The organism is Geodermatophilus sp. SYSU D00710, from assembly GCF_054050195.1.
Window position 1 is genome coordinate 1 of sequence record NZ_JBJGYX010000012.1, and the last position, 112,256, is coordinate 112,256.

Consider the following 112,256-nt stretch of genomic DNA (forward strand, 5'->3'; position numbering starts at 1 on the left):
CCCCCCCCCCCCCCCCCCCCCCCCCCCCCCCCCCCCCCCCCCCCCCCCCCCCCCCCCCCCCCCCCCCCCCCCCCCCCCCCCCCCCCCCCCCCCCCCCCCCCCCCCCCCCCCCCCCCCCCCCCCCACGGCGGCGTCCGCGCCCGCGTCGTCCGCCGTGACCCGGAAGCCGTCGAGCAGGCGGATGCGCGCGGACGTGGCGTTCATGGGGGCACCTCTCGAGCCTGCTCCGGGGTGGCGGCGGGTCCCGGCGGACGGTGGTGACAGCACGGGATCGTTCCGCCACGCATCGACGGGCGTCAACGGTCGTTGGACCCTGCCCGCGGTCACGACGCCAGCCGTCCCGCCGGGCCCAGGCCCTGCACCAGGCGGGTCATCCGGCCCGTCGGCGGCACGCCGAGCTCCGCGCGCAGCAGGTCCCGGTACAGGTCGTGGGCGCGCAGCGCCTCGGCCACGTTGCCCTCGGCCAGGTGCACGCGCACCACCGCGCGGTGGGCGCTCTCCCGCAGCGGCTCGGCCCGGATCACCAGGTGGGCGGCCTCGAGCGCCTCGGCGTACCGGCCGGCGGCCGACAGCCGCACCGCCGCGGTCTCGAGCGCCTGCGACCGCAGCCGATCGAGCCGGTCCCGCTCGCGCAGCACCCAGTCGTCGTACCAGCCCGGCAGCAGGTCGCCCAGCAGGGCCGGCCGCGGCAGGGCCAGCCGGCGAGCGGCCACCCGCGGGTCGCCCACCTGCCCGGCCCACGCCTGCAGCTCCCGGACGTCGACGCGCACGCCGGCGGCCAGCCGGAGCGTGCCGGGGGCGGTGTCGAGCACCAGCCCGGGAGCGCAGCGGCGCAGCCGCCACAGCACCGACCGCAGCCTGGCCCGGGCCCGTTCCTCGCCGGCGCCGGGCCACAGCCGGCCGGACACGTCCGCGCGGGCCGGCCCGCCGGTCAGGCACAGCAGGGCCACCAGGCGCTGCGCGGCCGGGGGGAGGTCCCCGGCGGCCGGCAGCCCCCCGGCCCGGACGGTGAAGCCGTCGAGCAGCGTGACGCGCAGGTCCTGGTCCATCGGCGGTCCCCGATCGGGAGGGAGGACGTCGACCGGCAGAGGGCCGCAGGAGCCGCGGTGATACAGCCGGAGCCCGGGGCGTCAGCCCCGCCGGCCGGCCCCCTCCCGGGCGGCGTCCAGGGCGCCGGTCACCGCCGCCCGGAGCGAGACGGCGTCGACGGCGACGGTGACGATCGTGGCGCCCTCCGCGGCGTACGCGGCGGCCTCCTGCGCGGTGGAGGCGTGGACGCCGACCGGCACGCCGGCGGCCACGGCGCGGGCGACGATCGAGGAGAGCACGCCGCGCAGCTCCGCCCGCCGCTCCTCGCCGGTCAGGCCGAGCGAGAGCGAGAGGTCGCCCGGGCCGACGTAGACGCCGTCGAGGCCCTCGACGGCGAGGAGGGCGTCGAGATCGTCGAGCGCGCTCGCGGCCTCCACCATGAGGACCACCAGCGGCCGGTCGGACCCGCCGGAGAGCCGGCCGATCGAGCGCCCGCCGGCCGGGGCGTACCGGCAGGCGGCCACGATCTCGCGGGCGTGGCCGGCGTCGCGCACGTTGGGGACGACCACGCCGCGGGCGCCGAGGTCGAGCGGCCGGCCGACGTCGGCGAAGGACGGGCTGCGGGTCCGGACGAGCGGCACCGCGCCCGCCGCGGTGACCGCCGCCGCGGTGCCGGGCAGGTCGGCCTCGGCGGCGGCGCCGTGCTGGAGGTCGACGACGACGTAGTCGGCGCCGGTCCGCGCGAGCAGCTCCCCGGTCACCGCCCCGGGCAGCAGGCTCCACACCCCGTGGCACGGCCGACCGGCCGACCACCGCCGCCGCAGCTCCGCCTCGTCGACCGCCATCCCGCGCCTCCTCACCGCGGCGCCGTCGGCGCCGACCCGGGACGATCCTGCGCGAGGCCGCGGCACCGTGCCCGGCCGGCCGACCGGGCGCGCCTGCTGGTCAGCCGCGACGGGCGGACAGCACCTCGTCGATGAACGCGGTCACGTCCGCCAGCACCTCCTCGGCGTTGAGCTCGTTGAACACCTCGTGCCGGGCGCCGGGGTAGATCCGCTCGACGTGGCGCTCGCCCCGCAGGTGCTCGATGCCCACGCGGGTGCCCTCGACCGGGACCAGCGCGTCGGCCTCGCCGTGCACCCACAGCAGCGGCAGCGGCCCCAGCGACGGGCCCTCCAGGACGGTGCCCAGCGCCCGGTCGATGGCCTCGATCGTCGGGCGCTTGAACGGGCCGTGCCAGACCAGCGGATCGTCCTCGTAGGCCCTGCCCACCTCGGGGTCGCGGGACAGCGTGGTGGTGTCGAGGGGGGCGTCGGGCAGCTCGGGCAGCGCGAGCAGCGCGGCGGCGGCCTCCCAGCTGCCGACCAGGGGGCCGGAGAGCACCACCGCGGCGAGGGTGTCGCCGTGGCGCTGCGCGTAGCGGGCGGCGATCAGCCCGCCCATCGAGTGGCCGAGGAGGACGACGGGCAGGCCGGGGTACTCCGCCCGCGCCCGCTCGGCGACCCGGTGCAGGTCGTCGACGACCAGCTCGAAGTCGGCGACCAGCACCCGCTCGCCCTCGCTCTTCCCGTGCCCGACGTGGTCGACGGCGTACACCACGGCCCCGTTGGCGACCAGCGCGGCCGCAGCCTGCTCGTACCGGCCGACGTGCTCGCCGTACCCGTGGGCCAGGACGACGACGTGCGTCGGGGCGTCCTCCCCTTCCCAGGTCCGGGCGACGAGCCGGCCGCCGTGTCCCTCCAGGTCCCACTCGCGGGATCCGGGCATGTCCTGCCTCCAGCTGGTCGCGACCGCCCCTACGCCGTCGAACCGTAGATGGCGGTGGCCTGGGCGGTGGCCAGCCGGGCGTCCTCCTCGCGCACCACCGACAGCTGCGTCTCGTCGGGCGGGAGCAGGCTCTGGAACGCCCAGTCCGCGGCCACCCGGATCCGGTTGGACATCGCCGGAAGGGCGTAGAGGTGGTAGCCGCGGGTCACCAGCTTGGCCACCGGACCGGTCAGCCTGACCCCCAGCGGGCGGGCGACGGCGTCGAACCCGCCGAGGTCGGCCACCAGGCCGAGGTCGGGGTGCCGGTAGGGCCGCCGGGTGCCCGAGCCCAGGGTGGCGGCGATGTTGCGGCCGAGCGCGACCCCCTGCCGCTGCGCGTGCTGGGCGGTGGGCTGGGTGTCGGGCCGCCGCCCGTCGGTCTGGTCCACCGCGAGGTCGGGCACGGCGGCGGCGTCCCCGGCCGCCCACAGGCCCTCGACCCCGGGCACCGACAGGTCGGGCTCGGTGACCAGCCGGCCGCGGCGGGTCGGCAGCCCCAGCCCCATGACCAGCGGGCTGGCCACGACCCCGGCGCCCCACACGAGGGTGCGGGTGGCGATGGTCGTGCCGTCGGTGAGGGTCACCCGGGTGTCCTCGGCCGAGGCGACGCTGGTGCTCAGCCGGACGTCGACGCCCCGGTCGCGCAGCACCCGCAGCGCGTGCGCGCCGAGCTCCGGGCCGAGCTCGGGCAGGACGGCGGGCGCGACGTCGACCAGCACCCACCGCACGTCGCTGGCGCGGGTGCGGTCCCAGCGCCGCTCGATGCGGGTCAGCCACCGCTGCGCCTGTGCGACGAACTCGGTGCCGGTGTACCCGGCGCCGACCGCGACCACGGTGAGCAGCTCGGCGCGCGCCACCCGCCCGGCCTCGGTGTCGGGCTGGGCGTCGGCGAGGTCGAGCTGCTCGAGCAGGTGGTCGCGCAGGTAGACGGCCTCCACCAGGGTCTTCAGGCCGCGCGCGTGCTCGGGCACGCCGGGGATGTCGAACTGGCGGGTGATCGACCCCGGCGCCAGGACCAGCTGGTCCCACGCCAGCGTCTGCACCAGGTCCGCGCGCGCGACGGTGACCGTGCGCCCGGTCAGGTCGACGTCGGACACCCGTCCCAGGACCAGCCGCACCCGGGGCAGGGTGCGCCGCAGCGACACCGCGATGTGCCGGGCCTCGACGACGCCGGTGGCCACCTCCGGCAGCAGCGGGCTGTAGAGCAGGTAGTCGTTCGGGCTGACCAGCACCAGCTCCGCGGCGTCGGGCGGGAGGTGGCGCTGCAGGTACCGCAGGGCGTGGAAGCCCGCGAACCCGCCCCCGACCACCACCACCCGCGGCCGGCGGCCGGGCGGGCCGGCTCCGTCCCGCGGGGCGGCACCCGCCGCCGGCCGCAGGAGGCGCAGGGTCGGGCGCCGGCGGGGTGTCGTACCGGTCATGGCGTGGTCCCTCCACTCCGCCCGGCCACCGGGCGGGCCCCGACGGGCCGCCGGCGCCGGGACTCGGCAGGGCGGCAGCGGGGCGCGCCGCCCGGTCCTACGCTCCGCGCATGGCAGAGCCCCCGTGGTGGCAGCGCGGCGCCGTCTACCAGGTCTACCCGCGCTCGTTCGCCGACGCGGACGGCGACGGCGTGGGCGACCTGCGCGGTCTCCGGGAGCACCTCGACCACCTCAGCGCCCTGCACGTCGGGGCGGTGTGGCTCTCCCCGGTGTTCCCCTCGCCGATGGCCGACTTCGGCTACGACGTCGCCGACTTCTGCGACGTCGACCCGCTCTTCGGCGGCCTCGGCGAGCTCGACGCGCTCATCGCCGACTGCCACGCGCGGGGCATCCGCGTCGTCCTGGACTGGGTGCCCAACCACTCCTCCGACCGGCACCCGTGGTTCCTGGCGTCGCGCTCGTCCCGGGAGGACCCGAAGCGCGAGTGGTACGTCTGGCGGGACGGCGCACCCGGCGGCGGGCCCCCCAACGACTGGCGGTCGGACTTCGCCGCCGTCGGCCCGGCCTGGTCCTACGACGAGCACACGGGGCAGTGGTACCTGCACTCCTACACCCCGCAGCAGCCGGACCTGAACTGGGACAACCCCGAGGTCGAGGCCGCCATGCACGCCACCGTGCGGTTCTGGCTGGACCGCGGCGTCGACGGGCTGCGGATCGACGCCCTCCAGCGCCTCGGCAAGGACCCGCTGCTGCGGAGCAACGCCGGCGCCGACCGGCGGCACGACCAGGACTGGGAGCCGGTCGCGCACGAGCGGCTGCGCGGCATCCGCCGCGTGGTCGACGAGTACCCCGACCGCATGATCGTCGGTGAGGTGTACCTGCTCGACCTGCGGCGGGTGGTCGACTACGTGGCCGGCGGCGACCAGCTGCACATGGCGCACAACTTCGTCTTCCTGCACCTGCCCTGGGACGCCGCCGCCTTCCGCGACGCCGTCGAGCAGTTCGAGGAACTGGCCGAGCCCGACGCCTGGCCCGCCTGGTTCCTCGGCAACCACGACCACTCGCGGATCGCCACCCGCTACGACGACGGCAGTGGCTCCGGGCCCGCGCGCGCCCGGGCGGCCGCGCTGCTGCTGACCGCGCTGCGCGGCACGCCGTTCCTCTACCAGGGCGACGAGCTCGGCCTCCCCGACGCCGACGTGCCGCCGGACGGGGTGGTCGACGTCGACGGCCGCGACCCCGAGCGCGCGCCGCTCCCCTGGCGGCCGCCGTCGGTGGCCGGCCCGGGCGCCGGATTCACCACCGGGACACCGTGGCTGCCGCTGGTGGCCGACGCCGAGCGGCTGTGCGTCGAGCGCCAGGCCGCCGACCCCGCCTCGACGCTGTCCCTGGTGCGCCGGCTGGGCGAGCTGCGCGCGGGCTCCCCCGCCCTGCAGTCGGGCGCCCAGCGGGTGCTCGACGCCGGCCCCGACGTGCTGGCGTGGGTGCGCGGCGAGGGCGCCGGCCGGCTGGTGGCCGCCGTCAACTTCGCCTCCGGCCCACGGCGGCTCGAGGGCGGCGACCTGCCCGGCGGGGCGCACGCCGTCGTCGTGTCCACCGACCCCGCGCGGGACGGCCGCGGGACCGTCGCGCTGCCCGGGCTGGTACTGCAGCAGGACGAGGCCGTCCTGCTGCGGCCGGCGGCCGCCGGCGACGGCTGACCCCGGGCGGCCGCCCGGCGCCGGCTCACCCCCCATGGCGCCACCGTCGGCCCTCGCGGATCATCAGTGCGCCGGCCTCCGGCGGTCCCCACGTGCTGGCCTGGTAGAGCGGGATGGGCGCGGTGTCGCTCGCCCAGTACCGCAGCACCGGGTCGACGATGCGCCAGGAGCGGCCCACCTCGTCGGCGCGGATGAACAGGGTGGGGTCGCCGATCAGCGCGTCGAGGATGACCCGCTCGTAGGCGTCGATCGACTCCTGCTCGAAGCTCTCGTAGGAGAAGTCCATCGAGGCCTTCTGCACGCGGAAGGCGTGGCCGGGGACCTTGGCGCCGAAGCGCAGGCTCACCCCCTCGTCGGGCTGGACCCGCACGACCAGCGCGTCGGGTTCCAGGCCGTCGCCGGTGCCGGGGAACAGCGGCAGCTGCGGCGGCCGGCGGAACTGGATGGCGACCTCGGTGACCCGGGCGGGCAGCCGCTTGCCGGTGCGCACGAACACCGGCACGCCGGTCCAGCGCCAGTTGTCGATGTCCAGCCGCATGGCCACGAACGTCTCGGTGGAGCTCAGCGGGTCCACGCCCGGCTCCTCCCGGTACCCGGGCATCAGCTCCTCGCGGGTGCCGCCGCGGGTGTACTGGCCGCGGACGGTGTTGGCGGCGATCTGCGCCTCCTCGTCCAGCGGCCGCAGCGCGCGCAGCAGCTTGACCTTCTCGTCGCGGATCGCCTCGGCGTGGAAGGACGTCGGGGGCTCCATGAGGAACAGCGACAGCACCTGCAGCACGTGGTTCTGCACGATGTCGCGCATCGCCCCGGTCGTCTCGTAGAACCCGCCGCGGGAGCCGACCCCCAGGGTCTCGGCGACGGTGATCTGCACGTCGTCGACCCAGGTGCGGTTCCAGATCGGCTCGAACACCGAGTTGGCGAAGCGCAGCGCCAGCAGGTTCTGCACCGTCTCCTTGGCCAGGTAGTGGTCGATGCGGAAGATCTGCTCCTCGGTGAACGCCGTCGTCAGCTCGGTGTAGAGGTCGCGCGCGCTGGCCTCGTCCCAGCCGAACGGCTTCTCGATCACCGCCCGCACGAAACCCTCGCCGGCCGGCGTGCCGAGGCCGGCCTTGCCCAGGTTCACCGCGATCGGCCCGAACAGCCGCGGCGGGGTGGCGAAGTAGTACACCCGGCCGCCGGCGGTGCCGTGGCGCCGGTCGCAGTCGGCGAGCACCTCGGCGAGCCGGGAGTAGGTGCCCGGGTCGTCGTAGTCGCCGGCGACGTAGCGCGCCGAGGCGGTGAGCTCGGTCCAGCGCGGGTCGTCGGTGGCGGCCACGGTGGTCCGGCAGTAGCTGCCGAACTCCTCGTCGGTCATGGGCGTGCGGGCGACCCCGACGAGGGCGACCTCCGGGGGCAGCGCCCCGTAGGCGGCCAGCCGCTCCAGGGCGGGCAGCAGCTTGCGGGCGGTCAGGTCCCCCGACGCACCGAAGACCACCAGGACGGACGGGGGCGAGCGCCGGGCCAGGTCGGTCGCCGGCTGCGGTTCGGTCGGCATGTCGCGGTGCGCTCCTCGTGCGGTCACGGGCGGACGGCGGTCAGGACGGATGCTGCTCGCCCGGCCGCTCGCGCACCAGGTGCCCGGCGGACCGCCCCGGCCGGTCGGCGACCGCCCGGTCCCGGGGCGGGGCCGGGAGGCACCGCCGCAGCCCGGCGCGACCGCGGTGGATGCGGCCGCCGACGGCGCCGCGACCGATGCCGAGGGTGGCCGCGATCTCGTCGTAGGGCAGCCCCGCGACGTCGCGCAGGACGACGGGGACACGGACCTCCGGCGGCAGCGCGTCCAGCGCCGCCTGCACCGGGAGTCGGGGGCCCGTCCCCGCGCCGGGCCCCGCCGGGGTGCCGGCCTGCTGCCGGCGCTCGACCAGGTCGAGGAACAGCCCCGTCGTGATCCGGTGCAGCGGCGCCTCCGGGCCGCCCGGCGCGGGGCCCGACGGTGAACGGAACACCTGCACGAAGGTCTCCCGGGTCAGGTCCGCGGCGTCCTGGGCGTCGCCGGAGAGCCGGTAGGCCAGCCGGTAGACCCGGGCGGAGTGGTCGTGCACCACCCGCTCCCAGGCGCCGGGCGTCGCCGGCCCGCGCCCGTCCGTGCCCGCCGCGTCGCTCGCCACGCGGCCACGATGGGTGCCCGCCACGGCCGGTCGCGCCCGTGGGACACCCTGGTCGAGTCGGATGACCGATGCCCCCGGCCGCGGGACTGCCTAGCGTTCCGGGCCCCGGGAGAGCTCGGGCCGGCCCGTCCTCCCCGGCGGGCAGCTCCTCCTCCCGCTGTCCCGGGAGGAGGTGAGGTGTCATGGCGGTCCCCCGCCGCGGGTCCACCGGACTGCGCCCACCCGCACCGAGGCTCCCGGCCGGAGCGGACCCCCGGCGCCCGGTCCCCGAGGGCCGGGACCGCGCCGCGCGCGCCGTGCCACCCGCACGGCTGCGCACCGGTGCCGGGCGGTCTCCGCACGACCGCCTCGAAACGGGAGGCACGACCGTCGGCAGGTGGCCGGGCCTGGTCGGGCGCCGCGCCGAGTGCGACCGGCTCAGCGGCCTGGTGGCGGCCGCCAAGGCCGGGCGCAGCCAGGTGCTGGTCCTGCGCGGCGAGGCCGGCATCGGCAAGACCGCGCTGCTGGACTTCCTCCTCCAGCGATCGGCCGGGTGCCAGGTGGCCCGCGCGGCGGGTGTGGAGTCGGAGGTCGAGCTGGTCTTCGCCGGCCTCCACCAGCTGTGCGGTCCCCACCTCGACCGGCTCCCCTCGCTGCCCGCGCCGCAGCAGCAGGCCCTCGGCACCGCGTTCGGCCTGCGGGCGGGGACCGCACCGGACCGCTTCCTGGTGGGCCTGGCCGTGCTGACCCTGCTCTCCGAGGTGGCGGAGGAGCGGCCGCTGCTGTGCATCGTCGACGACGCCCAGTGGCTGGACCAGGCCTCGGCGCAGGTCCTGGAGTTCGTCGCCCGCCGGCTCGCCGCCGAGCCCGTCGCCCTGGTGTTCGCCGTCCGCCCGTCCGACCGCGAGCCGGTGCTGGCCGGGCTGCCGGAGCTCGTCGTCCGCGGGCTGGACAACACCGATGCGCGGGCGCTCGTGGACTCGGCGGTGACCGGCACCCTCGACCCCCGGGTGCGCGACCGCATCGTGGCCGAGGCCCGCGGCAACCCCCTCGCCCTGCTGGAGCTCCCGCAGGGGCGCACGCTCGCCGAGCTCGCGGGCGGCTTCGGGCTGCCCGACGCCACCCCGGTGGCCGGCCGGATCGAGGACGTCTTCCGGCGCCGGCTCGCGCCGCTGCCGGAGGTGACCCGCCGGCTGCTGCTCATCGCCGCCGCCGACCCGGTGGGCGACCCGGTCCCGGTCTGGCGCGCCGCCGGCCGGCTCGGCATCGGCGCGGAGGCGGTGACCCCCGCGACCGACGCCGGGCTGGTGGAGATCGACACCTCCGTCCGCTTCCGCCACCCCCTGGTGCGGTCCGCGGTCTACCGCGCGGCGTCCCCGGAGGAGCGCCGCACCGCCCACCGCGCGCTGGCGGCCTCGGTCGACCCCGGCACCGACCCCGACCGCCGCGCGTGGCACCGGGCGCAGGGGACGGCGGGCCTGGACGAGGACGTCGCCGAGGAGCTCGAGCGGGCGGCGAGCCGGGTGCGCGCCCGGGGCGGGCAGGCCGCCGCCGCGGTCTTCCTCGAACGGGCCGTGGCGCTGACCCCCGACCCCGCGCGGCGGGCCCGCCGGGCCCTGGCCGCAGCCTCCAGCGCCAACCTCGCCGGCGCTGCCGAGCGCGCGGTCGAGCTGCTGTCCACCGCCCGGGTCGGCCCCCTGGACGAGCTGGACCGGGCCCGGGCGGAGCTGCTGGACGCCCAGATCACCTTCGCCGCGACCCGCGGGCGGGACGCCCCCCGGCTGCTGCTGTCCGCGGCCCGCCGGCTGGAGCCGCTGGACGCCACCCTCGCGCGCGCCACCTACCTCGACGCGTTCGCCGCGGCGGTGGCGGCCGGGCGGGAGGCCCGCGGCGGTGACCTGCGCGAGGTGGCCGCCGCCGTCGTCACCGCCGGCTGGGGCCCCTCCCCCTCCGGCCTGCCGCGGTCGTGCGCCCTGCTCCTCGACGGGCTCGCGCTGCTGCTCACCCGCGGCCACGGGGCCGGGGTCCCGGTGCTGCGGCGGGCGCTGACCGCGATGCGGGAGGAGCCGCTCCCCGAGGACGACGCGCTGCGCTGGCTGTGGCTGGCCTGCCGGACGGCCCGCGCGCTGTTCGACGACACCAGCTGGGACGTGCTCTCCGAGCGCCAGGTCCGGGTCGCCCGCCGGACCGGCGCGCTGTCCCTGCTGCCCACGGCGCTGACCGAGCGGTTCAGCATGCAGCTGTTCGCCGGCAACCTCGCCGTCGCGACGTCCCTCGCCGGCGAGGCGGCCGCCGTCACCGAGGCGATCGGCAGCCGGGTCACCCCCTACGGTGCGGTCAGCCTGGCCACCTGGCGGGGCCGCGAGGCCGAGGCGCGGGCGCTGGTGGAGGCCAGCCGCGAGGACGTCGTGCGCCGGGGCGAGGGCCTGTGGCTGATCTCCGCGGACTGGACGCGGGCGGTGATGCTCCTCGGCCTGTGCCGGTACGACGAGGCGCTGACCGCCGCGGAGAGCGCGGCCGACCGGGCCGACGGGCTCGAGCTGTGGACCTGGGTGTGGCCGGAGGTCGTCGAGGCGGCGGTGCGCAGCGGCCGGGCCGGGCGGGCCACCGGACCCGCGTCCCGGTTCACCGCGTTCGCGCGGGCCAGCGGGACCGACTGGGCGCTCGGGGTGGACGCCCGCTGCCGGGCCCTGCTCAGCAGCGGGGACGACGCCGAGGCGCTCCACCGGGAGGCGGTCGACCGGCTCGCCCGCACCAGCATCCGGGTGGCGCAGGCCCGCGCGCACCTGCTGTTCGGGGAGTGGCTGCGCCGCGAGGGCCGGCGGCGGGAGGCCCGCGACCACCTCCGCACCGCCCACCGGATGCTCGTCGACATGGGCATGGAGGCCTTCGCCGAGCGGGCCCGGCAGGAGCTGACCGGGACCGGGGAGACCGCGCGGCGGCGCGTCGTCGCGACCCTCGACGAGCTCACCCCGCAGGAGGCGCAGATCGCCCGGCTCGCCGCCGAGCGCCTGACCAACCCGGAGATCGGCACGCAGCTGTTCCTCAGCCCCCGCACCGTCGAGTGGCACCTGCGGAAGGTGTTCACCAAGCTCGGCGTCAGCTCGCGGCGGGAGCTGGTCGACGCGCTGGCCCGCGACGACGCCTGAGCGACCGGGCGGGTCCGGCCCTCAGCCGACCCGGGCCGCCGGCCGGGGAGCCCGCCGGTCCTCCGCGGAGAAGTGCGACCACTCGCCGGCCTCCCACGCCTCGCGCAACCCGGGCCGGCTCAGGTCCCAGTCCGGGCGGATCTCGGCGGTCGCGGCGCGCAGGTCGTGCCACAGGTCGCAGATCGAGGGCCGGCCCCAGAACCAGTGGCCGTTGTAGACCGAGTGCACGACCAGACCCGGCTTGAGCACCAGGGTGTGCGGCACCATCGGGTCGTTGCCGGGGTCGGTGTAGTCCTGGATGTCCAGGTCACGCTGCACGATCCGCCCGGGGTCGGACAGGAACGGCCACTGGGCGCCCACCGACGCCCGGAACTCCTGCGCGGTGTGGCGGTCGTCGGTGGTGACGGTGACGATCCGGGTGCGGGCCACCCCGATCCTCGACTGGAAGGCCGCCAGCTCCAGGTGCTGCTGGTGGTCCTCCGGGCAGTGGTGGCCGCGAGCCAGGACCAGCACCATCGGGTCGCGGTCCTGCAGTTCGCCGAGCGTGCGCTCGACGCCCGTGTGGTCGGGGAGCGAGTAGTCGGGGAAGACCCCGCCCGGCGCGATGTCGGAACGCATCGGATGCCCCCTCTCGTCCGGCCCCGGGGTCCTCGACCGCCGACGGTCGCTCCTCCCCGGTCGGCTCCCGCCCGACGCTGCCGCTCCCCGCTCGCGGTCGCGCCAGGCACAGTCCCTGGTCCCGCCCGCCGGCTCCTCTCCCGCCGGACCCGGGGCCGGACCAGTGACTCTCCCTGGTCCGACGCGGGGGCCGGCGGGTCAGCCTGGTGCGACCGGCACCGGTCGGCGCCGGGTCCGGCGAGCGTGAGGGAGCACCCCGTGGACATGAAGCTCGAGGCCGTCGTCATCGGCGTCTCCGACGTCGACCGGGCCAAGCAGTTCTACAAGGACCTCGGCTGGCGGGAGGACGCCGACTTCCTCGTCGACGAGGGCTTCCGGATCATCCAGATGACGCCGCCCGGCTCCCCCTGCTCGATCCACTTCGGCATCGGCCTGCCCCCCACGGCACCCGGCGCGGGCGGCGGGATGTTCCTCGCGGTCACCGACATCGAGGCCGCCCGTGCGGAGCTCATCGAGAACGGCGCGGACGTCAGCGAGGTCTTCCACGACGCCGGCGGGGGCCTGGCCGTCCGCGGCGACCCCACCACGCACGCCCCCGGGCCCGACCCCGAGCGCCGCAGCTACGCGTCCTACGCCACCTTCGCCGACCCCGACGGCAACCGGTACGTGCTGCAGGAGCTCACCACCCGCCTACCCGGCCGCTGACCACGGACACCGAGACCGACACCGACACCGACACCGAGGAGGACGACGTGGACGAGATGGACGTCCCGACGCTGGCCGGCCTGCTGCGCGAGGCCGAGGAGCACCACGGGCAGTACGAGCCGGTGGGGCCGCCGCACCACTGGTCGGACTGGTACGCCGGCTACATCGTGGCCCGCCGGCAGGGGCGCACCGCCGAGGAGGCCGTCGCCGACGCCACCCTCGTCATCGAGGGCGCCCCGCACTGACCGGCGCCCGGAGGCGGCCCCGTGGACGGCGATCCCGTGAACGACGATCCCGTGGACGGCGATCCCCGGCGGCACGATCCCGCCGGCGACGGCGCGACCCGCACGGCGGCCGGCCCGCCGCACGGCGGGCTCGTCGCGCTGCGCAGCGGGCCGGGCGCCGCGCTGGTCGCCGCGACCGTGCTCGCGTCGATGGTCGCCTTCCTCGACGCGGCCGTCGTCAACGTCGCGGTGCCGGCCATCGAGGCCGACCTGCGGGCGAGCGTGTCCGGCGTGCAGTGGGTGGTGGCCGGCTACCTGCTGACCGCCGCGGCGCTGCTGCTGCCCGCCGGCGCCCTGATCGACGCCCTCGGCCGGCGACGGGCGCTGCTCGCCGGTCTCGTCGTGATGCTCGTCGCCTCGGTGCTGTGCGCGGTCGCCCCGACCACCGGCACCCTGGTCGCGGCCCGGCTGGTCCAGGGCGCCGGCGCCGCCCTGGTGGTGCCCAGCGCCCTCGCCCTGCTCAACGGGACCCTCCTGGTCGCCGACCGCGCGCGGGGCATCGGCGTCTGGGCGGGCCTGGCGACCCTCGGCATGACCCTGGGCCCCTACGCCGGGGGCTGGCTGGTCGACACCACGTCCTGGCGGTACCTGTTCCTGCTCAACGTCCCGCTCGTCCTCGCCGCGGTCTGGGTGCTGCGGCACGTCCCCGGGACCGGCGGGGCCCGGCGGCCGCTGTCGCTGGACGTCGCGGGCGCGGTGCTGTCGGTCGCCGGGTTCGGCGGCGTCGTCTTCGCCCTCATGGCCGGGCCGGTGGCCGGCTGGCTGAGCCCGCGGGTCCTGCTCACCGGGATCGGCGGCGTCCTGTGCCTCGCGGCGCTGGTGCCCGTCGAGCGCCGGCAGCGCAGCCCGATGCTGCGCCTGTCGCTGTTCACCTCCCGCCAGTTCGACGCCATCAACGTCGCCACGGTGCTGCTCTACGGCGCGCTCGCCGCGGCCGCGTACCTGCTGGTCCTGCAGGTGCAGCTCCAGCTCGGCTACAGCGCCGCCGAGGCCGGTGCCGTGCTGGTCCCGGAGGCCGCGGTCTTCCTCGTGCTCTCCCCGGTCGTCGGCGGGCTGGTCGGCCGGGTCGGGCCGCGCCGGCTGATGGTCGCCGGCATCCTCGTCATCGCCGGCTCCTTCCTCGTGCTCTCGACCGTCGACGCCGGCGACCGCTGGGTCGAGGGCCTCCTCCCCGGCGCCCTGCTGTGGGGCGTGGGCCTGGCACTCACGGTGGCCCCGCTGACCTCGGCCGTGCTCGCCGCCGTGAGCGACGACGACCTCGGCGAGGCCTCCGCGGTCAACGACGCAGCGGCGCGGGTGGGCGCGCTGCTGCTGGTCGCCCTCGTGCCCGTCCTGGTCGGCACCGGCGACGGCGAGCTCGGACCGGCGCTGGCCGACGGCTACCGGCCGGCCATGCTCGTGATGACCGGGCTGGCCCTCGCGGCCGCCGCCGTCACCGCGCTGTTCGTCTCCGACCGGCCCACCCCCGCGCCGATGCCCGCGCCCGCGCCGATGCCGGTCCCCTCGACGGTGCGGCCGGTGCCCGCCCAGACGGCCGGCCGACGGTGACCCGTCGGTCTCCCCCACCCGCAGCGACGACACCCGAGGAGCGGTCATGGACTACGACGTCATCGTGCTGGGCGGCGGGGCTCCCGGTGAGCACTGCGCCGCGCGCCTCGCCGACGGCGGCCTGCGGGTCGCGATCGTGGAACGCGAGCGGCTCGGCGGGGAGTGCTCCTACTGGGCGTGCATCCCGTCGAAGACCCTGCTGCGGCCCGGCGAGGCGGTGGCCGCGGCCCGGCGGGCACCCGGCGCGGCGCAGGCGGTGACCGGCCCGGTGGACACCGCGGCGGCCTTCGGCTGGCGGGACTTCATGGTCAGCGACTACGACGACGCCGGCGCCGTGAAGTGGGCCGAGGGCGAGGGCATCGACGTCATCCGCGGCCACGGCCGCCTCGCCGGCCACGGCCGGGTGCAGGTCGACGGGACCGTCCACACCGCCCGGCACGTCGTGGTGGCCACCGGCTCGGACCCCTTCGTGCCCCCCGTCCCCGGCCTGCGTGAGCTGCCCGACTTCTGGACCAGCCGCGAGGCGACGAGCATGACCGAGGTCCCCCGGCACCTGCTGGTCCTCGGCGGCGGCCCGGTCGGCGTGGAGATGGCGCAGGCGGTGACCCGGCTGGGCGGCTCGGCGTCGATCGTCGAGGGCATGGACCACCTGCTCGCCCGCGAGCCCCGGGCGCTGGGGACCGCGCTGGGCACGGCGCTGGCGGCCGAGGGCGTGGGCCTGCACCTGGGCCGGATGGCGTCGGCGGCCCGGTACGAGGACGGCGAGTTCGTGCTCGAGTTCCCCGACGGACAGCCGCTGCGCGGCGACCGGCTGCTCGTGGCCACCGGCCGCCGTCCCCGGGTGCACGACATCGGCCTGGAGACCGTCGGCCTCGAGGAGCTCCGCCTCGACGCCCGGCTGTGCGCGCGCGAGGGGCTGTGGGCCGTCGGCGACGTGATGACCCCCTGGCCGCTGACCCACGTCGGCAAGTACCAGGCGCGCGTGGTGGCGTCGAACATCCTCGGCCGGCCGCGCGCCGTGGACTACTCCGCCGTCCCCCGGGTGACCTACACCGACCCCGAGGCCGCCGCCGTCGGGGACGCCGACGGCCCGGTCACGGCCACCGTGCCGCTGTCGCAGGTGGCGCGGACGGCGACCTACACCCGCTCCTACGACACCGAGCCCGGCTTCCTCACCCTCGTCTCCGACGGCACACACCTGACCGGGGCGTACGCCCTGGGCCCCGGCTCCGGCGAGTGGCTGCAGCAGGCCACCCTCGCCATCCGGGCCCGCGTGCCGCTGGAGGTGCTCGAGGACGTGATCCAGCCGTTCCCGACCTTCTCCGAGGCGTTCCTGCACGCCCTGCTCGAGCTGCGCGGCGCGGCCCGCGCGTGACGGTCATCTGACCGATGCTGTCCCGCCCGGTGCCGTCCAGGGTGGGACCCCGGACGAGAGGGGGCTGCCATGTCACTGGTGTCCCGGGGGTTCGGCCGCAGGCGGTCGGCCACCACGGACGACCGCCTGCCACCCGGCCAGTACGACACCGGCAGCCGGTTCCCGGTGCTGTCGGCCGGCCCGACGCCGCGGACGCCGGTGGCGCGGTGGGACTTCTCCGTGCGGGGCGAGGTGGAGACCCCGCACACCTGGACCTGGGAGGAGTTCCGGGCGCTGCCACGCGAGGCGATCTCGGTCGACATCCACTGCGTCACCAAGTGGTCGAAGTTCGACACTCGCTGGGAGGGCGTCGCGGTCGACACCCTGCTGGCCGACGCCGGCGCCCGCGCGTCCTACCTCGTCGCGTTCTGCGACGGCGGGTACACCACCAACCTGCCCCTCGACGACGTGACCGGCGGCCGGGCCTGGGTGGTCGACACCTACAACGGCGAGCCCCTCGCCCCCGAACACGGCGGCCCGGCGCGGCTGCTGGTCCCCCACCTGTACTTCTGGAAGAGCGCCAAGTGGGTCCGCGGGCTGACGCTGACCCGGGTGAACGAGCCCGGCTTCTGGGAGACCTTCGGCTACCACGACCGCGGTGACCCGTGGCTCGAGCAGCGGTACAGCGGCGACTGACCTGGCTGCAGGCCAGGCTCGCCGACAGCCGGTCCGAGAGCACCCGGGTCCGGCGGCTGGTGTTCGACGTGGACGGCTGGACCGGGCACCTGCCCGGTCAGCACGTGGACGTGCGGCTGACGGCCGAGGACGGCTACCGCGCCCAGCGCAGCTACTCGATCGCCTCCCCGCCCGAGGACCCGCAGCTGCACCTGCTCGTCGAGAACCTCGAGGGCGGTGAGGTGTCGCCCTACCTCACCGCCGAGATGCAGTCCGGGGACGCCCTGGAGCTCCGCGGCCCGATCGGCGGCTACTTCGTCTGGTCCGCGGACGCCGACCGCGCCACGCCGGCGGAGCGCCGTCGCCCGGTGCAGCTCGTCGCCGGCGGTGCCGGGGTCTCGCCGTTCCTCGCGATGCTCGACCACGCCCGCCGGGCTGGCAGCCCCACCCCCGTCCGGCTGCTGTACTCCGCCCGCACCGCCGACGACGTCCTGGGCACCGGCCTGCTCGGGCCCGAGGCGACGGTCACCCTCACCCGCGGCGCGCCGGCCGACTGGCCGGGCCCCACCGGCCGCATCGACGCCCCCCTGCTGCGCGAGCGGACCTACCCGCCCGCCGAGCGGCCGCGGGTGTTCGTGTGCGGTCCCACCGTGTTCGTCGAGACCGTCGCCGCCACGCTGGTCGACCTCGGCCACGAGCCGTCGAGCATCCGGCTCGAGCGCTTCGGTGGCACCCCGGGCCCGGAGTGACCGTCCCCGACGCCACGAGGAGAGCCATGCCGCCCACAGCCGCCCCCACCGTGGGGGCCGCGATGCGCCCGCCGGTCACGACGGTCGAGCAGCGGGCGCACCTGGCCGCGGCCGCCTACCTGATGAAGCGGTCGGGCGACACCGCGCTCGTCGTCACCCGGGCCGACGACGCCGCCGTCCCGATCGGGATCGTCACCGACGCGGACGTGAGCCAGGCGGTGGCCGACGGCCGGGACCCGGAGCAGGTGCGGGTCAGCGACGTGGTGTCCGGCCCCCCGGTCACGGTCACGTCGGACACCCCCGTCGACGACGCCGTCCGCGCGATGGTCGACCACCGGATGCAGCACCTGCTGGTGCTCGACGGCGGGAAGCTGGTCGGCATCGTGGACACCCTCGACCTGTGTCGCGTCTCCCTGGCGGCGGGCACGCCGGCGGTGCCCGGCACGGCCTGACCGTCCGGGCACCGCCCCCGGGGCGCGGGGGTCAGCCGCCGGGCGGGGCCGACAGCAGCCGCACGCCGCTCATCTCCAGACGGCGGCCACCGTCGTCGGACGCGCAGCGCATGACCACCTGCATGCAGCCCGGGCAGCGGACCACCATGGCGGGGGTGTCGGCGTAGACCAGGTGGGCGCCCAGCGCCGCCCGGCTGCCGCAGTGCGCGCAGGTGACCATCGCGGTGGTGGGGTCCATGGTCATCATCTCGGTCAGCACGCCGGCCGCCGCGTTGCCGTCCAGCCGGCGGTCGGGCTCGTCCGTCGGTTCGCTCATCGCACGACCTCCCTCTCCCGGACCGGCCGGTCCGGGTGTCCTCACGTCCGGGTCCCGGGGACGGCGCCGGTCGCCTGCAGCGGCTCCTCCGCCCGGCCGTCGCCGTGGAAGCGGAGGATCGCCGCCAGCGTCTCCGCCGGCCGCTCCTCCGCCATGAAGTGACCGCTGTCGAGCGCCTCGCCGGTGACGTCGTCGGCCCACTCCCGCCAGACCGCCAGCGTGTCGTACCAGGACGCGAGGGCACCCCGGCCGGCCCACAGCACCTGCAGCGGGCAGGTGATCCGCCGCCCGGCGGCCCGGTCGGCCTCGTCGTCGGCGCGGTCGCAGGTGGCACCGGCCCGGTAGTCCTCGCAGATGGCGTGCACCACGGCGGGGTCCCGCACGCAGCGGGCGTAGTCGGCCACCGCCTCCGCGGCGAACCCGCGGATGGCGCCGCCGAACTCGGCGTCGAAGAAGAAGAACTCCGGATCCGGCGTGATCAGCCGCTCGGGGATCGGCTCGGGCAGGGCGAGGAAGGCCCAGTGCCAGTAGCCGAGCGCCATCCGCGCGTCGGCGCGCGCCCACACCTCGGCGGTGGGGACGACGTCCATGACGGTCACCCGGCGCACCGCGTCCGGGGAGTCGAGCGCCATGCGGTAGGCCGCCCGGCCGCCCCGGTCGTGCCCGACGACGTCGAAGCGGTCGAAGCCGAGCTGCCGCATCAGGCGCACGCCGTCGTCGGCCATCGCCCGCTTGCCGAGGGTCTCGTGTCCGGGGACGGTCCGGGGGCGGGAGCTGTCCCCGTAGCCGCGGAGGTCGGGCGCCACGACCGTGAACCGCTCGGCCAGCGCGCCGGCGATGCCGCCCCACATCAGGTGCGTCTCCGGATAGCCGTGCAGGAGCAGCAGGGGCGGTCCCGAGCCGCCCGACCGGACCCGGAGCGTCACCTCCCCCACCGGGAGGCGGGCCTGCGCGAAGCCGTCGAACCCGTCCCCGCGAGCTGCTCCCGCGGGTGGCGCTGGAGAGGACATCGGAACTCCGTGCGGTCGGTCGGGGCACGGTGGAGGTCGTGCGAGTCTGCGCGGTCCGGCGGAGCGCGGGCATCGGTCATGTGACTCGGGGCCGGGCCGCGCCCCGGTGCCTCAGCCGGGCTGCGGCTCGACCCGCTCGAGGGACTGCACGTGCGCGTCCTGCACCCGCAGGATCGCCGAGTTGCCGCGGAACAGCACGGTCCAGCCGTCCTCGCGCTCGACGGTCACGCCCTCGAAGGTCTCGCGCACGACCTGCTCGCCGTCGCCGTAGACCATCCGGTAGGTCGGCATCCCCGGTCCCTCCGTCGTCGACCCCCGGCTCGGCGTCCCTCGGCGCCCACCGTGGCCGCCCGCCGTGGCCGGGGCATCGGTCATGCGACTGCCGCGGGGCCCGGTGGGGTCCCCCGGGCGCCCTGACCAGGGCAGGATCCCCGTGTCGTCGCCCGCGCCCGACCACCCGCCCCGGGAGCCCGCCGTGCGTGCCACCGAATCGCTGCGTGACCGCAAGCGCCGGGAGACCCGCGGGCGGCTGGAGCGGACGGCGCTGCGGCTGTTCGCCGAGCGCGGCTTCGACCGGGTGACCGTCGAGGACGTCTGCCGCGAGGCGCAGGTCGCCCCGGCGACCTTCTACCGGCACTTCCGCACCAAGGAGGAGGTCGTCTTCGCCTACGAGACGGGCTTCGAGGTGGCCCTGGACGCCGCCGTCGCGTCCGTGCGCGGGCGGGCCGCGGGTCCCGGGCAGCTGCTGGCGGTCCTGCAGGGCTTCGCCGACCACCTGCAGTCGCAGCTGCCGTCACTGGCGCTGCGCGACCGCATCGTCCTCGGCCACGAGGGCCTGATGCGCCACACGCTGGCCGTCCAGCGCGACGTCGAGACCCGGCTCGCGCAGGGCCTGGCGGGGCTGCGGGGTCTGGCCGAGCCCGACGACACCGCGCTCGCCGAGGCGGCCGTCGGCCTGGTGGTGCTCCGCCTGGCGGTGCGGTCGTGGCGGAGCGGGTGCGGCGACCACCTGCCCACGGCCACCGGGACGGCGTTCGCGCTGGTGCGCCGGGTGCTGGCGGATGCGGGGTGCGGCGACGGCTGGTGACCCGCGGGTCAGCCGCCGCCCGGCCCGGCCGCCGGCTGCGGGACGCGGGCCAGCGCGTCGCGCAGCGCCGCCCGCGAGGAGATGCCGAGCTTGGGGAAGACCCGGTAGAGGTGCGCGCTCACCGTCCGCGGGGACAGGTAGAGCTGCGCGCCGATCTGCTTGTTGGTCAGGCCCGACGCCGCCAGCAGCGAGATCTCGTGCTCCTGGGGGGTGAGCTCCACCGGGGCGGTCCGGCCCGCCGGCGACCGGGACACCCCCGTCGCACGCAGCTCGTGCTCGGCCCGGGCGGCCCACGGACGGGCGCCGAGCCGGGTGAACGCCTCCTGCGCGGCAGCCAGGTGCAGCCGGGCGGCGCCGGTCGCCCGCTCCCGGCGCAGGTGCTCGCCGTAGGCCAGCCGCACGCGGGCGTGCTCGAAGGGGTGCGCGTCGGCACCGGGCACCGCGAGCGCCTCCTCGAAGGACGCGGCGGCGCGGTCGGCCGGGGCGGCGAGCGCGTCCGACCCGGCCGCCAGCAGGGCCAGCCGCGGGCGCAGCCGGACGACCTCGAGCTCCCGCAGCGCCGCCACGTGCGCGGCGGCCTCGTCGCGCCGGCCGGTGCGGACGGCGGCCTCGACCAGCTCCAGCGGCATCCACAGGGCCACCGGGACGTGCGGCGCCACCACGCCCGGCGGGCTGACGGTCGCGGCCTGCCGGTACGCCTCCTCGACGTCGCCCTCGCCGAGGGCCGCCAGGGCGCGGGCGCGGTGGGCCAGGTGCTCCACCGCGCGCACCCCGCGGGGCCCGGCCCAGGCCACGACCCGCCCGGCCAGCGTGCGGGCCGTCGCGCCGTCGCCCTCGGCCGCCGCCAGCAGGGCCAGGCAGCAGGTGGCGGGCAGGCTCAGCAGCCGGTAGCCCAGGGTCTCGCCGAGCGCGACGGCCTCCTCGGCCGTCCGCCGGGCCTCCTCCCACCGTCCCGCGCCGTAGGCGTCCTGGCACAGCAGGACCAGTGCGTTGACCGCGGAGGCGACCGCGCCGCCCTCGCGCCCGTCCCACACCACCCGCCACAGCGCCTGCCGGCAGTCCTCGAGCCGGTCGAGGTAGAAGCCCGCCACCGCGATCCGCACGATCTGCGCGGGGTCCTGCTCCGCGTCGATGCCGGCGAGGACCTCGTCGAGCCGCGCCAGGTCCGCGGCGGTGGCCCGGGCGGGGGCGCCGAAGGTGGACCGGGACACCGACAGGACCGGGCCGAGCCGGTGCCCCAACCGGGCGGCCACCGCGTCGAGGGCCTGCCACCGCTCGGGCCGGCCGCTGAAGTGGCAGACGACCAGCAGGCTGTACAGCGCCTCGTGCAGGTCGCCGCCGCCGGCCGGACCCCGCAGGGCGGCGTCGATCGCGCGGACCAGCCCGCGGTGGGCGCTGTCGACGTCGCCGTTGCCGATGGAGAGGTGGTAGGCCGCGGCCGTCGCCGTCTGCAGCGTCGCCCCGCCGTCGGGGTCGGCCTGCCGGGCCCGCAGCAGCAGGTGCGGGACGTCGCGCAGCTCGCCGGCCACGTCCGCGCCCAGGTAGGCGGCGCGGGCCAGCCGGCGGGCCCGGTCGGGGCCACGCGGGCTGAGGTCGGCGGCCCGCAGCAGCGCGGTCACCGCCCGCGCGCCGTGGCCGGAGCGCAGGGCGCGGTGCGCGGCCTCGTCGAGCAGGTCCGCCGCCTGGCCGTCCGAGCCGACGGCCGCCTCGGCCAGGTGCCAGGCCCGGCGGTCGGGCTGGTCGGTGAGGACCTCGGCGAGCGCGAGGTGGGCGCGGTGGCGCTCGGCGGTGGTCGCGAGCCCGACCGCCGCGGAGGCGACCAGCGGGTGCCGCAGGGAGACCCGCTGGGTGTCGACGTCGACGTGCAGCAGCCGCGCCTGCTCGGCCGGCGCCAGGACGTCGAGCCAGTCCTCGCCGGGGGACGCCGCGCCGAGGACCCCGAGGTCGCCGGTCCCGTCGAGGGCGGCGAGCAGCAGCAGGCGCCGGGTGGCCGGCGGCAGGTCGCCCACCCGGTCGGCGAACAGCGCCCGCAGCCGGGAGCCGAGCGGGAGGAAGGAGGGCAGCGCGTCGAGGCCCGCCCGTTGCCGGTGGCTGAGCGCGGCCGGCAGCTCGAGGAGGGCGAGGGGGTTGCCCTGCGCGGCGGCCACGACCCGCCGGCGGACCCGGGGGGCCGTGCCCGGGTGCCGGCCGGTCACCAGGTCCTCGGCCGGCCCGTCCGCGAGCGGCCGCACCCGGTGCCCGGGCAGGCCCGACAGCGGGGACGGGAGGTCACCGTCCGGCCGGGAGGCGGCGAGCAGGCCGATGCGGGCGCCGGGCAGCCGGCGGGCCACGAACCCCAGCACCCGGGCGCTGTCCCCGTCGAGCCACTGCAGGTCGTCGACCACCACCAGCACCGGCCCGCCGGCGGCGACCGCGCGCAGCAGGATGAGGACCGCGGTGGAGACCACCAGGCGGTCGGCGGCCGGGCCGGGCCGGTAGCCGAGACTGGTGGCGAGGGCGTCGCGGTGCAGCTCGGACAGGGCGGTGCCCTCGTCGAGCACCGGCACCAGGAGCTGGCTGAGGCCGGCGAAGCCCACCTCCGCCTCGGACTCCGCGCCCGCCGCGGACAGCACCCGCGTCCCGGAGGCGGCGGCGGCCCGCGCGGCGCCGTCGAGCAGGGCGGTCTTGCCGATGCCGGGGTCGCCGGTGAGCACCAGGGCGGCACCCGACCGGGCCGCCCGCTCCCGGAACGCGGTCAGCAGGGCGACCTCCCCGGACCGGCCGACCAGTCCGCCGGCCGGGGATCCCGAGTCGCCGTCGTCCACCGTGTCCCCTTCGGCTCGGAGCCGCCGACCCGACCCGGTGGAGGGGAGGCGCCCGGCTCGCTGACCCCGTGGCGGCGAGAGGGTCTCTCGTCAGTCGCACGCCGGACAACCGCCTCGCGCCCCCGGGAGGCCCCGCCCCCCGACACGCCCGTGGACCTCCGTCGCCGCGACGGGGCGTGCGCGCTCAGTCAGATGACCGATGCAGGACGGCTATGCCGGGCCGGATGCTCGCGCCGACCACGGCGCGATCGGGAGGAGGCCGGCATGACCGGCAGCTACGGCACCGACGGGGTGTACGACCCCGACGGCACCGACCCGGAGCAGGACTCCGGCGTCCTCGACGCCAGGGACACCCTGGAGGACCTCGACGGCGTCGAGGACGTCCTGGACACCGGGTGGTCCCCGGCTGAGCGGCCGTGGGGGGTCGACGAGTGGGGGACGACCGAGCGGGAGGAGTCGGCCGGGGAGGGCCTGAGCGGCCGGCTGGCCCGCGAGCTGCCCGACACCGACCGCCTGGAGTCCGGGCGCGTCGAGGGCGACGGCCTCGGCGACACCACCGACACCGACGGGGAGCTGCTCGACGACGAGGTGGGCGAGCGGCGGGCCGGCCGGCTGGTCGAGGACGACGGCGAGTGGGACGACGAGGAGCCCGAGCTGTACGCCGTCGACGCTGGCATCGACTCGGCCGCCGCCTCCGCGGAGGAGGCGGCCGTGCACGTGGTCCGCGACCGGGACGACCGGTCCTGACCGGGCATGGACGCCACCGCGCCCGCCCCCGTCGCCGGACCCGCGGTCGAGGGCTGGCCGGCCCTGCCCGTCGCCGCCTGGCAGGACACCCGCGACACCCTCCACCTGTGGACACAGGTCGTGGGCAAGGTCCGGCTGGCCCTCGCGCCGGCGGTCAACCACTGGTGGCAGGTGCCCCTGTACGTGACCGCCCGCGGGCTGACCACCTCGCTGGTGCCGCACCCCGGCGGGCTGGGGCTGGAGGTGGTCCTCGACCTGACCGACCACCGGCTGCTGGTGCACACGACGAACGGGGCCACCCGGGCGATGGCGCTCGAGCCGCGCAGCGTGGCCGACTTCCACGCCGAGTTCCGGGCCCACCTGCGCGAGCTCGGCGTGGACGCGCCGATCGGCCGGACGCCGGTCGAGCTGCCCGAGGCGATCCCGTTCGACGAGGACCACGAGCACGCCAGCTACGACGCCGCCGCCGTCCACCGGTTCTGGACCTCGCTGGTGAGCGCCCACCGGGTGATGAGCGTCTTCCGCGGCCGGTGGCGCGGCAAGGCCAGCCCCGTGCACTTCTTCTGGGGCGCGTTCGACCTCGCCACGACCCGCTTCTCCGGCCGGGCCGCGCCGCGGCACCCCGGCGGCGTGCCGAACTGCCCGGACCGGGTCATGGTCGAGGCCTACAGCGAGGAGGTCTCCAGCTGCGGCTACTGGCCCGGCGGCGCCGCCGAGGGAGCGTTCTACGCGTACGCCTACCCCGAGCACCTTGGGTACCGGGAGGCCGCCGTCGAGCCGGCTCCGGCGACCTACGACGCGGGCCTCGGCGAGTGGCTGCTCCCCTACGCCGACGTCCGGGCCGCGGCCGACCCCGACGCGCACCTGCTGCGGTTCCTCACCTCGACCCACGACGCCGCGGCGGCCACCGGGCACTGGCCCGCGCCGGTCGGCGCCCCGGCGCAGCCCGAGGGGTGAGGCGGGGCCGATCCCCTTGTCGGGGCCGGGCGGGACGGCGGACCCTCGGTCGCGTTCTCCCCCGCCCGACGGAGGCCGCCATGTGCCGCACCGTGCCCCGCGTCCGGCCGCACCGGCCGACCGGCCCGTCCGTCCCCGCCCCGGTGGTGCGGCGGCCCCGGGCCGCCGCCGGCCGCTGACCGGGAGCGCCGGGTCGTGGAGTCCCGCGAGACGCTCCCGGTGCCGGTCCCGGAACCGCGGGGGCAGGCCGACCGCCCCGCGGACCCCGGCGACCGGACCGGAGCCGGCGGCGCGCGGCACGGGCGGCGCCGGGTCCGCAGGCGGGCCCGCCGGCCGCCGTTCCGCTACACGCTGCCCGGCGCGGTGGGCGCCCTGGTCTTCCTCTGCCTGTCGCTCACCCCGTCGCTGCTGCCGCGGACCGGGCTGACCCAGGGCCTGATCAGCGGCATCACCGCCGCCTTCGGCTACGGCATCGGGGTCGCGGCCGCCGCCGCCTGGCGCGCCCTCGTCGACCGGGACGCGCGCCACCCCCGCCCACGCTCGTGGCTGGTCCTGGCCGGGGTCGGGCTCGTCTCGTTCGTCGCGGCCACCGTGTACGGCCGCTACTGGCAGGCCCGCATCCGGGAGCTGATGGACGCGCCCGCGGACAGTGCCCTGTCGGTGGTCGTCGTGCCGGCGGTCGCCGGCGTGGTCTTCGTCGTGCTCGTCGCCCTCGCGCGGGCGGTCCGGCACGCCGGCACGTGGACCGCCCGGCTGCTCGACCGGTGGATCGGCGCCCGGGCCGCCCGGCTGCTCGGCTGGGCCGTCGTCCTGACCGGAGTGGTGCTCGTGCTCAACGGCGTCGTGGTCGACCGGCTGGTCGCGGCCGCCGACCGGGCCTTCTCCCTCCGCAACGACCGGACCGACGAGGGGGTGACCCGGCCCGGGACACCGGAGCGCTCGGGCGGGCCCGGGTCGCTGGTCAGCTGGGAGTCCCTCGGCCGGGAGGGCCGGACGTTCGTGGGGTCCGGGCCGTCGGCCGACGACGTCGCCGCCTTCACCGGAACCCCGGCCGCCTCGCCGGTCCGCGCCTACGCCGGGCTCGACTCGGCCCCGACCGCGGAGCAGCGCGCCCGCCTCGCCGTCGACGACCTGGTCCGGGCCGGCGGGCTGGACCGCGCGGTCCTCCTCGTCGTCACCACGACCGGGTCGGGCTGGATCGACCCGGGCGCGGTGGACTCGCTCGAGTACCTGGCCGGCGGGGACACCGCCGCGGTGGCGATCCAGTACTCCTACCTGCCGTCGGTCCTGTCCTACCTGGTCGACAGCGACCGCGCCCGCGAGGCCGGCCGGGAGCTCTTCGACGCGGTGTACGAGCGGTGGTCGCGGCTGCCGCTGGAGGCCAGGCCGCGCCTGGTCGTGGCCGGCGAGAGCCTGGGGTCCTACGGCGCCGAGACGGCGTTCAGCGGTGAGTACGACCTGCGCAACCGGACCGGCGGGGCGGTCTTCGCCGGCCCGCCGGAGTTCAACCTCCTCTACCGGGAGTTCGTCGACGATCGGGACGAGGACTCCCCCGAGATCGAGCCGGAGTACCGGGACGGCCGCACGGTCCGCTTCACCGACGACCCCGCCGAGGAGGTCGCGCCCACCGGCGAGCCGTGGGACGGCTCCCGAGTGCTCTACCTGCTGCACCCGTCCGACCCCGTCGTGTGGTGGACCCCCGAGCTGCTCTACGCCCGCCCGAGCTGGCTGGAGGAACACCGCGGCGACGACGTCGTCGACGCGGTGCGGTGGATCCCGTTCGTGACGTTCTGGCAGGTGACGGCCGACCTCCCGGGCGCCGGCAACGTGCCCGACGGGCACGGGCACGTCTACCGGACCCAGTACGTCGACGCGTGGGCGCGCGTGCTGCAGCCCCCGGGGTGGACCGCCGAGCGGGCCGAGCAGCTGCGCGAGCTCGTGGCGGCCGACCGGTGAGGCACCCGCCGCGCCGGCACTGGCGCCGTACCGCCGCCGTCACGTCGCTCGCCGCGGCGGTGTGGGTGCTGCTGCTGCTCGTCCAGGCGGCAGTGGACGACTTCCCCCGGGGGGTGCTCCTGCTCGGCTGCGGCGCGCTGGTCGCCGCGGGCGCGTGGGAGGGGGTGCTCCGCCGCGGCTGGGGGCGGGTCGCCGGCCTCGCCGTCGCCGGCGCCGCCCTGGCCGGCGGCGCCCTGCTGCTGGCCGACGAGGGCTACCGGAGCACCCTGCTGCTGCTCGCGCTCGGCACCGTCGTCTGGCACGGGGCGGCCCGCTCGGCCTTCCGGCCCGCCGTCGCCCTGCCGCCCGCCGAGCGCCCGCGGCAGCCGGTCGTCGTGGTCAACCCCCGGTCGGGGGACGGCCGGGCGGCGCGGACCGGCCTGGCCGACGCCGCGCGGGAACGGGGCATCACGGTGCTCGAGCTGGGGCCGGGTGAGGACCTCACGGCCCTGGTCCGGAGCGCGGTCGACGCGGGTGCCGACGCCGTGGGCATGGCCGGCGGTGACGGTTCGCAGGCGGTGGTGGCCGCGCTCGCCGCCGATGCCGGCCTGCCCTACGCGTGCATCCCGGCGGGGACGCGCAACCACTTCGCCGTCGACCTCGGCGTGGACCGGTCCGACGTCGTGGGCGCGCTCGACGCCCTCGTCGACGGGGACGAGCGGGTGGTCGACCTCGCCGAGGTCAACGGCCGGGTCTTCGTCAACAACGTCTCGCTGGGGGTCTACGCGGAGGCGGTGCAGAGCCACGGCTACCGGGCGGCGAAGGTGCGGACCCTGCTCGGCACCATGCCCCGCTCGCTGGGCGTGGACGGCGGGTCGGCGGACCTGACCTGGCCCACCCCCGGCGGCCGCACCATGCGCGGCGCGGCGGTCATCCTGGTCGGCAACAACCAGTACCGGCTCGGCGGCGCCGCCGGCGCGGGCACCCGGCCGGCGGTCGACCAGGGCGTCCTCGGGGTGACGGTGGTCGACCCGCCCGTCCGCCGGCCGGGGCCGCGGCGGCGCCCCCTGCGGCAGTGGTCGACCCCCGAGTTCCGCGTCGAGGCGACGCTGCCGGTGCCGGTGGGCATCGACGGGGAGGCCGCCGTGCTCGAGCCGCCCCTGGTCTTCCGGTCGCGGCCGGCCGCCCTCCGGGTGCGCATCGCCGGCCACCACCCCGGCGCCTCCCCGTCGGCGATCGAGCCGGTGGGTGCGCTGCCGGCGCTCCGGGCCCTCGCCCGCATCGCCGCCGGGCGGGACCCCCGGCAGTTCCCGCCCCGGGTGCCGTCGGCGGCACGGCAACCGGCCCGCTGACGAGGCTCGTCCCGGGGGTCCGTCGTCCGCGGCGTCCCGGGTCGACGGGCACCTGCCGATCTGCCGCGGAGACGGATCTGCCTGGCTTCTGCCTCGAGCTCGTCCACGACCCGCGGCAGTCGCGGCGCCGTGCCCTCTCGTGAGCACGGCTCGGTCGGCAGCGTGGAGCCCCGTCCGGACCGAGCGCTGCTCGCTCCTCGTGCCGCTGACCTGGTCTTTCCCACCGGCTCGTATTGCGCCACCCCGTCTTCGAACGTATGATCGAATCCGTGGCAGGAGTCCTGGCGGTCGACGAGCCCCGGGTGGGATGGGCGTCGGGGCCACTGGGGGCGGTGCAGGCCGCCGACCGGGAGATCGCCCGGCAGACCGCGCTGCGGGCCCGGGCGGTGGCGGCGTTCGCCGCGACCCGGCCGTCGTCGGCCGATCGGCCGCCGGGCTCGCCGGGGGCGATGGCCGCCGACCGGTGGGCGGCGCGGGCCGAGGTGCTGCGGCCGGTGAGTGAGTGGGCCACCGACGAGCTGGCGGTGGCGCTGGCGGTGTCCACGCAGGCGGCGCAGGCGCTGCTGGAGCGGTCGCTGATCCTGGTGCACCGGCTACCGGGCACGCTGACCGCGCTGGAATCGGGGGCGCTGCACGTGGGGCACCTGGGCCCGCTGCTGGACAAGGTCGCGCCGATCGCCGACGACGCGCTGCGCGCCGCGATCGAGGCCGACCTGCTGGCCTGGGCGGCCGGGCGGCACACCACGCCGGCGCAGCTGGGCGACAAGGTCCGCCGCGAGGTGCTCAAGCGCACCGCCCGCACCGCGGCCGATGACCTGCTCCGCGCGGTGCGCCGGCGTGGGGTGTCGGCCGGTCCGGACCGGGTCGAGGGGATGAGCGTGGTGTCGGCGCTGCTGACCACCCCCGAGGCCGCCGCCCTGCTCGCCGCGCTGGGTGCCTGTGCCGACGCGCTGCCCGCCGACGGCCGCAGCCGGGGGCAGAAGATGGCCGACTGCCTGCTCGACCTGGTGCTCCGCCCCGGCGAGACGGGGCTGCCACCGGTGCAGGTCACCCTCACCGTGGTCGCCCCGGTCGGGGCGCTGCTGGGCGGGGACGCCGCCTGTGAGGTCGACGGGCAGGTGGTGCCCGCCGAGCTGGTCCGGGCGCTGCTGGCCGCCCTCACCGGTCACCGGGCCGCCGCCGCGGCCGACGCCACCACCAGTGACACCGACACCGGCGACACCGCGGCCGATGGCGAGGCGTCCGAGGGCGCCGAGGTGAGCGACCCGCAGCCGGCCTCCGGCGGGGACGACGTCCTGGGCTGGGAGGCCCGCGAGCAGGCCGAGCTGGAGGCCTGGTGGGCGCGGATGGAACGCCGCGTGCTGGCCGGCGAGTTCGATCCCGATCCCGACGACACGGTGCCCGACGCCGTCCCGCTCCGCTGGCTCGACCAGGACGGCCCACCGCCTGAGGAGTCACCGCCGGATCCACCGGCCGCGGAGCGGTCCTCCGCCCACCGCGGTGATCCCGGCGATGGCTGGTGGGCGCGCGCCGACCACGTCGTCGACCAGGCGAGCACCGCGCTGCTCGGGCTGCAGCGCGCCCTCGGCCACGCCCGCCGGACGGTGGCCACCGCGCAGCGCGCCGACGCCGCCGACGAGGCCACCTGGGCGGCGAGTCCCGCCGGCCGGATCACCGCCGCCGGTGATGTGCTCGCCCAGCTGGCCGCGGCCACCGACACCGCCCGCGCCGACCTCGCCGCGCTGCTGGGTGCCACCGGCGGGGGCGGGCTGACCGACCGGCCCCGGCTCGCGCTCACCGACGCGGCCGGCGGTGCGCTGCTGGCCCTCACCGACCTGCCCGCCCTGCACCGCGCCGCCCGCACCGGCACCGGCCTCGGCCCGCCCGCCGCCAGCCCCGGCTACCGGCCCGGCGCGGCGCTGGACCGGCACGTCCGGGCCCGCGACCGCCGCTGCCGCTTCCCCGGCTGCCGCCGGCGCGTGCCCCGCGGCGGCGAGCTCGACCACAGCGTTCCCTGGCCGGCCGGACCCACCACCGCGGCCAACCTCACCGGCTACTGCACCGGCCATCACCGCGGCAAGCACCAGGCCCCCGGCTGGCGACACGTCCTCGCCCCCGACGGCACCCTCACCGTCACCACCCCGTCCGGCCTCACCGCCGCCACCACCCCACCGCCCTACTGACCGGAGTCGCAGAGGAGTGCGGGCCGGACGTGCCCCGGCGCGACCATCCGCAGTCTCGGAGCCCGATCCGGGCGCGGCCGGTGCTAGATCTCGCCGCCACCGCGTCGGCGGGTCCACGAGCCCTTCTCGCGACGCCGGCGGGGAGTCGACCGGTCGCCGTGCACCGCACCAGCCGGGCCGGCACCCGTTCCTGCGGCGGACGGCGGCGGGGCGCCGGCGGGAGCGGCTGCCGGTCCACCGGTCCGCGCGGGCCGGCCGAGAGCGACGGCGACGGCGGGGAACACCAGGACGGTGAGCACGCCGGCGCCCACCAGGGCCGCGGCGTTCACCGGGAGCATCGTGCCGTTGCGCAGGCCGATCTCCGTCAGCGCGACCAGCACCGGCAGCGCCGTCGCCGTCACCAGCACGGTCTGCACCCGCTCGCGCAGCCCGAGCACGCCGCGGTAGACCACCAGCGCGGGCAGCCCCCGCACGGCGAGCATGAGGCCGGCGAACAGCAGCACCCGCAGCGGCGCCTCGGCGATCGAGTCCAGGTCGAGGGCCATGCCGGAGTAGATGAAGAAGACGGGGATGAAGAACCCGTAGCCGACGGCGTCGAGCTTGGACTCCAGGACCGGCGAGGACGTGCCCACCCAGCGGCGGAGCACGACGCCGGCGAGGAAGGCCCCGAGCACGGCGTCGAGGTGGAAGCGGTCGGTGACGGCGATGAGCGCGACCAGCAGCAGGATCGTCGCGCGCAGCGTGATCTGGGCGGTCTCGTGCTGGCCGAGCACGACGACGGTGGCGAGCCGGCCGCCCTCCCGGACCACCCGGCGGGCGAGGGCGAGCAGCAGCGCGAGGACGGCGACGACCCCCAGCGAGGCCAGAGCGGTGAACCGGTTCTGCGTGCCCAGGAACACCGCGATCGCCAGGACGGGGAACAGCTCGCCGACCCCGCCCGCGGCCAGCAGGTACCCGCCCAGCCGGCCGGTGAGCAGCCCGTTGTCGCGCAGGACCGGCAGCAGCGTGCCCAGCGCGGTGGTGGTCAGCCCGAGGGCCACCGGCAGGAAGGCCCGCACCAGCCCGGCGCCGGACAGCAGGCCCACCACGCCGATCGCCAGGAGCAGCGACACGGTCCAGGCGACGACGGCGCGCCGCCCGGCGTCCTGGCGGAAGAGCCGCAGGTCCACCTCGTAGCCGGCGAGGAGGAAGACGAAGCCGAGGCCGACGTCGGCGAGCACCTGCACCTGGTCCGGCGTGCTCAGGCCCAGGACGTCGGGTCCGATCAGCACCCCGCCGGCGATCAGCAGCACCACCTGCGGTACGGGCAGACGCGGGAACAGCCCGACGACCAGCGGCGCCACCAGCGCGACGGCCGCCACGGCCACCAGGGTGTCGACCCCGACCAGACCGTCCACCACCGCTCCCGTCGTCCGGCCGGGCCGCGCACCCGGCGCGGGAGGGATCCTGCTCAGCCCTCGGGACGGCGTCCAGACCGGGAGCGGCCCCCTTCCCGAGGGCGCCGCGCACGGCCACGGTGTGCGCAGCGACCCGGAGGGCGGAGCCCATGGACACGACAGGGCGCACGGAGCCGACAGGGCACACAGAGACGAGGGGGGCGGCGGGCCGGCCAGACGCCCCGGTCGTGGCGGCCGCGCCGGCGCCGGGGCTGCACGCGGGGACGCGCGTCGACCGGTCCCAGGAGGAGGTCACCGGCTACGCCCGGTCCCCCAGCGACCTGCTGCGCACCTGCGTGCTGGTCCTCGCCGCCGTCCCGCTGGTGCTGCTCGCCCGCTGGGCGCGGGCGGAGGCCGCGACGCTGGAGGGGGCCCTGGCCGGGCGACTGACCTCGGCCGCACCGGTCCTCGAGCGGTTCCTCGCCGGCGTCTGCGCCCTGCTGGTGGCGGCGTCGGTCGTCGCGGCCTGGACCGCGCCGCTGCTGCTGCGCCGCCCCCGCCTGGCCGGGTACCTGCTCGTCGCCGGTGCCGTCGCGGTGGTCGCAGCGCGCGGGGTGGAGGAGCTGCTCGACGACGCCGGCACGGGCGGGCCCTCCCGCAGGGCGGAGCTGCCGTGGGGGCTCGGCAGTGCGCTGGGCGTGGACGGCCTGGCCGTCGTCGCGGCGTCGTTCGCGGTGCTGGCGCCCTCCGTGTCCCAACGGTGGCGCCGCGCCGGGGCGCTGGTCCTGGCGTGCTCCACCCTGCTGCACCTGCTGGTGCCGGTGGCGTCCCCGGCCACGCTGGCCGTGGCGCTCGTGCTGGGCACGGCCGCGGGCTCGGCCACCCTCCTCGCGTTCGGCCGCCCTCTCGCCCGGCCGACCCGTGCGGCCGTGGCCGCCGCCCTGGCCGGCAGCGGCCTGGACGCGGTGGCCGTCGAGCCGGCCGTGGTCGACGCCCGCGGCTCGGTCCCCTGGACCGCCGTCCTGCGGGACGGGCACCGGGTGTTCGCCAAGGTCATGGGCGCCGAGAACCGGGCCGCCGACCTGCTGTTCCGGGCCTACCGGTTCCTGCGGCTCAAGGACGTCGGCGACGAGCGGCCGTTCTCCTCGCTGCGGCGCACGGTCGAGCACGAGGCGCTGGTGTCCCTGTTCGTCCGGGACGTCGGAGGGCGCACGCCCCGCCTGCGCGCGATCGCCCCGGTGGGGCGTGACTCCTGGCTGCTGTCCCACGACCTGGTCGACGGCACGACGCTCGACCGGCTGCCGGACTCGGCCGTGACCGAGCCGGTCCTGCACGGCGTGTGGGACCAGGTGGCCCTCCTAAGCCGGCACCGCGTGGCCCACCGCGACCTGCGCCAGGCCAACGTCCTGCTCGACCGGTCGGGGACGCCCTGGCTGATCGACTGGGGCTTCAGCGAGGTCGCCGCCGCACCGGCACTGCTGGACGCCGACGTCGCCCAGCTGCTGGTCGCCCTGGCACTGCGGGCCGGGGTCGACCCCGCCGTCGACAGCGCCGTCGCCCGGCTCGGGCCGGATGCGGTCGCCGCGGCGCTGCCCCGGCTGCAGCCGGACTCCCTCGGGGGTGCCACCCGGCACGCGCTGCGGCACGACCGGCAGCTGGCCGGGCGGATCCGCGCCGCCGTCGCCCGGCGGTGCGGGGTCCCGGAGCCGCCCCTGGCGGACCTGGAGCGCATCCGGCCCAGGACGGTCCTCCTCGCCGCCGTGCTGGTCCTGGCGGCGTACCTGCTGGTCCCGCAGCTCGGCGACGTGCCCGGCATGGTCGCCCGGGTCCGGGACGCCGACTGGGCCTGGGCACCGCTGGTCGCGGCGACGTCGGTGCTGACCTACGCCGGCGCCGCGGTCGCCCTCGCGGGGGCCGTGCCCGCGCGGCTGCGGCCGGTCCCCCTGCTCGCCGCCCAGTTCGCCTCGTCGTTCGCCGGCCGCCTCGCCCCGGCCGGCCTCGGGGGGATGGCGCTCACCGTCCGGTACCTGCAGCGCAGCGGCGTCGACCTGGCGGTGGCCACCTCCGGGGTCGGTCTGAGCTACGCGGCCGGGACCGCCGTCCACGTGGTCCTGCTGGTGGGCTTCGGGGTCGTGGCCGGCCGGTCGCTGTCGGCGTCGTTAGGGCCGGTCGAGTCGCCCGCCGTGCTGTGGGGTGCGCTGGCGGTGCTCGCCGTGGCCGTGGTCGCGGCCGCCGTGCCGGCCGTCCGACGGCGCGTCGCCGGGCGCCTGCTGCCGCCGCTGCGCCGGTCGTCGCGCGGGGTGGCCGCGGTCCTGCGCAGCCCGGGCGGGCTCGCGCTGTTGCTCGGCGGCTCGGCGCTGACCACGCTCGGCTACCTGATCTGCCTCTACGCGTCGACGCGGGCCCTCGGCGGGGACCTTGGCCTGGTCACCGTGGGCGTGGTCTACCTCGCCGGCGCCGCCGTCGCGGCGGCCGCCCCGACGCCCGGCGGCCTGGGCGCCGTGGAGGCCGCGCTCGTGGCGGGGCTGGTCGGCGCCGGGATGGACCACACGGTCGCCGTCCCCGCCGTCTTCCTCTACCGGCTCGCCACGTTCTGGCTGCCGGTCCTGCCCGGGTGGGCGGCCTTCGCCTGGCTGCGCAGGTCGCACCTCGTGTAACGCCGCCCGGCCGGCGGGTCAGAGACCCAGCGAGCCCGACGCGGGGTCGGCCCAGCGGCTGGAGGCGTCGTAGGTGCGGACCACGAGCGACCGCCACCGCCCGGTGCGGCTGATCTCCTTCTCGGACACGCCCTGGGCATAGGCCGTGGTGGCGAAGCCGCGCCGCAACGAGTGCGGCGAGAGGCCCTCGGCCGAGACCCCGGCGCGCCGGGCGGCCCGCTCGAGCACCAGGTCGACGCTGCGGGTGGTCAGCGCGGTGGACCCCAGCTGCTGGCTGTGCCCCTTGCCCACCGACCGGAACAGCGGGCCGGTGGTGACGCCCCGCTCGGCCAGCGCGGCCCGCCAGGCCTGCACCGCCCGCACCGGGCAGGTGACCTCGCGGACGCCCTCGGCCAGGGCGAGGACCTCCCCGGCGCCGTCCTGGTCGGTCTTGGAGAACCGCAGGAGGACGTCGAGGCCGCCGTGCCCGGCCGGGGTGAGGTCCTCGATCCGCAGGGCGCACAGGTCCGAGGCCCGCAGCCCCAGCGCGAAGCCGACCAGGATCAGGGCACGGTCGCGCAGCCCGGCGAGGGTCTCCGGCAGGTCCTCGACCAGCGCCCGCACGGTCGCGGTGTCCAGCGCGCGGGCTCGCCGGGGCCGGTGGCCGGCGCGCACCGCGGTGCGGCGGATGCCGGCGAGGGTCCGGCGGACCCCCTCGCTGTCCCCGGGGGCGGGGTGCCCGGCCGTGCGGTGGGCGTCGTTGAGCGCCGACAGGCGGCGGGAGACGTAGCCGGGGCTGCGGCCGTCGTCGGCCATCGCGGCGAGCCAGGCGGCGACGAGGAGCGGGTCGGCGGGCAGGGCGCTGGGCAGTGACCGGTCGGCGCACCAGGCCGCCCAGGCGCGCACGTCGCGGGCGTAGGCGTCCCGGGTGGAGCCGGCCTGCGCCGCGGCGACGTAGGAGCCTACGGAGGTCAGGTCGCCGGGCAGCAGCAGCCCGCCGTCACCCAGCGGTGACGCGACGACGGCCCCCTCCCCCGGCTCATCTGGCTTGGTCATCCGCGTCCTCCCCCGAGCGGATCGCTTCACAGAATAGGTGCTTCTCGGAAGTGAAACGCGCCGGCCCTAGAGGAAACGATGGAAGGTAGGATGGGTGGGCCGCCCATCCGACTATCCTCGCCACGCATGACGGAGCCGAGCGGCGACGGAGAGCCCGACCGCGGCACGACCACGTGCGCCTTCCCCGGCTGCCCCGCCCCGCCGCGGCCCCGGGTGGCCGGGCGCAGCGGACCGTCACCGCGGTTCTGCGAGCGCGCGGACCACAACCCCGAGACCGCCCGGCGGGCGCGCGTGGCGGCGCAGCGCTCCCCCCGGCCCGTCGCCGCCGCGGTGGCGCCGGCCGGCGACCTGCCCCCCGAGGGCCGGGTGCGGCAGCTGGTGGGCCGGTGGGTGGTGGCGGCGCGGGAGGCGGCGGCCGCGGCCGACACGCAGGCGGCCCTGCTCACCGCCGCCCTGGAGGCGCTCGAGGAGTACCGCGACGAGGCGGCCGTGGAGGCGCGGCTGGCCCAGGCCCGCTCCGACGTCGACGCCGCGCACGCCGCCCAGCTGCGCGCCGAGGAGGAGGCCCGGCTGGCCGGGCGGCTGCGCGCCGAGGCCGAGGCCGCCCGCCGGGCGGCCGAGCAGGACGCCGCCGCGACCCGCACCGCCGCCGACGAGCAGGTCGCCGAGGCCCGGGCCGAGGTCGGCCGGCGCACCGCGGCCGCCGAGGAGGCGCACCGGGCCGCCGAGCGAGCCCGCGAGGAGGCGGAGTCGGCCCGCGACCTGGCCCGGCAGGCGGAGACCGCCGCCGCCGAGCGGGCCCGCGACGCCGAGGAGCGCCGACGGGCGGCCGAGCGCGACGCCGGGGAGGCGCGCGACGCCGCGCGGCGGGCCCGCGCGGACGCCGCCCGCGAGCACGACGCCCTCGTCGAGGCCCGCGCCCGGTGGAGCGTCACCGAGGCCACGCTCACCGCGACCGTGCAGACCCGCACCGACGAGCGGGACGCGGCCCTCGCGGCGCGGGACGGCGCGCGGGCCGAGGCGGCCGCCGCCCGCGAGGAGACCCGCGGCGCCGTGCGCGACCGGGACGCGGCCCGCCGCGCCGAGCAGGACGCCCGCAGCCGGGCCGGCGAGGCGACCGACCGCGCGGCGGCGGCCGAGCGCGAGCGGCAGGAGGCGCTCACCGCCGCGGCGCTGGCCACCCAGCGGGCCGGGGACGCCGAGCGCCGGGCGGCCGCCGCCGAGGCCGGCGCGCGCGACGCCCGCGAGCGGGTCGGCGCCCTGACCGCCGAGGCCGGCGCCCTGCGCGCCGAGGTCGAGGCGCTGCGCGCCCGCTCCGGGGAGTGACCGCGCGGCGTTGACCCCCGTCGCCTCCACCGGCACGGTGACGGGGTGACTCCTGCCGGCTGGGCCCTCGAGGTCGCCCGCGACGACCTCACCCGCACCTCGATCGTCGGGACCGACGTGCCCGAGCCCGCCGACGGCGAGGCGGTGCTGCGGGTCGACCGCGTCGGGCTGACCGCCAACAACGTCACCTACGCGGTGCTCGGCGACACCCTCCGCTACTGGGAGTTCTTCCCGGCCGCCGACGGCGCGGGCCGGGTGCCGCTGTGGGGGTTCGCCGAGGTCCTGGCCTCCCGCGCCGACGGCGTCGAGGCCGGGCAGCGGGTCTACGGCTACCTGCCCCCGGCCAGCCACCTGCTCGTGCGCCCGGAGCGGGCCGGCCCGCACGGCTTCCGCGACGGGAGCCCGCACCGGGCAGGGCTGCCGGCGGTCTACAACGCCTACGCGCTGACCACCGGCGACCCCGCCTACGAGCCCGGGCGGGAGGACCTGCAGGTGCTGTTCCGGCCGCTGTTCCTCACCTCGTTCCTGCTCGCCGACCAGCTCGCCGGGCAGTCCGCCGACGTGGTCGTGCTGTCGTCGGCGTCGAGCAAGACGGCCTACGGCACGGCGTTCCTGCTGCACGGCGGCAAGGCGGAGGTCGTCGGCCTGACCGGCCCGGCCAACGTGGCGTTCACGACCTCACTGGGCTGCTACGACCGCGTGCTGTCCTACGACGACGTCGGCGGGCTGGACGCCGCGCCGACCGCCTACGTCGACCTCGCCGGGAGCACGCCGCTGCGGCGGGCGCTGCACGAGCACCTGCGGGCCGACCTGGTCCTGGACCTGGTGGTCGGCGTGACCCACCAGGACACCAGCCCGCCGGGCGCGCTCCCCGGCCCGCGCCCGGTGGTGTTCTTCGCGCCCGACCGGATGGCCGCCCGCGTCGCGGACTGGGGACGGACCGGGTTCGCCGAGCGGTTCGGCGAGGCGTGGCGGCGGTTCACCCCCGCCGTCGCCGGCTGGGTCGACGTCCGGGAGTCCGCAGGGCCGGACGGCCTGCGCGACGTCTGGCTGGAGGTGCTCCGCGGCGGCGGCGACCCCCGGACCGGCCACGTCGTCCACCTGTGAGTGACCCCGTGCGACGGTCGGTGTACCGCTGCCGCCGCCGGGTAGAGCCCGCTGGACCTGGGCGGCCAGCGAAGGAAGCCCGCCCACCTGCGCACACGACTGGACCCGGATGACCGGCAACGCCACGCACCGCTTCAGCAACACCACGATCCTGACCGTGCAGACGGCGGACGCCTCCCAGGTGGTGACCTCGGACGCGCTCGACGCCCGCCTGGTCGACACCTACCGGCGCGTCGGTCTGCGGCCGGGGCTGCTCGAGCGGCTCGCGGGCATCAGGGAGCGCCGCTGGTGGGCCGACGGCGTCACCTTCGTCGACGGCGCGGCCACCGCCGGGGCCAAGGCGATCAGCGAGAGCGGCGTCGACCCGGCGCAGATCGGGCTGATGGTCAACACCTCGGTCAGCCGCAAGCACCTCGAGCCCTCGACGGCGGTCGCCGTCCACGACGCGCTCGGGCTGCCCAGCTCCTGCCAGAACTTCGACGTGACCAACGCCTGCCTCGGCTTCGTCAACGGCATGGAGCTGGCCGCCGCGATGATCGACAGCGGGATGGTGGAGTACGCGCTGATCGTCAACGGCGAGGACTCGCGGCCGGTGCAGGAGCGCACCATCGACCTGCTCAGCCGCCCCGAGACCTCGGCCAAGGACGTGATGGCGCACTTCGCCACGCTGACGCTGGGCTCCGGCGCCGCGGCGATGGTCCTCGGCCCCGCCGACCGGCACCCGGAGGGGCACCGCCTGGTCGGCTCGGTCAGCCGGGCGGGCACCGAGCACCACCAGCTGTGCACCGGCGACAACGACGGCATGCACACCGACCTCAAGGGCCTGCTCGCCGCCGGGCTGTCGCTGTCGGAGCAGCTGTGGGCCGAGGCCGCGGCGGAGTTCGACTGGGACCGCGGCATGGACCGCTACGTGGTCCACCAGGTCAGCAAGGTGCACACCCAGGCGATGTGCGACCGGTTCGGCATCGACCCCGACCGGGTGCCCACGACCTTCCCGACCCGGGGCAACCTCGGGCCGGCCTCGGTGCCGTTCACGCTGGCCAGCCAGGCCGGCACCCTGGTCGACGGCGACCGCGTGCTGCTGATGGGGATCGGGTCGGGGCTCAACGCCTGCTGCCTCGAGATCGCCTGGTGACGGCGGGGACGCCGGCCGGCCTGCCGGGGCTCGACCCGTCCTGGTCGCGGCGGCTGACCGTCGCCGACGCCGGCGGCGAGGAGCACACCTGGCACGTGCTGGACACCGGTCCCCGGGAGGGCGCGGCCGGGACGCTGCTGTGCGTCCACGGCAACCCGACCTGGTCCTACCTGTGGCGCCGGCTGCTGGCCGACCCGCCGCCGGGCTGGCGCGTCGTCGCGCCCGACCAGCTGGGCATGGGCTGGTCCGACCGGCTCGACGCGCCGCGCACCCTGGCGCAGCGGGTGGCCGACCTCGGGGACCTCACCGCCGCGCTCGGGATCGACGGCCCGGTGGTCACCGTCGCCCACGACTGGGGCGGGATCATCTCCCTGGGCTGGGGGCTGGAGCACCGCGACCAGCTGCGCGGCGTCGTGCTCACCAACACCGCGGTGGCGATGCCCGAGGGCGACCTCGGGCCGGCGCTGATCCGGCTGGCGCACGCGCCGGGCATCCGCGCGACGGCCACCGTGGGCACCCCGGTGTTCGTGCGGGCGGCGACGGCGCTGTCCCGGCCGGCGCTGCCCGCCGAGGTCCGCCGGGCCTACGCCGCCCCCTACCGGTCGGCGCGCCGCCGCCGCTCGGTGGGCGACTTCGTCGCCGACATCCCCTTCCGCGAGGGGCACCCCTCGCGGGCGGTGCAGGAGGCGATCGCCGAGGGCGTGCGCACGCTCGACGTCCCGGCGCTGCTGCTGTGGGGTCCGCGCGACCCGGTGTTCGGCGAGCGGTACCTCACCGACCTGCGCGACCGGCTGCCGCGGGCGCAGGTCCACCGCTACGAGGGCGCCTCGCACCTGCTCCCCGAGGACGCGCCGCAGTACGCGGCGGCCGTCGTCCAGTGGGTCACCGACCTGTCCGCCGGGGCGCCGCCCACCCGCGACCCCGCACCACCGGGGGACGCGCCCGCCCGCCCGTGGGCGGCGCTGCGGGACCGGTCCGGCGACGCCTCCCCGGCGGTGGTGACCGTCGGCGGCGCCGCGGTGAGCTGGGCGCAGCTCGCCCGCCGGGTCGAGGACCTCGCCGCCGGGCTGGCCGCGGCCGGCGTCCGCCCCGGGCACCGGGTCGCCCTGCTGCTCGAGCCCTCCCCCGACCTGACCGCCGCGGTGTACGCCGTGTGGCGGGCCGGCGCCGCCGTCGTCGTGGCGGACAAGGGGCTCGGCTTCGCCGGGATGCGCCGTGCCCTGCGCGGCGCGGCCGCCGACCACGTCCTGGGCGCCGCCCCCGGCCTGCTGGCCGCGCGGGCCATGGGCCTGCCCGGCACCCGCATCGCGGCCGGCCCGCTGACCCCCGCCCGCCGCCGGGCGCTCGTGGCCGCGCACGACCTGGCGGAGCTGGAGGAGCGGGGCCGGACGGCGCCGGTGCCGCCGGAGTGCCCGCCGGACACCGACGCCGCCGTCGTCTTCACCTCCGGCGCCACCGGCCCGGCCAAGGGCGTCGTGTACACCCAGCGCCAGGTCGGCGCCCAGCTGGACCTGGTGCGCCGCACCTACCGGCTCGGGCCCGGTGACGCGCTGGTGGCCGCCTTCGCCCCGTTCTCCCTGCTGGGACCGGGCCTGGGCATCGCCTCGGCGGTCCCCGACGTCGACGTCACCGCGCCCGGCACGCTCACCGCCGCGAAGCTCGCCGACGCCGCGGCCGCCGTCGACGCCACGGTGGTGTTCGCCGCCCCGGCCGCCCTGCGTCGCGTCGCCGCGACCGCGGTGGAGCTGACCGCCGACCAGCGGTCGGCGCTGCGCCGGGTCCGGCTGCTCATGTCGGCGGGGGCGCCCGTGCCGGCCGCGCTGCTGCGCTCGCTGCACGACGTCGTGCCGGCGGCGGAGGCGCACACCCCCTACGGCATGACCGAGGCGCTGCCGGTCACCGACGTGTCGCTGGACGAGATCGAGAAGGCGGGCCCCGGCGAGGGCGTGTGCGTCGGCCGGCCGGTGACCGGCGTCGAGGTGCGGCTGAGCCCGCTGTCGGCCTCGGGCGCCGCCGACGGCCGGCTGACCGCCGCGGCCGGGGTCACCGGCGAGGTGTGCGTGCGGGCCGCGCACGTCAAGGACCGCTACGACGCGCTGTGGGCCACCGAGCGGGCGGCCTCCCGCGACCCGGGCTGGCACCGCACCGGCGACGTCGGCCACCTCGACGAGGAGGGCCGGCTCTGGATCGAGGGACGCCTCGCGCACGTGGTCACCACCGCCGCGGGCGTGGTGACGCCGGTGGGCGTCGAGCAGCGCGTCGAGCAGCTCGACGGCGTCGCGGCGGCCGCCGTGGTCGGCGTCGGGCCGGCCGGCGCGCAGGTGGTCGCGGTGGTCGTGGTGCCGGGGACACCTGCCCCCGGCACGCCCGTCCCCCGCCGCGGCCGCTCGCTCACCGTGGCCGGCGCCGACCTCGCCGCCACGGTCCGGTCGGTGGCCGGTGTCGACGTCGCGGCGGTGCTCGTCGCGCGCCGGCTGCCGGTCGACGTCCGGCACCAGTCGAAGGTCGACCGCGCCGCGCTGGCCCGCCGGGCCGCCCGGGTCCTGGCCGGCTCCCCCGTCCGCCGGCGGCGCCGGGCCCGCACGCCGTGAGGGTGCTGGTCACCGGGGCCAGCGGGATGCTCGGCCGGGCCACGGCCGAGGCGCTGCTGGCCCGCGGCGACGACGTCACCGTGCTGCAGCGCCGCCCCGCGGGGCTGCCGTGCACCGAGGTGCTCGGCGACGTCGCCGACGGGTCCGTCGTGGCGCGGGCGGCCCGCGGCTCCGACGCCGTCGTGCACCTCGCCGCCAAGGTCGACGTGACCGGCCGGTGGCGCGAGTACCAGCGGGCCAACGTCGAGGGCACCCGCACCGTCGTCGCCGCCTGCGCCGCCGAGGGGGTCGGGCGGCTGGTCCACGTGTCCTCACCGTCGGTCGCGCACGCCGGCGACCCGCTCTCCGGAGCCGGCGCGGACCCCGCGGACCCGGCCGCGGCGCGGGGCCACTACGCGCGGTCGAAGGCACAGGCGGAGGTGCTCGCCCTGGCCGCCGACTCCCCCGGCCTGGCGGTGCTCGCCGTGCGGCCGCACCTGGTGTGGGGCCCCGGCGACGAGCAGCTGGTGGCGCGGATCGTCGCGCGGGGCCGGGCCGGCCGGCTGCCGCTGGTCGGCTCGGGCGCGGCGCTGGTCGACACCACCTACGTCGACAACGCCGCCGCGGCCCTGGTCGCCGCCGTCGACGCGTGCGGCCCGGTCCACGGCGAGGCGCTGGTGGTCAGCAACGGCGAGCCCCGCCCGATCGGGGAGCTGCTGACCCGGCTGTGCGGCGCGGCCGGCGCACCGGGCCCGCGGCGCCGCGTGCCGGCCCGGGCGGCGTGGCTGGCCGGCGCCGTCGTCGAGGGGGTCTGGGCCGCGACCGACCGGCGCTCGACGCCGCCGCTGACCCGCTTCCTCGCCGAGCAGCTGAGCACCGCGCACTGGTTCGACCAGCGGCGCACGCGGGCCGCGCTCGGCTGGCGCCCCGAGGTGTCCCTCGAGGAGGGCTTCACGCGGCTGGCCGCCTGGTACGCCGCCGCCGACCGGCCGGCCTGAGGACACCGGGTGCCTCCGGCGCCGGCCGGGTCACGGAGCGAACCGCTCGGGGTGCGGAGGGTCGACTCCGGCGCCGTGTCGGCCGGCCGCGGGGAGCGCGGGCACCGGGTCCGTCCCGCCCGGGCCACGCTGACCTCCGCGTCGCCACCAGCGGGGTGGCGAGTGGAGGGGAGGACCGCCATGGCCGCCACCCGGACACCGGTGAACCCCTGGTCGTGGTCGTTGGACTACGGGATCGACCAGGGGCAGCTCGTCGAGCACGCCGGCCGGCTGCTGGTGGTCTCCGGGCAGGCGGCCACGGCCGCCGACGGCACGCCGCAGCACGAGGGTGACCTCCCCGCCCAGGTGTCGCTCGCCCTCGACAACCTCGAGACGGTGCTCGGGGAGGCCGGGATGACGCTCGGCCACGTGGTCCGCCTCACCGTCTACGCCACCGACGTCGACGCGATGGTCGGGTGCTGGGAGGAGCTGGTCGGGCGGTTCGGAGCGGCCGGCGTGCGGCCGACCAGCACGCTGCTCGGGGTGACCCGGCTGGCCTTCCCCGAGATGATGGTGGAGATCGAGGCCACCGCCGTCGACTGAGCGACTCCCGCCGGGTCCTGTGCCGACCGGGGCACCGGACGCGCGGCGGGGACCCGGTCCGGCCGCCTCACGGCGTCATGAAGCCGCGCTCGTAGGCGGCGATCACCGCCTGCGTCCGGTCCCGGGCGCCGAGCTTGAGCAGCACGCTGCTGACGTGGGTCTTGACCGTCTCGCGGCTCAGGTGCAGCCCCGCGGCGATCTCCGCGTTGGACAGGCCGCCGGCGACCAGGCGCAGCACGTCGGCCTCGCGCCCGGTGAGCTCCGGCATCGCCGCCGCGCCGCGCGGCCGGGCCGGCGTGTGCGCGGCGATCAGCCGCCGGGTCAGGTCGGGCAGCACCAGCGAGGTCCCCCGCGCCACGACCCGGATCGCGTCGACCAGCTCGTCGGGGTCGGACCGCTTGAGGGCGAAGCCGCTCGCCCCGGCCTGCAGCGAGCGGAACAGGTAGTCGTCGTCCTCGAAGGTGGTCAGCACCAGCACCCGCGGCCGCTGCGGGTCGCGGGCCACCAGCTCGGCGGTGGCGGCGATGCCGTCGAGGTCGGGCATCCGCACGTCCATGAGGACGACGTCGGGGTCGGTGCGGGCGGCGACCTCGAGCGCCTCGCGGCCGGTGCCGGCGTCGCCCACGACGGTGAAGCCGGGCTCGCTCTCCAGGATCACCCGCAGACCGGAGCGGACGAGCACGTCGTCGTCGACCAGCATCAGGCGCAGCGCCGGCGCGGTCACGCGGCGCCCGGCAGCGGCAGGGTGGCGCGCAGCTCGAACCCGCCCGACGGTGTCGGCTCCGCGGCCAGCTCCCCGCCGGCGGCCGCCACGCGCCCCCGCAGGCCCGCCAGGCCCCGCCCGCCGCCGGGTCCCGGCCGGCTGTCGAGCTGCGAGGCCCGCTCGTTGCAGACGCGGACGACCAGGACGCCGTCCCCGCGCGCCACCTGGGCCACGGTGAGCGGGCACCCCGCGTGCCGCAGCACGTTGGTGGTGCCCTCCTGGACGACGCGGTAGGCCAGCTCCTGCAGCGGTGCCGGGACGTCGTCGACCTCGCCGTCGACCACCAGCGCCACCGGCAGGCCGCCGTCGCGCAGGCCGGCGAGCAGGTCCTCGAGGTCGGCGAGCGCGGGGGCGGCGAACGGGGCCGGGTCCCGCGGCGCGCCGGCGTCGCGCAGCACGTTGAGCACCCGGTCCAGCTCGGCCAGCGCGGTGCGGGTGTTGGTCTCGATGTGCTCCAGGGCCTGCCGGGCGAAGTCCGGCTGCACCGGCCGGTCGCCGACCGGGGTGAGCGTGCGCCGGGCGGCGGTGGCCTGCAGCAGGCTGGCGGTCAGCGCGTGCCCGATGGTGTCGTGCAGGTCGCGGGCCAGCCGGTTGCGGTCGGCCAGCCGGCGGGAGGTCTGCTGCAGCGCGGCGATGTGCTGCTCGGGTGCGGTCCCCAGCAGCCGGGGGGCCGCCGCGGCGGCCAGGCGCACCAGGACCTCCAGCACCAGCAGCGTCACCCCGACGACGGCGGCCATGAGCGCCAGCAGCGGCAGCGCGGTGACGGCGTTCCAGTCGGTCTCCCACCCGAGCGCGACGAACGCGGCCGCGCCGAACAGCAGGGTCGCGAACGTGGCGGCCCCGAGCAGCACCCGGGCGCCGAGCCAGCCCAGCGCCCGCCAGGTGCCGGCAGACAGCACGAGCCGCCGGACCTGGCGGACGGCGCCGCGCTGCCGGCGCACCCGCTCGCCGGTGGGCACGTCCACCGCGAGCAGGGTGCGCGCCAGCCGCCGCTCCACGCCGGCCAGCCCGCGCGCCACCGCGAGCACCAGCAGGACGAGCAGCACGCCGACGCCGTAGACGATCGCGACCACCGAGCCGACCAGGCCGGCGAACAGCGCCGCGTACGCCGCGGCGAGCGGCAGCGAGGCCAGGGCGTAGAGCGCCCGCCCGGGCCAGCCGGGGCGGGCGGCGACGAGCAGGGCGCGCACCCGGGGCCCGAACGCCCCCGGCCGCCCGGGCGGTGGCGAGGTCGCGGCCGCCGTCGTCCAGGTCGCCGTCGTCCGGGTCATGGTGCGATCGTGGCCCGCCGGGCGGCCCGGCGACTCCCCCGCCGGTGCACTTCCGGCCTCCCCCGCCGGGGGGACCCGGGTCGGCGCTGCGGGGTGATCCGCACCGGCGGCCGGTCCCGACACCCTCGTCGTCATGACTCCTGCCTCCCCGCGGCGGTGCGACCGCCGCCGTCCTCCGGGGCCGCGCACGTGATCACCGTCCGCGGGCTCACCAAGCAGTACGGCGCCGTGCGCGCCGTCGACGACCTGACCTTCGACGTCCTGCCCGGCCGGGTGACCGGCTTCCTCGGGCCCAACGGCGCGGGCAAGTCCACCACGATGCGGATGGTGCTGGGCCTCGACCGGCCGACCGCCGGCCGGGCGCTGGTCGAGGGCCGCCCCCTGGCCGGCCGGGGCGAGCCGCTGCGCACCGCCGGCGCGCTGCTCGACGCCGGCGCCGTCCACCCCGGGCGCAGCGGCCGCGACCACCTGCGGGTGGCCGCCCGCACCGCGGGCATCCCGGTGCGGCGGGTCGACGAGGTGGTCGACCTGGTGGGGCTCGGCCCGGCGGCCCGGCGGCGGGTCCGCGGCTACTCCCTCGGCATGCGCCAGCGGCTGGGCATCGCCGCCGCGCTGCTCGGTGACCCCGGCGTGCTGCTGTTCGACGAGCCGATGAACGGCCTGGACCTCGACGGCGTCCGCTGGGTCCGCGGCCTGGTCCGGCAGCTGGCCGGTGAGGGGCGCACGGTGCTGCTGTCGAGCCACCTGATGAGCGAGATGGAGCAGACCGCCGACCACCTGGTCGTCGTCGGCCGCGGCCGGCTGGTCGCCGACGCGTCGGTGGCGGAGGTGCTGCGCGGCAGCGGCGCCGGGCAGCGGGTCCGCGTCCGGACGCCGTCGGCCGGGCGGCTGGCCGAGGCGCTGCGGCGGCAGGGCCTGCGGGTCACCCCCGCCGACGACGGCGATCTGCTCGTCGACGACGCGGCCGCGGAGACGGTGGGCGACGCGGCGCTGGCCGCCGGGGTCGCCGTCCACCGGCTCGCCGAGGAGCGCGCCTCCCTCGAGGAGGCCTACCTCGACCTGACCGGGCCCAGCGTCGAGTACCGGGTGGCCGACGCCGCGCCGGTCGGGGCACCGCGGTGACCGCCGCGACGCTCGCCGCCCGGCCCGCGGAGCCGGGCACGCCCACGGTCCTGGCCCGGGCCGCGGCGGCCGAGTGGCTGCGGCTGCGGACGGTCCGGACGACCTGGTGGTGCCTGCTCGCCGCCGCGGTCACCGTGGTCGGCCTCGGCGCCCTGGCCGCCTACGACGAGGCCGACGCGCCGCAGGCCGTCGGCGGTGCCCTCCCGGCCACGTTCGCCGGCGAGTTCGGCGTCCTGCCCGGCCAGTTCGCGCTGCTCGTGCTGGCGCTGCTCGCGGTCACCGCCGAGTACGCCACCGGGGCGATCGGGCCGACGCTGCAGTGGACGTCGCGGCGCGGTGTGCTGTTCGCGGCACGGGTGGCGGTGCCGGTCGTCGTCGTCACCGTCGCCGGTGTGCTGCTGGCGCTGGCCGCCGACGTCGCCGCGTGGTCGCTCGCACCGGAGCTGACGCTGTCGGCCGCGGAGCTGGCCGACAGCCTGGGCCGGGTCGCCGCGGTCCTCGCCTCCGGCGGCGCGCTGGCCGTGGGCGCCGGGCTGCTGCTGCGCAGCACCGCCGGGGCCCTCGCGGCGGTGTTCCTGTTGCAGCTGGTGCTGCCCCTGCTGCTGCCGGCGTTCGGGGTGCAGTGGATGGCCGACCTCGGCGAGCTGCTGCCGGGGTCGGGTGCGATCTGGACGCTGCTCGGCGAGCCGGACATGTCCGCGGGGAAGGCCGCCGCGCTGCTCGTGGGCTGGTCGGCCGCCGCGCTGGTGGCCGGCGGGTGGTCGCTGCTGCGCCGCGACGCCGGGTGATCCCGGGCGCCGCGGGCCCCGCCTGACCCCGGGGCCCGCGGCGCCCGCCTAACCTCGCGAGGTGGCCTTCACCGTCGCCGACGCGCACCTCCTCGCGCTGGCGGCGCACGAGGGGCAGGTGGACGAGCAGGGCCGCGACCTCTATCTCGCGTCCCTCCGGCCGATCGCCGAGGCGCTGCGCCGCTACGGCCCGCACGCCGAGATGGCCGGGCTGCTGCGCGACGTCGTCGAGGCCACCCGCGACCACCCCGACCCGGCCCGCCGCTACGACCTGCACCGGCTGCGCGCCCTCGGGGTGCCGGAGGTCGTCGTCGAGGCGGTCGACGCGGTCACCCCGCGCCCCGGGGAGCCCTACATCTCCGGGCTGATCCGCCGCTCCGCCGCCCACCCGCTCGGCCGCCTGGTCGGGCTGGCCGAGAACAGCGCCGCGCTCGCCGCCAGCGCGCACCTCGCCGCGACCGACCCGGCCAAGGCCCGCAGCCTCCGCGAGGGCCGCTACCGCCCGGCCCGCCGGATCCTGCTGGCCGCCGAGGCCGCCGACGGCGTCCACGGGCGGCGCGTGCTCGTCTGAGGGGACGCCGAGCGGCGTGCTCACCCGGCGGCCGTGGCCTCGCGCAGGTCGGTGACCGCCAGGACGCGGCCGATCGGGTGGACCTCGATCTCGGCGTCCTCCGTCGGCGCCGCCACGACGGTCAGCCAGCCGGCAGGCCCGAACCGGACGATCCGCCCCGGGAGTTCCAGCTGCCGCGTCGGGTCCGCCAGGTCTGGACCACGACCCGGCCGCGGTAGAGGTGGCGGTCGTCGACGGTGGTGATGTCCATCGGGACAGCCTCCTCCGGCGCCGCGTCGTCGGTGCCGTGTGCGGGGGGCTGTCGGGGACCGGGCGAGGCGAGCATGCTCCGGGGCGTCGCCCGGCCACCGGAGGGGGAACCATGCCCGCAGACCTCGACGACCTGCGCGGGCTGGGCCTCTTCGCCGGCAGCGACGACGACCAGCTGCGCGCGCTCCTCGACGCCGGCACCGAGGTCGAGTTCGCGTGCGGCGACGTCCTGTTCGAGGAGGACCACCCGGCGCTGTCCTGGTGGGTGCTGCTGCAGGGCTGCATCGACCTGATCCGCCACGTCGGGCCGGACGAGACGCGGCTGGGGACCATGGACGTGCCCGGGCGCTGGGCGGGCGGGTTCCGGGCGTGGGACGAGCACGGCGCCTACCTGGCCACCGGCCGGGCGACGTCGGCCGGGCGGGTCCTGCGGGTCCCCGCCGACGAGCTGCGCCGGCTGTGGGCCGCGCGCTTCCCGCTCGGCCTGCCCCTCATCGAGGGCGTGTCCCGGTCGGCCCGCAACTACGAGTCGATGGCCCGGCAGCGCGAGGCGCTCGCCGCCCTCGGGAAGCTGGCCGCCGGGCTGGCGCACGAGCTGAACAACCCCGCCGCCGCGGCCACCCGGGCGGTCGACGCGCTCGGCGAGGCCCACGCCGACGTGCTCGCCGCGATGCGCCGGCTCACCGCGGCCGCGGTCACCGACGAGCAGTTCACCCACCTCGACGCGCTGCGCCGCGACCTCGACAGCCGGCCGCCGCTGGCCCCGATGGCCCTCGCCGACCGCGAGGACGAGCTCGCGGACTGGCTCTCGGAGCACGGGGTGACCCGCGACTGGGTGCTGGCCCCGACCCTCGCCGGGGCCGGCGCCGACGTCGCGTGGGCCGAGCAGGTGGCCGCGGCGCTCGACCCGGAGCGGCTCGAGGCGGGGCTGGACTGGGTGGCCGGCACGCTGACGGCGACCGGGCTGCTGGCGGAGGTCAAGGAGTCCACCCGGCGGATCTCCGAGCTGGTCGCGGCGGTCAAGTCCTACTCCCAGCTCGACCGCGCCGCCGTGCACCTGACCGACCTGACCGAGGGGCTCGACAGCACCCTGGCGATGCTCGCGCACCGCATCCCCGCCGGCGTGACCGTCGTGAGGGACTACGGCGCCGGGGTGCCTCGCATCGAGGCCCTCGCCGCCGAGCTCAACCAGGTGTGGACCAACCTCCTCACCAACGCCCTGGACGCCATGGGCGAGGCGGGGACGCTGCGCGTCGCCACGCGCCTGGAGCCGGACGCGGCGGTGGTCGTGGAGATCGGTGACACCGGCGGCGGGATGTCGGCGGAGACCCAGGCGCACGCCTTCGACCCCTTCTTCACGACCAAGGGAGTCGGGCAGGGCACCGGGCTGGGGCTCGACATCTCCCGGCGGATCGTCGACCGGCACGGCGGGGACATCGCGATCGACCTCCGGCCGGGCGAGACGGTGCTGCGGGTGCGGCTGCCCACCCGGGGCGTGGCCGCGGCCCACCGGCGGGCGGGCGCCGGGGCCTGACCGGGCCGACGGCGGCCGGGCGGAGCCGGTCCCCGGCCAGGGCTCCCCCGCACCGGCGGACGCCGGTACGGTCATCGGCGTGTGATCCGGCTCACAAGGGGGTCCCGTGACGACGACACCACCACGCCCGCGTCCCGCACCCGGCCGGAGCCGGGAGGAGGACCCCGCGGCGACGACCGTCCCGGTCGAGGGCGGCGAGCCGGTCCCCCTGCCCACGACGCGCGGCATGGTCCGCGGTGTCGTGGCCACCCTCGCCCAGCCCCGCCCGCTCGCGCGGGAGACGGTGCGGCTGGGACGGGACGCCGCCCGGATCCTCCGCGGCACCGACGAGATCGCGCCCGCCCCGAAGGACGCCCGCTTCGCCGACCCGGCGTGGTCGCTGCACCCGGGCTACCGCCGGCTCGCGCAGTCCTACGTGGCCGCGTCGGCGTCCCTGCGCCGCCTCGTCGACGACTTCGAGGCCGGCGGCGCCGACTGGCGCGAGGTCGAGCAGGTGCGCTTCGTGTTCAACGCGCTGACCAGCGCGATGGCCCCCACGAACACGCTGGCCGGCAACCCGGCGGCGCTCAAGCGGGCGTTCGACACCGCCGGGCTCAGCCTGCTCCGCGGCGCCCGGAACGTGCTGCGCGACCTGGTGCGCAACGGCGGGCTGCCCGCCCAGGTCGACCGCAGCGCCTTCGAGGTGGGCCGGGACCTGGGCGTCACCCCGGGCGCCGTCGTCCACCGCGACGACGTCGTCGAGGTGGTCCAGTACACGCCGTCGACCGAGCGGGTGCGGACCCGCCCGCTGGTCATCGTCCCGCCGCCGATCGGGCGCTTCTACTTCCTCGACCTGCGGCCGGGGCGCAGCCTGGTCGAGTACGCCGTCAGCCGGGGCCTGCAGGTCTTCATGGTCAGCTGGCGCAACCCGACGCGGAAGCAGGCCGAGTGGGGCCTGGACGAGTACGCGCAGGGCGTCGTCACCGCCGTCGACGTCGCCCGGGAGGTCACCGGCTCCCCCGACGTCACCACCCTCGGGCTGTGCGCCGGCGGGCAGGTCATGACGACGGCGCTCAACCACCTCGCGGCCACCGGCGACGACCGCGTGCACGCCGCCGGCTACGCCGTCACCCTGCTCGACTTCGCCAGCCGCGCCCCGCTCGGCGCGTTCTCCGGCCCGCGGCTGCTCGAGGTCGCCCGGCGCAACTCCCGCCGGCAGGGGGTCATCACCGCCCGGCAGATGGGCTCGGTGTTCACCTGGATGCGCCCCGACGACCTGGTCTTCAACTACCTGGTGCGGCAGTGGCTCATGGGCGAGGACCCGCCCGCGTTCGACATCCTCGCGTGGAACGCCGACGGCACGAACCTGCCCGCCCGGCTGCACGAGCAGTTCCTCGAGATCTTCCGGGACAACGCGCTGGTCACCCCCGGAGCGCTGCGGGTGCTCGGCACGCCGGTGCACCTGAGCCGGATCACGATCCCGACTTTCGTGACCGGCGCGCTCACCGACCACCTCACCCCCTGGGACGGCTGCTACCGGACCACCCAGCTGCTGTCGGGGCCGAGCACCTTCGTGCTCAGCAACAGCGGGCACATCCAGAGCCTGGTCAACCCGCCCGGCAACCCGAAGGCGCGCTACTGGACCGGCGGGGAGCCCGGACCCGACCCGCACGCCTGGCGGGCGGCCGCCGAGGAGCACACCGGCAGCTGGTGGGAGCCCTGGTCGGACTGGGCGGTCGAGCACTCCGGCGACGAGGTGCCGGCGCCTTCCGCGCTGGGCAGCGCGGCCCACCCGCCGCTGGAGCCGGCGCCGGGCTCCTACGTCCGGGACCGCGTGCCCTCCTGAGGTCCGCCGTCGCGCTCCCCGGGCCCGCCGGTCCGGCGGCTACGGTGCCCGCGATGACGCGGGTGCTGGTGACGGGGATGTCGGGCGTGGGGAAGACGACGCTCCTGGACGAGCTTCGCCGCCGGGGACACCGGACGGTGGACACCGACGTCGACGGCTGGGAGCTCCCCGATCGCACGTGGGACGAGCCGCGCATGAGCCGGCTGCTGGACACCCACCGTGACGTGGTCGTCTCCGGCACGGTGGAGAACCAGGGCCGCTTCTACGACCGCTTCGAGCACGTCGTGCTGCTCAGCGCGCCGCTCTCCGTGCTGCTGGGGCGGGTGCGGACCCGGGCGGGGAACCCCTACGGCCGGACGCCGGAGGACCGGGCCGAGATCGCGCGCGACCTCGCGGATGTCGAGCCGCTCCTGCGCCGAGGCGCGGGCCTCGAGCTGGACGGACGACGCCCGGTGGCCGAGCTCGCCGACGTCGTGGAGGGGCTGCTCAGCGGCGGACCGTGACCCGGTCCGGAGGCAGCACGCAGAACTCGTTGCCGTCGGGATCGGCCATCGGCACCTCGTGGGCGTCGCTGCGTCCGGCGTCCAGCCGGGTCGCCCCGAGCGTGACCAGCCGATCGACCTCGGCCCGCTGGTCGCCATCGGGTGGTGGCGCGACGTCGAAGCGCAGCCGGTTACGGCCCGTCTTCGGGGCCACGGGCGGACCGCCCCAGGTGATCTTCGGGCCGCCGTGCGGTGAGCGGATCGCCGTCTCCTGGTCCTGGTCCCACACCAGCGGCCACCCGAGCGCGTCGCGCCAGAAGTACCCGACCTGCTGCGACCCGTCGCATGCGAGCGCGCCGATGAAGCCGCAGTCGGCGAGGAAGCCGTTGCCCGGCTCGATGACGCAGAACTCGTTGCCCTCCGGGTCGGCCAGCACCACGTGCTCCTCCTCCGGGAGCTGACCGACGTCCAGGTGCCGGCCGCCGAGGTCCAGCGCCCGCGCCACCGTCTGCCGCTGGTCCCCGAGGGAGGCGCTCGTGAGGTCGAGGTGCACCCGGTTCAGGCCCACCTTGGGCTCCTGAGTGGGGACGAACCGGATCCCGAACCCGGTGTCGTCGGGAGGCAGCAGCCCGACGGCGCCGGAGGACTCCTCGGCGGTCTCCCAGCGCAGGACGCCGGCCCAGAACCGTGCGAGACGAGACGGGTCGATCGCGTCGAACTCCAGCGCGACGAGGCGGCACGTCATCCGCTCGCACCTCCGTTCCGGGCTCCCGGGGAGCAGGGGCTCCTCCCCCACGCGAGCGGCGCGACGCTAGGAGCCCGGGAGACGGTGACGCAACACCATTGCCGAGGCGGACGGTCCCGCGGTCAGGACGCGCATCATGGGCCGCGACCGCCGCGCCGACGCCGTCCTCACCGGGCTGGGCTGGCGGGTGCTCCGGTTCTGGGAGCACGAGGACCCCGACGACGTCGCCGACGCGATCTGGGTCGCGCTGGGCCGGACCGCCGACCTCGTTGCTGGTCCCCGTCCGCCGTGCTGACCTGCGCAAATTGTCGTACCCGCTCCGTAGGTTCGGCGTCGTGGAGGAGGTCGCCGGTGCCGGGTCGCTCGTGGAGCGCGCGCTGGTCGAGGCGAGCCTGCACCGGCCGGTCCGGCTGGCGCGGCTGCCGGTGTCGCTGTTGTCTCGGGAGCAGAAGGCGGCCGAGCTGCAGCGGGTCGCCGCGCTCAAGGCGATGACCGCCGCCTACGAGGCCGAGCTGGTGCTCGGGCTGGCCGACGACAGTCCCGATGACGACGATCCGCCGCCGGGCGCGCCGGGTGTGCGGTCGTGGAAGCCCGACACCGAGCTGCCCGGGGTGTCGGAGTTCTTCACCGCCGAGCTGGCGCTGGTGCTCAACTGCGGCCGGGGCACCGCCAACCACCTCGCGCACCGGGCGTGGGTGTACCGGGAGAAGCTGCCCGCCACCTGGGCCGCGCTGGCCGCCGGCACCCTCGACGAGGCCCGCGCCCGGGCGCTGGGCGACGTGCTCGAGCACGCCCCGGCGGGGATCGCCCGGCGGATCGAGGCGGCGCTGCTCCCGGAGGCCGCGCAGTGGACGGTGGGCCGGCTCAAGAAGCAGGCCCTCGCCCTGCTGCTCGACCTGGACGCCGACGCCGTCGGCCGGCGGAAGGAGCAGGCGAAGCGGCGCGCCGATGTGCACATCGACCCCTCCCCGCTGGAGGGGATGGCCACGCTGGCCGCCGAGCTGCCCGCCGAGGTGGCCGCCGCCTGCGAGGCGGTCATCGACGGCCTGGCCCGGATGCTCAAGGCCGACGGCGACGAGCGTCCCATCGGCGAGCTGCGCTGCGCGGTGTTCGCCGACCTGATCCAGCGGCCCTGGCAGACCGACCGTCCGGCGGTGACCGCGCACCTGACCATCATCGCCGGCCTCGCCGCGCTGGCCGGCCACCGCCAGGAGGCCGGGGAGGTCAACGGGCTACCCATCACCGCCGCCCACCTGCGCGAGCTGCTGGCCGAGTTGGACGCGCTCGGCGTGCGGGCGCCCGAGGGCGGGTCGGTGACGGTGGCGCTGACCGACGCCGACGGCACGCTGCGGGCCACCGGCACGCTGGACCGGCTGCGCCGGCTGGCCGCCCGCGGCTGCGACCGCCACCGGGGCCAGGAGTGCGGGTGCCCGGTGCTGGACCGGCCCGACCCGGTCGACCGCTACACGCCGTCGGCGGCGCAGCAGGTGTTCGTGCGCACCCGCGACCGCGCCTGCCGGTTCCCCACCTGCGGGCAGCGGGTGGGCTGGGCCGACGCCGACCACGTCGTCCCGCACGCCTGCGGCGGGGTCACCGACTGCGCCAACCTGTGCTGCCCGTGCCGGAGCCACCACCGGCTCAAGACCTTTGCCCGCGGCTGGCGCTTCGTCATGGGCCCCGACGGCACCCTGACGGTCACCACACCGTCCGGCATCACGAGAACGACCCGGCCACCCGGGGTGCGACCACCCCCGGCAGCGGCAGCGCCCGACCCGCCACCGGACGACACCAGACCACTCCCTCCATCCGCTAACCCGGCCGACGACCCACCGCCCTTCTGATCCCGCCCGAGCAGACGTCCCGGCCCGGTCCCGCACACCGGGCCGAGACCCCGGCGCGGGCGGTCAGCCGAACGCCTCCTGCATGCCCTCCGAGGCCGACCGGGTCTCGTCGGACGGCGGAGGGGTCGGCATGTCGGCGCCCTGCTCGTGCGGCGCCGACGGCGTCGAGACCGCGACCACCGCCGGGTCGACGCGCAGCACCGCGTACCCGGCCACGGCACCCGCACCGAAGCCAGGCGCGAACACCCGCACCGGCTCGGTGATGACCCCGTCGCGCACGGCGTCGTGGATCGCCAGCGGGATGCTCGCCGACGACGTGTTGCCGACCTGGTCGATGTCGAAGTAGAGCTGGTCGGCCGACAGCCCGGCCCGCTCGGCCAGCTGCACCACCATCGTCTTGTTCGCCTGGTGCGGCACGATCAGGTCGATCGCGTCCATCAGCGACCCGTCCCGGCCGTCGGGCGCCGGCAGCTGCTCGAGCTCCTCGATCATCTGGCCCAGGTAGCGCCCGGCGAGCGCCTTCACCTGCGGGCCGAACACGGTGATGTTGTTGTCGAACTCCGGGTTGGGCCACAGGATCGAGTTGACCTCGCTCGCCGGGCCGCTGGCGTAGGTCTTGAGCACCTCGACGTCACCGTCGCTGCCCTCGGGCGCCGGCCCCACCACCAGGGCCGCCGCGCCGTCCCCGAAGATCATCCGCGACGTCCGGACGTTGCCGATCTTGTCCGAGAACTTCTCCGCGCAGACCACCAGCACCGGCCGCTCCACCTCCTGCAGCAGCCGGGTGGCGTCCGCGACGCCGTAGGGCATGCCCGCGCACGCGGCGATCAGGTCGTAGGCCGCGTACACCTGGTGCATGCCGAGCTGGCCGCACAGGTAGGTGGCCAGCGACGGGATCAGCCGCGAGCTGGTGCACGTGCACACCAGCACCGCGCCGATCTCCTCCGGCTCCCGCCCCGCCTTCGCCAGCGCCCCCTCGGCCGCCTGGAGGGCCAGCTCCTCCAGCGGCAGCGAGCTGTAGCGGCGCGCCTCGATGCCGGTCTTGGCCGCGATCTCCGCGGCGCTCATCGGCGACCAGTTGTAGGCGGTGTTGCGGATCAGGTCCTCGTTGCTGCACACCTGGTCGCCGTGCACCGCCACCAGCGCCTCCAGCCGCGGGCGGACGGCGAACCGCGCCCGGACGTCGACCGCCGGGAACGGCCGCACCGGCGGGCGCGACTCCCGCGGCGCGGGCGCGTGCCGCGGCGGGACCGCGGCGCGCAGCCGGCGCAGGAACCCGCGCACCTCCTTGTCCCGCGGGTGGAACGCCACCACCCAGTCGTCGTCGCGGAGCGCGCCCGCCTCGGCCAGCTCCACCTGCGAGCGGTCCCAGGGGTACTGGTTGTGCAGCACCATCGCCCAGCGGTGCAGCGCCTCGAGCTCGGGCACCTCCTCGTCGCAGTCGACGATGTCGTCGTAGCTGTAGACGGGGTGGTCGGGGTCGTAGGAGGCCAGCCGGAAGGTCAGCGCGCCCGACTGCTCGAGGAACTCGCCGACCGTCGGCTTGACCGCCGGCAGCGTGGTGGCCTGGTGCCGGCGGTGGCCGTAGACGTCGAAGAGGACCCCGAAGACCCGGTCCTCCACCTCGGCGTCCCACCGCGCCGGCAGCGTCGGGTACGCCTGCTCGACGGCGGCGATCTTGGTCTCGCCGTCCTCCCACGGCCGCAGCACCGGCAGGAACACGTCGTCGCGGGTCCGGGGGACGTCGGCCCAGCGGGTGGGCCGCTTGTCGTACATCGTGATCGAGAACCGGTTGGCCCAGAACAGGTTGAGGGCGACGTCCCGCATGAGGTCGTAGCGGGTCGCGTAGGCGCCGGTGCGCACCTTGTTCAGGATCTCGGTGCCGCTGGGCGCCTTGGTCTCGAAGTCGCGCCGGATGACGCTGTCGAGCTGGTCGAGCGTCTCCAGGGTGGAGAAGTCCAGCTCGGGCATGACGTTCGAGGGGAACACCATGCGGCCGTGCCGGTTCAGGACGAAGGCGTTCACGGGAGGTCCTCCCTGTCGGGGTCAGCGGCTGACGGCGCGCTCCATCCCCCGCTCGACGGCGGCGATGAGGCGCGGCCGCAGTTCGGCGGCGGGCACGATGTCGTGGACCGAGCCCACCCGGCGGGCGCGCTCGATGTCGTGGACGGCCTCGAACTCGGCGGCCACCTCGCCGAGCTTCTCCGAGCGCACGGCGCTGCGGACGGTGGCCAGCTGGGCCCGCAGCTGCGCCTGCTCGACGGCGTCGGCCGCGGCGAGGGCCGCCTCCAGCTCGCGCAGCCGGGGGTCGGCGGCGGTGCGCCGGTCCACCTCGCGTGAGAAGACGACGGCCGCGGCCGGCGCGCCGCCGATCACCGACGCGTAGGAGCCCTCGACGGCCAGCACCTGCATCTGCTCGTTGAGCGCCCCGGAGAAGACGACGAAGGCGCCCCCGTGGTAGCGGGACACCACGCAGAACACGATCGGGCCGTCGAAGTTGGTGATGGCCCGGCCGATCTCCGCCCCGTACTCCAGCTGCAGGTTGCGCAGCGACTCCGGTGACCCGTCGAAGCCCGACAGGTTGGCCAGCACGACCAGCGGCCGGTTGCCGCTGGCGGCGTTGATCGCGCGGGCGGTCTTCGCCGACGAGCGGGGGAACAGCGTGCCCGCCGTCCACTGGTCGGGGCCGTCGGCGGGGCGGCTGCCGCGCCGCGGGATCGGCCGGGACTCCACGCCGAGCAGGCACACCGGGTGCCCGCCGAGGTGCGCGTCGAGCACGACGGCGGTGTCGGCGTCGGCCATGCCGGCCCACCGCTCGAGCACCGGGTGGTCCTGGTCGGTCACCGCCCGCATCACGGTGCGGATGTCGAAGGCCTTCTTGCGCTCGGGGTTGGCCTCGGCGGAGAAGACGTCGCCGACCGTGGTGAAGTCGCTGTCGGGGTGCTGGTGCGGGAAGGTGCGCACGTCGCGGTCGCGCGGGTCGGCGGTGCCGGCCGGCCGCGGCCACCGCTCCCCCGGCGCGCGGTAGGTGTGGTCGTAGTGCCGGGCCAGGACGTCGAGGGCGCCGGTGAGGTCGGGCGCCCAGTACTGCGCCTGCCCGTTGGGCCCCATGACCCGGTCGTAGCCGCCGATGCCGAAGTTGTCCTCCGCCGACACCCCGCCGGAGTAGTCCAGCGAGTGCTTGCCGGTCAGCACCATCGCGCTGTCCGGGGTCATCACCAGGATGCCGCGGGTGTGCATGAGCATCGTGGCCTCGGCGTTCCAGTACGGCTGGGCGCCGACGTTGATGCCGGTGACGACGACGTTGACCTCGCCGCCGGCCTGGGTGAACGTGATGATCCGGCGCAGCGCGCGGGAGACCCAGTCCATGTTCTCGGTGCCGCTGTCCATCGAGATGCGGGCGCCCGAGGACAGCGCGAACCACTCGACCGGGATGCCGCGCTCCTCGGCGAGGTCGAGCGCGGCCACGATCCGGGCGCACTCGGGCTCGGCGACCGTGCCCAGCGCGCGGGTGGGGTCGCCGAACAGGGCCACCCGGGTCATCCCCTCCGGGTAGCGCTCCGTCGGCGTGCTCACCAGCCCGACCACGACCCCCGCCCGGTTCTGCCCCGGCGGACGGTCCACCGGCACCAGCCGGCCGCCGTCGTCGAGGTCGTGCTCGACGAACGAGCCGCCGGGGCCGGCCAGCAGGGTGCTGAGCTCGTAGGGGTAGGGGGCGCCGCGGGCCCGCGCGCTGAGGACCTTCTCGGTGTAGTCGTCGAGCGGGCGCAGCGGGGTGGTCGGCCGGTCGGTGACCGCCATCCGCACCCCGGTGCCCGGGACGTTGGAGAAGCGCAGCGCCACGTCGCGCGGCGGGCGGCCGGCCTCCTCCTGCAGCCGGGCCAGCAGCACGATCTGGTCCAGCCCGGCGCCGAGGGTCAGCGGCGCCGCGGTCCGCGCGAACTCGGCGACCTCGGCCAGCGGCACCTCGATCGAGGGCCAGGCGTAGAGGTGGATCCGGTTGTGCTCGAGCGGGCGCCGGGACCGCCGCAGCGACTGGGCGCGCCGCAGCCCGTCGAGGCAGGACAGCAGCTGGCGCTCGACCGTGGGGAAGCCGACGACCTCCCCGTGCTCGTCGCGCACCGGCGTCAGGTCGCGGACCTCGGCCAGCGCGATGAACCGCTCGTCGTTGGGGTGGTCGCGGGCGGTGACGTGCAGCAGCACGGTGTCCTCCGGCGAGGGCACCCGCTCGGCGTCGAACGCCTCCAGCCGCCACAGGTCCAGCCGCCGGGCGGTCAGCGGGTGCAGGCCGCGCAGCAGCCGCTGCTCGGCCGGCCGGCCGTCCTCCCCCGGCCGGAAGGTCAGGGTCTCCACCTCGCCGCCGTCGGGCCCGCCGTCGGGGGTGGCGACGGTGACGGTGACCCGGCGCGCGGCGCGCAGCTCGGGGACGCCGTCGACCAGGTCGCGCACGGCGTCCGACAGCGCGTCGGCGTCGGCCGGGCGGTCGGGCCACTCCACGTAGAGGTCCACGACCGTCTGCCCCGGGTCGGCGAGCCGGGCCACCGCGCCGGCCACCGCGGCCAGCGCCTGCGGCAGCCGCGCCGCGCGGGTCATCAGCGCCAGCAGGTGCAGCCGGTCGCCGCCGAGGGCGTACTCGGCGGTGACGCAGGTGTCCCCGTCGAGCAGGGTCGACCGGACGTCCTCGAGGTTGCGGCTGCGGTAGTAGCGCCTGGTCAGGACCTCCAGCACCGGGTCGGGGACGGTCGTCGTGCGGGACAGCCGCTGGGCCAGCAGCCGGACCAGCGGCTCGGGGCTGGCGACCAGCGCCTCCATCCGCTGGATGCTCTCCGCGGTGTCGCCGCGCGCGCCGGCCTCGTCGAGCTCCTCGAGCAGCCGGGCGGCCCGGTCGAGGACCTCCTGGCGGGCCGCGCGCACGACCGGCTCCTCCAGGTGCCGGAAGCGGACGGCGCGGGCCAGGTTCCCGATCGAGGGGTGGCGCAGCTGGGTGGCCAGCACCAGCCGGTCGAGGACCTCCCCGATCTCGCGGCGCGAGGGGCCGTCGGGCAGCCGGTCCGCGGTCAGCCAGCGCTCCAGCAGCGCCGAGACGGCGGGCAGCTGCTCGGCGGTGCGCTGCTGGGCCAGGAACACCCGGTGCACCGCCTCCTCCAGCGCCGGTCCGGGCTCCAGGTCGGCGACGCCGTAGTGGGCCAGCGCCGGCCGCAGCCGCGCGCGGAACGCCTCCGGCAGCCCCTCCCGCTCGGCGTCGAGGGAGTGCAGGTAGGCGTGGAAGTGCTCGCGCGGGCTGTGGACCTGGGTGTCGGCCTCCTCCTCCTCGCTGGCCGGCCGGTTGCGGGACAGCTCGGCGAGGTCGGCGAAGGTGACCAGCACGTCGAGCTCGGCCGACAGCAGCCGGGCGTCGTCGGCGGGCAGCTCGTCGCGGGCGGCGGCGTACTCGGCGACCAGCCGCCGGGCGTGCCCGGCGCCGACGTCGAAGCCGGTGACCAGCGCGCGCAGCTCGGCCAGCAGGGACAGCGCCCGCGCGCGCGGGTCGCCCTCGGGCTTGTCGTCGCCACCGGGCAGCACCACCCGCTCGCCGGTGGCCTCCTCGACGTCGCCCCCGGCCCGGTCGAGCAGCAGCAGCGGCGCGCCGGCGTCGACCTGGCTGTTCACCGCCGCCCGCACCTCGCGCACCCGGCCGGCGAAGGGCGCCCGCACCGGGGTCTCCATCTTCATGCTCTCCAGCACGACCACCGGCGCGCCGGCCTCGACCTCGTCGCCGGGCGCGGCCCGGACGGCGACGACCACCGCCGGGGCCGGTGCGCGGACGACGCCACCGACGTCGCGGCCGACCCGGTGGGTGACCCCGTCGACCTCCACCAGGGACGAACCGGGCGCCTCGACGGCGACCACCGCGTAGCGCCGCCCCGCGGCGGCCAGCCGGGTCTCCAGCGGCCCGAGCCGGTCGACCTCGACGTCGACGACGCGGCCGTCGAGCCCGACCCGGTAGCGGTCGTGGCCCACCGTGGCGACGGTGAGCCGGTACACCTGCCCGCGGACGCCGAGCTCGACGGTGCGGCCCACCTCGTGCGGCGCCCGCGGCCGGCCGCCGCGCGCCGAGACCAGGAAGGCGACCCGCTCGCGCTGCTCCTCGGCGGCGGCGATGTCGACGGCGACCTGCACCAGCGCCACCCAGGCGTCCCCGGCGCCGCGGTCGCCCCCGACGACGCCGGCGCGGTCGAGCCAGCCGGTGTCGGCGGTGCCCTCGACCACCTCGGGGCGGTCGAGCAGGTCGAGCAGGAAGGACTTCGTCGTCGCCCCGCCGCGGAGCACGACGGTGGTCTCGCGCAGCGCGCAGCGCAGCCGGGCGAGCGCCTCGGGCCGGTCGCGGCCCCAGGCGATGACCTTGGCGATCATCGAGTCGTACTGCGGGGGGACGACGTCGCCGACGCCCAGGCCGGTGTCGACGCGCACCCCCGGGCCGGTGGGCAGCCGCAGCAGCTCCACGCGGCCGGGCGCGGGGGCGAACCCCTGCTCGGCGTCCTCGGCCGTCAGCCGGGCCTCGACCGCGTGCCCGGTGGCGGGCGGCGGCCCGCCCTCGAGCCGGCCGCCGGCGGCCACGTGCAGCTGCAGCTTCACCAGGTCCAGGCCGGTGGTCGCCTCGGTGACCGGGTGCTCGACCTGCAGCCGGGTGTTGACCTCGAGGAAGGTCGTGAGCCGCTCCTGCGGCTGGTACAGGAACTCGACGGTGCCCGCGCCGACGTAGCCGGCGGCCCGCACCAGCGCGATCGCCGACTCCCGCAGCGCGGCGTCCTGCTCGGGGGACAGCGCCGGTGAGGCCGACTCCTCGATGACCTTCTGGTTGCGCCGCTGCACCGAGCAGTCGCGCACGCCGGGCGCCCAGACGGTGCCGTGGGAGTCGGCGATCACCTGCACCTCGACGTGCCGGCCGCCCTCGACCAGCCGCTCCATGAAGACGACGGGATCGCCGAAGCTCTTCTCCGCCTCCGAGCGGGTGCGCTCGAGCGCCTCGGCCAGCTCGCCGGGCGCCCGGACGACGCGGATGCCCCGGCCGCCGCCCCCGCTGCGCGCCTTGACGATGAGCGGGTAGCCGATCGCCTCGGCGTGCCGCCGGCCGTCGTCGAGGTCGGCCACAGGGCCGGCGCTCCACGGCGCGACCGGCACGCCGACCCGCTCGGCGAGCATCTTGGCCTCGATCTTGGCGCCGAGCAGCCGCATCGCCTCCGGCGGCGGCCCGACGAAGGTGACGCCGAGGTCGGCGCACAGTTCGGCGAAGGCGGGGTCCTCCGCCACGAAGCCCCAGCCCACCCAGGCCGCGTCGGCGCCGCTGACCCGCAGCGCCCGGCCCAGCTCGGCGTGGTCGAGGTAGGGGTTGACCGCGCCGGTGTCGGCCAGCAGCACCGCCTCGTCGGCGGCGCGCACGAAGGTGGCCCGGCGCTCGGCCTCGGTGTGCAGCGCGATCACCCGGGTCCGCGTCCCGTGCTCCGCGTCGAGCTCCCGCACCGCCCGGATGAGCCGCACGGCGGGCTCCCCACGGTTGACGACGGCGATCCGTTCGAACACGCGCGGGTACCTCTCCCTGGTCGATGGGCGCCTCCGGCCGGACGTCGGCGCCGGCTACATGTCGAGCCCGCCGTTGACGCCCCACACCTGGCCGGTGATGTAGCCGGAGGCGTCCGCGGCGAGGAAGTGCACGACGCGGGCGACCTCCTCCGGCTCGCCGAGCCGGCCCAGCGGGATCTTGGCCTTGAGGCCCTCGAGCACCTTGTCCGGCACGCTCTCGAGCATCTCGGTGGCGGTGTAGCCGGGCGTGACGGCGTTGACGGTGATGCCCAGCCCGTCGGTCTTGCCCGAACGCTGCACCTGCATCGCGGCCTCGCGGGCCAGCGTCTTGGTCAGGCCCAGCAGCCCGGCCTTGGCCGAGGCGTAGTTGGACTGGCCGATGCCGCCGGTCTCACCGATCACCGACGAGATCATCACGATCCGCCCGCTGCCGCGCTCGAGCATGTGCTTGAGCGCCGCCTGGGACAGGTAGAAGGCGCCGGAGAGGTTGACGTCGATGACCCGGCGCCAGTCGTCGTCGGTCATCTTCAGCACCGTCCGGTCGGCGGTGATGCCGGCGTTGTTGACCAGGATGTCGAGCCGGCCGTGCCGCTCGATCACCTCGGCCACGGTGCGCCGGCAGTCCTCGGGGCTGGCGATGTCGCCGCGGTGCACGCTCATCCGGCTCTCGGGATAGGCGCCGGTGAAGTCCTGGGCGAACATCTCGGCCCGCTCGGTGTTGCCGCTGTAGCCGGCCGCGACGTCGGCGCCCTGGGCGGCGAGGCTTCGGCAGATGGCCGCGCCGATGCCGCGGGTGCCGCCGGTCACGAAGGCCACGCGGCCGGAGAGCTTGTCGCCGGTCCTGCTGGTACGGGTCTGGGTCGCTGTCACCGGCTCCTCCTGGGGCTCGGGCGCGTGCGCCTCGTTCCTGGACCGGAACCTGGGTGGATGACGGCGCCACCTGCTCCGGCATCGGATGCGGGCAGCATCCTGCGCGGCGGGCGGCAGGGCAAGCGCACGGCAGACAAGAGCACGCAGACACGAGCACGGGAGGCCGTGCGCACGGCGTGAACGCCGGGCGTGGCGGGTCACTCCCCGGCGGTCGCCCTCCCGGGCTCGACGGTGCCGGACGGCGGCGCGGTGACACCGGCCGAGCGCGCGTCGAGCCAGGCCTGCCAGTCCGACCGGTCGCTGCGGCCGGCCCGGACCGACGCCACCACGAGGAACAGCACCGCGACGGCGCCGAGCAGCAGCACCCCGGTGACGATGCCCTCCCAGCCGAACAGCAGCGGAACGGTCATGTCGCCGGGTGCCGGCGGGGTCGCGTCGGACGCCATGCCCCCAGCGTGCGCGCCCGCGCCCGCCTCCGTCGCCCCGGCGCCGGTCCTGTCACCCGCCGGGGCGACGTCACGCAGCAGAGACGCCCGCCGGCCCGGTCGCCCCATCGGGCGTCCCGGCGACGCCCACGGGTGACGACCGTCCCGGTCCCGGGTGCCGGCCCGTTCCGCCGGTCATAGCGTCCCGGACCCCGGGACCGGCCCGCGGGGAGAGGCGGGAGCATGAGCGCGGAGCTGCAGATCGACCACGGGGTCCCCCCGGCCGGCGCGCCACGGCTCGACAGCCGCCGCCCCAACGTCTCCGGTGACCTGCCCACCGTCCTCGCCGCCGGCCCGATGTTCACCCGCACCCTGGCCGGCTACGACCGCTTCCAGGTCGACACCTACGTCCGGTGGGCCGAGGACGAGCTCGCCGCCGCCGGCCGGGAGCACGAGCACCTGCTGGCCCGGCACCTGGAGACCGTGGCCGCGCTCGAGGAGGCCCGGGCGCTGCTGTCGCACTCGTCCTCGGGCGCGGAGCTGGTCCGGGTCTCCGGCCGGATCGCCGCCCTGCTCGCCGTCGCGGCCGACGAGGCGGAGGGCATCCGCGCCGAGGGCCGGGCCGAGCGGGAGGCCGCCGCCGCCGAGGCCGGGCAGGTCCTCGCCTGCGCCCGCGGGGTGCTCGCCGACGCCGCCGCCGAGGCCGACCGGGTGCTCGCGGTGGCGGCCGCCCGCGCCGGGGAGACCGCCGCCGAGGCCGCGCGGGTGCTGGCGGAGGCCGAGCAGGAGCGCGCGGACGCCCGCGCGGCCGCCGCGGCCCGGGAGGCCGCGGCGCGGGAGGTCGCGCGGCGCGCGGCCGAGGACGCCGAGGCGGTCCGCCGGCAGGCCGCCGACGACGCGGCCGCCGCGCGGCTGCAGGCGCGCAGCGAGATCGTCGGGATGCTCGCGACCGCGCGCGAGCAGCGCCGGCGGGCCGACGCCGAGGCGGCCACCGTCCGCGACCGGCTGCACCGGGAGGCCGTCGCGCTGCGCGCGGAGGTCGCCGACCTGGAGCTGCGGCGGGCCGCGCTCCGGGCGGAGACCGCACCGGCCGACCCGGTCGCCGGGCCCGCCCGGCGGCGCCGCGGCCGGCCCGGCCGGTTCCTGCACCGGCTCCGCGCGCGGCCGGGGTCCCCGCGGGCGCACTGACCGGCGGCGCCGGTCAGTCCGCGGCGGCCGGACCCGCGAGTTCCACGACGGCGGCGACGAGGGCCTGCCCGTCGAGCAGGACGCCGTCGTTGTGGTCGGCGCCGCGGACCTCCACCAGCCGGTGCAGCCCGGCGGCGGCCTCGGCCACCCGCCGGCTCTGCGCCGGCGGCACGATCGTGTCGGCGTCGCCGAGGACCACCGTCGTGGGCACCCGCACCCGGGCCACCTGCTGCGCGACCGGGTACCGGTCGCGCAGCAGCAGCCGGACGGGCAGGAACGGGTAGTGGTGGCCGCCGACGGCGGCGAGGTCGACGAACGGCGAGCGCAGCAGCAGCCCGGCCGGCGGGTGCTCAAGCGCCAGCGCGGTGACCACCCCGCAGCCCAGGCTCTCGCCGTAGTAGACGAGCCGCTCCTGCGCGACCCCCGCCTCGTCGAGCAGCCAGTCGCGCGCGGCGCGGACGTCGAGGGCGAGCCCCTCCTCGCTGGGGCTGCCCGGGTTGCCGCCGTAGCCCCGGTAGTCGAACAGCAGCACGCCTAGTCCCGCCCCGGACAGCGCCCGGGCCAGCGGCGCGCGCAGGCCCCGGTGCCCGCCGTTGCCGTTGGCCACCAGCACGACCGGCGCGCCGGGAGCCGGGCCGGGGACGAACCACGCCCCCAGGTGCAGCCCGTCCGCGGTGCGCAGGGTGACGTCGCGGCCGCCGGGGACGGCCTCGGCCGCGGCGGGCACCGGGCCGTCGTCGGGCAGGTACACCAGGCGGCGCTGGAAGGCCCACAGCAGGCCCAGGACGAGGGCGGACACGACGAGGACGACCAGCGCCGCGCGCAGCACCGGGCGCACCGGGGCGGTCAGCCGGACAGCGAGCGGCTGCGCTGCTCGATCCCCAGCTCGCCGTAGGGGTAGTCGGGCGCGCCCGGGTCGCTGACGGCGTCGAGCCGCGCGGTCTCCTCGACCGACAGCACCAGGCCCGCGGCGCCCAGGTTGCCGCGCAGCTGGTCGGTCGTGCGCGCCCCGAGGATCACCGAGCTGACGGCGGGACGGGCGAGCAGCCAGGCCAGCGCCACCTGCGGCATCGGCACCCCACGCGCCTCGGCGACGTCCTGCACCGCCTCGAGCACGTCCCAGGTGCGGTCCCGCGCACCGACCCGGTCGTAGGCCTCCATGCCGCGGGCGGGGTCCTCGCCGAGCCGGGTGGTGCCCTCGGGCCGCTGGTCGCGGGTGTACTTGCCCGACAGCCAGCCCCCGGCGAGCGGGCCCCACGGCAGCAGGCCCAGGCCGTTGTACAGGCAGGCGGGCACGATCTCGGCCTCGGTGCCGCGTACCAGCAGGCTGTAGTTGGGCTGCAGCGTGACCGGGACGGCCAGCCGGTCGCGCTCGGCGACGTCGACGGCCCGCTGCACCTGCCAGCCGGTGAAGTTCGACAGCCCCGGGTAGCCGACCTTGCCGGCCGACACCGCGTCGTCGAGGAACCGCAGCGACTCCTCCAGCGGCGTCAGCGGGTCCCACGCGTGCAGCTGGTAGAGGTCGACGTGGTCGACCCCGAGCCGGCGCAGCGAGTCGTCCAGCGCCCGCCGCAGGTGCCGGCGCGAGCTGCCCAGCGCGTTGGGCTCGTTCCCCATCGGGAAGCGGCCCTTGGTGGCGAGGACCACGCGGTCGCGGACGTCGGCCGGGCGGGCGGCCAGCCAGCGCCCGACGATCTCCTCCGCCGCGCCGGCGGAGTAGACGTCGGCGGTGTCGACCAGCGTGCCGCCCGCCTCGACGAAGACGTCGAGCTGCTCGTGCGCGCCGGACTCGTCGGTCTCGGCGCCGAAGGTCATCGTGCCCAGGCACAGGGCCGACACGGCACAGCCGCTGCGGCCGAGGGTGCGCATCTCCATGGGCACAGTCGGCCACACCGGTCCGTGCGCCGCCCGTCGACAGCGCGACGGCCACGGCGGTCAGCGCCGGCCGGCCTCCGTGGCCGCGCGCACCTCCGCCGCCGACGCCGGGCGGGCGCCGGCCGGCTCCACCGACCGGCGGGCCGCGGCCACGAGCCCGGCGTTGCCGCGGGTGCAGCCCAGCGGCGCGTCCTCCAGGCCCACCCGCACGTGCCCGCCGCGCGCCACGGCCTCCTCCCGCAGCCCGGCCAGCTCGACGCCGAGCCCGGCCACCATCCAGGTCGCGCCCGGGTCACACTCGCCGACCCGCGTCACCGGCATCTGCGGCTGCCGCTGCCGGGTCCAGGCGCCGTTGAGCGCGACCTCGATCCACACGCTCCGGCCCATCCCCGCCCCTCCCTGTCGGGGTCCTCCCCCACGCCGGCCGGCGGGTTCGGGGGCGTCCCCCGATGGTCTCCGCACTCCGGCGTCACCAGGCTGGCAGAGCCGGACGGGACGAGAGGTCACCTCCCGTCCGGTCCATCTCCCCGGAGCCGGACGGAGGCGCCATGACCGCTCCCGAGTGCAGCGTCGCCACCCTCCCCCGGCCGGCCGGTCCCGATCCCGCCGGCGGCGGCCCGCCGCGCGACAGGGTGCCCGGCGGGCGGGGCCCGGCGACCTGGCTGCGGACCTGGCTCGGGCGGCTCCTGGCGCGGCGGGCCGCCCGTCGCATGGCGCACGGGCAGCTGGACCTCTCCCGGCTGCGGGCCCTGCCGGAGGCCGCGACGGTGCCGCTGCGGCGGGCCGGCACCGAGCCGGACCCGCGGCTCGCACAGCTGCGCGCGAGCGGGCCGCTGCACCGGCTCGACCTGCCCTTCGAGCCGTCGGTCCACCTGGTCACCGGCGCCGCGGAGGCCCGCGCGGTGCTCGCCGACCGCGACGGGTTCAGCACCGACGTGCGGCACCTGTTCAGCGGCACCGGGCCGGCCACGGCCGACGACGTCGGCGGGCTGGGCTTCACCGACCCGCCGGACCACACGCGGCTGCGCGGCCTGGTCGCGCCCGAGTTCACCCGGGCCCGCCTGCAGCGGCTGGCGCCCGCCGTGGAGGCGACCATGGCCCGGCAGCTCGACGTCCTCGCCGCGGCCGGCTCGCCGGCCGACCTCGCCCGGCACGTGTCCGCACCGGTGCCGATGCGCACGATCTGCGACCTGCTGGGGCTGGCGGGCGCCGACCAGGAGCTGCTCACCCGGCTGGGCGCCCGCCGGTTCGACGCCACGCGCGGGACCGCCGGGGCCTTCGGCGCGGTCTCCGCGCAGCGCCGGCTGCTCGCCGACGTGGTGGCCGCCCAGCGCCGCGCGCCGGGCGACGGGCTGATCGGCCGCGTCCTCCGCACGCACGGGGACGCGGTCTCCGACACCGACCTCGTCGGGCTCGCCGACGGCATCGTCACCGGCGGCCACGAGACGACGGCGGCGATGATCTCGCTGGGCACGCTGGTCCTGCTGCGCGACCCCGCTGCGGCCGCGGTGGTGCGCGAGGGCTCGCGGTCCGACGTCGAGCACGTGGTCGACGAGCTGCTGCGGCTGCTGTCGGTGGTGCAGGTCGCCTTCCCCCGCTTCGCCCGGCACGACCGGGAGCTGTTCGGGCAGCACCTGCGGGCCGGCGACGTCGTGCTCGTCTCGCTCAGCGGCGCCAACCGCGACCCGGCCTGGGCCGGGCCGGACCCCGACCGGGTGGACCCCGGCCGCTCGCCGCGCGGCGGGCACCTCGCCTTCGGCCACGGGATCCACCGCTGCGTCGGCGCCGAGCTCGCCCGGCTGGAGCTGCGCACCGTCCTGCCCGCCCTGTTCCGCCGCTTCCCGGACCTCGCGCTCGCGGTGCCCCCGGAACGGCTGGCCTTCCGGCGGCTGGCCTTCGTCCACGGCGTCGACGCGCTGCCGGTGACCGTCGGCCGGGAGGCGCGGTCGTGAGCGGAGGGCCGGCCGGCGGGAGCGGGGAGCCGCCGTCGGTGGTCGCCGCCCGCCAGCTCGCCGAGGAGGCCCGGCGCCGGTCGGCCCCGCCTCCGGCCCGGCCGCCCACCGGCCGGGCGGGTCGCCGGAGGGTGGCCCGGACGGGTAGTTTCCGTGACCTGCACCACATCCCCAGGGGGAGGTCACCATGACCACGACGACCGGGACGGCGACCCTCGAGGCTCCACAGCACACCGATGAGGACGTCGAGCACGTCGACGTCCTCGTCGTGGGCGCCGGGGTCTCCGGGATCGGGGCGGCGCACCACCTGCGGGAGCGGTTCCCCGACCGGTCGTTCGTGCTCCTCGACGCGCAGGAGACCCGGGGCGGGACCTGGTGGACCCACCGCTACCCCGGCGTCCGCTCCGACAGCGACCTGTTCACCTACGGCTACCGGCACAAGCCGTGGCGCGGCCCGTCGATCGCCGCCGGCGAGGAGATCCTGGCCTACCTCGACGAGGTCATCGCCGAGGACGACCTCGCCCCGCGGATCCGCTACCGGCACCGGGTCACGGCCGCCTCCTGGTCGAGCGAGGACGCCCGGTGGACCGTGGAGGTCAGCCGCGAGGACACCGGCGAGCAGCTGCGGATGACCACCGACTGGCTGTGGATGTGCCAGGGCTACTACAACCACGCCGAGCCCTACCGGCCGCAGTGGGAGGGCATGGACCGCTACCAGGGCCTGGTCGTCCACCCGCAGTCCTGGCCCGAGGACCTCGACCTCACCGGCGAGCGCGTCGTCGTCATCGGGTCCGGGTCCACGGCCGCGACGCTGATCCCCGCCATCGCCCAGGACGCGGCGCACGTGACGATGCTGCAGCGCTCCCCCTCCTACTTCCTGGCGCCGCCGCTGACCCACGAGCTCGCCGTGACCCTGCGCGCGCTCGACATCCCGGAGGACTGGACGCACGAGATCCTCCGCCGGGCCTACGCCGCCCAGTTCAACGAGCTGGCGCGGCTGTCGCACGAGGCGCCCGACGAGCTGCACACCTTCCTCATCGAGTCGATGAGGCCGCTGCTGCCCGAGGGGTTCGACGTCGAGAAGCACTTCACGCCGCGGTACCGGCCGTGGCAGCAGCGCATCGCGATCGTCCCCGAGGGCGACCTGTTCGCGGCGCTCCGGGAGGGGAGGGCCTCGATCGTCACCGACACCATCGACACCTTCACCGAGAAGGGCATCCGGACCGGCTCGGGCGAGGAGCTCGAGGCCGACGTCGTCGTCACCGCCACCGGCTTCAACCTCTCGGCGTTCGGCGACGTCTCCTTCACGGTGGACGGTGAGCCGGTGGCCTTCCCGGAGCGGGTCACCTGGCGCGGCCTGATGATCAGCGGCGTGCCCAACATGGCCTACGTCTTCGGCTACTTCCGGCACAGCTGGACGCTGCGCGTGGACCTGGTCTGCGACTTGGTCGACCGGCTCTTCGCGCGCATGCAGGAGAAGGGCGCCCGGACGGTGGTGCCCGAGCTGCGGCCGGAGGACGCCGGCATGCAGCTGCGGCCGTGGTCGGACCCGGAGAACTTCAACCCCGGCTACGTCCTGCGCTCGCAGCACGTGCTCTTCAAGCAGGGCGACCGGGAACCGTGGACCCACATGCTCGAGCACGCGCAGGAGGCCGAACTCCTGCCGAAGGCCGACCTCGACGACGGCTCCCTGGCCTACCGCTGAGCCCTCGTCCACCGCCGAGCCGACCCGACCACCGAGGAGGACACCTGTGCCGGTCGACCCGCACCTCGCCGCCCTGCTGGGCATGCTCGAGCAGATGGGCGCGCCCCCCCTCTACGAGGGCACGCCCGAGGCCGGTCGCGCCTACTACCTGTCGCTGACCCGCGACGTCCGCGCGCCCGAGCACGTCGTGCCCGTCCGCAGCACCGAGGACGTCACCGTCCCCGGCGCCGAGGGCGACCTGCGCGCCCGGGTCTACCGCCCCGAGGAGGACGGTCCGCTGCCCACGGTCGTGTTCCTCCACGGCGGCGGCTGGGTGATCGGCGACCTCGACACCCACGACAACATGGTCCGCAACGTCTGCCGCGGGGCGCGGGCCGTGGTCGTCGCCGTCGACTACCGGCTGGCACCCGAGCACCCGTTCCCCGCCGCTGCGGAGGACGCCGTGGCCGCGGCACGGTGGCTGGCCCAGCACCTCGACGAGTTCGGCGGCGACGGGCGCCTGGCGGTGGCCGGCGACAGCGCGGGCGGGAACCTGGCCGCGGTGGTCGCCCAGACGCTGCGCGACGACGGCGTGCCGATGGTCGGCCAGCTGCTCGTCTACCCGGCCGTCGACGCGGAGGGCGAGTACCCGTCGCGCGTGGACAACGCCACGGGGTACTTCCTCGAGAAGGACACGATGGACTGGTTCTACGGCCACTACGCCGGGGCCTGGCAGGACGCGAGGGACGCGCGCCTCTCACCGCTGCACCACGGCGACCTGTCCGGCCTGCCGCCGGCCGTCGTCGTCACCGCGGAGTACGACCCGCTGCGCGACGAGGGCGAGGCCTACGGGAAGGCGCTGGAGGCCGCGGGCGTGCACGCCGACGTGCTCCGCTACGACGGCATGATCCACGGCTTCTTCGACATGGGGACCGTCTCGCCGGCCGCGCAGGCCGCCATCGACGAGAGCTGCGCGCGGTTCGGGGAGCTCATCCGGCGCTGAGGACCGTTGACCACGGCCCCGTCCGTGCAGGTGTGCGGTGCGGGCGGGCCGGGCGCCGTCAGGGCCGAGCGCGCAGTTGCTGCCACCCGACACGGCGTGTCGGGGCGTGTCGTCGACCGCAACCGATCACTCGGAAGACGGCGGACCGCCCCCGCCGCGCCACCCTGCCGCCGTCACACCCAGTAGGTGTCGTGGCGGAGCATGAACTCCGCCCGCTCCTCCGGCGTCATCCGCTCCCCGCGGGCCAGCGTCCGGAAGTACTCCTCCCGCGGTCCGCCCGGCGCGAACAGCAGCAGCATCGAGGCCCGGTCGCCGCCGCGGAAGCCGTGGATCCCGCCCTCGGGGACGTAGAGGAAGTCGCCCTCCCCCGCGGTGGTCCAGGTGCGGCCGTCGTAGATCTCCACCGAGCCCGACAGCACGTAGAACTGTTCGGAGATCGACCGGTGGAAGTGCGGCCCGGGGCCGGAGGCCTCCTCGCCGAAGGTCCAGCGGTAGAGGCCGAAGCGCCCCGCGGTCTGGTCGGCGGTGGCGAGGAACTCGCAGGTCACCCCGGTGGCGGAGACGGTGTCCGGAGGCCGGTCGGCCGGCCGCAGCCAGGCGCTGGCCTCCCCCGTGGTGCCGCGGTAGAGGTCGGGCGGGTAGTGCCGGTGCAGGGACACGGGCGCGCCCTCCTTCCGTCGCCCGCCCATCCTGGCAGCGACCCGGCCGCGGGGCGGAGGTCACCGGGTCGGCGGGGGCGGTAGCGTCCGCCGGGTGCCGGACGCCGCAACGGAGCGGGTCGCGTCGCAGCGGGTCCTGCGGCGACGCCTCGACGCGCTCACCCTCGGGCTGTTCACCGTCGCCCTGGGCACGAACGTCCCCACCCCGCTGCTGCTGGTCTACCGCCGCAGCCTGGGCCTCTCCGACGCCGACCTCACCGCCGTCTTCGGCTGCTACGCCATCGGCCTGATCGCCGCGCTCACCGTGGCCGGCGCGGCGTCGGACCGCTTCGGCCGCCGGGCGCTGGTGCTGCCCTTCGCGGTGCTCGCCGGGCTGGTCTCGCTGCTGTTCGTCCCCGCCGTCGACCACCTGCCGCTGCTCTACGCGGGCCGGCTGCTGCAGGGCGTCGTCTCGGGCGTGGTGTTCTCCGTCGCCAACGCCTGGCTGCAGGAGCTCGCCGGTCCCGACGGGCAGCAGTCGGCGGCCACCCGCGGGGCGGTGTCGACGTCGCTGGGGTTCGCCATCGCCCCGGCGATGAGCGGGTTGCTCGCGCAGTACGGCCCCGCGCCGACGACGCTGCCCTACCTGGTGCACGTCGCCGTCCTCGTCGTCGGCCTCGGGGCGCTGCTGACCGTGCCGGAGACGGTGCTGGTCCGGCGCCCGGGCCGGCTGATGACCCTGGGGCTGCCCCCGGAGGCGCGGCGGCCGTTCTGGGCGGTGCTCGCGCCGACCGCGGTCGGGGTGTTCGCCTTCCCCGCGGTCGCGGCCACCCTGCTGCCGCTGCTGGTGGTCCCCGACGGCGTCGGGGTGGCCTACGCGGGGCTGGTCGGCGGGCTGGCCCTGGGCGCCAGCGCGGTCGCCGCGCGGCTCGGGCGCCGGTTCGAGCGGGGCGCCGCGCCGCTGGGCATGGCGCTGGGCGCGGCCGGCGTCGCCCTGGCGGTGGCGGCCATCGTCACGCGCTCGGAGCCGCTGCTGGTCCCCGCGTCGGTGCTCATGGGCACCTGCGGCGGGCTGTGCCTGACCGCCGGCCTGACCCTCACCGCCCGGCTCGCGCCGCCGCACACCCGCGGGGCGATGAACAGCGCCTTCTACGCCTTCGCCTACGTCGGGTTCGGCGCGCCGCTCCTGATCGCCTGGGTCGGCTCGCTGCTGGGCCCGGTCGCGGCCATGTCGGCGTTCGTGGCGGTGCCGGCCGCGCTCGCCGCCTGGCTGTGGTTCGAGCTGCGCACCCGCCGCTGAGCCGCCCGCCCGGCACCGGGACGGCGACGTCGCCGCCGCGGGCGGGTAGCGTCCCCCTGGACCGGAGGGGGTCCCATCACCACACACCGCGGACGCTGCGCCGACGCCCACCTCGGGTGTCCCTGCCGGGGCGACGCGGCGGTCCACGCCGAGCGGTCCCGCGAGCTCGACGCGGCGCGGGCCCGGTCCGGTGAGCCGGTCGACTGCCCCGAGTGCGGCGAGCCCACCACCCACCTGTCCCTCGTGGCGTGGGGCCACTGCCGCGCCTGCCGCACGGCGCAGTCCCGGCTGGTGGACCCGCTCCGCTGGTGACACCCCCACCCGGCCGGGAGCCGGTACAGTCGCGACCGGTCGCTGTCGTACCTCTGCCTCGTTCCCGGACGTCCGCAGTCGTCTCTGCCTGACGTTCCCTCTCGGTCCTGCCGGTCGGTGCGGCGACCCGGGACCGGCACCTGCCGGGCCCGACACCCCAGCACGGAAGAGAGAACGACATGACCCAGGGCACTGTGAAGTGGTTCAACGCGGAGAAGGGCTTCGGCTTCATCGAGCAGGACGGCGGCGGTCCCGACGTCTTCTGCCACTTCTCGGCGATCAGCGGCACCGGCTACCGGTCGCTGGACGAGGCGCAGCGCGTCGAGTTCGACGTCACCCAGGGCCAGAAGGGCCCGCAGGCGGAGAACGTCCGCGCGGTCTGACCGGCTCCAGCACGACGAGCGGACCCCCACGGCCCCGGGCCGTGGGGGTCCACCCGTCCCGGGGGCGCCCGCCGGTGTTGGATGGACGGCGGGAACGCCGACGAGAGGGCCGCGGACGGACATGCAGCAGCACGCACCGGCCCGTTCCGGCCCGGCGGGGACGAACTGGGCCGGCAACCTGACCTACCGGGCCGCGCGGCTGCACCGGCCCACGTCGGTCGCCGAGGTGCAGGACGTCGTCGCGCGCAGCCGGCGGGTCAAGGCCCTGGGCTCCCGGCACTGCTTCAACGACATCGCCGACACCGACGCCGACCTGGTGTCCCTCGACGGGCTGCCCGCGGACGTCCGGTTCGACCCGCCCGACGGGGACGCCCCGGGCGTGGCCTGGGTCGCCGGCGGCGTCCAGTACGGGCAGCTGCTGCCCGAGCTGGCGCGGCACGGGTACGCCCTGCACAACCTGGCCTCGCTCCCCCACATCACCGTCGCCGGCGCCACCGCCACCGGCACCCATGGCTCGGGCAACCGCAACGGCTCGCTGGCCACGTCCGTCGTCGGCCTCGACCTCGTGCGGTCCGACGCCGAGCTGGTCCGCCTCCGGCCCGGGGACCCCGACCTCCCCGGCGCCGTCGTCCACCTGGGCGCGCTGGGCGTCGTCACCGGGGTCGGGCTGCGCGTGCAACCGACCTTCTCGGTGCGCAACAACGTCTACCTCGGGCTGACGTGGGAGCGGCTGCTGGCCGACCTCGACGCGGTGGCCGACGCCGCCTACAGCGTCAGCGTGTTCACGGACTGGCACGAGATCACCCAGGTGTGGGTGAAGTCGCGCATCGACGAGCTCGAGGTCGCGCCCGAGGAGTTCCTCGGCGCCCGCTCGGCCACCGAGCCGACGCACATGCTCCCCGGCACGCCGGTCGAGAACCTCACCGAGCAGCTCGGCGTCCCCGGTGAGTGGCACGAGCGGCTCCCCCACTTCCGGGTCGGGTTCACCCCCAGCCGGGGCGAGGAGCTGCAGAGCGAGTACTTCGTGCCGCGCCGGCACGCCGGCGCGGCGGTCGAGGCGCTGCGCGCGCTGGCCGCCCGGATCTCGCCGCTGCTGATGGTCAGCGAGATCCGCACCGTCGCCGCCGACGAGCTGTGGCTCAGCCCCGCGTACGGCACCGACGTGCTGGCGCTGCACTTCACCTGGCTGCCCGACGAGGCCGCCGTGCGGGCGCTCCTCCCGGAGATCGAGGAGGCGCTGCGCCCGTTCGACCCCCGTCCGCACTGGGGCAAGCTGTTCACCACCGGCGCCGCGGAGCTCGCGGAGCGCTACCCGCGGCTCGGCGACTTCCGCGCCCTCGTGCGGCGCCTCGACCCGCGCGGCGCGTTCCGCAACGACTTCCTCGACCGGACCGTCGGCGCGCACGTGTGAGAGTGGTCCCGTGCTGGTCCTGGAGTACGAGCTGGTGGACGACTACGTGACCCGGCGGGCGCCGCTGCGCGAGGAGCACCTGGCGCTCGCGCGGGCGGCGCACGACCGCGGTGAGCTGCTGCTGGCCGGGGCGCTGCCCGACCCGTACGACCGGGCGCTGCTGGTGTGGACCGCCGAGCGCGACGTCGTGGAGCGGTTCGCCGAGGCCGACCCGTACGTGGTGCACGGGCTGGTCACCGCCTGGTCGATCCGGCGGTGGGACGTCGTCGTCGGCGGGGGTGCGTCGTGACCGGCTTCCCCACCGTCGCCGAGCTCGCCGCGGAGGAGGACGAGCTGCAGCTCGCCGGGTTCACCAACGACGACGCCTGGGAGCTCGGCTCGGCGCTGGTGGCCGCCGCCCGCCGGGTGGACGCCCCGGTGGCGGTGGAGATCACCCGCAACGGGCACCGGCTGTTCGCCGCCGCTCTCACCGGCGCGACGCCGGACAACGCCGACTGGATCGAGCGCAAGTCCCGGGTGGTGCACCGCTTCGGGCACAGCTCGCTCTACGTCCGGCAGACCTGGGTCGAGCGCGGGACGACGTTCGAGGAGTCCGCGGGCCTGGACCCGCGGCTCTACGCCGCACACGGCGGCGCGGTGCCGCTGCTGGTGCGCGGCGTCGGCTCGGTCGGCGTCGTCGCGGTGTCCGGGCTGCCGCAGCTGGAGGACCACCGGATGGTGGTCGCGGCGCTGCGCGCCCACCTGGGGCGCTGAGCGGGTCAGCCGAGCTCGGCCAGCCGGCCGGCGAGGAAATCCCGCTCGACGGCGTTGGCCGTCAGGTGCAGCGCCTCGGTGTAGGCCAGCCGGGCCTCCTCGACCCGGCCCAGCCGGCGCAGCAGGTCCGCCCGCGCGGCCGGGAAGTAGCCGTAGCCGGCCAGCTGCGGCTCGGTGGCCAGCTCGTCGAGCGCGGCCAGCCCGGCGGCGGGCCCGGAGGCGAAGCCGACAGCGACGGCGCGGTTGAGCGCCACCACCGGTGAGGGCCACACCTGCCCGAGCACCCCGTACAGGGCCACGATCTCGGCCCAGTCGGTGGCGGCCCAGCTCGGCGCCTCGGCGTGGACGGCGGCGATCGCGGCCTGCAGCGCGTACCGCGACGGCGGCCGGCCCCGCAGCGCCTCGCGCACCAGCGCCACGCCCTCGGCGATCGCGGTGGCGTCCCAGCGGGAGCGGTCCTGCTCCTCCAGCAGCAGCAGGCGGCCGTCCGCGCCGGTGCGGGTGTCGCGGCGGGCGTCGATGAGCAGCAGCAGCGCCAGCAGCCCGGCCACCGCGGGGTCCCGGGGCAGCAGGGTGCGCAGCATCCGGCACAGCTGCAGCGCGCGCTCGACGAGGTCGCGGCGCACCAACTCCTCCCCCGCCGGCACGGTGTGCCCGGTGGTGAACAGCAGGTGCACGACCGCGAGGACGGCGTCGACCCGCTCGGGCAGCTCCGCCGGCGGGGGCACCCGGTACGGGATGCGCGCGACGGCGATCTTCTTCTTGGCGCGGGTGAGGCGGGCGGCCATGGTCGGCTCGCTCACCAGGAACGCGCGGGCCACCTCCGCGGTGGTCAGCCCGCACAGCAGCCGCAGGGTGAGCGCCACCTGCGCGGCGCGGTCCAGCGCCGGGTGGCAGCAGGTGACCACCAGCCGCAGCCGGTCGTCGGGGTAGCCGTGGGTGCCGTCCTCGCCGGCGCCGTCGCGCGGGTCGGGGGCGACGTCGTCCTCCACCAGCAGCGGGAGGTGGCGGCGCACCACGCCCTGGTGGCGCAGGACGTTGAGCGCCCGCCGGCGGGCCACCGTGGTCAGCCAGGCGCCGGGCCGGGCCGGGACGCCGGTGTCGCGCCACTCGGTGAGGGCCGTGGCGAAGGCCTCCTGCACGCACTCCTCCGCGAGGTCGATGTCGCGGGTGACGCGCACCGTCGCGGCGAGCACGAAGGCCCACTCGCGACGGTGCGCGTCGGCGACCGCGGCGGCGACGGCGGAGGCGTCGGGCCCGGGGTCGGCGGTCACGGTGCGCTCAGTCGAACACCATGACCGGGCGGACCTCGACCCCGCCGAAGCGCGCCGGCACGGTCCGCCCGACGGCCAGGGCGGTGTCGAGGTCGGGCGCCTCGACCAGGTAGTAGCCGCCGAGCGCCTCCTTGGTCTCCACGAAGGGGCCGTCGGTGACCTCGCTACCGCCGCGCACGCTGGTCGCCGTCGTCGTCGGCTGCAGGGCCGACCCGCCGAGCACCTTCGCGCCGAGGCCGTCGACGCCGGCGGCGAACCGGTTGTGCTCCTCGAGGATCTCGCCCCACACCTCCGGCGCCGCCGTCGCGTAGGACGCCTCGTCCTCGTAGATCAGGATCAGGTACTGCGCCATCTGGCCCTCCCGGGTCCCGGGGGCCCGCTGGTCGGGCCCTCCACCCCTACGACACGCAGCACCGCACCAGATCGACAGGTCGCGCGGAAGATCTCGGAACGCCTCCGCCAGCGCACGGGGAGCGGCGATGCCAGCGACACGCCGCTGCCCCGGGTCGAGGGCACGATGCGCCAAGTGGACGGGCCGGTTTCGCTCAGTTCCTGCCAGTGCGCCCGCAGTCGCCCGCTGCGTAACGTCACGGACAGCAGTCAAGGCGTACCCGTCCGTCACAGGGCGCCACGCCCCACCCCGATCCGAGGAGCTTCCCGTGCACTCCTTCTCGCGCCCCGCCCCGAGCGCCCACCTCAGCCTCGTCTCCCGCTACGACGCCGTCGCGGAGTACGACGCCGTCGCCGCGTACGAGCCGGCCTACGACGCCGCCGCGGAGCAGGCGCCCACCACGTTCTGGAGCGACCTCACCGAGGGCGGGGAGGCCGCCTGGCGCCTGGACGCGCTGTGCGCCGAGACCGACCCGGAGGCCTTCTTCCCGGAGAAGGGCGGCTCGACCCGCGAGGCCAAGCGGGTCTGCATGGGCTGCTCGGTGCGCACGGAGTGCCTGGAGTTCGCCCTCGCCAACGACGAGCGCTTCGGCATCTGGGGCGGCCTGTCCGAGCGCGAGCGGCGCCGGGTGCGCCTGGAGCGCCGCGAGCGGCTCAGCGCCTGAGTGCCTTCGTAGCGCTGACGGCACCTCTCCCGGCCAGGAAGCGCAGGCTGAGCGCGTTGTACTCGGCCGCGTGCTCGTGCTGCGGCCAGTGCCCGCACTCCGGGTAGAGCACGAGCTCGGCGCCGTCGATCGCGGCGGCCAGCGCCCGGGCCTCGGGCACGTCGCCGAAGGGGTTCTCGTGGCCCCACACCACCACGGTCGGCGCCTGGATGCGGGCCAGCCGGTCGGGGGTCAGCAGGTTGCGCCGGCGCACCGCCATCTCCTGCAGCGCGAGCAGGTGGTCGATGTTGGCCACGAACTCCGGCCGGTGGTAGACCGCGTGCCGCACCTGCACGAGCTCGTCGGAGACGTCGGCCGGGTCGTGCACCAGCAGCAGCAGCCGACGGCGGGTCAGCTCGACGTCGTCGGAGAGCACCGCCTGGCGGGTGGAGGTGCGGATGCGCTCCATCACCGCCGGGTCGGCCTTGGTGCCGCCGGCGGCGAGCAGCTGCAGGGTGGCCACCCGGTCGGGCTGCTCGCTCGCCAGCCAGGCCGCCACCCAGCCGCCGAGGGACTCGCCGACCAGGTGAGCCCGGTCGATGCCCTGGGCGTCGAGGTAGCCGACGAGGTGCTCGACGTAGTGCGGGATCTCCTGCGGCACCCCGCGGTTGCCGGTGTACCCGTGCCCCAGCATGTCGATCGCGTGCACCCGGTAGCCGGCGTGCGCGTGCGCGGGCACGTTGCGCACGAACGCCTCGAGGTGGCCGCTGGTGCCGTGCAGCATGACCACCGGCTCGCCGTCGGCCGGCCCGGCCAGCAGCGCGCGGGTGGGCACCCCGCCGGCGTCGACGGTGGCCAGGCAGAAGTCGGTGCCGGCGAGGTCGGTCCAGAACGTCACGCCGCCACCTCCGGCTCGAGCAGGGCGACGCCCATGCCGGTCAGCCACTCCGGCATCGGCTCGTAGGCCAGCACCCGCCCGCGGCCGCCGCCGGCCGCGCCCGCGGCGACCAGCCAGGTCCGCAGCTCCTGCGCGCCGTTGCCGGCGGCCTTCTCGACCTCCTCGGCGGTCATCGTGGCGTACGCGGCCAGGTCGCCGCGCACGAACGCGTCGAGGAACTCCCGGTCGAACCCCGGCTCGATCGACGGCTGGGCGGCGCGGATGATCTCCCGTCGGCGGGGGTCGTACTCCTGCCAGTGGCCGCGGCCCTCGAGCCAGGCCTCGACGAGGAACTCCTCGTCGGCGCCCTCCGGGGCGTACCACTTCGGGAAGGGCAGCCGGTGCGAGAGCCCGCCGGAGGCGACCACCACCACGCGGCGGTCCTGCCCGTCGGTCTCGACGCCGCGGCGGACGGCGGCGCCGAGGTCCAGGCAACGCCGCATCAGCGGCAGCGGCGGGGCGAAGACGTTGACCACCAGCGGCAGGACCGGCACGTCGACGCCGTCGAGCAGGTACTGGATCGCGTGGCTCTGGCCGTGGTCGATCTGCAGCCGCGCCGAGAGCGCGACGTCGAAGCCCTGGTCGGTGACCGCGCCGAGCAGCCCCCGGGCCCAGTCGGGGTCGACCCGCTGGGGTCCCGACGGCGTCCCGGACTCCCCGCTGGCCACCACCTCGCCGACGCCCAGGGTGAACGGCGGGACGAGGTCGAGCCAGAAGCCGCGGAAGTGGTTGCTGCCGGCGATCACGACGACGTCGGGCCGGGCGGCGGCGACCGCGTCGCGCGCCTCGCGCAGCGCGTCGCGGAACCGCTCGGCGCGGTCGACGTGCTCCACGGCGTCCCAGTGGGTGTTCATCAGGGTCGAGTGCGACGCCCCGACGCCCAGCACGATGCGGCTCACGGCCGGTCTCCCGTCTCCTCGAAGGTGCGCGTGCAGGTGTCGACGGCGACCCGGACCAGCAGCCGGGTGAGCCGCTCCATGTCCCGGACGTCGACGGTGTTCATCCCGCGAGCGAAGTCGACCTCGAACGGCGCGGGCTCGACGGCGCCGACCTTGGGCATGCCGATGCGCACGGTCGGGATGCCGCGGTTGCGCAGGATGTTGGCGTCGGTGGCGCCGCTCAGCCCGGCCGGGACCTCGTGCGGCCGCCCCTCCGCGGCCTCCCAGGCGGCCATCGTGCTGCGCACCACCCAGGCGTCCTCCGGGGTGGCGCTGCCGGGGATGGCGAGCACGGTCTCGACGGCGGCGTCCAGGCCGGGGTGGCGGTCGGCGATCGCGGTCACCGCGGCGCGGAACTCCCGGGCCAGGGACGCGGGGCTGCGGCCGGGGGCGAGGCGGACGTCGCAGCGGATGCGCACCCGGCCCGGCGTGGCCGCGGCCAGCCGCGGCCAGCCGCCCTCGATGGAGGAGACCACCCCCTGCGGGCTGACCACCGCGTCGGTGTGCGCCGCGGCGTAGCGCTCGAACCACGCCTCCAGCCCGTGCACGACGGTGGCCGCCTGCGCGACGGCGTTGACGTAGGGCAGCCGGTGCCGGCTGCCGACGTAGGTGTGCGTGCCGCCGACCCAGACGTCGAACCACACCAGGCCGACCTCGGCGGCCGAGGCGCCCCAGCCCGGCTTGGCGATGACCGCGGCGTCGGTCCACACGCCCTGCTCGAGCAGGAAGGACGCCCCGACGCCCTGACCGGTGTTGGCGCGGTCGCGGCCGGGCAGCGGGCGGGCGTTGGCCGGCATGCCCCCGGCGCCGAAGGCCGCGACCAGGTCGCCGCGCAGCGGCACGCCGGCCGCGGCGACCGCCTCGGCCGCGGCCAGGACGCAGGCCGCGTGGCCCTTGGGGTTGGACGCGCCCAGGCCGGTGACGTAGGGCCCGTCGACGGTGGCCCCGGGGCGCATGTCGGTGCGCAGCTGCGGCCCGATCCAGGGCAGGTCCTCGTCCTCGGTGCCGGCGGTGAAGGTGTCGACCGGCGCGTAGAGCATCAGGCTCGGCCCGCTGCCGGTCCCGGCCAGCCGTCCCCAGGCGTTGGCCTGCCGGTCGTCGAGCGGCTGCAGCCGGCCGTCGAGCCCGGCCCCGCGCAGCCGGGCGGCCAGCTCCTCGGCCAGCGGCCGCTCCTCCCCCGTCGGGCTGGGCACCGAGGTGACCAGGACGGCGAGCTCGCGCAGCCGCCGCTGGTCGACGTGCGCCCACGCGCGGGCCACCAGGTCCCGCTGGCGCGCGGGCAGGCCGGCCAGCCCGTCCCGTCCGAGGTCGGCCGGGCCGGCCGGGTGCACGCCAGCGGTCAACGGCCGACCCGGACCACGCGGGTGTCGACCCGTCGCCGCAGCGCGTACCGGTTGCGCGCCGCGAGCGCGACCAGACCGGCCGCGCCGGCCACCCCGAGCAGCGCCGTCCTCATCCCCGCTCCTCCCCGGCCCGCCCGCGGGTGCGGTCGAGCCAGCCGTTGACGACCGCGGCGTACTCCCGCGGCCGCTCCTCCTGCAGGTGGTGCGAGGCGTGGTCCATGACGAACAGCGAGCCCCGCGGCGTCATCCGCGCCAGCATCAGCGGGTAGTCGGGCGTGAGGAACGCGTCGTGCATCCCCCACAGGTAGAGCACCGGCACCCGCAGGCCCTGCAGGTCGGCGGTGAGGTCCTGGAACGTGCCGCGGTGCTCGTCGGACTCGCCGAGCCGGCGCTCCCCGGCGTCGAGGCTCTGCTCGTACCGCAGGGTGACCGTCTCCTCGGGGACGGCGTCGGGGTCGTACCACTCCAGCCGGGCGATGAGGTCGCGCATCTTCTGCGGGGTCGGGCCCTCGCCGCCGTAGTACGCGTCACGGGCGTTGCGGCCGCGCCGTGAGCGCTCGGGCAGCGGCGCCAGCGGCCCGTAGAGCACCGGCATCGACCCGGTGATGACCAGTGAGCCCACCCGCTCGGGGTGCAGCGCGGCCAGCCGCAGCGCCGCCGTCCCGCCCCAGGAGTTGCAGACGACGTCGGGGGCCCCGAGGTCGAGCGCGTCGAGGAGGGCGAGCAGGTTGCGCGCGTGGAAGTCCCACACGCCCTCGGCGATGTCGGGCTTGTCGCTGGCGCCGTACTGCAGGAGATCGGGCACCACGCAGCGGCGGTGCGGGGCCAGGTGCGGCACGGCCGGGCCGAAGTCGCTCCAGCCGGTGCAGCCCGGCCCGCCGCCGTGCAGCAGCACGGTGTCCGGTCCGGAGCCGGCCTCCCACACGGAGTAGGCGTGCTCGCCGTTGTGCACCAGCCGGCCGGGCGGCCGCGCCGGCCGGGTGAGCACCTCCCCGGTGTCGACGGCGGCCAGGTCGCGCTCGGCGAGGTACGGGCTCACGAGGCCCCCTGCACGTGCGAGGGCCGGCCGCTGCCCGCGGCCACCGGCGCGTCCGGGGAGCCCTCCGCCGGGGCGCGGGCGGTGCCGTTCGGGCCGACGACGGTCGACTGCTCGACCAGCTTGCGCCACTCGGTGAGCGACACGTCGGGCCGGTAGAGCCGCTCCGGCGGGGCGTCGGTGGCCTCCACCATCCGCGCGTCCTGGCCGGAGAACTGGCCGTGGAAGAGCCAGCGGACCGCGCCGAGGTACTTGACGGCGAACCGCAGCCCGTCCGCGCGGGTGCCGAAGTCGACCATCACCCCGACGTAGCGGTGGGAGTCGGCGTCGACCGGGACGTAGAACTCGTAGTGGATGAACTTGGGGTAGGCGATGCGCAGCACGCCGGGCATGCCGACCGAGGCGAAGCCCGGGAAGTCCTGCTCCTCGATGACCGGGTTCGCCTTCTTCGACCCGCCGGTGTTGCCCAGTCGGAAGTCCTTGAAGTCCGGCCGCGGCGGCTTCTTCTTCCACCAGCGGTAGTTGGTCCAGGTGCCGTAGCCGGGGAACTCCGCCTCCCAGTGCACCTCGTCCTGCACCCGGTACAGCCACCGCCCGCGGGGGACGATGCGGGTGACGTTCCAGGTGGGCATGGTCTTGAACGTGCGCCACACCGAGGTGCGGTGCAGGTACTTGGCGTGCCCCTCGTCGAAGCCGTTCTCGCAGGCGAAGCGCCAGTTGCCGGCCCGCTCGTCGATGCGGATGCCGGCGGTGAGCTCGTTGCCCCGCCACTCCTCGGGCAGCTGGTCGTCGATCGGCGGGGGCTCCTCGCCGTCGCCGACGTAGACCCACACCAGGCCCAGGCGGACCTCGACCGGGTAGGTGCGGACGAACACCTTGCCGCAGAGCGGCGAGTCCGGGCCGTCGGTGATGACGGCGGCCAGCCGGCCGTCGCGGGTGTCGAAGGTCCAGCCGTGGTAGGCGCAGGACAGCGTGTTCGGGAACTCCCGCCTGCCCATCGACAGCGGGATGCCGCGGTGCGGGCAGCGGTCGTGCAGCGCGCGGACCTCGTCGCCCTCGCGGACCAGGGCCACCTTCTCGCCGCACACGGTGACCGCGACGGGGTCGGGGCCGACCTGGTCGGCGAACACGACCGGGTACCAGTAGCCGCGGAAGCCGGTCGCGGCCGCGTCGTACTTCGGCCAGGTCGACCAGTCCTGCCGGCCGGTCGAGTACCGGCGGTCGGGTCGCGGGGACGCCGGCCCCCCGGCCGCCGTCGCCCGCGCCCCTCCTCTTCCGGTGTCGGTCCCTGCGGCCATGGGCTGCCTCCTCGGTGGGTGTGCTCACGCCAGCTGCCGGGCGCGGTCCTCGCGCGCCGCGGCGAGCTCGAGCGCGATGCCGACGATCTGGTCCTCCTGGCCGCCCACGAGCTGCCGCTCGCCGCAGCGCAGCAGCACCTCGGCCGGGTCGACGCCGTAGCGCGCGGCCGCGGCGGCGGCGTGCTTCATGAAGGAGGAGTAGACGCCGGCGTAGCCCATGGCCAGGGACAGCCGGTCGACCACCGACTCGGTCTCCATGGCCGGGCGGACGACGTCCTCGGCGACGCTCATCATCGAGAAGGCGTCGATGCCGGTGGTCAGCCCGATGCGGTCGCAGACGGCGACCAGCGCCTCGGTCGGGGTGTTGCCCGCCCCGGCGCCCATGCCGCGCGTGCACCCGTCGACCTGGCCGGCGCCGGCCCGGAACGCGAAGACGGTGTTGGCCACGGCGAGCGAGAGGTTCTGGTGGCCGTGGAAGCCGACCTGCGCCTCGTCGCCCACCTCGGCGACGAGCGCGGCCACCCGGTCGGTGACGTCGTCCAGGACGAGCGCGCCGGCCGAGTCGGTCACGTAGACGCACTGGCAGCCGGCGTCGACCATGACCCGCCCCTGCTCCGCCAGCTCCTCGGGGCCGATCCGGTGGGCCAGCATGAGGAAGCCGACGGTCTCCAGCCCCGCGTCGCGGGCCACCTGGAAGTGCTGGGCGGCGACGTCGGCCTCGGTGCAGTGGGTGGCCACCCGCATCACCGAGCCGCCGGCGTCGGCGAACCAGCGGATGTCGTCGACGGTGCCGACGCCCGGCAGCAGCAGCGCGGCCACCTTGGCGCGGGTCACCGTCGCGACGGCGACGTCGATGAGCTCCCGCTCGTCGACCAGGCTCGGCCCGTAGGCGTACGACGAGCCGCCCAGCCCGTCGCCGTGGCTGACCTCGATCACCGGCACACCGGAGGCGTCGAGGCCGGCGACGATGTCGCGGACCTCCTCGCGGGTGAACCGGTGGGCCTTGGCGTGGCTGCCGTCGCGCAGCGTGGAGTCGGTGATCCGGACGTCGAGGCCGTCCCCGTGCGGACGGGGCAGCGGCTCGCGGATCCCGATCCGCGGGAGGCCTCCGGTCACCGTGCCGCTCCCGCGGGGACGGCCGGCCGCTGGGCCAGCACGTCGCCGACCCGCGCCGCGGCCGCGGTCATGATGTCCAGGTTGCCCGCGAAGGACGGCAGGTGGTCACCGGCGCCCTCGACCTCCAGGTAGACGCTGACCCGGGCCCCGTGCCGGTCCTCGACGAACTGCGGCGGGCTGGTCATCCGGTACCCGGGCACGTACCGGGCGACGTCGGCGACCATGCCGGTGACCGACGCGGTGACGGCGGCGCGGTCGGCGCCGGGATCGATGCGGCAGGTGACGGTGTCGCGCATGAGCATCGGCGGCTCGGCCGGGTTGAGCACGATGATCGCCTTGCCGCGCCCGGCGCCGCCGACCACCTCGAGGGCGCGGGCGGTGACCCGGGTGAACTCGTCGATGTTGGCCCGCGTGCCCGGCCCGGCCGAGCGCGACGCGATGGAGGCGACGATCTCGGCGTAGGCCACCGGCGTCACGCGGCTGACCGCGGCGACGACGGGCACGGTCGCCTGGCCGCCGCAGGTGACCATGTTGAGGTTGGGTGCGTCGAGGTGCTCGTCGAGGTTGACCGGCGGCACCACGTAGGGCCCGCGTGCGGCCGGGGTGAGGTCGACCGCGCGGATCCCGGCCTCGGCGTAGCGGCGGTGGTTGCGCACGTGCACCTGCGCCGAGGTGGCCTCGAAGACGATCTCCGGCAGCTCCGGCCGGGCCAGCAGCCAGTCGACCCCCTCGGCGGAGGTCTCCAGCCCGGCCGCGGCGGCGCGGGCCAGCCCCTCGCTGGCCGGGTCGATGCCGACCATCCACCGCGGCTCGAGCCGGTCGCTGCGCAGCAGCTTGACCAGCAGGTCGGTGCCGATGTTGCCGGAGCCGACGACGGCCACCGGGACCCTCCCGCTCACGCGTCCTCCCGGGAGAAGTCGACCGCGACCTCGCCGAGGCCGCCCACGGTGGCGGTGACCCGGGTGCCGGGCCGGACGTCGACCGCGCGGGTGCACGAGCCCGACAGCACGACCGCGCCGGCCTCCAGCGCCGCGCCGTGCCCGGCGAGCGCCTCGGCGAGCCAGGCGACCGCGGTCGCGGGGTGGCCGAGCACCGCGGCGCTGCTGCCGTGCTCGACGACCTCACCGTCGACGGCCAGGGCGACGTCCAGGGCGGCGAGGTCCCCGGCCGCAGTGGTCGGCGTCCACGGGCCGACGACGAAGGCGGCCGAGGAGGCGTTGTCGGCGACGGTGTCCCACCAGGTGATCCGCCAGTCGGCGACCCGGCTGTCGATGATCTCCAGCGCCGGGGCGACGGCGTCGGTGGCGGCGAGCACGTCGTCGACGCCGAGCCCGGGTCCGGCCAGCCGGGCGCCGAGCCGGAACGCCACCTCGGGCTCGATCCGCGGCTGGCACCACCGGGCCGGTGAGGTGCTGCCGCCGTCGGGGACGAGCATGTCGTCGAGCAGCGCGCCGTAGTCGGGCTCGTCGACGCCGAGCATCTGCTGCATCGCCGCCGAGGTGAGGCCGATCTTGTGGCCGAGCAGCCGCGCCCCGGCCGCGCGGCGACGGCCGATGCCGACCGCGGCGACGGCGTAGGCGTCCTCCGGGGCCAGGCCCGGGTGCACGGTGGACGGCGGCGGCACCGGGGTGCGGGTGGCCGCGGCGGTGGCGAGCTCGTCGGCGATCCGCTCCAGCAGTGCGCGGTCGGCGCGCGCGCCGGCCGGGACGGCGGTCACGCCGGTCCCCCGCGGAGGAAGGTGCGCAGCCGGGCGTCGGCCTCGTCGCTGACCCGCGCCCCGGTCGCGGTCACCGAGGTGACGCCGGGGACGGCCAGCAGCCGGGGGCGGACGGTGTGCTCCAGGCACAGCGCCTGCGAGGGGCAGCCGCTGCACGTGCCGCCGAACCGGACCTCGACCGCGCCGGCGGCGTCGGTGCCGGCCACCGCGACCGACCCGCCGTGGCTGCGGAAGAGCGCGGTGACCCGCCTCGCCGCGGCGTGCACCCGTTCCTGGTCGTCCACCGGACCCCCTCCCCGCGCATGGCGGATGTGAGACGGTCGTCACGATAGCGCTACAGGAGCGCGGGCGACAGGGTCGATCCGGATCGGCCGTCCGGCACCAGGACGGCGCGGCCGTCGACCCGCCCGGCGCCCAGGTCGGCCCAGGCGGCCGCGGCGTCGGCGAGGTCGTAGCGGGTGACGGCCAGGTGCAGCTCTCCCGCGGTCAGCCGGGCGAGCAGGTCGCCGGCGCGGGCGAACGCCTCGGGCGCGCGCCGGATCATGTTCAGCGGCAGCAGCGCCACGTCGGCGCGCATCAGCGCCGGCAGGTCCAGCTCCACGGTGGTGCCGGCCGTGTACCCCACCAGCACCGCCCGCCCGCCGGGCCGCACCGCGGACAGCCGGCCGGCCAGGCCGGGGCCGCCGACGGTGTCGACGAGCAGGTCGGCGCCGACCGGGCCGGGCTCCCCGACGACCACCTCCGCGCCGTCCGGCACCCCGGCCGCGCGGGCCCGCGTGCGCACGCAGGCGACCACCTCGGCGCCGGCGGCCAGCGCGAGCTGCACGGTGAGCGAGCCGACCGCGCCCGCGGCGCCGGTGACCAGCACCCGCTCGCCGGCCTGCAGCCGGCCGAGGTCGCCCAGCGCGGTCGCGGCCGAGGTGGCCGGCGAGAAGAAGCAGGCGGCCAGCAGCGGGTCGGCGCCGTCGGGGGCGGTGTGCACGGCGGCGTCCGGGACGACGGCGAGCTCGGCGGCCACGCCGTCGCGGGTCACCCCCACCCCCGCACCGCGCACCCAGACGAGCGCGCCGGGCGGGTGGGCGCCGGAGCTCACCACCCAGCCGGCCCCGTCGGTGCAGGGCACGTAGGGCAGCGGCGGGGTGCCGCCCAGGCTCCCGGCGGCGATGCTGCGGTCGACGTGCGCAAGGCAGGCGCCGGCCATCCGCAGCAGGGTCTCCCCCGGGCCGGGGACGGGCGCGGGCACCCCCTCGAGCTGCGGCGTCCCGCCCACCGCGGAGACCCGCAGCGCCCTCACGGGAGCCCCGCCGCGAACCGCACGACGGCGGCCGCGTACTCCTCCGGGCACTGGTCGGGCAGCGGCACGGTGCCGCCGGGGACCTCGACCACCACGGGCCGGGGCCGCCCGGCCGCGGGCAGCGCCTCGGCCATCCGGGCGGTGTTCGGCGCGCCGAACGGGTCCTCGGGCGCGGCCACCAGGAGCACCGCCGCGGTGAGGGCGGGCAGCCGGTCCTCCATGGCGTAGCGGCGCACCAGCGCGTGCCCCTCGTGCGCCAGCTCCCCGGCGGTGAGCGCGTCGCGGACGAAGCGCTCGAGCAGGTCACGGCGGCCCGGCGGGTAGAACGGCGCCCGGCCCCGCCACAGCGCCAGCAGGTGCGCGCCGTCGTCGGCGGGCTCGACGTCGTCGACGCCGTGCGGGGGCCGGCCGCGGAAGGCGGCGTCGACCAGCGGGGTGCTCGACAGCACCAGGCCGGCCACCTGCCGCGGCCGGGTGGCGGCCAGCTCGACGGCGAGCACGCCGCCGGTGTGGTGGCCGGCGAGCACCGCCGGGCCGAGCCCCGCGACCGCGTCGCCGACCGCCGCGGCGAGGGTCTCGACCGACGGCGCGGGCAGCGGGTCGCTGGCCCCGAAGCCGGGGGTGTCGACGGCGACCGCGCGCAGCCCCGCGGCGGCGAGCAGCGGCAGCACGTCGCGGTACTCGTCGACCGACCGCGGGGTCTGGTGCAGCAGCACCACCGGGCGGCCGCCGTCCGGCCCCGCCTCGGCGAGGTGGACCTGGCCGTGCGGCAGGTCGACGTAGCGCCGCCGGACCCGGACGGACACGGCGGTCCCGGCGGTCAGCGCGGCCCCCCGGGCAGGCCGAGGTCGGCCCACATGGCCGCCATGTCCTCGACGTGCCAGATCTCGGCGATCCGCCCGTCACGGATGCGGGCGAGGTCGAAGCCGCGGAACTCGACCCGCCGCCCGGTCGCCGGCACGCCGTCGAGGTCGCCCGTGTGCGTGCCCCGGAAGACCCAGTGGTCCATCGCCAGGTCGCCGTCGGCCAGGGTGAACAGCAGCTCCATCTCCTGGTCGGGGAAGGCGCGGTGGAACACCTCGAGCACGTCGCGCAGGCCGTCGTGGCCGGGACGCTGGCCGGGTACCGGGTTGTGGTCGACGACGTCGGTGGCGTACAGCTCGGGGATCAGCGCGGCGTCGCCCGGCGCGAAGAGCTCCTGGATGTTGCGCCGCATGATCTCCCGGCCCGCGGCCAGGGCCTCGGCCGGCGCGGTGGCGGTCATCCCACGACCCGCACGTCGACGTCGACGTTGCCGCGGGTGGCGTTGCTGTAGGGGCAGACCGCGTGCGCGGCCTCCACCACGCGGCGGGCGGCGTCGGGGTCGGCTCCCGGGATCTGGACCTCCAGGACCACCGCGAGACCGAAGGCGCCGCCCTCGACCGGGCCGAGGTGCACCTGCGAGCGCACCGTGCTGCCGCTGACGTCGACCCGCTCCCGCCGGGCGGCCACGCCCAGCGCGCTCTGGAAGCAGGCCGCGTAGCCGACCGCGAACAGCTGCTCGGGGTTGGTGCCACCGCCCGGACCGCCCAGCGACTCCGGCACCCGCAGGTCGACCTCGAGCTCGCCGTCGTGGGTGCGGCCCTTGCCCTCCTCCCGGCCGCCGCTGACCTCGGCGTGGGCGGTGTACAGGGTGCGCTGCAGCGGGGTGGGCATGCGGTCCTCCGGTCCAGGTTGACTCATGGCCTTTCTGTTGCGATCGTCACACAAACACACCAACCTGGCGAGAGCCAGCCCGGACCCGGAGGCGACCATGCCGGTCGAGCCGACCCCGAACGAGCACCCCAACGCCGACCTCGTGCGCCGCGCGCACCGCGCGTTCAAGACCGGGGACATGGCGACCGTGCACCAGCTCTTCGACTACGAGGGCATGGTGTGGACGGTGACCGGCTCGAGCCCGGCCGGCGGCACGACCACCGGGATGGACGGCGTGCTGCGGAACTTCGGCGACATCATGGCGTTCACCGAGGGCACCTATGACGCCGCGCCGGTGGACTACCTGGGCAGCGACGACCACGTCGTGGCGCTGGCGCACGTGACCGCCCGCCGTCCCGACGGCCGCACCCTCGACGTCCCCGAGGCCGTGGTGTTCAGGGTCCGCGACGGCCGGCTCGTCGAGGCGCAGCACATGGCCTACGACGAGGCGGCCTGGGACGCGTTCTTCGAGGGCATGCCCACCTGGCGCTCCTCGGCCGCACCGGTCGGCTAGCGCTCCCCTGAGCGTGTGCGCGCACGCCGGGTCTCCACCCCCTGGACCCGGCGTGTGCGCACACCCTCCGGTCAGCCCGTCGCGCGGGCCGCGGCGGCGGTCAGGTCGATGCCCAGCAGCCGGGCCGTGTTGGCGCCGAGCAGGCCGCGCTTGTCCTCGTGGGTGATCTGCGGCCAGCCGTAGCCGGTGCGCAGGTCCTCGGGGATCTCCAGTGCCATGATCGCGTCGAGGTAGGGCTGCGGCGGTCCGGCCAGGAAGCCCTCCGACGCGTAGCTGAGCTTGTCGGCGCCCACCTGCGCGAGCAGCCGGCCCAGCTGCTCCTGCACCTGCCGCGGGGCGATCGGGGTGAACGCCAGGTTGGCGCCCAGGCACAGGTGCACGTTGGGGAAACGTGCGGCGATCGACACCGTCTCCTCGAAGTACGGCACGCCGAGGTGGTGGATGACGAAGTCGAGCTCGGGGAAGTCGCGGGCCGGCCGCTGCAGGTCGTTGGGGCGGACGTCCTCGATGTTCTCCAGCCCGAACGGGAAGCCCTTGTGGAACTGCAGCACGCGGATGCCCAGCTCGGCGGCGCGCTCGTAGAGCGGGTAGGCCAGCTCCCGGTCGTCACAGCGCCAGGACCGCTCGACGTGCCCGTTGTAGAACTTCAGCGACACCGCGCCGAGGTCGCGCACCTGCCACTCCAGGTGCTCCAGCGCCGCGTCGAGCCCGGCGAAGCGCGGGTCCACCCCGCCGCACAGGAACGCCCGGTCGGGGAAGGCGCGCACGAACTCCGCCTGCAGCTCGACCGGCGCCCACCAGTCCTTGTAGCCGTCGAAGATCGGCACCACCTGGGCCACGGCGAGGTCGGTGGGCGACTGCTCGAACAGCATCCGGCCCTGCTCGACCACGCCGGTGCGGGTGGCGAAGTCGACGTCGGCGCCGTGCAGCGGGCGCAGCGCCTCCCCCATGGCCAGCGGCAGCCGGCGCGGGTCATGCCCGCCGGCGGCGCGGACGGCGTCGTCGGTGAGGTTGTCCTCGCTCATGTCGTGCAGGTGGACGGCGGCGTCCAGCACCACGATGTCGCCGATCACGGGCGCACCGCCCCTCTCCCGGCGGCCAGCCGCTCGCGCACCCGCTCGCGCCCGGCGGACAGCACGGCGGTGGCGTCGGGGCGCAGCAGGTCCTCGGTCCACACCAGCGCGGCGTCGAGCCGGACGGTCACCGAGGTGACGCCGGGCAGGGCGGCCAGCGCGCGGGCGGCGGCGTCGGCGAACACACCGAGGTAGCCGCAGCCGGGGGCGGTCACCGCCACGTCGAGCACGAGCCGGCCGTCGTCGGCGAGCTGCCAGCCGCGCACCAGCCCCATCGCCGGCAGGGACAGCGGCGTGCCCTGGGCCACCGAGCAGGGGTCGACGACCTGCTCGAGGGCGGCGGCCACCGCGGCGTCGTCGGCCCGGCCCGGGCGGCCCTCCCCCGGCACGGTGAGCAGCTCCACCGGCCCGCTCACGCGGCACGCTCCGCGAGCGGCGCGGGCACGGCCGTGCCGGCCAGCCGCGACCAGGTGCTGAACGGCTCGGCCGGGCCGCCGCGCTCCCGGCGGCCGCGGGCGAACTCGTCGTCGGCGACCGCGGCCAGCCGCGCGGGCAGGTCGATGCCGAGCATCCGCGCCAGGTTGCCGCCGAGGATGCCGGCGCGGTCCTCCGCGGACAGCGGGGGCAGGCCGTAGCGGTCCTGCAGGTCCTCGGGCAGCTGCCAGGCGGCGAACGCCTCCAGAGCCAGCCGCGGGTGCGCGAACAGTGCGCCGTCGGAGTACAGCAGCTTGCCCGGGCCGCCCCAGAACAGGAACTCGGCCATCGCCTCGGAGAACAGCCGCGGCGCCTTGGTGAGCAGCATCGTGGTGATCTCGAGGTTGGCGTGGACGTTGGGGAAGCGGGCCAGCGCCAGCGCGGTCTCGGCCACGAAGGCCATGCCCGCGTGCACGATCTCGAACTGCAGCGCGGGGAAGTGCATGGCCGCGCCCTCGACGTCGTCGATGCGGTAGGGCCCCAGCGGCACCGGGCCGTTGGGCAGCGCCTTGTGCACCGCGACCACCTTCAGGCCCATCGCCAGCACCCGCTCGTAGAGCGGGAACATGAGCTCGGGGTCGTCCATGCGGAAGGTCCGGTAGGGCGCCAGCTGGTCCGGGTAGAGCTTCACGCCCACCGCCCCGGGCAGCAGCGCGGCCTGCTCGTCGAGGTCGTCGAGCGAGCGCTGCAGGCCCAGCGTCGGGTCCAGGCCGAGGTAGACGACGCTGCGGTCGGGCCAGCGCCGCTGCAGCTCCACCGCCTTGTCCAGCGAGCACAGCCCGTCGGCGAACAGGCTGTCCAGCCGCAGCACGTGGTAGACGAGCAGGTCGACGTCGCTCTCGGCGAAGTGGGTGCCGGCCAGCAGCTCCGCGCTCTGGTCGGTGCAGAAGGTCTCCTCGGGCACCACCCACTCCGGCGGGTTGAAGTGCGCGTGGATGCCGTAGAAGCCGCGGCGCACCGCCTCCCCCATCGGCCCGCGGGCGTTCTCCGGGGACAGGTTGTAGGCGTGCGCGACCGCGTTGACCACCGGCGTGCCGTCGGGGAGCACGGGGCCTCCTCAGTCCGGGCGGCCGCCGCCGACGACCACGTCGGCGGTACCGGGGACGACGTCGGGCGGCGGGGCGGTGGGCGGGCGCGGCGTCGGCGTGCCCACCTTGATCTCGGGCAGCCCGGCCACCACCTCGGTGAGCCACTCGAGCTCGGCGAGGTCGGCGACGCAGGGGAAGAGGATCACCTCGTCGGCGCCCTGCGCGGCGTAGGTCTCGATCTGCGCGCGCACGCCGTCGGCGCCGCGCCACACGCCCGCGTTGACCATCATCGGCGGCGCGCCGGTGCGGAAGAACGACGCCAGCCAGCGGCTGGCCCCGTCGTCGGGGTCGGGAGAGCGGGCCACCCAGGAGCCGGCCACGATGCGGGGGCGTCCGGGTCGGCCGGCGCCGGCCCAGGCGCCGAGCGCGGCGGCCGCCTCGAAGGCGAAGAACTCGGGCTTGATACCGCCGGCGACGTAGCCGTTGCCGTAGGCGAGCATCCGGCGCAGGGCGGGCCCGCTGGCGCCGCCCACCAGCACCTCCACGTCCCCGAGCCGGGGGCCGAGGTACTGCTCGCCCGGCGTCTCGCGCAGCGACAGCAGCACCTCCATCGCGCGGTCGAGCATGCGGCCGCGCTCCTCCCACACCTGGCCGGTGGCCTCGTAGTCCCAGGGCCGGGCGCCCACGCCGACACCGAGGGAGACCCGGCCGGGCGCCATGCGGACCAGGGTGGCCACCTGCTTGGCCAGCGTGTGCGGGTTGCGCAGGCCGGCCAGCAGGATCGACGTCGACAGCGTCACCCGCTCGGTCAGCGGGGCGAGCATGGCCAGCGTCATCAGCGGGTCGAGGTTGGCGTAGGCGACCCGGTCGGTCACCGCCAGCGACGACCACGGCCCCGCGTCGATCAGCCGCGCCCAGTCGCGCAGCACCCGCGGGTCGACGTCGGGGATGCCGCTGGGCACGAACACCCCGATCCGGACCGGCCCGTCGGCCGGGATGTCGGGCACCGGGGGCATCACCGGCATGCCACCGGGCGGCGGGCCGTCGGCTGCGGTCATGGCGGGTCCTCTCGCTCAGGCTGGGCTGGGGACGGGGTGGCGGACGACGACGTGCTCGAGCGGCCGGCCCGCGGCGAGCCGGCGCAGCTGCTCGCCCGCCAGCCGCCACGCGCGCTGCCGCCAGTGCGGCGAGGAGCCGGCGACGTGCGGGGTGAGCAGCAGGCCGGGGCAGGTCCACAGCGGGTGGTCCGGGGGCAGCGGCTCGGGGTCGGTGACGTCGAGGGCGGCGCGCACCCGCCCGGCCCGCAGCGCGTCGACGAGGGCGCCGGTGTCGACCAGCGCCCCGCGGGCGGCGTTGACCAGGAGCGCGCCGGGCCGCATGGCCGCGAGGAAGGCGGCGTCGACCATGCCCACGTTCTCGGGGGTCGCCGGGGCGAGCAGCACGACGACGTCGGCGGCCGGCAGCAGCGCGGGCAGCCGGTCGGGGGTCGCGGTGCCGTCGCGGCCGGACCGGGTGACCCCGTGCACGGTCGTGCCCAGGGCCCGCAGCCGCTGCGCCACCGCCGTCCCGATCGCGCCGGCGCCGACCACCACCGCGGTCGACGCCGCGAGGTCACCGGCGGCCGGCCCGTCGGCGGCGAAGGCGAGGTTCGCCGAGGCGTCCCAGCGGCCCGCCCGCTGCTCGGTGAGGAAGTGCGGCAGCCGCTTCTCCATGGCGAGCACCACGGCCAGCACCCACTCGGCCACCGGGCCCTCGTGCACGCCGCCGGCCCGGCACAGGACGACGCCCTCGGGCAGCGGCGGCACCCAGTCGACGCCGGCGTTCATCGTCTGCACCAGCCGGAGCCCGGTCAGCCCCGGCAGCAGGTCGGCCAGCGCGCCGCGGTACCGGGGGTCGAGCACCAGCGCCCCGACCTCGGACAGCGGCACGTCCGGCACCGCGTCCAGCGGCCACGGGTCGCAGCGCACGCCGGGCGGCAGCTCCCCGAGGGCCTCGGGCGGGCAGTCGGCCGGGACGAGGACGCGCACCGCTCAGCCCGCCCGGATCCCGTCGCGGACCAGCAGCGGCAACAGCTGGTCGCGGTACTGGTGCAGGCCCTCCGTGTAGTCCAGCCAGGACAGCGCGAGCCCGTCGAGCCCGGCGCCGGAGAGCTCGGCCATCCCCTGCGCCACCGTCTCCGGCGACCCGACCAGGGGCAGGGCGAAGAAGCCGGCGATCGCCGAGGCGGCCATGCCCTGGTCGAAGTCGGCGCTGGCGGAGTTGGGGGCCAGCAGCCGCAGCGCGTTGCGGGCGGCGTCCCGGTCGCCGTGGACCTCGACCATCTCGTCGAAGCGGCGCCGCGCCTCGGCGTCGGTGTCGGCGCAGACGACGTGCGCGGCGGTGAACACCCGCAGGTCGCGGCCGTGCTCGGCGGCCCGCTGCTTGAGCTGCGCCACCGCGCCGCCGGCGGCGGCCACCGAGGGCACCAGCGCGAACGTCACGTCGGCGTGGCGGGCGGCGAAGGCCTGCCCGGACGGGCTGAACCCGGCGTTCATGACCACCGGGCCGGGGGTCTGCAGCGGCTTGGGCTCGCTGAGCACGTGGGTGCCGGACAGGTGGCGGCCGTGGAAGTCGAACTCCTCGTCGGCGGCCCAGATGCGCTCGAGGAACTCGACCCACTCCCCGGCGACGGCGTACCGGTCGTCGTGCGGGCGCTGCTCGATGCCGAACATGCGGAACTCGTCCTCGTTCCACCCGGCCACGACGTTGAGCGCGAACCGCCCGCCGGAGACGTGGTCGACGGTGGCGATCTGCTTGGCCGCCGCGACCGGGTGCAGCACCGGCACGTGGAAGGTGGCGAACACCTGGATCCGCTCGGTCACCGCGGCCACCGCGGCGGCCCAGGTGAAGGTGTCGAACGAGCGGTGCCCGGCCCGCTCCTCCGGCCGGCCCATGCCCCGCCAGCGGGCCACCGGGATCATCGCCTCGAGACCGGCGGCGTCGGCCAGCCGGGCCACCTCGCGGCTCTCCGGCCAGGTCATCCGCAGCGCCGCCGGGGAGCGGGTCAGGTTGGCCCCGCCGGCCATGTTGGCCGAGAAGACGCCGAGCTTGAGCCGCGAGGGGCTGCCCAGCACCGGCGTCGACCGCTTGTCCACCCGCCGTCCGGCGTCGGGGTCGGAGGTGGTGCCGGCGGCAGCGGCCACCGGCGCCGTCGGGGCGGCCACGGCCGCTCAGCTCCCCGCGGGCACCGGCGCGCCGGGCGCCGGGGTGACCGCCGCCGTCGGCGCGTGCCCGTTCCCGCCGGCCCCCGCTCCCGGCGGGCGGGTGTCGGCGGTGTCGGCGATCTCGGGCAGGTGGGCCAGCGCGGTGGGCACGTCGGTGCCGTTGGCCAGGCGGATGACCGGCTGGGTCTTGGGCGCGGCGGTGGTGGCGGCGATCTCGCTGAGCGTGCGGGGACCGCCCTGGCGGGCGTAGGTGGGCTTGCCGTCGGCGGCGCGGAAGGCCGGCATGACCTGCTCGGCCATCAGGTACATGTTCTTCTGCACCATCCAGTGCGGCATGGAGCCGAGGTGGCCGCCGGCGCTGACCGCCATGCCCAGGCCGTACTCCTCGGCCTGCTGGGCGTACTTCTCCACGACCGTCTGCGGCGAGCCGACGATGATGTAGCCCTGGTCGATGAGCTCGTCGTAGCTGAGCTCCCAGAAGTTCTTCACGCCGGCAGCCTGGCGGCCGCGGATGGTCCGCAGCACCGAGTCGGCCGTGTTGTAGCCCGGGGGCATGAGGTGGTGCATGGGCACCTTCAGGCCGGTGCGGAAGAACCACATGGCGTGCGGCATGAACTCCCGCCGCGCCTGCTCGTCGGTCTCGGCCACGTAGGTGGGCACGACCCGGCCCAACTGCTGCGGCGAGGGCGTGTAGCCGTACTTCTCCTCGCAGATCTGCCGGAAGGTCGCGAAGGACTTCTTCGTGATCCAGTTCGACGTCGTGGTCTGCATGTAGGAGAACCGCCGCTTGGCGACCTCGTCGATGGTGTCGGTCGACCCGGTGCCCGGCATCCACACCGGCGGGTGCGGCTGCTGCAGCGGCCGGGGCCAGATGTTGGCGTGCTCGATGTCGTAGTGCACGCCCTGCCAGGTGAACGGCCCGGGTTCGGTCCAGGCCTTGAGGATCAGGTCGTGCGCCTCCCAGAACATGCCCTTGGAGGTGGTCGGGTCCTGGCCGGAGGAGTGGTACTCGGCGCCCATCCCGCGGACGTGCCCGGAGATGATGCGCCCGCCGGAGACGATGTCGAGCATCGCGATCTCCTCCGCCACCCGCAGCGGGTTGCGGTGCAGCGGGAGCGCGTTGCCGATGATGCCGATGCGGATGGCGGAGGTCCGCGCGGCCAGCCAGCCGGCCCAGACGTCGGGGGCGCAGATGGTGCCGAAGGCGTTCTGGTGGTGCTCGTTGACGATGACCCCGTCGTAGCCGAGCTTCTCCGAGAGCACGAGCTGCTCGAGGTACTCGTTGTAGAGCTTGTGGGCCACCTGCGGGTCGAAGTAGGTGTTGGGCAGCGTCACCCAGGTCGACTCGAGGTCCTCCCCCGGCGGGATGTAGGGGTAGGGCATCAGGTGGAAGTTGTAGAACTCGAGCCGGTTCTGCGCGGCCGGCTCCGCGGCCGGACCCGGGACGGCGGTGGGGCTGGCGTCGGTCATCGTGCGTCCTCCCGGGCGGTGGCGGTGCTGCTGACGGTGCCGGTGACGTGGTCGGCGAGGGCGGTGGCGACGGCGTCGGGCTGCTGGAGCAGCAGGGCGTGACCGGCGCCGTCGAGCTCGGTCAGGCGGGCGTCGAGCAGGCCGGCCCAGGCCCGCAGGTGCGGGGGCGGCACGACGTGGTCGGCGCCGCCGCCGACCACCAGCGCGGGCAGCCCGAGCAGCGGCAGCCGTTCCTCGAGCTTGAGGTCGTAGCGGCGGGTCCAGATCATCGCCGCGGCCGCACCGAGCTCGCCGTAGCGGTGCGCGTAGCCCTCGGGACCGCCCTGGGCCGGCGTGCCCACCCCGGGCACCAGGTCGGCGAAGCCCTCGTCGGAGCCGTTGAAGTACTCGTCGGTGTAGCGGGCGGGGTCCATGGCGAAGACGTCGGCGACCGGGGCCCCGGGCACCCGCAGGCCGAACGGGGCGACGACGGCGAGGCTGCGGACCCGGCCCGGTGCCCAGATCGCCAGGTCCGCGCCGATCCAGGCGCCCAGGCCGTAGCCGGCGACGTGCACCGAGTCCAGGCCGAGCGCGTCGAGGAGGTCGCGCAGCACCAGCACCATGTCCGGGCGGGTGGTCAGGTGCGGCGCGCCGGGCGAGTCGCCGAAACCGGGCAGCTCGGGCGCGACCAGGTCGCAGCGGTCGGCGAGGGCGCGGTGGAACGGCGACCACACGCCGGTCAGCCAGTGCCCGTGCAGGAACAGCACCGGCTCGCCGCTGCCCGCGCGGCGGTGGGCGACCTCGGTGCCGCGCACGGTCACCCGCTCCGGTGCGGTGTACCAGGCGTGCCGGGTCGGGGTGGCGGGCTGCGCCGGCGCTGCGGTCATCGCGGGAGGCTCCTGTCCTGCAGGGCGGGCGCGCCCACCGTGCTCGTGGGGGTGGGTGCGAGGAAGTCGCCGAGGACGGCCGAGAACTCCTCGGCGGCCTCGAGCGGGGGCAGGTGCCCGGCCTCGGGGAACAGGTGCAGCCGGGCACCGGGGATGCGCGCGGCCACGGCCTCGGCGAAGCCCGCGGGCTTGAGCGGGTCCCGGGCGCCGGCGAGCACCAGCGTCGGGACGCCGATCCGCTCGTAGGGCACCGTGTCGCCGGGCGGCGGCGGGGCCCAGGGCGCGCGGACGGCGAGGGAGGCGAACCACTCGTAGGCCCCGGGCCGGGTGGCCTCCGCCTGCCGCGCCGCCACGTAGGTCTCGTCGTCGGCCCAGCGGGGGTCGGCGACGGCGAGCCGGACCTGCTCGCGCATCGAGGCGGGCGTGCCGTCGTAGGACATGAGGCGGGCGCCGGTGGAGCGGTCGATCGGCGGCCCGCCGGCGCTGACGAGGACCAGCCGCCGCACCGGCAGCGCCGGTCCGGCCGTCAGCGCGCGCAGCAGGTGGGACCCGCCCATCGACAGCCCGACGGCGTCGACCTCACCGGCCCCGACCGACCGCAGCCACGCCGCCAGGTGGGTGAGCATCCGCCCGGCGAGGTCCTCGAAGTCGCGCACCTTGGCGCTCTCGCCGAAGCCCAGCCAGTCGGGGGCCAGCACGCGCAGCCCGCGGTCGGCCAGGTCGGCGGCGGTCCGGGTCCAGGTGGTCCGCGCGCACTCGCCCCACGCGCCGCCGTGCAGCAGCAGCACGGTGGGACCGTCGGGCGGGCCGGCCTCCAGGTGGTGGGTGGCCAGGCCGTCCACCACGGACCGGCCGTCGAGGACCTCCACGCGGACCCTCCGTTTCTGTGACGACCGTCATGAAAGTAGCAGTCGCGGGGGTCTGGTCAAGCCCTCGACGGAGCGCCTCCGCGTTGACAGGAGGCCGTCCCGGCGGGACGCTCGGTCATGCCGGTCGTGTGACGACCGTCATGACGACGCGACGGAACGGCACTCCGGGAGGCGCGATGCCGCGGACGGCGACGAGCGAGGGCACCGGCGAGGGCACCGGCGTCGACGCCGGTGCGTTCCGGCGCATCCTGGGCCGCTTCCCCACCGGCGTCGTCGTGGTCTCGGCCTCGGTCGGGGGCCGGCCGGTCGGCATGGCGGTCAACTCGTTCACGTCGGTGAGCCTGGAGCCGCCGCTGGTCTGCTTCTGCGCCGCGCACAGCAGCACCACCTGGCCGGACCTGCGGCGAGCCGGCGGGTGCACCGTCAGCATCCTGGCCAGTGGCCACGAGGACCTCGCCCGGCTGTTCGCCCGGCGCGGCGCCGACCGCTACGGCGACCGCGACGCGTGGACCACCAGCCCCGGCGGGCACCCGCTGCTGGCCGACGCGCTGGGCTGGCTGGACTGCGCGACGGTCGCGGTGCACCCGGCCGGCGACCACGACCTCGTCCTCGGCCGGGTGGTCGACGGCGGGGCGGCCGACGGCGACCCGCTGGTCTTCGCCGCCGGGCGCTTCACCACCGTGCGGGGCTGACGTGGCCACCGGCGACCACCGTCCCGCCGGGGACCCGTGGCGCACCGCGACCGCGCGCGAGCTCGGCCTGGACCCGGACTCGCCCTTCCTCGAGGTGCTGCTCGCCCGGGTCGGCCGCGACGCCCCTCCCCCGCCCCGGCCGGCCGGGACGTCGGTGGAGCTGGTGGCCGGGGCGGTGGCCGCGCTGCGCCGCGGCGCCCCGGTGCTCGTCGTCGACAGCCGGCCGCACGGGGTCACCGGCCACCTGGTGCAGGCCGCGGGCGCGGTCGGGCCGGCCGCCCTCGGCCTGCTCACCGACCTCGGCACCGGGCTGGTCGGGGTCGCGCTCCCGGCGCGCCGCTGCGCCGAGCTGCGCCTGACCCCGATGGTGGCCGACCAGAGCCGCCCCCAGGCCACGGTGTACGCGGTGAGCGTCGACGCCGCAGGCACCTCCTCCGGCGCCTCCCCGGCCGACCGGCTGCGCACCATCGGCGTGCTGGCGGCGCCCGGCACGGTCGCGGCCGACCTGCGCTCGCCGGGACACGTCTTCCCCCTCATCGCCCGCTCCGGCGGGGTCCTCGACGGCGGGGGACCCGCCGAGGCCGCCGTCGAGCTAGTGCAGCTGGCCGGCCTGCCCCCGGCGGCGGTGGTCTGCGAGGTGGGCGGCCGGTCCGAGCCGGACGGCGACCCGGACGCCGAGCTGACCGCGCTGGCCCGCGGGCACGGGCTCACGCTGCTGCGCCTGGACGACCTGCTGGTGCACCAGCGGCTGCACCAGGGCGCGGTCCGGGTCGGCGCGACCACCCGGCTGCCGGTGCCGACCGGCGGGTTCACCGCCGAGCTGCTGGTGTCGGCGGCCGGCACGGTGGAGGTGCTCGCGCTGCGGCTGGGCGACCTGGCCGCCGGTGCCGACCCCCCGCTGGTGCGGGTGCACGTCGAGTGCCTGCTGGGCGACGCGCTGGGCTCGCGGCGGTGCGACTGCGGTGAGCGGCTGGGGACGGCGCTGGCCGACGTCGCCGCCGCCGGGCGCGGCGTGCTGCTCTACCAGCGCGCCGACGGCACCGGCGTCCTCGACCTGCTCGCCGGCTACGCCGCCGCCGACGCGGCCGGGGTCACCGCGGAGCGGGCCGGCAGCGACCGCGCGGGGCACCCCGCACCGCGCTGGGATGCGGTCGCCGATGCCCTGCACGTCCTCGGCCTGCGCGCCGTCCGGCTGCCCGGGGCCGACCCGGGCGCGCTGGTGGCCCTCGGCCGGCTCGGCATCGGCGTCGAGCAGGCCGAGGGCGCGGCGCGGCCGGCGTGACCCGGGCGGCGACCGACCGGGACGCGGCCTACAGCGCGACCTCGGCGAGCAGGTCCACCTGGGCGGGGTCGGGGACGGTGGGGTCGAGGAGCAGCTCGTCGATGCCGATCTCGGCGAACCCGGCAATGGCCTCCCGGACCGCCTCCGGTGACCGCAGCGCGCTGCCGGCGATCATCTCCGCCGTCTCGCGGCCCATCGGCTCGTAGTAGTCGAGGAGGTAGCGCCGGGACGCCTCCTCGGTGTCCCCCAGCGAGAAGTAGACGAGCGCCGCGAACCGCGGCGAGCCGTCCTTGCCGGCCTCGCGCCAGGCGGTCCGGACCCGGTCGAGGAACGGCGCGGTCATCTCCGGCGGCAGGCCGCCGGCGGTCCAGCCGATGCCGTACTCGACCGTGCGGCGGATCGCCGCCTCGGTGTTGCCGCCGATGAGCAGCGGCACGCCGGGGTGGGAGGTCTCCGGCGTCGCCGGCCGGGTCCCCTCGACGATCGGCTCGCCGGTCCACGCCCGGTGCAGGTCGGCCAGTTGCTCGTCGAACAGCCGCCCGCGCGCCGCGAAGTCCCGGCCGGTGAGCCGGTAGTCGATGTCGCGCCAGCCGGCGCCCAGGCCCAGGGTCAGCCGCCCGCCGGTGAGCTCCTGCACGGTGACCGCCTGCTTGGCCAGCTCCGCCGTGCTGCGGGCCGGGGAGATGAGGACGTTGGTGATGAACCGGATGCGCTCGGTCACCGCACCGGCGGCGGCGAAGACGGTCAGCTCCTCGTAGCTGGGGTAGGAGACCGCGCCGATCGAGGCCAGGCTGGAGAAGCCCGCGGCCTCCGCCCGTCTCGCCCACTCGAGCAGCTGGGGGCCCGTGGTGCCCCGGACGCTGTTCGGGATGCCGATGCCGATCTCCACCTGTTCCTCCTCCTGGTCAGGACGTGCTCGACCAACCGCTCCAGCGCTCGACGGTGACCACCAGCAGCGGCCCGGCCGGCGGCTCGGTCCGGTACTGCGCGTGCCGCGCCGCCAGCGCCGCCATCCCCGGGTGCGCCGCCGGGGGGTCCTCCACGACGGCGGCGGTCCCGTCGGCGCGCACCCACCACAGCCGGGACCAGTCGTCCTCGTAGTGGTCGACGAGCAGCGCGCAGCGCGCGTCGGCGCGGACGTTGGCCAGCCGCTGCAGCCGGCGGGTCCGCTTGGGCTTGGCGTCGACCGCGGAGTAGACCGTCCCGTCGACGAGCGCGAACACGACGGGCACCACGTGCGGCGCGCCGTCGGGCCGCACGGTGGCCAGCCGGGCGACGGCACTGGAGGCGAAGCGGCTGCGCAGTTCCGCCGTCTGCACGCCGCCAGTCCTACCAGAGCCGGAGCCCCCCGGGCCTGGTCAGCCGGAGACGAAGTCGGTCACGAACCGGCGGGCCGGCGCCTCGAGGCGGTCGCGCAGCTCGAAGAACAGGTCGGCGGCGCGCTGCCCCTCCCACCGCTCGGGCAGCAGCTCGGCCGGCAGGCCGGGGTCGAGGTAGGGGAACTTGCGCCACTGGTGCAGGGTCGAGACGTAGTCGACGTAGGCGTCCCGGTCGTCCCCTGGGCGGTCGCGCCACCGCTGCGCCGTCGTCGAGGCGGTGCCGAGGAACTCGACGTAGAGGTCGCGGAGGTCCTCGAGCTGCCAGCACCGGCCGACCAGGGCCGGCAGGTCCTCGAAGCCGAGGTGGTGGGCCTCGAAGACGGTGACGTACTCCTCGAAGCCGAGGGTCTTGATCGCCGACTCCAGCTCCGGCTGGATCCAGCGCGGCGCCAGCCACAGCCCGCTGTTGAGCATCCCGAAGCCCAGCCACTCCAGCCGGCTGCGCAACTGGTGCCGCTTGTCGCGCTCCTGCTCGGGGATGGAGTAGGAGACCAGCACCCAGCCCTCGGCCACGGTGGCCGAGTGCACGCGGGAGAAGATCCGCCGGTCGGACTCGTCCAAGCTGACCAGCGCCTTGTCCGACAGCCGGTAGCCGCGCTGCCCGTCGCGGGTCTCGGCGACGAGCAGGTCGCGCTGGCGCATGCGGGACACCGCCGAGCGGGTGGCCTGCTCGTCGACGCCGACGACGGCCATGAGCCCGACCAGCCGGCCGACCGGGAGCCAGCCGCCCAGCGGCCGCATGAAGGCGCCGCAGACGTCCATGATCAGCAGGCGGGGCTGCCCCGGGCCGCCGCGCTCGCGCTGCAGCGGCGAGGCCGCCATGGACGGCGTGCCGCCGGTCCAGCGCCCCCGCGCCGGGCCCGCACCCTCCGGGGACCGGACCACGACCGCACCTCCTCCCGCCCGCGCCCGGCGCCGGAGCCGGGGCCGTGCTGTTGCCGCGCTGTGCTCAGGGTGCCACCACCCGACTACAGGGTGGCAGCGATCCCGAGCATCAGCACGTCGCGGGGGAAGTCGCAGGAGTAGCCGGTCCAGGCGTCGCGGAGCAGCCGCTCGGGAGCGCTGCCGCCGGTGCCACCGCCGGCGGTCACCCCGGCGCCGCCGTGCAGCTCGACCGCTCGCTGGGCGTTGGCGATGGCCACGTCGACGGCGCGCACCTTGGCCAGCGGGACGCGGGCGGCGAGCGCGGCCGGGTCCTCCTCCCCGGCGGCCAGCCGGTCGACGGCACGGGCGGCGTCGTGCACCACCAGCCGGGCGGTGTGCAGGTCGGCGGCCATCTCGGCGAGCTTGAGCGCCACCGCCTGGTGGCTGCGCAGCGGCTGTCCCCAGCTGCGCCGTCCCTCGACGAAGGCCAGCGTCTGCTCCAGCGCGGCGCGGGCCAGGCCCACCAGCGCGGCGGCCAGGCCCACGACCATGCCCGGGGTGGAGCTGGCCAGCAGCGGCAGCGCGCCGCCCTCCGGGCCGATCCGCGCGTCGGCGGGCACCCGGACGTCGTCGAGCACCAGCTCGGCGTGCCAGCCGCTGCGCATGCCCAGCAGCGACGTGCGCGGGCCCACGACGAGCCCGGGCGCGTCCGCGGGCACCCAGAAGACGCTCACCCCCTGCGCGGCGGGCACCGCCGGGTCGGTGCGGGCGAAGACCAGGTAGGTGTCGGCGGCCCCGGCGTTGGTCACCCACTGCGCCTTGGCCCCGGAGACGACGTAGTCCCCGCCGTCCCGCCGCGCCCGGGTGGCCACCCCGATCGCCGGGTCGGGCACCGGGCTGAACAGCTCCGCGCCGGCCACCGAGGGCTCGTTGAGCGCCCCGGCCAGCAGGTGCCCGCCGGGGGCCGTGAGCGCGGCGAACCAGCGCCGCTGCTGCTCGGGGGTGCCCGCGGCCGCGAGCAGCCCGGGCACGGTCGCGGTCAGGTTGAGCGCCGCGGCGAAGCCGACGTCGACCGCGCCGAGCTCCTCGGCGACGACGGCGTTGTCCAGCTGGCTGCCGCCCCCGCCGCCGTGCTCCTCGGGCAGCAGCAGGGTGGTCAGCCCCAGGTCGGCCGCCGCGGCGACCAGCGACCGGAACTCCTCCCGGCCGAGGTGGCCGCCGGTCTCCCGCTCGGCCCGCGCCACGGCCGGGGCGAGCTGCCGGGCGGCGAAGCGGGCCGCGGTGTCGCGCAGCAGCGTGCGGTCGGCGGTCTCGTCCCGCAGGGTCATGCGGCTCCTCTCAGCGGGCGGACAGTCCCGCATCGACCGGCAGCGAGACGCCGGTGACGTAGCGGGCCTCGTCGGAGGCCAGCCACAGCACCGCGTTGCTCACGTCGACCGGCTCGATCCAGGGCACCGGCAGCGAGTGGAACCGGGCGAACACCGGCGCCACCTCCGCGGGCCCGGGCCGCTCGGCCTCGGGCGCGAACAGCCGGTAGGTGGCCTCGTTGTGGATCATCGGCGTGCTCACCGCGGTCGGGTGCACCGCGTTGACCCGCACGCCCCGGGGGCCCAGCTCGTGGGCCAGCGACCGCACCAGCCCGACGACGCCGAACTTGCTCGCGGCGTAGGCGGCCAGGTGCGGCGGCGCCTTCATCCCGCCGTTGGCCGAGCTGGTCACCACGATGCTGGCCGAGCTGCCGGCCGGGCTGCCGGCCGGGCTGCCGACCGGCCGGGCGAGCAGGTGCGGCAGCGCGGCGCTCACGGTGTTCCAGACGCCGGTGAGGTTGGTGTCGACCACCGTCCGCCACGCCTGCGCGGACAGCTGCTCGGCGGGGGCGGCGACCACCACCCCCGCGTTGGCCACGACCACGTCGAGCCGGCCGAGCTCGGCCACGGCCCCGTCCACCGCGCTCCGCAGCGCCGCGTCGTCGCGGACGTCGGCGACCCGGGCGGCCGCCCGTCGCCCGGCGGCGCGGACGGCCTCGGCGGTCTCCTCGAGGTCGGCCTCGGTCGCGGGCGGGTAGTCCGTGCCGGGCACCGGGGCGCACAGGTCGAGGGCGACGACGTCGGCGCCCTCCTCGGCCAGCCGCAGGCAGTGCGCCCGGCCCTGGCCGCGGGCGGCGCCGGTGACCAGGGCGACCTTGCCGGCGACCCGGCCGGGAGGGCTCGGGGTGCTCACGTCAGCGCCGTCCCGGCGTCGACCGGCAGCACGATGCCGGTGACGTAGCGGGCCTCGTCGGAGGCGAGCCAGAGCACCGCGTTGCTGGTGTCCTGCGGCTCGATCCACGGCACCGGCAGCACGTTGAGCGAGGCGAACACCGGCTCCACGTCGGCCCGCGTCGGGTGCTCGAGGTCGGGGCGGAAGACGTCGTAGGCGCCCTGCCAGTGCACCATGTCGGTGTCGACGGTGGTCGGCGCGATGCAGTTGACCCGCACCCGCTGCGGACCGAACTCGGTGGCCAGCGAGCGGACCATGCCGAGGATGCCGGCCTTGGACGCGGCGTAGTGCGCCATCGCCGGAGGCCCCTTGAGCCCGGCCGCGGAGCTGGTGACCACCACCGAGCCGCCGCCGCGCTCGACCAGCGCGGGCAGCACCGCCTGCACGGTGCGCCAGGTGCCGGCCAGGTTGATCCCGACCACGGTGTCCCAGTCGTCGTCGTCGACGTCGAGGGCCGGCTTGAGCTGGATGACCCCGGCGTTGGCGACGGCGACGTCGAGCCCGCCGAAGGCCTCGACCCCGGCGGCCACCGCGTCGGCGAGCGCGGCCCGGTCGCGCACGTCGGCGACGGCGGTGACCACCTCCCCGCCGGCGGCCTCGACCAGCTTGGCGGTCGTGGCGAGGTCCTCGGCGGTGCCCTGCGCGTAGGGGATGCCCGGCAGGTCGGCGCAGCGGTCGACGGCGACGATCCGCGCGCCCTCCTCGGCCAGCCGCACGCAGTGCGACCTCCCCTGCCCCTTCGCCGCGCCGGTGACCAGCGCCACCTTGCCCTCGACCCGGCCGGTCACGACCGCATCACCCCGTTGCGGAGCCGGTCGACCAGGACCGCGGCGATGAGCACGGTGCCGCTGGCGACCGAGGCCCAGAACGGGCTGATCCCGGCCAGGGTCAGGCCGTTCTGCAGCACGCCGAGGAACAGCACGCCGAGCAGGGTGCCGAACACCGACCCGCGCCCGCCCATGAACGAGGTGCCGCCGAGCAGCACCGCGGCGCCGGCGAGCAGCTCGTACCCGGAGCCGGCGACCGGTGACGCGGTGGTCAGCCGGGCGGTGTCCATGATCGCGGCGAGGCCCGCCAGCCCGGCGGAGATGCCGAACACCGACACCCGCACGAAGGTGACGTTGATGCCGGCGAGCCGGGCGGCCTCGGCGTTGCCCCCGACGGCGTAGAGCATCCGGCCGTAGCCGGTGTAGCGGAGCACCAGCAGGGCCAGCACGAACACCACCGCGGCGATGACGACCCCGGCCGGCACGCCCAGCCAGCGGGCCGCGCCGAGCGAGACCAGGTACTCCGTCTGGTAGATCGACTGCGACTGCCCGCCGGTCCACACCTGCGCCAGGCCGCGGAAGACGTAGGCGGTGCCGATGGTGACCACGAGGAAGGACAGCCCGACCCAGCCGATCAGGATCCCGTTGACGGCGAACCCCAGGAAGAAGGCCGCCGCGACCGCGAGCGTGATCGCCAGCGGGGGTGACATGCCGGTGGTCAGCAGCTGCCACAGCACCACCGAGGTCAGCGCCAGCACCCCGCCGACGGACAGGTCGATGCCGCCGACGAGCAACACGAAGGTCATGCCGACGGCGACGGTCAGCAGCACCGCGTTCTGGTCGGCGATGTTGACGAAGTTCTGCACGGTGAGGAACTGCGGCTGGGTGACACCCAGCACGACCACCAGGAGCGCCAGCACCGCCAGCACCCCGACGTACTGGCTGGTGGCGCTGTTGAGCCGGCCGAACCGGGACGGCGGCCGGGCCGGGCCGTCACCGGTCGCCGCCGGGCGGCCCCGCAGGGCGGCGGGTGCGGACATCATCGGGTCGGACCTCCACCGAGGGCGAGAAGGGCGATCGACTCCTCCGTGGCCTGCGCGCGGTCGAGTTCGCCGGCGAACGCGCCGTCGTGCAGCACCAGCACCCGGTCGCACAGGCCCAGCAGCTCGGGCAGGTCGGAGGAGGCGACCAGGACGGCGGCACCCCGCTCGGCGGCGCCGGCGAGCAGGGCGTAGATGTCGGAGCGGGCGCCGACGTCGACGCCGCGGGTGGGCTCGTCCAGGACGACGACGCGCGGGTCGTCCTGCAGGCAGCGGGCGATGACCACCTTCTGCGCGTTGCCGCCGGACAGGCTGCGCACCGGCGCGCCCACCCCGGAGCAGCGGATGCGGTAGCGGGCGACGGCGTCGTCGGCCCGGGCCCGCTCCCGCCGCCGGTCGGTGCGGCCGAGCACCCGCCAGTGCGGCATGGACAGGTTGGTCACCAGGCTGGCGCCGGGCACCAGCGCCTGGGCGAACCGGTCCTCGGGCACGAACGCCACACCGGCGGCCATCGCCTCGGCCGGTCCGCGGCCGGCCAGCGGCGTGCCCGCCACCCGGACGGTGCCCGCCACCCGGCGGCGGGCGCCGGCGATCGACTCGAGCAGCTCGCTGCGGCCCGAGCCCACCAGGCCGGCGACGCCGACGACCTCCCCGGCGCGCACCGCCAGCGACAGCCGGGCCGGCGAGCGGTCGGTGACCAGGTCCTCGACCTCCAGCACCGTGGGCCCCGGCGCGACGTCGCGCTTGTGGAAGAAGTCGCCGAGGTCGCGGCCGACCATCAGCGCGGTCAGGCGCTCGTCGGTGAGCTCCTCGCGGGCCAGCCGGCCGGTGAGCCGGCCGTCGCGCAGCACCACCGCCCGGGAGGCGATCCGGCAGATCTCGGCGAGGCGGTGGGTGATGAGCACGACGGCGGTGCCGCGGGCGGCGGCCCGCTCCACGACGGCGAACAGCCGGCCGGGGTCGGGCAGCCGCGCGGTGGCCTCGTCGAGGACGAGCACCCGGGGCCGGGTGGCCAGCGCCTTGGCCACCTCGACCATCTCCCGGTCGCCCGGCGCCAGCGCGGCCATCGGCAGCGCCGGGTCCACGTGCAGGCCGACGGCGGCCAGGTGCTCGCGGGCGGCCTCGACGGTGCGCCGGCGGCTGAACCGCGACAGCGGCGAGCGCTGCCGGGACAGCAGCACGTTCTCGGCCACCGACAGGTGCGGCACCGCGGTCAGCTCCTGGCTGACGAGGGCGATGCCGGCCTCCAGCGACGCCACCGTGCTGCCCGGGGTCAGCGGCCGGCCGTCGACCTCCACCTCGCCGGCGTCGGGGACGACCAGGCCGGCGAGCACCTTGGACAGCGTCGACTTGCCCGAGCCGTTCTCCCCGGCCAGGGCGACCACCTCGCCGGGGTACAGCTCGAGGTCGACGCCGGCGAGGGCCTGCACGCCCCCGTAGCGCTTGCTGATGCCGCGGGCGCGCAGCAGCGGCGTCGCCGTCACGGGCTCAGCCGGCCACGTACGTGCGGCCGTCGCGCTCCTCGAAGGAGACCTCGAAGGGGTCGTCGACCCGCTCCTCCAGCGGCCGGTACTCCCCGGCGTTGACCTGGTCGATCCGCGCCACCGGGACGACGATCTCCTCGGGGACCTCGGAGCCGCAGATGGCCGCGAGCGCGGCGTAGGCCAGCGCCTGGCCGATCTTGTCCTGCTGGATGTCGAAGGTGGCCAGGACCTCGCCGCTCTCGATGAGCGGGATGACCTCCGGCTGGCCGTTGATCGAGACGATCGCCGGCCGCTGGTCGCTGCCGGAGTACGCCGACGCGACGCCCACCGCGGAGGTGTCGTTGAACGTCCACACTCCGGCGAGGTCGGCGCCGTAGCGGTCCCGCCACGCCTGCGCGATCGCCTGCGCGGCCTGCGGGGTGATCTGCTGGTTGACCTGCGTGTCGACGACGTCGAGGCCGGCCTCCTCGGCGGCGGCCGCGAACGCCTCGTTCTCGCGCGTGATGACCTCGGCGAAGTTGGGTCCGGCGAGTGCGGCGACCTGGCCGTCACCGACGGTCTCGGCCAGCAGCTGCGCACCCTGGGCGGCGGCGGACTCGACGTCGGCGGTGACGTTGGTGAAGAACGGCCCGCCGACGGTGGTCTCCTGGGCGATGATCGGGATGTCCTGGGCGCGGGCCCGGTCGAACGCCGGCAGCGTGGCGTTGGGGTCGATCGGGTTGGCGATGAGCACGTCGACGCCGCTCTGCACCAGCGTGTTGATGTCGGCCACCTGCTTGCCCGGGTCGAGGTTGGCGTTGACCGGCCGCAGCTCGGCGCCGTACTCGCCCAGCGCCTGCTCGATGATCTGCTCGATGAACAGGAAGTTGGGGTCGGGCAGCGGCTCGCTGTAGCCGACGACCGCACCCTCGGCCTCGGCGCAGCCGACGCCGTCCCCGCTGCCGCCCTCCCCGCCCGCGGCGTTCTGGGTCCCGCCGGAGCCCCCGCCCCCGGCGGACGCCTCGCCGTCGCTCCCGCAGGCGGCCAGCGTCAGCGCCAGGCCCACCGCTGTCGATGCCGCGACCAGTCCCCGGATCCTGCTGCGCACGAGGTCTCCTTCGGTCTGCCGGCCGGGACGGACCCCGCCGTCGTGGATAGCGCCCCTGTGACGCTCGTCATGAAGACGAGGGATGTGTAGCACGCAGTGACCGCCGCCACAATGGCCACCCCGTGGTTCCGGTCCTCGAACGGACGGCACGCGGCGGGCAGCGCCGGAGGTCGCGGTGGGGTGCAGCCGGGGCCGGCAGGTCAGGAGGTGACGACCAGGACCACGGTGACGGCCGAGGCGGTCAGGACGGCGGAGGCCAGGGTCGAGGCGAGCGCGACCGGGTGCCGGATCCCCGAGCGGGACTCCCCGGGAGCGAGGGGGCGGCCGTGGTGCGGCCGGTCGAGCACGAGCGCGACCAGTCCCACGGGCACGGCCGCGACCAGCAGGGCGATGCCGATCCAGGCGATCCGCGACTGCCGCTCGGTGTCCCAGTACATGCCGCTGTCGGGCGCCACCGCGGCGACGAGGTAGAGCAGGCCGAACAGGAGCAGCACCCAGCTCAGCCCCGCGAGTACGCGGAGGAGGTCCTCGGGTGCCCTCATCGTCGCCACCCTCGCCCGCCGGCTCCCTGGTCGAGGTGCCAGCAGGCTAGACCTCGGGGGCGGCACGCGGGACGGCCGGCGTCCCCGCTGGTGGAACAGGGACGCGGGCCGTGGTGCGGTGAACGGCTCGCCCTCGCGACCCGAGTGCGCAGTCGCGGACCGCGACACCCGCCGACACGGGGTGTCGAGCAGCGACGACTGCTCACCCGGCGGTGCGGGGGTCCTCCTAGAAGTTGCCGCGACGGGCCTGCTCGCGCTCGATCGCCTCGAACAGCGCCTTGAAGTTGCCCTTGCCGAAGCCGAGCGAGCCGTGCCGCTCGATGAGCTCGAAGAACACCGTCGGGCGGTCCCCGGTCGGCTTGGTGAAGATCTGCAGCAGGTAGCCGTCCTCGTCGCGGTCGACCAGCACGCCGCGGGCCTGCAGCTCCTCGACCGGGACCCGCACCTCGCCGATCCGGGCGCGCAGCTCCGGGTCCTCGTAGTAGGAGTCCGGCGTGGCCAGGAACTCCACGCCCTCGGCGCGCATCGCGTCGACGGTGGCCAGGATGTCGTTGGTGGCCAGCGCGACGTGCTGTGCGCCGGGCCCGCGGTAGAACTCCAGGTACTCGTCGATCTGCGACTTCTTCTTCGCGATCGCCGGCTCGTTGAGCGGGAACTTCACCCGGTGGTTGCCGTTGGCGACGACCTTGCTCATGAGCGCGGAGTAGTCGGTCGCGATGTCGTCGCCGATGAACTCGGCCATGTTGCTGAAGCCCATGACCCGGTTGTAGAAGTCGACCCAGGTGTCCATCGCGCCGAGCTCGACGTTGCCGACGACGTGGTCGACGGCCTGGAACAACCGCTTCGGCGCGCCGTCCCGCTTGCGGTAGGTGGAGGTGCGCGGCACGTAGCCGGGCAGGTGGACGCCGGAGTAGCGCGACCGGTCGACCAGGCTGTGCCGGGTGTCGCCGTAGGCCGCGATCGAGGCCAGCCGGACGGTGCCGTGCTCGTCGGAGACGTCGTGCGGCTCCTCGAGCACCGTGGCGCCCTGGGCGCGGGCGTGCGCGACGCAGCGGTCGACGTCGGGCACGGCCAGGGCGATGTCGACGATGCCGTCACCGTGCCGCCGGTGGTGGTCGGCCAGCGGGCTGTCGGGGTCGTAGGCGCCCTGGACGACGAAGCGCGCCGCGCCGGAGCGGAGCACGTAGGCGTGGTGGTCGCGGTTGCCGGTCTCGGGGCCGGAGTAGGCCACCAGCTCCATGCCGAACGCCGACTGCAGGAAGTGCGCGGTCTGCAGCGCGTTGCCGACCACCCACACCAGCGAGTCCCAGCCGCTGACCGGGAACGGGTCGGCCGAGGGGTCGTACTCGACGAGGCCGACCAGCTGCTGCAGCTGGTCGGCGTGCAGGCCGGCCAGCTTCTCGTCGTCGTTGAGGATCTGCTCGAGGCTCATCGCCGTCTCCTCCCGCGGGGGGTCGTCGGTGTCCCCCGCACTGCACACCTGCGGAGACACCTGGGCAACCGGCACCGCTGGTGCTGGTACGACTGACCAGGACGACCAGCTGACCGCGCCACGACCTGGTCGCCGGGACCAGCAGGAGGAGGACCGCTCGTGACCGACCGCCGCGTGCTCGACGCGCTCGACGTGGCGCTGCTCGCCGCCGTCCGTGAGCACCGCTCGGCCGGGCCGCTGGAGCTCTCCCGGCTGCTGGGCGTGGCCCGGGGCACCGTTTCCGCGCGGCTGCAGCGCCTGGAAGAGGCCGGGGTGGTCACCGGCTACGGCCCCGACGTCGACGTGCGGGCGGCCGGGTTCGGCGTGCAGGCCTTCGTCACCCTGGAGATCGCCCAGGGCGCCATCGACGCGGTGCGCCGCGACCTCGAGGCGATCCCCGGCGTCCTGGAGGCGCATGCGACCACCGGCAGCGGCGACGTCCTGGTGCGGGTGGCCGCCCGCTCGCACGAGGCGCTGCAGCAGATGCTCGTCGACCTCAACCGGTCCTCGGCGGTGGTCCGCTCGACCAGCGTCGTGGTGCTGTCGGAGCTGGTGCCCTGGCGCACGCTGCCGCTGCTGCGGTCGGAGGCCGCGCCGGGCGCCGGCCGCTCGGGGATGCCGGGGCCGTCGGGGGGCTGACGACCAGGGCCGCACCGCGCGGTGCCCGACCCCACCGTGCGGCCCGCCCGGGCTCACCCCGCGGTGGGGGGGGGGGGGGGGGGGGGGGGGGGGGGGGGGGGGGGGGGGGGGGGGGGGGGGGGGGGGGGGGGGGGGGGGGGGGGGGGGGGGGGGGGGGGGGGGGGGGGGGGGGGCGGGGGGGGGGGGCCGGGGGG

The 112,256-nt window shown here is 76.7% G+C and carries 104 protein-coding genes; 44 read left to right on the forward strand and 60 right to left on the reverse strand.

The window, feature by feature from the left end; all coding sequences use genetic code 11:
* Window positions 1-323: 323 nt before the first annotated feature.
* The 4 genes from ACI78U_RS07670 to ACI78U_RS07685 all read right to left on the reverse strand — a co-directional run bounded on the left by ACI78U_RS07670 (window position 324) and on the right by ACI78U_RS07685 (window position 4,256).
* The gene (locus ACI78U_RS07670) at window positions 324-1,049 is read right to left on the reverse strand and encodes an AfsR/SARP family transcriptional regulator (protein WP_456874697.1); all 726 of its coding nucleotides are present in this window, start codon (window positions 1,047-1,049) and stop codon (window positions 324-326) included.
* A gap of 81 nt (window positions 1,050-1,130) precedes the next feature.
* The gene (locus ACI78U_RS07675; protein ID WP_456874698.1) at window positions 1,131-1,874 is read right to left on the reverse strand and encodes an HpcH/HpaI aldolase family protein; all 744 of its coding nucleotides are present in this window, start codon (window positions 1,872-1,874) and stop codon (window positions 1,131-1,133) included.
* Between the two features lie 100 nt (window positions 1,875-1,974).
* A complete protein-coding gene (locus ACI78U_RS07680) occupies window positions 1,975-2,796 on the reverse strand; it encodes an alpha/beta fold hydrolase (RefSeq protein WP_456874699.1) in 822 nt (273 codons plus the stop codon).
* Window positions 2,797-2,825: 29 nt separating this feature from the next.
* On the reverse strand, window positions 2,826-4,256 hold the full coding sequence (locus tag ACI78U_RS07685; protein WP_456874700.1) for an NAD(P)/FAD-dependent oxidoreductase: 1,431 nt from the start codon (window positions 4,254-4,256) through the stop codon (window positions 2,826-2,828).
* 110 nt (window positions 4,257-4,366) lie between these two features.
* Here ACI78U_RS07685 and ACI78U_RS07690 point away from each other — a divergent pair, with 110 nt between their 5' ends.
* Entirely contained in the window at window positions 4,367-5,956 is a 1,590-nt protein-coding gene (locus tag ACI78U_RS07690) for an alpha-amylase family glycosyl hydrolase (protein WP_456874701.1), read from the forward strand.
* 25 nt (window positions 5,957-5,981) lie between these two features.
* Here ACI78U_RS07690 and zwf read toward each other — a convergent pair whose 3' ends face one another.
* Both zwf and ACI78U_RS07700 read right to left on the reverse strand, forming a co-directional pair.
* Window positions 5,982-7,490 carry a glucose-6-phosphate dehydrogenase gene (gene zwf, locus ACI78U_RS07695; protein WP_456874702.1) on the reverse strand — a complete coding sequence of 503 codons (1,509 nt, stop codon included), beginning with the start codon at window positions 7,488-7,490 and terminating at the stop codon, window positions 5,982-5,984.
* Window positions 7,491-7,530: 40 nt separating this feature from the next.
* On the reverse strand, window positions 7,531-8,103 hold the full coding sequence (locus ACI78U_RS07700; protein ID WP_456874703.1) for a sigma factor-like helix-turn-helix DNA-binding protein: 573 nt from the start codon (window positions 8,101-8,103) through the stop codon (window positions 7,531-7,533).
* A 386-nt stretch (window positions 8,104-8,489) separates the two neighbouring features.
* Between ACI78U_RS07700 and ACI78U_RS07705 the strand changes: the two genes are divergently transcribed.
* The gene (locus ACI78U_RS07705) at window positions 8,490-11,231 is read left to right on the forward strand and encodes a helix-turn-helix transcriptional regulator (RefSeq protein ID WP_456874798.1); all 2,742 of its coding nucleotides are present in this window, start codon (window positions 8,490-8,492) and stop codon (window positions 11,229-11,231) included.
* Window positions 11,232-11,252: 21 nt separating this feature from the next.
* Here ACI78U_RS07705 and ACI78U_RS07710 read toward each other — a convergent pair whose 3' ends face one another.
* Window positions 11,253-11,849 (reverse strand): redoxin domain-containing protein, encoded by a 597-nt coding sequence (locus ACI78U_RS07710; protein WP_456874704.1) that lies wholly within the window; start codon window positions 11,847-11,849, stop codon window positions 11,253-11,255.
* Between the two features lie 264 nt (window positions 11,850-12,113).
* Between ACI78U_RS07710 and ACI78U_RS07715 the strand changes: the two genes are divergently transcribed.
* The 7 genes from ACI78U_RS07715 to ACI78U_RS07745 all read left to right on the forward strand — a co-directional run bounded on the left by ACI78U_RS07715 (window position 12,114) and on the right by ACI78U_RS07745 (window position 17,616).
* Window positions 12,114-12,554: a VOC family protein gene (locus ACI78U_RS07715; protein ID WP_456874799.1), complete on the forward strand. Its 441-nt coding sequence runs from the start codon at window positions 12,114-12,116 to the stop codon at window positions 12,552-12,554.
* A gap of 47 nt (window positions 12,555-12,601) precedes the next feature.
* Window positions 12,602-12,799 carry a hypothetical protein gene (locus ACI78U_RS07720; RefSeq protein WP_456874705.1) on the forward strand — a complete coding sequence of 66 codons (198 nt, stop codon included), beginning with the start codon at window positions 12,602-12,604 and terminating at the stop codon, window positions 12,797-12,799.
* A gap of 36 nt (window positions 12,800-12,835) precedes the next feature.
* Window positions 12,836-14,386 carry an MFS transporter gene (locus ACI78U_RS07725; protein ID WP_456874706.1) on the forward strand — a complete coding sequence of 517 codons (1,551 nt, stop codon included), beginning with the start codon at window positions 12,836-12,838 and terminating at the stop codon, window positions 14,384-14,386.
* A gap of 46 nt (window positions 14,387-14,432) precedes the next feature.
* Window positions 14,433-15,761: a dihydrolipoyl dehydrogenase family protein gene (locus ACI78U_RS07730; RefSeq protein WP_456874707.1), complete on the forward strand. Its 1,329-nt coding sequence runs from the start codon at window positions 14,433-14,435 to the stop codon at window positions 15,759-15,761.
* A 69-nt stretch (window positions 15,762-15,830) separates the two neighbouring features.
* Window positions 15,831-16,436 carry a sulfite oxidase-like oxidoreductase gene (locus tag ACI78U_RS07735; RefSeq protein ID WP_456874708.1) on the forward strand — a complete coding sequence of 202 codons (606 nt, stop codon included), beginning with the start codon at window positions 15,831-15,833 and terminating at the stop codon, window positions 16,434-16,436.
* Window positions 16,406-17,164, forward strand: a complete 759-nt coding sequence (locus tag ACI78U_RS07740; RefSeq protein ID WP_456874709.1) for an FAD-binding oxidoreductase — start codon at window positions 16,406-16,408, stop codon at window positions 17,162-17,164. Before ACI78U_RS07735 ends, ACI78U_RS07740 begins: the two co-directional genes overlap by 31 nt.
* Before the next feature lie 26 nt (window positions 17,165-17,190).
* Window positions 17,191-17,616 carry a CBS domain-containing protein gene (locus ACI78U_RS07745; RefSeq protein ID WP_456874710.1) on the forward strand — a complete coding sequence of 142 codons (426 nt, stop codon included), beginning with the start codon at window positions 17,191-17,193 and terminating at the stop codon, window positions 17,614-17,616.
* Window positions 17,617-17,647: 31 nt separating this feature from the next.
* Here the strand turns inward: ACI78U_RS07745 and ACI78U_RS07750 are convergent, their stop codons facing one another.
* From ACI78U_RS07750 to ACI78U_RS07760, 3 genes are all read right to left on the reverse strand, one after another.
* On the reverse strand, window positions 17,648-17,932 hold the full coding sequence (locus ACI78U_RS07750) for a DUF6510 family protein (protein WP_456874711.1): 285 nt from the start codon (window positions 17,930-17,932) through the stop codon (window positions 17,648-17,650).
* A 41-nt stretch (window positions 17,933-17,973) separates the two neighbouring features.
* Window positions 17,974-18,942: an alpha/beta fold hydrolase gene (locus ACI78U_RS07755; RefSeq protein ID WP_456874712.1), complete on the reverse strand. Its 969-nt coding sequence runs from the start codon at window positions 18,940-18,942 to the stop codon at window positions 17,974-17,976.
* Window positions 18,943-19,053: 111 nt separating this feature from the next.
* Window positions 19,054-19,233 carry a hypothetical protein gene (locus ACI78U_RS07760; protein ID WP_456874713.1) on the reverse strand — a complete coding sequence of 60 codons (180 nt, stop codon included), beginning with the start codon at window positions 19,231-19,233 and terminating at the stop codon, window positions 19,054-19,056.
* A gap of 184 nt (window positions 19,234-19,417) precedes the next feature.
* On the opposite strand from ACI78U_RS07760, the gene ACI78U_RS07765 reads away from it, so the two are divergent.
* Complete coding sequence (locus ACI78U_RS07765) at window positions 19,418-20,029, forward strand: TetR/AcrR family transcriptional regulator (protein WP_456874714.1); 612 nt, start codon at window positions 19,418-19,420, stop codon at window positions 20,027-20,029.
* An 8-nt stretch (window positions 20,030-20,037) separates the two neighbouring features.
* On the opposite strand, the gene ACI78U_RS07770 is transcribed toward ACI78U_RS07765, so the two are convergent.
* The gene (locus ACI78U_RS07770) at window positions 20,038-22,833 is read right to left on the reverse strand and encodes an AAA family ATPase (RefSeq protein ID WP_456874715.1); all 2,796 of its coding nucleotides are present in this window, start codon (window positions 22,831-22,833) and stop codon (window positions 20,038-20,040) included.
* 264 nt (window positions 22,834-23,097) lie between these two features.
* Between ACI78U_RS07770 and ACI78U_RS07775 the strand changes: the two genes are divergently transcribed.
* The 5 genes from ACI78U_RS07775 (at window position 23,098) to ACI78U_RS07795 (ending at window position 30,007) form a co-directional block, all read left to right on the forward strand.
* Window positions 23,098-23,580 (forward strand): DUF5709 domain-containing protein, encoded by a 483-nt coding sequence (locus tag ACI78U_RS07775; protein WP_456874716.1) that lies wholly within the window; start codon window positions 23,098-23,100, stop codon window positions 23,578-23,580.
* A 6-nt stretch (window positions 23,581-23,586) separates the two neighbouring features.
* On the forward strand, window positions 23,587-24,537 hold the full coding sequence (locus ACI78U_RS07780) for a DUF5996 family protein (protein ID WP_456874717.1): 951 nt from the start codon (window positions 23,587-23,589) through the stop codon (window positions 24,535-24,537).
* A 195-nt stretch (window positions 24,538-24,732) separates the two neighbouring features.
* On the forward strand, window positions 24,733-26,493 hold the full coding sequence (locus tag ACI78U_RS07785; RefSeq protein WP_456874718.1) for an alpha/beta hydrolase: 1,761 nt from the start codon (window positions 24,733-24,735) through the stop codon (window positions 26,491-26,493).
* The gene (locus tag ACI78U_RS07790) at window positions 26,490-27,824 is read left to right on the forward strand and encodes a diacylglycerol/lipid kinase family protein (RefSeq protein ID WP_456874719.1); all 1,335 of its coding nucleotides are present in this window, start codon (window positions 26,490-26,492) and stop codon (window positions 27,822-27,824) included. The genes ACI78U_RS07785 and ACI78U_RS07790 overlap by 4 nt, the downstream gene beginning before the upstream one ends.
* A 269-nt stretch (window positions 27,825-28,093) precedes the next feature.
* Complete coding sequence (locus tag ACI78U_RS07795) at window positions 28,094-30,007, forward strand: DUF222 domain-containing protein (protein WP_456874720.1); 1,914 nt, start codon at window positions 28,094-28,096, stop codon at window positions 30,005-30,007.
* Between the two features lie 83 nt (window positions 30,008-30,090).
* Here ACI78U_RS07795 and ACI78U_RS07800 read toward each other — a convergent pair whose 3' ends face one another.
* Window positions 30,091-31,404 (reverse strand): cation:proton antiporter, encoded by a 1,314-nt coding sequence (locus ACI78U_RS07800; RefSeq protein ID WP_456874721.1) that lies wholly within the window; start codon window positions 31,402-31,404, stop codon window positions 30,091-30,093.
* A gap of 227 nt (window positions 31,405-31,631) precedes the next feature.
* On the opposite strand from ACI78U_RS07800, the gene ACI78U_RS07805 reads away from it, so the two are divergent.
* On the forward strand, window positions 31,632-34,040 hold the full coding sequence (locus ACI78U_RS07805) for a lysylphosphatidylglycerol synthase domain-containing protein (protein ID WP_456874722.1): 2,409 nt from the start codon (window positions 31,632-31,634) through the stop codon (window positions 34,038-34,040).
* Between the two features lie 18 nt (window positions 34,041-34,058).
* Here ACI78U_RS07805 and ACI78U_RS07810 read toward each other — a convergent pair whose 3' ends face one another.
* Entirely contained in the window at window positions 34,059-35,075 is a 1,017-nt protein-coding gene (locus ACI78U_RS07810) for a site-specific integrase (protein ID WP_456874723.1), read from the reverse strand.
* Between the two features lie 126 nt (window positions 35,076-35,201).
* Here ACI78U_RS07810 and ACI78U_RS07815 point away from each other — a divergent pair, with 126 nt between their 5' ends.
* From ACI78U_RS07815 to ACI78U_RS07840, 6 genes are all read left to right on the forward strand, one after another.
* Window positions 35,202-36,401 carry a hypothetical protein gene (locus ACI78U_RS07815; RefSeq protein ID WP_456874724.1) on the forward strand — a complete coding sequence of 400 codons (1,200 nt, stop codon included), beginning with the start codon at window positions 35,202-35,204 and terminating at the stop codon, window positions 36,399-36,401.
* 45 nt (window positions 36,402-36,446) lie between these two features.
* Window positions 36,447-37,508 (forward strand): DUF2855 family protein, encoded by a 1,062-nt coding sequence (locus ACI78U_RS07820; protein ID WP_456874725.1) that lies wholly within the window; start codon window positions 36,447-36,449, stop codon window positions 37,506-37,508.
* A gap of 109 nt (window positions 37,509-37,617) precedes the next feature.
* Entirely contained in the window at window positions 37,618-38,643 is a 1,026-nt protein-coding gene (locus ACI78U_RS07825; protein ID WP_456874726.1) for a 3-oxoacyl-ACP synthase III, read from the forward strand.
* Window positions 38,640-41,234 carry an alpha/beta fold hydrolase gene (locus tag ACI78U_RS07830; RefSeq protein ID WP_456874727.1) on the forward strand — a complete coding sequence of 865 codons (2,595 nt, stop codon included), beginning with the start codon at window positions 38,640-38,642 and terminating at the stop codon, window positions 41,232-41,234. Before ACI78U_RS07825 ends, ACI78U_RS07830 begins: the two co-directional genes overlap by 4 nt.
* Window positions 41,235-41,236: 2 nt before the next feature.
* Window positions 41,237-42,211: an NAD-dependent epimerase/dehydratase family protein gene (locus ACI78U_RS07835; protein WP_456874728.1), complete on the forward strand. Its 975-nt coding sequence runs from the start codon at window positions 41,237-41,239 to the stop codon at window positions 42,209-42,211.
* Between the two features lie 180 nt (window positions 42,212-42,391).
* A complete protein-coding gene (locus ACI78U_RS07840) occupies window positions 42,392-42,793 on the forward strand; it encodes a RidA family protein (RefSeq protein WP_456874729.1) in 402 nt (133 codons plus the stop codon).
* A 67-nt stretch (window positions 42,794-42,860) separates the two neighbouring features.
* Here ACI78U_RS07840 and ACI78U_RS07845 read toward each other — a convergent pair whose 3' ends face one another.
* Complete coding sequence (locus tag ACI78U_RS07845; RefSeq protein WP_456874730.1) at window positions 42,861-43,517, reverse strand: response regulator; 657 nt, start codon at window positions 43,515-43,517, stop codon at window positions 42,861-42,863.
* Window positions 43,514-44,827 carry a sensor domain-containing protein gene (locus tag ACI78U_RS07850; protein WP_456874731.1) on the reverse strand — a complete coding sequence of 438 codons (1,314 nt, stop codon included), beginning with the start codon at window positions 44,825-44,827 and terminating at the stop codon, window positions 43,514-43,516. Before ACI78U_RS07850 ends, ACI78U_RS07845 begins: the two co-directional genes overlap by 4 nt.
* A gap of 189 nt (window positions 44,828-45,016) precedes the next feature.
* Between ACI78U_RS07850 and ACI78U_RS07855 the strand changes: the two genes are divergently transcribed.
* The 3 genes from ACI78U_RS07855 to ACI78U_RS07865 all read left to right on the forward strand — a co-directional run bounded on the left by ACI78U_RS07855 (window position 45,017) and on the right by ACI78U_RS07865 (window position 47,308).
* A complete protein-coding gene (locus tag ACI78U_RS07855; RefSeq protein WP_456874732.1) occupies window positions 45,017-45,949 on the forward strand; it encodes an ABC transporter ATP-binding protein in 933 nt (310 codons plus the stop codon).
* Window positions 45,946-46,737 (forward strand): hypothetical protein, encoded by a 792-nt coding sequence (locus ACI78U_RS07860; RefSeq protein WP_456874733.1) that lies wholly within the window; start codon window positions 45,946-45,948, stop codon window positions 46,735-46,737. The genes ACI78U_RS07855 and ACI78U_RS07860 overlap by 4 nt, the downstream gene beginning before the upstream one ends.
* A 61-nt stretch (window positions 46,738-46,798) precedes the next feature.
* Window positions 46,799-47,308, forward strand: a complete 510-nt coding sequence (locus tag ACI78U_RS07865; protein ID WP_456874734.1) for a phosphohydrolase — start codon at window positions 46,799-46,801, stop codon at window positions 47,306-47,308.
* A 121-nt stretch (window positions 47,309-47,429) separates the two neighbouring features.
* On the opposite strand, the gene ACI78U_RS07870 is transcribed toward ACI78U_RS07865, so the two are convergent.
* Window positions 47,430-47,558, reverse strand: a complete 129-nt coding sequence (locus ACI78U_RS07870; protein ID WP_456874735.1) for a hypothetical protein — start codon at window positions 47,556-47,558, stop codon at window positions 47,430-47,432.
* Window positions 47,559-47,669: 111 nt separating this feature from the next.
* Between ACI78U_RS07870 and ACI78U_RS07875 the strand changes: the two genes are divergently transcribed.
* The 3 genes from ACI78U_RS07875 to ACI78U_RS07885 all read left to right on the forward strand — a co-directional run bounded on the left by ACI78U_RS07875 (window position 47,670) and on the right by ACI78U_RS07885 (window position 51,419).
* Window positions 47,670-49,091, forward strand: a complete 1,422-nt coding sequence (locus tag ACI78U_RS07875) for an ATP-binding protein (RefSeq protein WP_456874736.1) — start codon at window positions 47,670-47,672, stop codon at window positions 49,089-49,091.
* A 106-nt stretch (window positions 49,092-49,197) separates the two neighbouring features.
* The gene (locus tag ACI78U_RS07880; protein ID WP_456874737.1) at window positions 49,198-50,916 is read left to right on the forward strand and encodes a PHA/PHB synthase family protein; all 1,719 of its coding nucleotides are present in this window, start codon (window positions 49,198-49,200) and stop codon (window positions 50,914-50,916) included.
* Window positions 50,917-50,969: 53 nt separating this feature from the next.
* Complete coding sequence (locus ACI78U_RS07885) at window positions 50,970-51,419, forward strand: AAA family ATPase (RefSeq protein ID WP_456874738.1); 450 nt, start codon at window positions 50,970-50,972, stop codon at window positions 51,417-51,419.
* On the opposite strand, the gene ACI78U_RS07890 is transcribed toward ACI78U_RS07885, so the two are convergent.
* Window positions 51,403-52,143: a VOC family protein gene (locus tag ACI78U_RS07890; RefSeq protein ID WP_456874739.1), complete on the reverse strand. Its 741-nt coding sequence runs from the start codon at window positions 52,141-52,143 to the stop codon at window positions 51,403-51,405. The genes ACI78U_RS07885 and ACI78U_RS07890 overlap by 17 nt on opposite strands.
* Before the next feature lie 97 nt (window positions 52,144-52,240).
* On the opposite strand from ACI78U_RS07890, the gene ACI78U_RS07895 reads away from it, so the two are divergent.
* Window positions 52,241-52,438 (forward strand): DUF559 domain-containing protein, encoded by a 198-nt coding sequence (locus ACI78U_RS07895; protein WP_456874800.1) that lies wholly within the window; start codon window positions 52,241-52,243, stop codon window positions 52,436-52,438.
* 40 nt (window positions 52,439-52,478) lie between these two features.
* A complete protein-coding gene (locus ACI78U_RS07900) occupies window positions 52,479-53,984 on the forward strand; it encodes a DUF222 domain-containing protein (RefSeq protein ID WP_456874740.1) in 1,506 nt (501 codons plus the stop codon).
* Between the two features lie 63 nt (window positions 53,985-54,047).
* Here the strand turns inward: ACI78U_RS07900 and ACI78U_RS07905 are convergent, their stop codons facing one another.
* The 4 genes from ACI78U_RS07905 to ACI78U_RS07920 all read right to left on the reverse strand — a co-directional run bounded on the left by ACI78U_RS07905 (window position 54,048) and on the right by ACI78U_RS07920 (window position 62,860).
* The gene (locus ACI78U_RS07905) at window positions 54,048-56,009 is read right to left on the reverse strand and encodes a 3-oxoacyl-ACP synthase III family protein (RefSeq protein ID WP_456874741.1); all 1,962 of its coding nucleotides are present in this window, start codon (window positions 56,007-56,009) and stop codon (window positions 54,048-54,050) included.
* 21 nt (window positions 56,010-56,030) lie between these two features.
* A complete protein-coding gene (locus tag ACI78U_RS07910; protein WP_456874742.1) occupies window positions 56,031-61,544 on the reverse strand; it encodes an ATP-binding protein in 5,514 nt (1,837 codons plus the stop codon).
* Window positions 61,545-61,598: 54 nt separating this feature from the next.
* Entirely contained in the window at window positions 61,599-62,414 is an 816-nt protein-coding gene (locus ACI78U_RS07915; RefSeq protein ID WP_456874743.1) for a 3-oxoacyl-ACP reductase family protein, read from the reverse strand.
* 197 nt (window positions 62,415-62,611) lie between these two features.
* On the reverse strand, window positions 62,612-62,860 hold the full coding sequence (locus tag ACI78U_RS07920; protein ID WP_456874744.1) for a hypothetical protein: 249 nt from the start codon (window positions 62,858-62,860) through the stop codon (window positions 62,612-62,614).
* 222 nt (window positions 62,861-63,082) lie between these two features.
* On the opposite strand from ACI78U_RS07920, the gene ACI78U_RS07925 reads away from it, so the two are divergent.
* Window positions 63,083-64,027 carry a hypothetical protein gene (locus tag ACI78U_RS07925; RefSeq protein ID WP_456874745.1) on the forward strand — a complete coding sequence of 315 codons (945 nt, stop codon included), beginning with the start codon at window positions 63,083-63,085 and terminating at the stop codon, window positions 64,025-64,027.
* A 13-nt stretch (window positions 64,028-64,040) separates the two neighbouring features.
* On the opposite strand, the gene ACI78U_RS07930 is transcribed toward ACI78U_RS07925, so the two are convergent.
* From ACI78U_RS07930 to ACI78U_RS07940, 3 genes are read right to left on the reverse strand one after another with little or no spacing between them, the layout of a single operon-like run.
* A complete protein-coding gene (locus ACI78U_RS07930; protein WP_456874746.1) occupies window positions 64,041-64,865 on the reverse strand; it encodes an alpha/beta hydrolase in 825 nt (274 codons plus the stop codon).
* 8 nt (window positions 64,866-64,873) lie between these two features.
* Window positions 64,874-65,902, reverse strand: a complete 1,029-nt coding sequence (locus ACI78U_RS07935) for an aldo/keto reductase (RefSeq protein ID WP_456874747.1) — start codon at window positions 65,900-65,902, stop codon at window positions 64,874-64,876.
* Between the two features lie 60 nt (window positions 65,903-65,962).
* Window positions 65,963-66,289: a 3-keto-5-aminohexanoate cleavage protein gene (locus tag ACI78U_RS07940; RefSeq protein WP_456874748.1), complete on the reverse strand. Its 327-nt coding sequence runs from the start codon at window positions 66,287-66,289 to the stop codon at window positions 65,963-65,965.
* 161 nt (window positions 66,290-66,450) lie between these two features.
* Between ACI78U_RS07940 and ACI78U_RS07945 the strand changes: the two genes are divergently transcribed.
* From ACI78U_RS07945 to ACI78U_RS07955, 3 genes are all read left to right on the forward strand, one after another.
* Window positions 66,451-67,854 (forward strand): cytochrome P450, encoded by a 1,404-nt coding sequence (locus ACI78U_RS07945; RefSeq protein WP_456874749.1) that lies wholly within the window; start codon window positions 66,451-66,453, stop codon window positions 67,852-67,854.
* Window positions 67,855-68,041: 187 nt separating this feature from the next.
* Entirely contained in the window at window positions 68,042-69,559 is a 1,518-nt protein-coding gene (locus ACI78U_RS07950; protein ID WP_456874750.1) for a flavin-containing monooxygenase, read from the forward strand.
* A gap of 46 nt (window positions 69,560-69,605) precedes the next feature.
* Window positions 69,606-70,541, forward strand: coding sequence for an alpha/beta hydrolase (locus ACI78U_RS07955; RefSeq protein WP_456874751.1), 936 nt, complete (start codon window positions 69,606-69,608; stop codon window positions 70,539-70,541).
* 173 nt (window positions 70,542-70,714) lie between these two features.
* Here the strand turns inward: ACI78U_RS07955 and ACI78U_RS07960 are convergent, their stop codons facing one another.
* Window positions 70,715-71,200, reverse strand: a complete 486-nt coding sequence (locus tag ACI78U_RS07960) for a cupin domain-containing protein (RefSeq protein WP_456874752.1) — start codon at window positions 71,198-71,200, stop codon at window positions 70,715-70,717.
* Window positions 71,201-71,294: 94 nt separating this feature from the next.
* On the opposite strand from ACI78U_RS07960, the gene ACI78U_RS07965 reads away from it, so the two are divergent.
* The 5 genes from ACI78U_RS07965 to ACI78U_RS07985 all read left to right on the forward strand — a co-directional run bounded on the left by ACI78U_RS07965 (window position 71,295) and on the right by ACI78U_RS07985 (window position 75,338).
* Window positions 71,295-72,479 carry an MFS transporter gene (locus tag ACI78U_RS07965; protein ID WP_456874753.1) on the forward strand — a complete coding sequence of 395 codons (1,185 nt, stop codon included), beginning with the start codon at window positions 71,295-71,297 and terminating at the stop codon, window positions 72,477-72,479.
* A 491-nt stretch (window positions 72,480-72,970) separates the two neighbouring features.
* Complete coding sequence (locus ACI78U_RS07970) at window positions 72,971-73,174, forward strand: cold-shock protein (protein WP_456874754.1); 204 nt, start codon at window positions 72,971-72,973, stop codon at window positions 73,172-73,174.
* A gap of 121 nt (window positions 73,175-73,295) precedes the next feature.
* Complete coding sequence (locus tag ACI78U_RS07975; protein ID WP_456874755.1) at window positions 73,296-74,585, forward strand: D-arabinono-1,4-lactone oxidase; 1,290 nt, start codon at window positions 73,296-73,298, stop codon at window positions 74,583-74,585.
* A gap of 10 nt (window positions 74,586-74,595) precedes the next feature.
* Window positions 74,596-74,874, forward strand: a complete 279-nt coding sequence (locus tag ACI78U_RS07980; RefSeq protein ID WP_456874756.1) for a YciI-like protein — start codon at window positions 74,596-74,598, stop codon at window positions 74,872-74,874.
* Complete coding sequence (locus tag ACI78U_RS07985; RefSeq protein ID WP_456874757.1) at window positions 74,871-75,338, forward strand: heme-degrading domain-containing protein; 468 nt, start codon at window positions 74,871-74,873, stop codon at window positions 75,336-75,338. The genes ACI78U_RS07980 and ACI78U_RS07985 overlap by 4 nt, the downstream gene beginning before the upstream one ends.
* A 5-nt stretch (window positions 75,339-75,343) precedes the next feature.
* On the opposite strand, the gene ACI78U_RS07990 is transcribed toward ACI78U_RS07985, so the two are convergent.
* Entirely contained in the window at window positions 75,344-76,612 is a 1,269-nt protein-coding gene (locus tag ACI78U_RS07990; protein WP_456874758.1) for an RNA polymerase sigma factor, read from the reverse strand.
* 7 nt (window positions 76,613-76,619) lie between these two features.
* On the reverse strand, window positions 76,620-76,964 hold the full coding sequence (locus ACI78U_RS07995) for a YciI family protein (protein ID WP_456874759.1): 345 nt from the start codon (window positions 76,962-76,964) through the stop codon (window positions 76,620-76,622).
* A 307-nt stretch (window positions 76,965-77,271) separates the two neighbouring features.
* Between ACI78U_RS07995 and ACI78U_RS08000 the strand changes: the two genes are divergently transcribed.
* Entirely contained in the window at window positions 77,272-77,667 is a 396-nt protein-coding gene (locus ACI78U_RS08000; RefSeq protein WP_456874760.1) for a WhiB family transcriptional regulator, read from the forward strand.
* On the opposite strand, the gene ACI78U_RS08005 is transcribed toward ACI78U_RS08000, so the two are convergent.
* From ACI78U_RS08005 to ACI78U_RS08065, 13 genes are all read right to left on the reverse strand, one after another.
* Window positions 77,657-78,544 carry an alpha/beta fold hydrolase gene (locus ACI78U_RS08005; protein WP_456874761.1) on the reverse strand — a complete coding sequence of 296 codons (888 nt, stop codon included), beginning with the start codon at window positions 78,542-78,544 and terminating at the stop codon, window positions 77,657-77,659. The genes ACI78U_RS08000 and ACI78U_RS08005 overlap by 11 nt on opposite strands.
* Window positions 78,541-79,482: a DODA-type extradiol aromatic ring-opening family dioxygenase gene (locus ACI78U_RS08010; RefSeq protein ID WP_456874762.1), complete on the reverse strand. Its 942-nt coding sequence runs from the start codon at window positions 79,480-79,482 to the stop codon at window positions 78,541-78,543. Before ACI78U_RS08010 ends, ACI78U_RS08005 begins: the two co-directional genes overlap by 4 nt.
* Window positions 79,479-80,864 (reverse strand): hypothetical protein, encoded by a 1,386-nt coding sequence (locus ACI78U_RS08015; protein WP_456874763.1) that lies wholly within the window; start codon window positions 80,862-80,864, stop codon window positions 79,479-79,481. The genes ACI78U_RS08010 and ACI78U_RS08015 overlap by 4 nt, the downstream gene beginning before the upstream one ends.
* 109 nt (window positions 80,865-80,973) lie before the next feature.
* Entirely contained in the window at window positions 80,974-81,903 is a 930-nt protein-coding gene (locus ACI78U_RS08020; protein ID WP_456874764.1) for an alpha/beta fold hydrolase, read from the reverse strand.
* Window positions 81,900-83,198: a Rieske 2Fe-2S domain-containing protein gene (locus tag ACI78U_RS08025; RefSeq protein ID WP_456874765.1), complete on the reverse strand. Its 1,299-nt coding sequence runs from the start codon at window positions 83,196-83,198 to the stop codon at window positions 81,900-81,902. Before ACI78U_RS08025 ends, ACI78U_RS08020 begins: the two co-directional genes overlap by 4 nt.
* 24 nt (window positions 83,199-83,222) lie before the next feature.
* Complete coding sequence (dmpG, locus tag ACI78U_RS08030) at window positions 83,223-84,314, reverse strand: 4-hydroxy-2-oxovalerate aldolase (RefSeq protein WP_456874766.1); 1,092 nt, start codon at window positions 84,312-84,314, stop codon at window positions 83,223-83,225.
* The gene (locus tag ACI78U_RS08035; protein ID WP_456874767.1) at window positions 84,311-85,213 is read right to left on the reverse strand and encodes an acetaldehyde dehydrogenase (acetylating); all 903 of its coding nucleotides are present in this window, start codon (window positions 85,211-85,213) and stop codon (window positions 84,311-84,313) included. Before ACI78U_RS08035 ends, dmpG begins: the two co-directional genes overlap by 4 nt.
* Complete coding sequence (locus tag ACI78U_RS08040; protein ID WP_456874768.1) at window positions 85,210-86,031, reverse strand: 2-keto-4-pentenoate hydratase; 822 nt, start codon at window positions 86,029-86,031, stop codon at window positions 85,210-85,212. The genes ACI78U_RS08035 and ACI78U_RS08040 overlap by 4 nt, the downstream gene beginning before the upstream one ends.
* Window positions 86,028-86,315, reverse strand: a complete 288-nt coding sequence (locus ACI78U_RS08045; RefSeq protein ID WP_456874769.1) for a NifU family protein — start codon at window positions 86,313-86,315, stop codon at window positions 86,028-86,030. The genes ACI78U_RS08040 and ACI78U_RS08045 overlap by 4 nt, the downstream gene beginning before the upstream one ends.
* Window positions 86,316-86,365: 50 nt before the next feature.
* Window positions 86,366-87,325 carry a quinone oxidoreductase family protein gene (locus ACI78U_RS08050; protein ID WP_456874770.1) on the reverse strand — a complete coding sequence of 320 codons (960 nt, stop codon included), beginning with the start codon at window positions 87,323-87,325 and terminating at the stop codon, window positions 86,366-86,368.
* Window positions 87,322-88,131 (reverse strand): alpha/beta fold hydrolase, encoded by an 810-nt coding sequence (locus tag ACI78U_RS08055; protein WP_456874771.1) that lies wholly within the window; start codon window positions 88,129-88,131, stop codon window positions 87,322-87,324. Before ACI78U_RS08055 ends, ACI78U_RS08050 begins: the two co-directional genes overlap by 4 nt.
* Window positions 88,132-88,145: 14 nt before the next feature.
* Window positions 88,146-88,589 carry an ester cyclase gene (locus tag ACI78U_RS08060; protein ID WP_456874772.1) on the reverse strand — a complete coding sequence of 148 codons (444 nt, stop codon included), beginning with the start codon at window positions 88,587-88,589 and terminating at the stop codon, window positions 88,146-88,148.
* Window positions 88,586-89,020, reverse strand: coding sequence for an organic hydroperoxide resistance protein (locus ACI78U_RS08065; RefSeq protein WP_456874773.1), 435 nt, complete (start codon window positions 89,018-89,020; stop codon window positions 88,586-88,588). Before ACI78U_RS08065 ends, ACI78U_RS08060 begins: the two co-directional genes overlap by 4 nt.
* Before the next feature lie 97 nt (window positions 89,021-89,117).
* On the opposite strand from ACI78U_RS08065, the gene ACI78U_RS08070 reads away from it, so the two are divergent.
* On the forward strand, window positions 89,118-89,573 hold the full coding sequence (locus ACI78U_RS08070; protein ID WP_456874774.1) for a nuclear transport factor 2 family protein: 456 nt from the start codon (window positions 89,118-89,120) through the stop codon (window positions 89,571-89,573).
* Window positions 89,574-89,644: 71 nt separating this feature from the next.
* On the opposite strand, the gene ACI78U_RS08075 is transcribed toward ACI78U_RS08070, so the two are convergent.
* The 9 genes from ACI78U_RS08075 to ACI78U_RS08115 are packed head-to-tail and all read right to left on the reverse strand — an operon-like array spanning window position 89,645 to window position 98,556.
* Window positions 89,645-90,646, reverse strand: coding sequence for an amidohydrolase family protein (locus ACI78U_RS08075; RefSeq protein ID WP_456874775.1), 1,002 nt, complete (start codon window positions 90,644-90,646; stop codon window positions 89,645-89,647).
* A complete protein-coding gene (locus ACI78U_RS08080) occupies window positions 90,643-91,062 on the reverse strand; it encodes an iron-sulfur cluster assembly protein (RefSeq protein WP_456874776.1) in 420 nt (139 codons plus the stop codon). Before ACI78U_RS08080 ends, ACI78U_RS08075 begins: the two co-directional genes overlap by 4 nt.
* Window positions 91,059-92,168, reverse strand: a complete 1,110-nt coding sequence (locus ACI78U_RS08085; protein WP_456874777.1) for an amidohydrolase family protein — start codon at window positions 92,166-92,168, stop codon at window positions 91,059-91,061. The genes ACI78U_RS08080 and ACI78U_RS08085 overlap by 4 nt, the downstream gene beginning before the upstream one ends.
* 9 nt (window positions 92,169-92,177) lie before the next feature.
* Window positions 92,178-93,206 (reverse strand): LLM class flavin-dependent oxidoreductase, encoded by a 1,029-nt coding sequence (locus tag ACI78U_RS08090; protein WP_456874778.1) that lies wholly within the window; start codon window positions 93,204-93,206, stop codon window positions 92,178-92,180.
* A gap of 15 nt (window positions 93,207-93,221) precedes the next feature.
* A complete protein-coding gene (locus tag ACI78U_RS08095) occupies window positions 93,222-94,175 on the reverse strand; it encodes an NAD(P)-dependent oxidoreductase (RefSeq protein WP_456874779.1) in 954 nt (317 codons plus the stop codon).
* Between the two features lie 3 nt (window positions 94,176-94,178).
* The gene (locus tag ACI78U_RS08100) at window positions 94,179-95,351 is read right to left on the reverse strand and encodes an LLM class flavin-dependent oxidoreductase (RefSeq protein WP_456874780.1); all 1,173 of its coding nucleotides are present in this window, start codon (window positions 95,349-95,351) and stop codon (window positions 94,179-94,181) included.
* Window positions 95,352-95,357: 6 nt separating this feature from the next.
* A complete protein-coding gene (locus ACI78U_RS08105; protein ID WP_456874781.1) occupies window positions 95,358-96,821 on the reverse strand; it encodes an LLM class flavin-dependent oxidoreductase in 1,464 nt (487 codons plus the stop codon).
* Window positions 96,818-97,687: an alpha/beta fold hydrolase gene (locus ACI78U_RS08110; protein ID WP_456874782.1), complete on the reverse strand. Its 870-nt coding sequence runs from the start codon at window positions 97,685-97,687 to the stop codon at window positions 96,818-96,820. Before ACI78U_RS08110 ends, ACI78U_RS08105 begins: the two co-directional genes overlap by 4 nt.
* A complete protein-coding gene (locus ACI78U_RS08115) occupies window positions 97,684-98,556 on the reverse strand; it encodes an alpha/beta fold hydrolase (protein ID WP_456874783.1) in 873 nt (290 codons plus the stop codon). Before ACI78U_RS08115 ends, ACI78U_RS08110 begins: the two co-directional genes overlap by 4 nt.
* A gap of 176 nt (window positions 98,557-98,732) precedes the next feature.
* On the opposite strand from ACI78U_RS08115, the gene ACI78U_RS08120 reads away from it, so the two are divergent.
* Both ACI78U_RS08120 and ACI78U_RS08125 read left to right on the forward strand, forming a co-directional pair.
* Window positions 98,733-99,248, forward strand: coding sequence for a flavin reductase family protein (locus tag ACI78U_RS08120; protein ID WP_456874784.1), 516 nt, complete (start codon window positions 98,733-98,735; stop codon window positions 99,246-99,248).
* Between the two features lies 1 nt (window position 99,249).
* Window positions 99,250-100,530 (forward strand): 3,4-dihydroxy-2-butanone-4-phosphate synthase, encoded by a 1,281-nt coding sequence (locus ACI78U_RS08125; RefSeq protein WP_456874785.1) that lies wholly within the window; start codon window positions 99,250-99,252, stop codon window positions 100,528-100,530.
* A 28-nt stretch (window positions 100,531-100,558) separates the two neighbouring features.
* Here the strand turns inward: ACI78U_RS08125 and ACI78U_RS08130 are convergent, their stop codons facing one another.
* The 11 genes from ACI78U_RS08130 to hppD form a co-directional block, all read right to left on the reverse strand.
* Complete coding sequence (locus tag ACI78U_RS08130; protein WP_456874786.1) at window positions 100,559-101,419, reverse strand: LLM class flavin-dependent oxidoreductase; 861 nt, start codon at window positions 101,417-101,419, stop codon at window positions 100,559-100,561.
* 16 nt (window positions 101,420-101,435) lie between these two features.
* Window positions 101,436-101,849 carry a TIGR03668 family PPOX class F420-dependent oxidoreductase gene (locus tag ACI78U_RS08135; RefSeq protein ID WP_456874787.1) on the reverse strand — a complete coding sequence of 138 codons (414 nt, stop codon included), beginning with the start codon at window positions 101,847-101,849 and terminating at the stop codon, window positions 101,436-101,438.
* A gap of 39 nt (window positions 101,850-101,888) precedes the next feature.
* Complete coding sequence (locus ACI78U_RS08140) at window positions 101,889-102,794, reverse strand: PaaX family transcriptional regulator (protein WP_456874788.1); 906 nt, start codon at window positions 102,792-102,794, stop codon at window positions 101,889-101,891.
* A gap of 83 nt (window positions 102,795-102,877) precedes the next feature.
* Window positions 102,878-104,101 (reverse strand): acyl-CoA dehydrogenase family protein, encoded by a 1,224-nt coding sequence (locus ACI78U_RS08145; protein WP_456874789.1) that lies wholly within the window; start codon window positions 104,099-104,101, stop codon window positions 102,878-102,880.
* A gap of 10 nt (window positions 104,102-104,111) precedes the next feature.
* Window positions 104,112-104,993: a mycofactocin-coupled SDR family oxidoreductase gene (locus ACI78U_RS08150; protein ID WP_456874790.1), complete on the reverse strand. Its 882-nt coding sequence runs from the start codon at window positions 104,991-104,993 to the stop codon at window positions 104,112-104,114.
* Window positions 104,990-105,820 carry a mycofactocin-coupled SDR family oxidoreductase gene (locus tag ACI78U_RS08155; RefSeq protein WP_456874791.1) on the reverse strand — a complete coding sequence of 277 codons (831 nt, stop codon included), beginning with the start codon at window positions 105,818-105,820 and terminating at the stop codon, window positions 104,990-104,992. The genes ACI78U_RS08150 and ACI78U_RS08155 overlap by 4 nt, the downstream gene beginning before the upstream one ends.
* Window positions 105,817-106,842 (reverse strand): ABC transporter permease, encoded by a 1,026-nt coding sequence (locus ACI78U_RS08160; RefSeq protein ID WP_456874792.1) that lies wholly within the window; start codon window positions 106,840-106,842, stop codon window positions 105,817-105,819. The genes ACI78U_RS08155 and ACI78U_RS08160 overlap by 4 nt, the downstream gene beginning before the upstream one ends.
* On the reverse strand, window positions 106,839-108,323 hold the full coding sequence (locus ACI78U_RS08165; protein ID WP_456874793.1) for a sugar ABC transporter ATP-binding protein: 1,485 nt from the start codon (window positions 108,321-108,323) through the stop codon (window positions 106,839-106,841). Before ACI78U_RS08165 ends, ACI78U_RS08160 begins: the two co-directional genes overlap by 4 nt.
* A gap of 4 nt (window positions 108,324-108,327) precedes the next feature.
* Window positions 108,328-109,410, reverse strand: coding sequence for a sugar ABC transporter substrate-binding protein (locus ACI78U_RS08170; protein ID WP_456874794.1), 1,083 nt, complete (start codon window positions 109,408-109,410; stop codon window positions 108,328-108,330).
* A gap of 200 nt (window positions 109,411-109,610) precedes the next feature.
* Window positions 109,611-109,952, reverse strand: coding sequence for a hypothetical protein (locus tag ACI78U_RS08175; RefSeq protein ID WP_456874795.1), 342 nt, complete (start codon window positions 109,950-109,952; stop codon window positions 109,611-109,613).
* Window positions 109,953-110,178: 226 nt separating this feature from the next.
* Window positions 110,179-111,384: a 4-hydroxyphenylpyruvate dioxygenase gene (gene hppD / locus ACI78U_RS08180; RefSeq protein ID WP_456874796.1), complete on the reverse strand. Its 1,206-nt coding sequence runs from the start codon at window positions 111,382-111,384 to the stop codon at window positions 110,179-110,181.
* A gap of 159 nt (window positions 111,385-111,543) precedes the next feature.
* Between hppD and ACI78U_RS08185 the strand changes: the two genes are divergently transcribed.
* Window positions 111,544-112,062, forward strand: coding sequence for an Lrp/AsnC family transcriptional regulator (locus ACI78U_RS08185; RefSeq protein WP_456874797.1), 519 nt, complete (start codon window positions 111,544-111,546; stop codon window positions 112,060-112,062).
* Window positions 112,063-112,256: the final 194 nt, after the last annotated feature.

Bases quoted from the DNA above. Each gene is read 5' to 3' on its own strand.
- ACI78U_RS07670 (WP_456874697.1), bottom strand. From the start codon at position 1,049: ATGGACCAGGACCTGCGCGTCACGCTGCTCGACGGCTTCACCGTCCGG.
- ACI78U_RS07675 (WP_456874698.1), bottom strand. From the start codon at position 1,874: ATGGCGGTCGACGAGGCGGAGCTGCGGCGGCGGTGGTCGGCCGGTCGG.
- ACI78U_RS07680 (WP_456874699.1), bottom strand. From the start codon at position 2,796: ATGCCCGGATCCCGCGAGTGGGACCTGGAGGGACACGGCGGCCGGCTC.
- ACI78U_RS07685 (WP_456874700.1), bottom strand. From the start codon at position 4,256: ATGACCGGTACGACACCCCGCCGGCGCCCGACCCTGCGCCTCCTGCGG.
- ACI78U_RS07690 (WP_456874701.1), top strand. From the start codon at position 4,367: ATGGCAGAGCCCCCGTGGTGGCAGCGCGGCGCCGTCTACCAGGTCTAC.
- zwf (WP_456874702.1), bottom strand. From the start codon at position 7,490: ATGCCGACCGAACCGCAGCCGGCGACCGACCTGGCCCGGCGCTCGCCC.
- ACI78U_RS07710 (WP_456874704.1), bottom strand. From the start codon at position 11,849: ATGCGTTCCGACATCGCGCCGGGCGGGGTCTTCCCCGACTACTCGCTC.
- ACI78U_RS07715 (WP_456874799.1), top strand. From the start codon at position 12,114: ATGAAGCTCGAGGCCGTCGTCATCGGCGTCTCCGACGTCGACCGGGCC.
- ACI78U_RS07730 (WP_456874707.1), top strand. From the start codon at position 14,433: ATGGACTACGACGTCATCGTGCTGGGCGGCGGGGCTCCCGGTGAGCAC.
- ACI78U_RS07735 (WP_456874708.1), top strand. From the start codon at position 15,831: ATGTCACTGGTGTCCCGGGGGTTCGGCCGCAGGCGGTCGGCCACCACG.
- ACI78U_RS07745 (WP_456874710.1), top strand. From the start codon at position 17,191: ATGCCGCCCACAGCCGCCCCCACCGTGGGGGCCGCGATGCGCCCGCCG.
- ACI78U_RS07750 (WP_456874711.1), bottom strand. From the start codon at position 17,932: ATGAGCGAACCGACGGACGAGCCCGACCGCCGGCTGGACGGCAACGCG.
- ACI78U_RS07755 (WP_456874712.1), bottom strand. From the start codon at position 18,942: ATGTCCTCTCCAGCGCCACCCGCGGGAGCAGCTCGCGGGGACGGGTTC.
- ACI78U_RS07760 (WP_456874713.1), bottom strand. From the start codon at position 19,233: ATGCCGACCTACCGGATGGTCTACGGCGACGGCGAGCAGGTCGTGCGC.
- ACI78U_RS07775 (WP_456874716.1), top strand. From the start codon at position 23,098: ATGACCGGCAGCTACGGCACCGACGGGGTGTACGACCCCGACGGCACC.
- ACI78U_RS07780 (WP_456874717.1), top strand. From the start codon at position 23,587: ATGGACGCCACCGCGCCCGCCCCCGTCGCCGGACCCGCGGTCGAGGGC.
- ACI78U_RS07810 (WP_456874723.1), bottom strand. From the start codon at position 35,075: ATGACCAAGCCAGATGAGCCGGGGGAGGGGGCCGTCGTCGCGTCACCG.
- ACI78U_RS07815 (WP_456874724.1), top strand. From the start codon at position 35,202: ATGACGGAGCCGAGCGGCGACGGAGAGCCCGACCGCGGCACGACCACG.
- ACI78U_RS07825 (WP_456874726.1), top strand. From the start codon at position 37,618: ATGACCGGCAACGCCACGCACCGCTTCAGCAACACCACGATCCTGACC.
- ACI78U_RS07840 (WP_456874729.1), top strand. From the start codon at position 42,392: ATGGCCGCCACCCGGACACCGGTGAACCCCTGGTCGTGGTCGTTGGAC.
- ACI78U_RS07850 (WP_456874731.1), bottom strand. From the start codon at position 44,827: ATGACCCGGACGACGGCGACCTGGACGACGGCGGCCGCGACCTCGCCA.
- ACI78U_RS07870 (WP_456874735.1), bottom strand. From the start codon at position 47,558: ATGGACATCACCACCGTCGACGACCGCCACCTCTACCGCGGCCGGGTC.
- ACI78U_RS07875 (WP_456874736.1), top strand. From the start codon at position 47,670: ATGCCCGCAGACCTCGACGACCTGCGCGGGCTGGGCCTCTTCGCCGGC.
- ACI78U_RS07885 (WP_456874738.1), top strand. From the start codon at position 50,970: ATGACGCGGGTGCTGGTGACGGGGATGTCGGGCGTGGGGAAGACGACG.
- ACI78U_RS07890 (WP_456874739.1), bottom strand. From the start codon at position 52,143: ATGACGTGCCGCCTCGTCGCGCTGGAGTTCGACGCGATCGACCCGTCT.
- ACI78U_RS07920 (WP_456874744.1), bottom strand. From the start codon at position 62,860: ATGGCGTCCGACGCGACCCCGCCGGCACCCGGCGACATGACCGTTCCG.
- ACI78U_RS07925 (WP_456874745.1), top strand. From the start codon at position 63,083: ATGAGCGCGGAGCTGCAGATCGACCACGGGGTCCCCCCGGCCGGCGCG.
- ACI78U_RS07935 (WP_456874747.1), bottom strand. From the start codon at position 65,902: ATGGAGATGCGCACCCTCGGCCGCAGCGGCTGTGCCGTGTCGGCCCTG.
- ACI78U_RS07940 (WP_456874748.1), bottom strand. From the start codon at position 66,289: ATGGGCCGGAGCGTGTGGATCGAGGTCGCGCTCAACGGCGCCTGGACC.
- ACI78U_RS07945 (WP_456874749.1), top strand. From the start codon at position 66,451: ATGACCGCTCCCGAGTGCAGCGTCGCCACCCTCCCCCGGCCGGCCGGT.
- ACI78U_RS07950 (WP_456874750.1), top strand. From the start codon at position 68,042: ATGACCACGACGACCGGGACGGCGACCCTCGAGGCTCCACAGCACACC.
- ACI78U_RS07970 (WP_456874754.1), top strand. From the start codon at position 72,971: ATGACCCAGGGCACTGTGAAGTGGTTCAACGCGGAGAAGGGCTTCGGC.
- ACI78U_RS07975 (WP_456874755.1), top strand. From the start codon at position 73,296: ATGCAGCAGCACGCACCGGCCCGTTCCGGCCCGGCGGGGACGAACTGG.
- ACI78U_RS07995 (WP_456874759.1), bottom strand. From the start codon at position 76,964: ATGGCGCAGTACCTGATCCTGATCTACGAGGACGAGGCGTCCTACGCG.
- ACI78U_RS08025 (WP_456874765.1), bottom strand. From the start codon at position 83,198: ATGGCCGCAGGGACCGACACCGGAAGAGGAGGGGCGCGGGCGACGGCG.
- ACI78U_RS08060 (WP_456874772.1), bottom strand. From the start codon at position 88,589: ATGACCGCCACCGCGCCGGCCGAGGCCCTGGCCGCGGGCCGGGAGATC.
- ACI78U_RS08065 (WP_456874773.1), bottom strand. From the start codon at position 89,020: ATGCCCACCCCGCTGCAGCGCACCCTGTACACCGCCCACGCCGAGGTC.
- ACI78U_RS08070 (WP_456874774.1), top strand. From the start codon at position 89,118: ATGCCGGTCGAGCCGACCCCGAACGAGCACCCCAACGCCGACCTCGTG.
- ACI78U_RS08090 (WP_456874778.1), bottom strand. From the start codon at position 93,206: ATGACCGCAGCCGACGGCCCGCCGCCCGGTGGCATGCCGGTGATGCCC.
- ACI78U_RS08105 (WP_456874781.1), bottom strand. From the start codon at position 96,821: ATGACCGACGCCAGCCCCACCGCCGTCCCGGGTCCGGCCGCGGAGCCG.
- ACI78U_RS08110 (WP_456874782.1), bottom strand. From the start codon at position 97,687: ATGACCGCAGCGCCGGCGCAGCCCGCCACCCCGACCCGGCACGCCTGG.
- ACI78U_RS08120 (WP_456874784.1), top strand. From the start codon at position 98,733: ATGCCGCGGACGGCGACGAGCGAGGGCACCGGCGAGGGCACCGGCGTC.
- ACI78U_RS08145 (WP_456874789.1), bottom strand. From the start codon at position 104,101: ATGACCCTGCGGGACGAGACCGCCGACCGCACGCTGCTGCGCGACACC.
- ACI78U_RS08160 (WP_456874792.1), bottom strand. From the start codon at position 106,842: ATGATGTCCGCACCCGCCGCCCTGCGGGGCCGCCCGGCGGCGACCGGT.
- ACI78U_RS08175 (WP_456874795.1), bottom strand. From the start codon at position 109,952: ATGAGGGCACCCGAGGACCTCCTCCGCGTACTCGCGGGGCTGAGCTGG.
- hppD (WP_456874796.1), bottom strand. From the start codon at position 111,384: ATGAGCCTCGAGCAGATCCTCAACGACGACGAGAAGCTGGCCGGCCTG.